The organism is Streptomyces sp. NPDC093111, assembly GCF_040683955.1.
Lineage (GTDB): Bacteria > Actinomycetota > Actinomycetes > Streptomycetales > Streptomycetaceae > Streptomyces.
On sequence record NZ_JBFBNW010000010.1, the window covers coordinates 228,855 to 344,197 of the forward strand.

The 115,343-nt window shown below is 73.0% G+C and carries 81 protein-coding genes and 2 pseudogenes (2 of these 83 cut by a window edge); 48 read left to right on the top strand and 35 right to left on the bottom strand.

Features of this window, described 5'->3' with window-relative positions:
• The 5 genes in view from AB0Q96_RS19585 to AB0Q96_RS19605 are tightly spaced (at most 23 nt apart) and all read left to right on the top strand, a layout consistent with a single transcriptional unit that may run on beyond the window.
• On the top strand, positions 1-309 hold the 3' end of the coding sequence (locus AB0Q96_RS19585) for a DegT/DnrJ/EryC1/StrS family aminotransferase (protein WP_365327016.1). 816 nt of this gene lie to the left of the window's left edge; 309 of the gene's 1,125 nt are visible here — the last part of the coding sequence; its start codon lies off the left edge, out of view; its stop codon occupies positions 307-309.
• Positions 310-332: 23 nt separating this feature from the next.
• On the top strand, positions 333-1,076 hold the full coding sequence (locus tag AB0Q96_RS19590; protein ID WP_365327018.1) for a class I SAM-dependent methyltransferase: 744 nt from the start codon (positions 333-335) through the stop codon (positions 1,074-1,076).
• Complete coding sequence (locus tag AB0Q96_RS19595) at positions 1,073-1,678, top strand: dTDP-4-dehydrorhamnose 3,5-epimerase family protein (RefSeq protein ID WP_365327019.1); 606 nt, start codon at positions 1,073-1,075, stop codon at positions 1,676-1,678. Before AB0Q96_RS19590 ends, AB0Q96_RS19595 begins: the two co-directional genes overlap by 4 nt.
• Positions 1,665-2,639: an NAD-dependent epimerase/dehydratase gene (locus AB0Q96_RS19600; protein ID WP_365327021.1), complete on the top strand. Its 975-nt coding sequence runs from the start codon at positions 1,665-1,667 to the stop codon at positions 2,637-2,639. Before AB0Q96_RS19595 ends, AB0Q96_RS19600 begins: the two co-directional genes overlap by 14 nt.
• A 4-nt stretch (positions 2,640-2,643) precedes the next feature.
• Positions 2,644-3,612, top strand: a complete 969-nt coding sequence (locus AB0Q96_RS19605; RefSeq protein ID WP_365327023.1) for a Gfo/Idh/MocA family oxidoreductase — start codon at positions 2,644-2,646, stop codon at positions 3,610-3,612.
• Between the two features lie 24 nt (positions 3,613-3,636).
• Here AB0Q96_RS19605 and AB0Q96_RS19610 read toward each other — a convergent pair whose 3' ends face one another.
• Together AB0Q96_RS19610 and AB0Q96_RS19615 are read right to left on the bottom strand one after the other, a co-directional pair.
• Positions 3,637-4,833 (bottom strand): class I SAM-dependent methyltransferase, encoded by a 1,197-nt coding sequence (locus AB0Q96_RS19610; protein ID WP_365327025.1) that lies wholly within the window; start codon positions 4,831-4,833, stop codon positions 3,637-3,639.
• Positions 4,834-4,899: 66 nt separating this feature from the next.
• Positions 4,900-5,697 (bottom strand): FkbM family methyltransferase, encoded by a 798-nt coding sequence (locus AB0Q96_RS19615; RefSeq protein ID WP_365327026.1) that lies wholly within the window; start codon positions 5,695-5,697, stop codon positions 4,900-4,902.
• Positions 5,698-5,907: 210 nt separating this feature from the next.
• Between AB0Q96_RS19615 and AB0Q96_RS19620 the strand changes: the two genes are divergently transcribed.
• Both AB0Q96_RS19620 and AB0Q96_RS19625 read left to right on the top strand, forming a co-directional pair.
• Entirely contained in the window at positions 5,908-7,071 is a 1,164-nt protein-coding gene (locus AB0Q96_RS19620) for a macrolide family glycosyltransferase (RefSeq protein ID WP_365327028.1), read from the top strand.
• On the top strand, positions 7,068-8,282 hold the full coding sequence (locus tag AB0Q96_RS19625; RefSeq protein WP_365327030.1) for a nucleotide disphospho-sugar-binding domain-containing protein: 1,215 nt from the start codon (positions 7,068-7,070) through the stop codon (positions 8,280-8,282). Before AB0Q96_RS19620 ends, AB0Q96_RS19625 begins: the two co-directional genes overlap by 4 nt.
• A gap of 6 nt (positions 8,283-8,288) precedes the next feature.
• On the opposite strand, the gene AB0Q96_RS19630 is transcribed toward AB0Q96_RS19625, so the two are convergent.
• The 16 genes from AB0Q96_RS19630 to AB0Q96_RS19705 form a co-directional block, all read right to left on the bottom strand.
• Complete coding sequence (locus AB0Q96_RS19630; RefSeq protein WP_365327032.1) at positions 8,289-8,891, bottom strand: copper resistance CopC family protein; 603 nt, start codon at positions 8,889-8,891, stop codon at positions 8,289-8,291.
• An 88-nt stretch (positions 8,892-8,979) separates the two neighbouring features.
• A complete protein-coding gene (locus AB0Q96_RS19635; protein ID WP_365327034.1) occupies positions 8,980-9,657 on the bottom strand; it encodes a hypothetical protein in 678 nt (225 codons plus the stop codon).
• 224 nt (positions 9,658-9,881) lie between these two features.
• Complete coding sequence (locus tag AB0Q96_RS19640; RefSeq protein ID WP_365327036.1) at positions 9,882-10,859, bottom strand: NUDIX hydrolase; 978 nt, start codon at positions 10,857-10,859, stop codon at positions 9,882-9,884.
• A 3-nt stretch (positions 10,860-10,862) separates the two neighbouring features.
• The gene (locus tag AB0Q96_RS19645) at positions 10,863-16,958 is read right to left on the bottom strand and encodes a hypothetical protein (RefSeq protein ID WP_365327038.1); all 6,096 of its coding nucleotides are present in this window, start codon (positions 16,956-16,958) and stop codon (positions 10,863-10,865) included.
• Positions 16,959-17,080: 122 nt separating this feature from the next.
• Positions 17,081-18,283 (bottom strand): LLM class flavin-dependent oxidoreductase, encoded by a 1,203-nt coding sequence (locus AB0Q96_RS19650; protein WP_365327198.1) that lies wholly within the window; start codon positions 18,281-18,283, stop codon positions 17,081-17,083.
• On the bottom strand, positions 18,277-19,617 hold the full coding sequence (locus AB0Q96_RS19655; RefSeq protein ID WP_365327040.1) for an NtaA/DmoA family FMN-dependent monooxygenase: 1,341 nt from the start codon (positions 19,615-19,617) through the stop codon (positions 18,277-18,279). The genes AB0Q96_RS19650 and AB0Q96_RS19655 overlap by 7 nt, the downstream gene beginning before the upstream one ends.
• Positions 19,618-19,757: 140 nt before the next feature.
• Positions 19,758-20,672, bottom strand: coding sequence for a fumarylacetoacetate (FAA) hydrolase (locus AB0Q96_RS19660; protein ID WP_365327042.1), 915 nt, complete (start codon positions 20,670-20,672; stop codon positions 19,758-19,760).
• A 110-nt stretch (positions 20,673-20,782) separates the two neighbouring features.
• Positions 20,783-22,081 (bottom strand): pyridoxal phosphate-dependent aminotransferase, encoded by a 1,299-nt coding sequence (locus tag AB0Q96_RS19665; protein WP_365327044.1) that lies wholly within the window; start codon positions 22,079-22,081, stop codon positions 20,783-20,785.
• Positions 22,082-22,477: 396 nt separating this feature from the next.
• The gene (locus tag AB0Q96_RS19670) at positions 22,478-24,193 is read right to left on the bottom strand and encodes an AMP-binding protein (RefSeq protein ID WP_365327046.1); all 1,716 of its coding nucleotides are present in this window, start codon (positions 24,191-24,193) and stop codon (positions 22,478-22,480) included.
• On the bottom strand, positions 24,190-25,326 hold the full coding sequence (locus AB0Q96_RS19675) for a Glu/Leu/Phe/Val dehydrogenase dimerization domain-containing protein (RefSeq protein WP_365327048.1): 1,137 nt from the start codon (positions 25,324-25,326) through the stop codon (positions 24,190-24,192). Before AB0Q96_RS19675 ends, AB0Q96_RS19670 begins: the two co-directional genes overlap by 4 nt.
• A gap of 52 nt (positions 25,327-25,378) precedes the next feature.
• Entirely contained in the window at positions 25,379-25,942 is a 564-nt protein-coding gene (locus AB0Q96_RS19680) for a gamma-glutamyl-gamma-aminobutyrate hydrolase family protein (protein WP_365327050.1), read from the bottom strand.
• A 14-nt stretch (positions 25,943-25,956) separates the two neighbouring features.
• Positions 25,957-26,787 carry an acetylglutamate kinase gene (locus AB0Q96_RS19685; RefSeq protein WP_365327052.1) on the bottom strand — a complete coding sequence of 277 codons (831 nt, stop codon included), beginning with the start codon at positions 26,785-26,787 and terminating at the stop codon, positions 25,957-25,959.
• The gene (gene argC, locus AB0Q96_RS19690; RefSeq protein ID WP_365327054.1) at positions 26,784-27,872 is read right to left on the bottom strand and encodes an N-acetyl-gamma-glutamyl-phosphate reductase; all 1,089 of its coding nucleotides are present in this window, start codon (positions 27,870-27,872) and stop codon (positions 26,784-26,786) included. Before argC ends, AB0Q96_RS19685 begins: the two co-directional genes overlap by 4 nt.
• Positions 27,869-28,720, bottom strand: a complete 852-nt coding sequence (locus AB0Q96_RS19695; protein WP_365327056.1) for a RimK family alpha-L-glutamate ligase — start codon at positions 28,718-28,720, stop codon at positions 27,869-27,871. The genes argC and AB0Q96_RS19695 overlap by 4 nt, the downstream gene beginning before the upstream one ends.
• A gap of 1 nt (position 28,721) precedes the next feature.
• Entirely contained in the window at positions 28,722-28,907 is a 186-nt protein-coding gene (locus AB0Q96_RS19700) for a lysine biosynthesis protein LysW (protein ID WP_046912295.1), read from the bottom strand.
• Positions 28,908-29,067: 160 nt separating this feature from the next.
• Positions 29,068-30,219 carry an isopropylmalate synthase gene (locus AB0Q96_RS19705; RefSeq protein ID WP_365327058.1) on the bottom strand — a complete coding sequence of 384 codons (1,152 nt, stop codon included), beginning with the start codon at positions 30,217-30,219 and terminating at the stop codon, positions 29,068-29,070.
• Positions 30,220-30,456: 237 nt separating this feature from the next.
• Between AB0Q96_RS19705 and AB0Q96_RS19710 the strand changes: the two genes are divergently transcribed.
• Entirely contained in the window at positions 30,457-31,242 is a 786-nt protein-coding gene (locus tag AB0Q96_RS19710; RefSeq protein WP_365327060.1) for an arylmalonate decarboxylase, read from the top strand.
• A gap of 43 nt (positions 31,243-31,285) precedes the next feature.
• Here AB0Q96_RS19710 and AB0Q96_RS19715 read toward each other — a convergent pair whose 3' ends face one another.
• The 4 genes from AB0Q96_RS19715 to AB0Q96_RS19730 all read right to left on the bottom strand — a co-directional run bounded on the left by AB0Q96_RS19715 (position 31,286) and on the right by AB0Q96_RS19730 (position 35,624).
• Positions 31,286-31,987 carry a response regulator transcription factor gene (locus AB0Q96_RS19715; protein ID WP_365327062.1) on the bottom strand — a complete coding sequence of 234 codons (702 nt, stop codon included), beginning with the start codon at positions 31,985-31,987 and terminating at the stop codon, positions 31,286-31,288.
• An 18-nt stretch (positions 31,988-32,005) separates the two neighbouring features.
• Complete coding sequence (locus AB0Q96_RS19720; protein WP_365327064.1) at positions 32,006-33,175, bottom strand: transposase; 1,170 nt, start codon at positions 33,173-33,175, stop codon at positions 32,006-32,008.
• Positions 33,176-33,712: 537 nt separating this feature from the next.
• Positions 33,713-34,945 carry an MFS transporter gene (locus AB0Q96_RS19725; RefSeq protein WP_365327066.1) on the bottom strand — a complete coding sequence of 411 codons (1,233 nt, stop codon included), beginning with the start codon at positions 34,943-34,945 and terminating at the stop codon, positions 33,713-33,715.
• A 130-nt stretch (positions 34,946-35,075) separates the two neighbouring features.
• A complete protein-coding gene (locus tag AB0Q96_RS19730) occupies positions 35,076-35,624 on the bottom strand; it encodes an SDR family oxidoreductase (protein WP_365327068.1) in 549 nt (182 codons plus the stop codon).
• A 146-nt stretch (positions 35,625-35,770) separates the two neighbouring features.
• On the opposite strand from AB0Q96_RS19730, the gene AB0Q96_RS19735 reads away from it, so the two are divergent.
• Entirely contained in the window at positions 35,771-39,352 is a 3,582-nt protein-coding gene (locus AB0Q96_RS19735) for a BTAD domain-containing putative transcriptional regulator (protein WP_365327070.1), read from the top strand.
• Positions 39,353-39,361: 9 nt separating this feature from the next.
• On the opposite strand, the gene AB0Q96_RS19740 is transcribed toward AB0Q96_RS19735, so the two are convergent.
• Entirely contained in the window at positions 39,362-40,027 is a 666-nt protein-coding gene (locus AB0Q96_RS19740) for a ScbR family autoregulator-binding transcription factor (protein ID WP_365327072.1), read from the bottom strand.
• Between the two features lie 295 nt (positions 40,028-40,322).
• On the bottom strand, positions 40,323-40,886 hold the full coding sequence (locus tag AB0Q96_RS19745; RefSeq protein WP_365327074.1) for a helix-turn-helix domain-containing protein: 564 nt from the start codon (positions 40,884-40,886) through the stop codon (positions 40,323-40,325).
• A gap of 343 nt (positions 40,887-41,229) precedes the next feature.
• Between AB0Q96_RS19745 and AB0Q96_RS19750 the strand changes: the two genes are divergently transcribed.
• The 4 genes from AB0Q96_RS19750 (at position 41,230) to AB0Q96_RS19765 (ending at position 44,237) form a co-directional block, all read left to right on the top strand.
• Entirely contained in the window at positions 41,230-41,658 is a 429-nt protein-coding gene (locus AB0Q96_RS19750) for a cell division protein SepF (RefSeq protein WP_329425086.1), read from the top strand.
• A gap of 502 nt (positions 41,659-42,160) precedes the next feature.
• Positions 42,161-43,270: an ATP-binding protein gene (locus AB0Q96_RS19755; protein ID WP_365327200.1), complete on the top strand. Its 1,110-nt coding sequence runs from the start codon at positions 42,161-42,163 to the stop codon at positions 43,268-43,270.
• A complete protein-coding gene (locus tag AB0Q96_RS19760; protein WP_365327076.1) occupies positions 43,257-43,613 on the top strand; it encodes a nucleotide pyrophosphohydrolase in 357 nt (118 codons plus the stop codon). The genes AB0Q96_RS19755 and AB0Q96_RS19760 overlap by 14 nt, the downstream gene beginning before the upstream one ends.
• A gap of 126 nt (positions 43,614-43,739) precedes the next feature.
• A complete protein-coding gene (locus AB0Q96_RS19765) occupies positions 43,740-44,237 on the top strand; it encodes a DUF6099 family protein (RefSeq protein WP_365327078.1) in 498 nt (165 codons plus the stop codon).
• 86 nt (positions 44,238-44,323) lie between these two features.
• Here AB0Q96_RS19765 and AB0Q96_RS19770 read toward each other — a convergent pair whose 3' ends face one another.
• Positions 44,324-44,530: a hypothetical protein gene (locus AB0Q96_RS19770; RefSeq protein WP_365327202.1), complete on the bottom strand. Its 207-nt coding sequence runs from the start codon at positions 44,528-44,530 to the stop codon at positions 44,324-44,326.
• Positions 44,531-44,824: 294 nt separating this feature from the next.
• Here AB0Q96_RS19770 and AB0Q96_RS19775 point away from each other — a divergent pair.
• The 17 genes and pseudogenes from AB0Q96_RS19775 to AB0Q96_RS19855 form a co-directional block, all read left to right on the top strand.
• Positions 44,825-45,016, top strand: a pseudogene (locus AB0Q96_RS19775) (LLM class F420-dependent oxidoreductase); the annotation flags it as partial.
• Between the two features lie 4 nt (positions 45,017-45,020).
• Positions 45,021-45,935 carry a homocysteine S-methyltransferase gene (mmuM, locus tag AB0Q96_RS19780; RefSeq protein ID WP_365327080.1) on the top strand — a complete coding sequence of 305 codons (915 nt, stop codon included), beginning with the start codon at positions 45,021-45,023 and terminating at the stop codon, positions 45,933-45,935.
• A gap of 85 nt (positions 45,936-46,020) precedes the next feature.
• Positions 46,021-47,595: pseudogene (locus AB0Q96_RS19785) on the top strand (3' terminal RNA ribose 2'-O-methyltransferase Hen1).
• Positions 47,592-50,129, top strand: a complete 2,538-nt coding sequence (locus AB0Q96_RS19790) for a polynucleotide kinase-phosphatase (RefSeq protein WP_365327082.1) — start codon at positions 47,592-47,594, stop codon at positions 50,127-50,129. Before AB0Q96_RS19785 ends, AB0Q96_RS19790 begins: the two are co-directional and overlap by 4 nt.
• Positions 50,130-50,593: 464 nt before the next feature.
• Positions 50,594-51,319 carry a Crp/Fnr family transcriptional regulator gene (locus AB0Q96_RS19795; RefSeq protein WP_365327084.1) on the top strand — a complete coding sequence of 242 codons (726 nt, stop codon included), beginning with the start codon at positions 50,594-50,596 and terminating at the stop codon, positions 51,317-51,319.
• An 87-nt stretch (positions 51,320-51,406) separates the two neighbouring features.
• The gene (locus AB0Q96_RS19800) at positions 51,407-52,336 is read left to right on the top strand and encodes a hypothetical protein (RefSeq protein WP_365327086.1); all 930 of its coding nucleotides are present in this window, start codon (positions 51,407-51,409) and stop codon (positions 52,334-52,336) included.
• Positions 52,333-54,729 (top strand): hypothetical protein, encoded by a 2,397-nt coding sequence (locus AB0Q96_RS19805; RefSeq protein WP_365327088.1) that lies wholly within the window; start codon positions 52,333-52,335, stop codon positions 54,727-54,729. Before AB0Q96_RS19800 ends, AB0Q96_RS19805 begins: the two co-directional genes overlap by 4 nt.
• Positions 54,726-56,192 carry a hypothetical protein gene (locus AB0Q96_RS19810; RefSeq protein WP_365327090.1) on the top strand — a complete coding sequence of 489 codons (1,467 nt, stop codon included), beginning with the start codon at positions 54,726-54,728 and terminating at the stop codon, positions 56,190-56,192. Before AB0Q96_RS19805 ends, AB0Q96_RS19810 begins: the two co-directional genes overlap by 4 nt.
• Before the next feature lie 128 nt (positions 56,193-56,320).
• Positions 56,321-56,764: a Pycsar system effector family protein gene (locus tag AB0Q96_RS19815; RefSeq protein ID WP_365327092.1), complete on the top strand. Its 444-nt coding sequence runs from the start codon at positions 56,321-56,323 to the stop codon at positions 56,762-56,764.
• A 7-nt stretch (positions 56,765-56,771) separates the two neighbouring features.
• Positions 56,772-59,243 (top strand): VWA domain-containing protein, encoded by a 2,472-nt coding sequence (locus AB0Q96_RS19820; RefSeq protein WP_365327094.1) that lies wholly within the window; start codon positions 56,772-56,774, stop codon positions 59,241-59,243.
• A gap of 70 nt (positions 59,244-59,313) precedes the next feature.
• On the top strand, positions 59,314-62,937 hold the full coding sequence (locus AB0Q96_RS19825) for a tubulin-like doman-containing protein (RefSeq protein ID WP_365327096.1): 3,624 nt from the start codon (positions 59,314-59,316) through the stop codon (positions 62,935-62,937).
• On the top strand, positions 62,934-65,423 hold the full coding sequence (locus AB0Q96_RS19830) for a hypothetical protein (RefSeq protein ID WP_365327098.1): 2,490 nt from the start codon (positions 62,934-62,936) through the stop codon (positions 65,421-65,423). The genes AB0Q96_RS19825 and AB0Q96_RS19830 overlap by 4 nt, the downstream gene beginning before the upstream one ends.
• Positions 65,420-67,534 carry a hypothetical protein gene (locus AB0Q96_RS19835; protein ID WP_365327100.1) on the top strand — a complete coding sequence of 705 codons (2,115 nt, stop codon included), beginning with the start codon at positions 65,420-65,422 and terminating at the stop codon, positions 67,532-67,534. The genes AB0Q96_RS19830 and AB0Q96_RS19835 overlap by 4 nt, the downstream gene beginning before the upstream one ends.
• A 2,102-nt stretch (positions 67,535-69,636) precedes the next feature.
• Complete coding sequence (locus AB0Q96_RS19840; RefSeq protein WP_365327102.1) at positions 69,637-70,800, top strand: hypothetical protein; 1,164 nt, start codon at positions 69,637-69,639, stop codon at positions 70,798-70,800.
• Positions 70,801-70,840: 40 nt separating this feature from the next.
• A complete protein-coding gene (locus AB0Q96_RS19845; protein ID WP_365327104.1) occupies positions 70,841-72,073 on the top strand; it encodes an arginine deiminase in 1,233 nt (410 codons plus the stop codon).
• A 165-nt stretch (positions 72,074-72,238) separates the two neighbouring features.
• A complete protein-coding gene (argF, locus tag AB0Q96_RS19850) occupies positions 72,239-73,249 on the top strand; it encodes an ornithine carbamoyltransferase (RefSeq protein WP_365327106.1) in 1,011 nt (336 codons plus the stop codon).
• 131 nt (positions 73,250-73,380) lie between these two features.
• Positions 73,381-74,823: an amino acid permease gene (locus tag AB0Q96_RS19855; protein ID WP_365327108.1), complete on the top strand. Its 1,443-nt coding sequence runs from the start codon at positions 73,381-73,383 to the stop codon at positions 74,821-74,823.
• Here the strand turns inward: AB0Q96_RS19855 and AB0Q96_RS19860 are convergent.
• Complete coding sequence (locus AB0Q96_RS19860) at positions 74,774-75,253, bottom strand: ATP-binding protein (protein ID WP_365327109.1); 480 nt, start codon at positions 75,251-75,253, stop codon at positions 74,774-74,776. The genes AB0Q96_RS19855 and AB0Q96_RS19860 overlap by 50 nt on opposite strands.
• Positions 75,254-75,609: 356 nt before the next feature.
• Between AB0Q96_RS19860 and AB0Q96_RS19865 the strand changes: the two genes are divergently transcribed.
• The gene (locus AB0Q96_RS19865) at positions 75,610-76,437 is read left to right on the top strand and encodes an enoyl-CoA hydratase family protein (RefSeq protein ID WP_365327111.1); all 828 of its coding nucleotides are present in this window, start codon (positions 75,610-75,612) and stop codon (positions 76,435-76,437) included.
• On the top strand, positions 76,434-78,779 hold the full coding sequence (locus AB0Q96_RS19870) for a bifunctional salicylyl-CoA 5-hydroxylase/oxidoreductase (protein WP_365327113.1): 2,346 nt from the start codon (positions 76,434-76,436) through the stop codon (positions 78,777-78,779). The genes AB0Q96_RS19865 and AB0Q96_RS19870 overlap by 4 nt, the downstream gene beginning before the upstream one ends.
• Positions 78,780-78,794: 15 nt before the next feature.
• Here AB0Q96_RS19870 and AB0Q96_RS19875 read toward each other — a convergent pair whose 3' ends face one another.
• Positions 78,795-79,628 (bottom strand): PaaX family transcriptional regulator C-terminal domain-containing protein, encoded by an 834-nt coding sequence (locus AB0Q96_RS19875; RefSeq protein WP_365327115.1) that lies wholly within the window; start codon positions 79,626-79,628, stop codon positions 78,795-78,797.
• Positions 79,629-79,671: 43 nt separating this feature from the next.
• Complete coding sequence (locus AB0Q96_RS19880) at positions 79,672-81,288, bottom strand: AMP-binding protein (RefSeq protein WP_365327117.1); 1,617 nt, start codon at positions 81,286-81,288, stop codon at positions 79,672-79,674.
• A 225-nt stretch (positions 81,289-81,513) separates the two neighbouring features.
• Here AB0Q96_RS19880 and AB0Q96_RS19885 point away from each other — a divergent pair, with 225 nt between their 5' ends.
• From AB0Q96_RS19885 to AB0Q96_RS19905, 5 genes are all read left to right on the top strand, one after another.
• Positions 81,514-82,857, top strand: coding sequence for an acyl-CoA dehydrogenase family protein (locus AB0Q96_RS19885; RefSeq protein WP_365327119.1), 1,344 nt, complete (start codon positions 81,514-81,516; stop codon positions 82,855-82,857).
• Positions 82,854-83,252 carry a RidA family protein gene (locus tag AB0Q96_RS19890; RefSeq protein ID WP_365327121.1) on the top strand — a complete coding sequence of 133 codons (399 nt, stop codon included), beginning with the start codon at positions 82,854-82,856 and terminating at the stop codon, positions 83,250-83,252. The genes AB0Q96_RS19885 and AB0Q96_RS19890 overlap by 4 nt, the downstream gene beginning before the upstream one ends.
• A 103-nt stretch (positions 83,253-83,355) precedes the next feature.
• Positions 83,356-84,909, top strand: a complete 1,554-nt coding sequence (locus AB0Q96_RS19895; RefSeq protein ID WP_365327122.1) for an MFS transporter — start codon at positions 83,356-83,358, stop codon at positions 84,907-84,909.
• A 162-nt stretch (positions 84,910-85,071) separates the two neighbouring features.
• Positions 85,072-87,024, top strand: coding sequence for a PA14 domain-containing protein (locus tag AB0Q96_RS19900; RefSeq protein WP_365327124.1), 1,953 nt, complete (start codon positions 85,072-85,074; stop codon positions 87,022-87,024).
• Between the two features lie 190 nt (positions 87,025-87,214).
• Entirely contained in the window at positions 87,215-88,273 is a 1,059-nt protein-coding gene (locus tag AB0Q96_RS19905) for a hypothetical protein (RefSeq protein WP_365327126.1), read from the top strand.
• Between the two features lie 177 nt (positions 88,274-88,450).
• On the opposite strand, the gene AB0Q96_RS19910 is transcribed toward AB0Q96_RS19905, so the two are convergent.
• Both AB0Q96_RS19910 and AB0Q96_RS19915 read right to left on the bottom strand, forming a co-directional pair.
• Positions 88,451-89,980 (bottom strand): UDP-N-acetylglucosamine 1-carboxyvinyltransferase, encoded by a 1,530-nt coding sequence (locus tag AB0Q96_RS19910; protein ID WP_351661050.1) that lies wholly within the window; start codon positions 89,978-89,980, stop codon positions 88,451-88,453.
• Between the two features lie 237 nt (positions 89,981-90,217).
• Positions 90,218-90,916 carry a sigma-70 family RNA polymerase sigma factor gene (locus AB0Q96_RS19915; RefSeq protein ID WP_365327128.1) on the bottom strand — a complete coding sequence of 233 codons (699 nt, stop codon included), beginning with the start codon at positions 90,914-90,916 and terminating at the stop codon, positions 90,218-90,220.
• A 55-nt stretch (positions 90,917-90,971) separates the two neighbouring features.
• Here AB0Q96_RS19915 and AB0Q96_RS19920 point away from each other — a divergent pair, with 55 nt between their 5' ends.
• Positions 90,972-91,904 (top strand): alpha/beta hydrolase, encoded by a 933-nt coding sequence (locus AB0Q96_RS19920; RefSeq protein WP_365327130.1) that lies wholly within the window; start codon positions 90,972-90,974, stop codon positions 91,902-91,904.
• Between the two features lie 30 nt (positions 91,905-91,934).
• Here the strand turns inward: AB0Q96_RS19920 and AB0Q96_RS19925 are convergent, their stop codons facing one another.
• Positions 91,935-92,876, bottom strand: a complete 942-nt coding sequence (locus AB0Q96_RS19925; protein WP_365327132.1) for a hypothetical protein — start codon at positions 92,874-92,876, stop codon at positions 91,935-91,937.
• 443 nt (positions 92,877-93,319) lie between these two features.
• On the opposite strand from AB0Q96_RS19925, the gene acnA reads away from it, so the two are divergent.
• Complete coding sequence (gene acnA / locus AB0Q96_RS19930; RefSeq protein WP_365327133.1) at positions 93,320-96,034, top strand: aconitate hydratase AcnA; 2,715 nt, start codon at positions 93,320-93,322, stop codon at positions 96,032-96,034.
• Positions 96,035-96,095: 61 nt separating this feature from the next.
• Here acnA and AB0Q96_RS19935 read toward each other — a convergent pair whose 3' ends face one another.
• On the bottom strand, positions 96,096-99,914 hold the full coding sequence (locus AB0Q96_RS19935) for a GH92 family glycosyl hydrolase (protein ID WP_365327135.1): 3,819 nt from the start codon (positions 99,912-99,914) through the stop codon (positions 96,096-96,098).
• 382 nt (positions 99,915-100,296) lie between these two features.
• Here AB0Q96_RS19935 and ngcE point away from each other — a divergent pair, with 382 nt between their 5' ends.
• The 9 genes from ngcE to AB0Q96_RS19980 all read left to right on the top strand — a co-directional run bounded on the left by ngcE (position 100,297) and on the right by AB0Q96_RS19980 (position 112,286).
• Complete coding sequence (gene ngcE, locus AB0Q96_RS19940) at positions 100,297-101,736, top strand: N-acetylglucosamine/diacetylchitobiose ABC transporter substrate-binding protein (protein WP_365327137.1); 1,440 nt, start codon at positions 100,297-100,299, stop codon at positions 101,734-101,736.
• Positions 101,737-101,780: 44 nt separating this feature from the next.
• Positions 101,781-102,710 carry a sugar ABC transporter permease gene (locus AB0Q96_RS19945; RefSeq protein ID WP_365327139.1) on the top strand — a complete coding sequence of 310 codons (930 nt, stop codon included), beginning with the start codon at positions 101,781-101,783 and terminating at the stop codon, positions 102,708-102,710.
• Between the two features lie 14 nt (positions 102,711-102,724).
• Entirely contained in the window at positions 102,725-103,678 is a 954-nt protein-coding gene (locus tag AB0Q96_RS19950) for a carbohydrate ABC transporter permease (RefSeq protein ID WP_365327141.1), read from the top strand.
• 157 nt (positions 103,679-103,835) lie between these two features.
• Positions 103,836-105,047 (top strand): ROK family transcriptional regulator, encoded by a 1,212-nt coding sequence (locus AB0Q96_RS19955; RefSeq protein WP_365327143.1) that lies wholly within the window; start codon positions 103,836-103,838, stop codon positions 105,045-105,047.
• Positions 105,048-105,178: 131 nt separating this feature from the next.
• On the top strand, positions 105,179-106,270 hold the full coding sequence (locus AB0Q96_RS19960; RefSeq protein ID WP_365327204.1) for a substrate-binding domain-containing protein: 1,092 nt from the start codon (positions 105,179-105,181) through the stop codon (positions 106,268-106,270).
• Positions 106,271-106,421: 151 nt separating this feature from the next.
• Positions 106,422-107,231 (top strand): ATP-binding cassette domain-containing protein, encoded by an 810-nt coding sequence (locus AB0Q96_RS19965; protein WP_365327145.1) that lies wholly within the window; start codon positions 106,422-106,424, stop codon positions 107,229-107,231.
• Complete coding sequence (locus tag AB0Q96_RS19970) at positions 107,228-108,529, top strand: sugar ABC transporter permease (RefSeq protein WP_365327147.1); 1,302 nt, start codon at positions 107,228-107,230, stop codon at positions 108,527-108,529. Before AB0Q96_RS19965 ends, AB0Q96_RS19970 begins: the two co-directional genes overlap by 4 nt.
• A gap of 200 nt (positions 108,530-108,729) precedes the next feature.
• Positions 108,730-110,649, top strand: a complete 1,920-nt coding sequence (gene dxs / locus AB0Q96_RS19975) for a 1-deoxy-D-xylulose-5-phosphate synthase (RefSeq protein WP_365327149.1) — start codon at positions 108,730-108,732, stop codon at positions 110,647-110,649.
• Positions 110,650-110,807: 158 nt separating this feature from the next.
• Positions 110,808-112,286: an amino acid permease gene (locus AB0Q96_RS19980; RefSeq protein ID WP_365327206.1), complete on the top strand. Its 1,479-nt coding sequence runs from the start codon at positions 110,808-110,810 to the stop codon at positions 112,284-112,286.
• Here the strand turns inward: AB0Q96_RS19980 and AB0Q96_RS19985 are convergent.
• The 3 genes from AB0Q96_RS19985 to AB0Q96_RS19995 all read right to left on the bottom strand — a co-directional run.
• Entirely contained in the window at positions 112,283-112,642 is a 360-nt protein-coding gene (locus AB0Q96_RS19985; RefSeq protein WP_365327151.1) for an NTP pyrophosphohydrolase, read from the bottom strand. The two genes, AB0Q96_RS19980 and AB0Q96_RS19985, sit on opposite strands and share 4 nt — an antisense overlap.
• A gap of 67 nt (positions 112,643-112,709) precedes the next feature.
• Entirely contained in the window at positions 112,710-114,848 is a 2,139-nt protein-coding gene (locus tag AB0Q96_RS19990; protein WP_365327153.1) for a 3-hydroxyacyl-CoA dehydrogenase NAD-binding domain-containing protein, read from the bottom strand.
• A protein-coding gene (locus tag AB0Q96_RS19995; protein WP_365327154.1) for an acetyl-CoA C-acyltransferase crosses the window boundary here: on the bottom strand, positions 114,845-115,343 show its 3' portion. Its footprint extends 728 nt past the window's final position; 499 of the gene's 1,227 nt are visible here — the last part of the coding sequence; its start codon lies off the right edge, out of view; its stop codon occupies positions 114,845-114,847. Before AB0Q96_RS19995 ends, AB0Q96_RS19990 begins: the two co-directional genes overlap by 4 nt.

The following is a 115,343-nucleotide window of genomic DNA, read 5'->3' on the forward strand; positions in this document are numbered from 1 at the left end:
GGCCTGGAACTGCCGGCGGTGGCCGAGGGCAACGACCACGTCTACTACGTGTACGTCGTCAGGCACCCACGGCGCGACGAGATCATCAGGCGCCTCGCCGAAGAGCACGACATCTCGCTGAACATCAGCTATCCCTGGCCGGTGCACACCATGCGCGGCTTCGCGCACCTGGGCGTGCCACCGGGCTCCCTCCCGGTGACCGAGCTGCTCGCGCGGCGGATCTTCTCCCTCCCGATGTACCCGTCCCTGTCGGAGGGGCTCCAGGAGAAGGTGATCGCCGCGCTCCGCGACGTCCTGAGCACCCTGTGAACCCCCGAGTGAAAGGCCACCCCATGCCCACCGTCGCGGACACCGTGATCTACCAGCGCGCGGACGTCTACCACGACTTCTACCAGGGCCGAGGCAAGGACTACCGCGGCGAGGCCGCACACGTGGTCGACCTCGTCACGTCCCGCAGGCCGGACGCCGCCTCCGTGCTCGACGTCGCCTGCGGGACCGGGGCACACCTGCGCGAGCTGGCCGGCTCCTTCGGGGAGGCGGTCGGCGTGGACCTCTCCGAGGAGATGCTCGCCGTCGCGAGGCGCCACGCCCCCGCCCTGCCCTTCCACCAGGGGGACATGCGCGACTTCCGGCTCGGCCGCCGCTTCGCCGCGGTCACCTGCATGTTCAGCTCGGTCGGCTATCTCGCCACGGCCGAGGACCTCCACCGAGCGGTACGGAACCTCGCCGACCACCTGGAACCCGGGGGCGTGCTGATCGTGGAACCCTGGTGGTTCCCCGACGACTTCCTCTCCGGCTGGGTGGCCGGCGATGTCGTCACCGTCGGCGGACGGACCATCTCCCGGGTCTCCCACTCGGTGCGCGACGGCTCGACCAGCAGGATGGAGGTGCACTACACCGTGGCCGCCACCGGGACGGGCATCGAGCACTTCACGGACACCCATGTGATGACGCTCTTCGACCGCGCGACCTACGAGGCCGCCTTCCACGGGGCGGGCCTGCGGGCCGAGTTCCTGAGGCCCGAGCCCCGTACGACCGGACTCTTCGTCGCCACGCACCGGGGCGGCACGCCGTGAAGGTACGCGAGCTGGGCATCGCGGGCGCCTACGCGTTCACTCCCGAGGTCTTCCACGACGAACGGGGTTCGTTCTGTTCGCCGCTCCAGGAGGTCCCCTTCGCGGACGCGGTCGGCCGGGGGCCGTTCCCGGTCGCCCAGGCCAGCACCAGCCGGTCACGGCGCGGTGTGGTGCGCGGGGTGCACTTCACGGCCCTGCCCCGCTCGATGGCCAAGTACGTCCAGTGCGTCGGCGGCCGGGCGCTCGACATCGTGGTCGACGTCCGGGTCGGTTCGCCGACGTTCGGGCGTTCGGAGGCGGTGGAACTGTCCCCGTCCGAGCCCTCGGCGCTGTACCTGCCCGTGGGGGTGGGCCACCTGTTCGTCGCCCTGGAGGACGACACGGTGATGGTCTACCTGCTGTCGACGAGCTACCAGGCGGACAAGGAACGCGCGCTGGACCCCTTCGACCCCGAGCTCGGCCTCGCGCTCCCCGCGGGACTCGACCCGGTGCTGTCCGCCCGCGACCGTGAGGCGCCCTCGCTCGCCGCCGCGCTGGACGCGGGGCTGCTGCCGGAGTACACCGCCTGCCGAGCCGAGGAGGCCCGCCATGCCCGGGGCTGACCGACCGCTCGTCGTCGTGCTCGGCGCTTCCGGGTTCGTCGGCTCCGCCGTCACCACGATCCTGTCCGAACTGCCCGTGCGGGTCCGGGCCGTGGCCCGCCGCCCGATGACCGTGCCCGAAGGGGTCGAGGCCCACCGGGCCGATCTCACCCGACCGGGTTTGCTCGCCGAGGCGGTGGCGGACGCCGACGCGGTCCTCCCGTTCGCCGCCCTGATCCGCGGTGCCGCCGGCTGGCGCGTCGCCGAGGACGACGACGCCGCCGAGCGGACCCACGTCGGCCTGATCCGCGACCTCGTCGCCGCGTTGTCCGCCCGCCGGGGTGTCCCGCCCGTCGTGGTGTTCCCCGGCAGCAACACCCAGGTCGGGAAGATCACCGGGGACCGTCTCGACGGCACGGAGGAGGACCACCCGGAGGGGGTGTACGACCGGCAGAAGCTCACCGCGGAGCGGCTGCTGAAGGACGCCACCCGGCAGGGCAGGCTGCGGGCGACGAGCCTGCGGCTGCCACCCGTGTTCGGCGCCCCGGCCGCCCCCACCACCGACGACCGGGGCGTGGTCTCCACCATGATCCGCCGCGCGCTCGCCGGTGAGCCCCTCACCATGTGGCACGACGGAACCGTCCGCCGCGACCTGCTGTACGTCGAGGACGCGGCGCGGGCCTTCGTCGCCGCGCTGGACCACGCCGACCGGCTCGCCGGCCGGCACTACCCGGTGGGCTCGGGGCGGGCCGCGCCCCTGGGCGAGGTGTTCCGGGACGTCGCCGGCGCCGTCGCACGGGCCACCGGAGCGCCACCGGTACCCGTCGTCTCCGTTCCGCCGCCCCCGCAGGCCGAGGGGACGGACTTCCGCAGCGTGCGCGTCGACCCGTCCGCGTTCGTCGCGGCGACCGGGTGGCGGCCCCTGGTGCCGTGGGACGAGGCGCTGGCGCGGACGGTGGCCGCCCTGGCCACCGCGCGGTGAGCCCGTGCCCGCGCTGAGGATGGCCGTGATGGGCTGCGCGGACATCGCGGTGCGCAGGGTGATGCCCGCGATGGCCGGCTCCGCCCGGGTGGAGCTGGTGGCCCTGGCCAGCCGGGACGCGGACAAGGCCAGGGCCGCCGCCCGCCCGTACGGCTGCCGCGCGGTCCACGGCTACCAGGGGCTGCTCGACGATCCCGGTGTCGAGGCGGTGTACGTGCCGCTGCCCTGCGCGCTGCACGCGGACTGGGTGGAGGCCGCCCTGAGGGCCGGGAAGCACGTCCTGGCGGAGAAGCCGCTGACCCCCGCCCCGGAACGGGCGGCGGAGTTGTTCGCGCTGGCACGCCGGCACGGTCTTGCCCTCATGGAGAACATCATGTTCCTCCACCACCCCTTGCACGCGGCCGTGCGCGAGCTGATGGAACAGCGGGCCATCGGTGAACTCCGCTCGTTCCGGGCCGAGTTCACCGTTCCCCGCCGGGCGCCGGACGACATCCGCTACCAGTCGGCCCTCGGCGGCGGCGCCCTGCTCGACACCGGGGTGTACCCGGCGAGAGCGGCGCTGCACCTGGTGGGCCCGGAGCTGACGCCGGTGTCGGCCGCACTGGTGCGCGGCCCCGGATTCGCCGTCGACACCGCGGGAGCGGCGATCCTGCGCTCGCCGGAGGGCGTGCTCGTCCAGCTCGGCTTCGGGCTCGACCACGGCTACCGCTCCGCGTACGAGCTGGCCGGCACCCGGGGACGGATCGTCGTCGATCGCGCGTTCACCCCGCCCGCGGACCACGCGCCCGTCCTGCGCCTCGAAACCGGGACCGGAGTGGAGGAACGGCGGCTGGCGCCGTACGACCAGGTGGCGGCGACGCTGGTGGCCTTCGCCGACGCGGCCGCGGCCGGCCGCTCGCCGGACGCCCACGGCAGCGTCCGGCTGGCCGGGCTGCTCCACGACATCCGGGAACGCGCGGGGAGCACGCCCTGATCGGGCGTGCTCCCCGGTCCCGCGTCATCCCTCGTCGGTCGCCCGCAGGCCGTCCCCACCCCAGTCCACCCGTGTCATCTCCTCGTGGCTCATCAGCGTCCGGGGGATCCACGAGGGGCTGGGGCCCTCCGCGTTCACCCCCTTGTCGAAGACCGCCATGCTGCGGTAGAAGTGCGCGCCCGTGAGGGTGCGGGTCACCTCGTCCGGTGCGACGCCGCCCTCCTCCTGGTCCTCGTACGTGAGTCCGTCCACGAGCCGCTTCAGGTACCCCATGCTGGTGGCCGGATCGTCGCGGCGACGCGAACTCCCGCCGTACCCGGCCCAGTACGAGGTCTGGAGGTCCTCCACCACGTACAGGCCACCGGGCCGCACCAGGGGGAAGAGCGTACGGAAGGTGGTGATCACGTCGGGGCAGTAGTGGCTGCCGTCGTCGATCACGATGTCGATGGGGCCGATCCGCTCGCCGAGGGACGACAGGAACTCCGGGTCGGAGAGGTCGCCCTGGAGGGTGTGGATGCGCGGTTCGCGCAGCGCGGACTTGTCGAAGACGTCCACGCCGTGGACGAGCGCCCGGGGGAAGTAGCGCTTCCACATCCGGAGCGAGGCACCGCCCGCCGCCGGATCGCCGTATCCGCCGATGCCGAGCTCGACGATGGTCAGCGGACGGTCCCGCAGCGGGGCGAAGTGCCGCTCGTAGTGGGGGGTGTAGTAGTGCAGGCCCCACTTGTCCGAGCCGTTGCGCAGGGACAGGTCGGCCAGGTCCGCGGCCTGCTCGGTGGTGCCACGCACCAGGCGCCGCACCACGTCGAAGACGTGCATGGAGGAGCCGAGCGCCTCGACGTCCTCCAGGTCGTTCCAGACGATGCTCAGGTTCTGGCAGCCGGCGGAGCGCCACCCGCCGTAGACGGCGCGCACCAGTTCCAGGAGGTCGACCGTGACGGTGGCGTGCGCGGCCTTCGGCGCACCGGGGTGGTGACCGGCGGTCTTGCCGGCCACCACGTGGTGCGCCACGACCTCGCCCTCGAAGGCGAGGTCGAACCGTACGGTGATCGGGGTGCGTTCCGCCCCCGGAACCTCGTCGAGGTCCGCCCGGTCGACGAGTTCGCCGACGACCAGGCCGGCCGCCCGTGCCACGCCGAGCTCGTGGAGGACGGGACCGGCGTCACCCTCCGCGGCGAGGATGAGCCGGCGCAGATCGTGTAGTTCCCGATTGGCAGTCATACCGGCCGATGCTGGTGGCCCGCGCTATAACCCGCCTTGAGCCGTCGCGTACGACGGCTCGCCCGCTCAGGAACGCCGGGCCAGCACGATGTGCACGCTGCCGCCGCTGTAGACCTCCTGCTGTGACCGGCTCACCCGGAAGCCCTTCTCCTCCAGCAGGTTCACCACCTCGGTCAGCCGCCCGTGGACGTCGTGCACCTCGACCGCGATGTTCCGGACCTTCGGCCAGTCGTCCTCGCCGATGCCCCGCAGGACGGCGAGCTCGGACCGCTCGACGTCGATCTTGAGCAGGTCCACCGAGGCGAGGCCGTGCTCCGCGATCAGCTCGGACACCGTCGTCACGGGTACCCGGTACGTCTCCACCCGGCTGCGGAAGCCGTCCCAGTAGGCGTCCCGCTCCTCCTGCGGCAGACCGAGGTTGGTGAGCACGGCGTCGATGTTGCGCCGGTCGTCCTTCTCGTCGACCTCCAGGGTCGCCATGGTCTCGTCGGCCGGGTAGAAGGTGAACTCGGCCGTACCCGGGACGTCCGCGACCGCCTTGTTGACCGCGGTGCCGCCCGGCAGGTGATCGGCGAAGTTGCGCGCCAGGCAGGCGAAGGTGGGGGCCGCGGGTTCACAGGCGACGACCCGTACCCCGGGCACCTGGTCGGCGACGAACAGCGAGCTCAGACCGACGTGGGCACCGATGTCGACCAGCGTGTCGCCCGCCCGCAGGTTCTGCAGCTCGTTGAGGTAGATGCTGGTGGAGACCTCGTACCAGACGATCTTCGTGGTCTCCTCGCTCAGGCAGTGCAGCACGCGCCCGTCCGGCAGGGTGTACGTCTCGGGGGCAAGCCGTCCGGAGCCCGGGACCGTGTCCGTCATCGTGCGTCACCTTTCGTCGAGGACCGTTTCCGCCCGCCGACTGTGCCTCCCCGCGCTATGGGGCGACTCGACCACGCCTCGCGGCCCTCCTCGCCGACGCCTCCACAGAGCGTTGAGCGGTCTTCGAGCCCCCGCGCACATCCTCGGTGCGGATGCCCCGGTGGAGCACCCGGTGCTGACGGCACGTCAAGGTTGTGGAGGACACGACACATGCATGTGGCTTTCCTTACCCCGAACGCCTACGGACACGTCCTGCCCCCGTTGCCGCTGGTACGGGAACTGGTCCGGCGAGGGCACCGCGTCAGCTTCGCGGTCGGGCCGGGCCTCGCGCACCTCGTCAAGGAGGCCGGCGCCGACCCGATCGTGCTGCCCACGGAGCTCCAGGACCCTCCGATGACCGAGCACTTCACCACCGAGAACCTGACGCAGGTGCTCCGGATCGGGCTCGACGAGCGCCGCGCGTCCATGCCGGTCCTGATGGAGTACTTCCGGGGCGACGAGCCCGACCTCGTCTGCACCGACCAGCTCGACTACCACGGGCGGCTGCTCGCCGAGACGCTGTCGGTGCCGTACGCCTACCTCATCCCCACGATGGCGACGAGCGACGAGTCGTCCCTGTACGACCTCCTGATGTCGGAGCCCCTCGACCCCACCTATCCGCCGCTGGTCCGGGCACAGCGGGAGTCCATGGAGTTCTTCGCCTCCTACGGCGTGTACGAGGAGCTGAACGCCGCCGAACCGGCCCCGCTGAACCTGGTCTTCGTCCCGGCGGAGTTCCAGACCGGCGCCGACGGGTTCGACGAGACCTTCCACTTCATCGGCCCCGGCATCGGCGACCGTGCCCATGAGGGCGCGTACCGGCCCAAGGACCCCGACGCCCCCCTGCTGTACATCGCGCTCGGTACGATCTGGAACGACCGGCCGGAGTTCTTCGGCCACTGCATGGACGCCTTCTCGGGCACCGACTGGCAGGTCGTGATGGCCGTCGGCGGCAAGGTCGACCTCGGGGGCCGGTCCGTACCGCCGAACTTCGACATCCACCGCCACCTGCCCCAGCTCGCCGTACTGCGGCAGGCCGAGGTCTTCCTCACCCACAACGGCATGGGCTCCACGATGGGAGCCGTGTACTGCGGGGTCCCGATGGTCTCCGCCGCACAGGTGCCGGAGCAGCTGGCCAACGCCCGGCGCGTCGAGGAACTCGGTCTGGGCAGGATGCTCACCGACATGTCGGCGGACGGCATCCTCACCGCCGTCACGTCGGTCGCCGGCGACGCGAGGATCCGCCGGGCGGTGGACGACTTGTCCCGTCGGGTGAACGAGGGTCCCGACGGCGCGGCGCGCGGCGCCGACCTCCTGGAAGCGTACGTGCGATGAGGATCCTGTTCGTCACCGGCGGAAGCCCCGCGACGGTCTTCGCCGTCGCGCCGCTCGCCGTGCAGGCCCGCCTGTCCGGCCACGACGTCCTGGTCGCCACCACCGAGGAGATGGCACCGTTCGTCACCTCCGTGGGCCTGCCCGCGGTGCCCGTCACCGACGGCACCATGCTCCGGTTCATGTTCCACGACCGCGACGGGCAGCCGCTCGACCTGCCGGCGGACCCCGAGGAGCGGCTCTTCTTCAACGGCCGCGGCTTCGGCAGGCTCGCCACCGCGAGCCTGCCCGGCCTGCGCGTACTCGCCGCCGAGTGGCCGCCCGACCTGGTCGTCGGCGGCTCCCTCTGCTACGCGGCCCCGCTGCTCGCCGCGGAACTCGGCATCCCGTCGGTCCGGCACACCTGGGACCTGGGGGAGCCGCCCGGCATCGACCAGGGCGCCGACGCCGAACTCGCCCCCGAACTACGGCTCCTGGGCCTGGACGGCGTCCCGTCGACCGACCTGTGGGTCGACATCTGCCCGCCCAGCCTGCGCGACCCCGCGCCGGGGCCCCGTCAGGACATGAGGTTCGTCCCCTACAACGAACAACGGGCACTGGAGCCGTGGACCTACCGCCGGGGCCCGCGACCACGGGTCTGCGTCACCGCCGGCAGCCGGGTCTCCCAGGACGAGGAGGTCGCCTACCTGCGCGAACTCGTCGACAGCATCGCCGGCTTGGACGTCGAGGTGGCCGTCGCCGCCCCGCAGGCCGTCGCCGAACGCCTGCGCGCCGACCTGCCCGGAGTCAGGGCCGGCTGGCTGCCGCTGGACACCCTCCTCACCACCTGTGACCTCATCGTGCACCACGGTGGCGGGCAGACCGCGCTCAACGCCCTGAACGCGGGCGTTCCCCAGCTGCTCATCCCGAACATCCCCAAGATGTTCCCGCCCTGCGACCGCATCGCCGCCCACGGCTCGGCGATCACCCTGAAACCGGGCGAGCAACACCGCGACCGCCTCCGCGAGGCCGCGCAGGAGCTCCTGTACACCCCCTCCTACCGCGACCGCTCCCGATCGGTGCGGGCGGAGATCGCCGTCCAGCCCTCCCCGACCGAGGTCGTTGGCGCGCTCCAGGCCCTGGTGGACACGCACGCCGCCGGGGCCGACGGGGGCTGTGCCGGCGAGGTGGGTCAGGTCATCGCCGATCCGATGGGAACGGAGGGCGCGGCGTGACCGAGGTCATCGGTCGGCGTCGTCCGCGTTCCGCCTCTGGCGTCGCACCGTGACGGTCATCGCCGCGATCAGGCCGACCACTCCGATGCCGAAGCCGATCCCGACGGCCTTGAGGCTGGTCACCGCCCGCTCTCCGGAGGCCACCGCGGAACGGGAGAGGGTGGAGGTGGGGGATGGCGTGGGGGTGGAAGCGCCGGGGTGCTTCGGGGGGACCGGCTCGCGGATCGTGAAGGTCGACGTTCCCGTCACCGGGTGGCCGTCGGCCGATACGACGCGGTAGCCCACCGTGTAGCGGCCGGCGGTGTCCGTGGGCCTGAGCTTCAGGGTGACCTCGCGACCCGTCACCGCCGGGGCCCCGTCGCCGAGGGGCTTGCCGTCCGGGCCGGTGACGGTGAGCTGGGCGTCCTTCCGTGCCACGGCGTCGCTGAACGTGAGGGTGACCGCGCCCGGGGCGGTGGCGAGGACCGCGCCGTTCGCCGGGTCGGATGTGTTCAGGTCCGTGTGGGCGGCGGCCTGTGGAGCGGTGAGTGCCAGCAGGGCGGCGACCGTGGCGGGGGCGAGCAGGGAGCGCACTGCCGTACGGGCGGCGCGCGGGTGCTTGAGGCGCATGGTGAGGGGGATCTCTCTGCGGCGGTGTGGGGAGGAGACCGTCCGTACGGTGCGTCGGCGTTCGCCCGCGGTGTCGTGCGTCTGCGCGTCAGACCGCCGGGCGGAAGCCGGTCGCGGCCGGCGGCCGGAACGGGTTCGGGAGGAGCGTGACTCCGGCGGGCGGTGCGCGGCCGGGGCGCGGGTGGGCGGGGGCGGCCGGGCGCAGCGGCGTCACCTCGCCGAGCGTGCGGGGTACGGGGCGGTGCGCGGCCGGGGCGGCACCCAGCAGGGGCAGCAGGGCGCGCACGATCCGCAGGGCCGAATCGGCGACGGGCCGCGCCCGCAGGAGCAGCGACTCGGTCGTGCCCAGCAGGCGCGCGGCGAGCACGAGCGTGACGGCGTGGCCGCCCAGCAGGACGGAGGGGCCAGGACCGGCGGGTACGTGTTCGGCCAGGCCCGTCAGACGGCCGCCCCCGGCCTGCGCGTCGGTCAGCGCCGAGCACGCCTCCGGGAGCACGTAGCAGAGGTGGTACGCGAGCTGCGCGCCGACGAACGCCGCCAGCAGCTGGGCGTCGGTGAGCCTCCGCCGGGTGACGGCGAGGCTCAGGGACAGCGCGAGCGCGGTGACCGGGGCCGGCCCCAGGGGGCGCCCCGTATGCCCCTGCGACAGGGCGTGCCCGCCGACCGGCAGCAGCACGCACAGCACCGACAGCACCCCGGCCCGCGCCGCGCGCAGCGCGCCCGCCCACGGCTGGACACCGTACGGAATGCGGAGCGCGGCGACCATGGCGGGCTTTCGGAGGAGGCGTACGAGAGAGGCGTACGGGAAGGGCGGCGGTGGTTCTCGGGGTGCGGCGAGCGGCCGCAACGCAGCGTACCGGCCCCTCCCCGGCGCCCACCCACCGGCCGCCCGCGTCGCCCTCGTCCGGTGTGTGGGAGGTGCGGCGCCCGGCCCGTTGCCTCCTGTACCCGAAGAGCTGACCGCCGCACACCACGCTGCCCGAGCGGCCGCTACATCAGCAGCGGTATCAGCGAGAGGCCCAGTCCCAGGACGCCGATGACGAGGCCGGCGACCTCCCACGGGCGGTCGCGGAGGACGTCGCGGAAGGAGCGGTGCTGGATCGTGGGCAGGCTCCACGGCAGGCCGGCGAGGCTGCCGGGGAGGGAGTCGTCCAGGCGGGCGAGGGCGACGACGTTGAGGGTCGCGCCGTCGAGCTGGGCCGCGGGGTCGAGGAGGGTGTCCTCGGGGACCCAGCGGCCGCCGGGGCCGACGGGGACCGCCGTCGCCTCGGTCTCCAGCTGGAAGAAGGTGATCCGGTACTCCGTCACCGCGCCCACGGTCCGGGACAGCTGGGTGACGGGCACCGTGCCCAGCTCCTTCAGCCGGTCCCGGCCCGGGGTGTGCGTGTAACCCGGGAGCTCCTCCTCCAGCTCGCGGACGGCCGCCGCGCGGACGTCCGCGTCCGAGGAGCGCACATGGCCGCCCGGCAGCTGGTACTGGCGGGCGCGGGCGTCGTACAGGAGCAGGTAGTGGGCCCGGCCGCCGCGGCCCCGCAGGCGGGTCTTCACCACGACCTGGGCGACCTCCGTGCGGCGCAGCGGGGCCGCGTCGGGGGCGAGGGACAGGCGCCGCTCCTCGGCCAGGTAGAGGAACTGCGGGCCGGAGAGGACCTGTCGGCCCGTGTACGGCGGCTCGGCCGTGCCCGGGCGCTCCCAGTTGTCCAGGAGCGAACGGCCCTCCCGTACGTACGAGGCGAGGCTGCGGAGGAAGAAGCGGGCCTGCGGGCTGACGGCCACCACGCCCCCCTCCGCCGTGCGCAGCACGCCGAACGCGCCCAGCAGCGCCTGCGCCGTCGACGCCGCCGCCTCGGCCGTCGGCCCGTCGAGGCCCGCCCGGCGGCACAGCTCGGCGAGCGGGACCGGGGGGCCGTCGTGGTCCGCGGCGGCCTCCAGGAGCGCGGCGATCGCGGCGCTGTCGGGTGCGGGCATCGGTCAGACCTCCTTGCTCGGGTTGCGGAGCAGCCAGATGCCCGGGTTCGTCTCCCGGGTCTCCCACCCGTACGTCTCGACGAGCCGGCGGAGGGAGTGTTTGCGGGTCGCCCGCGTGTAGGTCTCGGGGCCCCAGAGCTCCCGCAGTTCGTGCCCCAGGTCGGTGAGCGCGATCTCCTCGCCCTCGGGCACCAGTCGCGCGACCAGCGCGCGCAGGTCCGCCGCCATGTCCACCACCGCGGCCGGTGTGGCGGGCGGTATGGCGGCCGGTGCGCCCGCGCCAGCCTCCGCCGCCTCCGGAGGGGTCGCCGAGGCCGGCGAGGCCGCCGGGCCCGCCGCAGGCGCCACGGCCTCCACGGCCCCCACAGCCGTGCGGTGCGGGACGTGCACCCCCGGGCCGGTCTCCTCCAGCCACCAGCCCGGTTCGCGTTCGATGCGCTTCTTCAGCGAGGCTCCGACCTCGGACGTGTACGTGTCGCCGAGGGCGGCGCGGACCATGGCGCCGATGAGCTGGAGCGTGGGCGTCCTGCCCTGCCGGGTGAGTTCGTCCACCGCGTCGGCCAAGGCCACCGTGAAGGAGGAGGCGGACGGCGGCGGTTGCTGCTGCTTGGGGGGAGCCTCGGTGGCGGACTGGATCACGTGGATGCCGGGGAGGACCTCGTGCAGGGTCCAGTCCGGGTGGCGCTCGATCCGGCGCTTCAGCGAGCCGTCGACCAGCTGCTCGTAGTCCTTCCGGAAGCGTTTCACCAGGGCGCGCTTCACCTTGTAGAAGGTGGGCGCGCCGCCCCCGTTGGCCTGCTTCAGCTCGGCGACCACCTCGGCCAGGGCCTCGCCGAACACGTCGGCCCGCTCGGGCTGCCGTGGCGCCGCCGGCGTCTCCCCGCGGGGTTCCGGTACGCGGCCGAAGACCGTACCCGTGGTGAGGGCGAGCATCCGGTTGCCCTGGGTGCCGGTCTGCTTCAGCCACTCCAGCTTGGGCCACAGCCGGCCGAGCGACGTGAGCCCGAGCCGGTCCGCCAGCGGCTTGCCGCCCGTGAAGCGCGCCTCCAGCCACTCCTCCAGCTCGCGCGCGGGCACCGCCGGGACGCCCTGGGACAGGCGCTCCTCGACCTCGTACCGCAGATCGGTCGCGACCCGCTCGGCGAGCCGCTCCACGTCCACGACCTCGCCCTCGACCAGGGTCGCCGTCTCGGGGAACAGCTCCAGGCCACGGGCGACGCGCCCTCCGTTGCGGTCCATCTCGACCATGAGCGCCCGGACGATCTGGCCGCGCACCGGGCCGCCCGCGAGCGGAGTGCGCACGTCGTCGGTGGTGAAGCGGGCCCACCCGTGGTCGACCATGTCGACGATGCCGTGGCCCTCCGCCTTGTTGACGAAGGTGATGCGGCCCAGCTCCGGGGCCTCCCCGGAGGCCGGCGTCCGCCGGTCCTGGTGGCCCGCCCCGTTCGCCCCGGCGGAACCGTTCGGGCCGTTCCGCAGGCGTACGAGTGGATCGGCACCGTCCCGCTCGATGTACAACCGGTCCGATTCCGCGAGGAGTTCGGCGATGTCCGCGCCGTCGTACCGGAACCGGGCGGCGACCCGCTCGGTGAGCCGGGACAGCCGGGGCGCGTCGCCGACGGTCTGCCACGCCTCCAGGAGCGAGACGCAGAAGTCCAGCTTCCGCTGCCGGGTGAGGGTGACGGCCCGCTCCGCGACCTGGGCCGGCGCCAGCCGTACGGGCTGCCGGGCCGCCAAAGCCCGCGCGGGACCGGCCGGCACCGTCTGCCGGGCCCGCAGCGCGTGGTCGAGGTGGCCCCGCTGCACGTCCCAGGCGCGCGGCCCCTCCGGGCTCAGGCCGAGGAAGAAGTTGACCGGGGTGGTCTCGTCGGCGTCCGGCAGGAACGTGCCCCGGGACGGCACGAAGAAGGCCGAGACGGCGCCTTCGAGCTGGATCCGGCCCGCCTGGGGGCCCCGGATGAAGTCGATGACCCCGTTGACCCGCTGGAGGTGGGTGGTGTTGCTCCAGAACATCTCCCGGCGGTTCCACTCGCCCAGGTCGCTGTCGGCGATGAGCGGATACCAGTCGGGTCCGGTGGAGAGCCACAGGTACGAGCGGTTGGAGCGCCCCACCACGTACCGCTCGGCCTGCTGCTGCTCCACGCGGAAGGCCTCCACGTCGTTGCTGCGCCCGGTGAACCACAGCTGGAAGAAGAGGCAGTACCGGTAGTAGTGGGCGCGCCACGAGGGGAAGCGGTCGGCCCAGAGCTGGAGTTGGGAGAGGGCCTCGTCGATGTCGAAGTCGGGGAGCAGCTTGTACGCCTCGAACCAGAGCCGGTAGTCCTCCTCCTTGCAGCCGGTCCTGGACAGGTTCTGCCGGGCCAGCTCGACGATGCGGGCGAGTTCGGCGTGGTCGAGCTCCCGCCAGCTGCGCCCGCCGCGCACGTAGTACGCCTGGGCGAGGGCCCGCTGCATCATGGGGGTGCTGCGGGCGCCGGCGACGGCCAGCTCCCACAGCTCGACCACCGAGTCGAGGTCGCCGTACAGGCGCTTGATGTCGGCCTGGCAGCGCGTCAGGTAGTCGTCGCGCTGGTCCAGCGTCCCGTACAGCTGGGCGGCCTCGTTCAGCAGGAAGTTCGCGTCGGCCAGGTTGTCGGCGACCCATTCGCTGGCGTCGGAGCTGAGTTCGGCGATCGACGAGACGCGGGCGGCGTCCTTGATGGCCTTGGCCACGTCGACGATGGCCTGCACATGGGTGACGTAGCCGTAGATGTTCTCCGGGTTCAGGTTCCGCGCGGTGGCGAAGCAGTCGACGGTCTGGGCGAACCAGCGGTCGGCGACCGCCATCACGGACTGCACCCCGCGCCGCTTGGCGTCCCGCAGCGCCTGCCGCATCCGGCTCCGGCGGGCGAGCCCCAGGGTGTGGTGGTGGAGGAAGTCCCACTCCGCCAGCTCCACCGCGCGCGTGACGTACTCCTCCGCCTTGTCGAGCTCCCGGTCCAGGCGGTACATCTGGTGCCGGCCCAGGTGGTTCCAGAAGTGCGGCTCGTCCGGCACGTGTTCGGTGAGGGTCTTCAGCACCTGGTGCGCCGAGTTGAGGTCCAGCTGCTCGATCAGCGGGGCGAAGTTGCGCCGGTCCTCCACGCCGTCGGCGGTGCCGCCCTGCCGGTCCACGAACATCTGGCGCAGCAGCACCCGCACCGGGTCGGAGGACACGTCGGTGGCGCCGGCCAGCGCCTGGATGAAGTCGATCGACAGGTCCTTGAGGTGCTGCTTCCACCGGTCGTCGTTGAGGAGTTCGGCCAGCACCTGCTCGGCCAGGAGCTGGTGCTGGAGGCGCACCCGCCCGTTGCGGACGGCCACCAGCCGGGCCGCCTCGGGGCCCAGCACGTCGGACAGGTGCAGCTCCGCCGACGGCGTGGAGACCCGCATCAGCTTCTGCACCAGCTCCCGCTGGAGCCCGGTGTTGGAGTAGATCGTGGCCAGCGCGAGGTACTGCATCACCTCGCGGGCCCGGCCCCGTACGTGGTCCAGGTGGGTGCGGACGTACGCGGAGAGCTTGGTGAACTCCCGCTCGAAGGTGATCAGTCCGTAGAAGAAGGGGGTCCGGTAGCGCTCGTAGGCCGGGGTGCCGAGCAGGCGCAGCTCGTCGATCCGGTGCTGGTCCTGCGTCAGCGACGCGTAGCGGCCGAGGAAGTCGGCGGTCTCCTGCTCGTCGAGGGGCTCCGAGACCTGGAGGGCGCCGCCCCGGTTCGCCTCGTTGATGCCCCGCCTGACGTAGAGCACGGTCAGCGGGGTGTTGCGCCGGGCCGACTCGCGGTACAGCCCCTCCCGGTATGCCTCGCTCAGGTCGCCCGCCTCGGCGACCAGCAGCACCGGCAACTGCGTGATGGTGTACAGCAGATGGAGCCGGTCGGCGACGAGCGGGATGCGTGCGGGGCCGACCGGGACGCCCTGCGGGAGCACCGCCACCGGATACTCCTGGTGCAGGTCCCAGGCGGCCCGCAGCGCCGCGGTGGTGCCACCCGCGCCCGGCCGGTGCTCGACGACCACGGTACGGGTGCGGTGCTGCTTGAGGCTGTCGCGCAGGGCCGCGACCATGGCGTCGTTGACGGCGCGGACCACGTCCCGGCCGGCGTCGAGGTCGTCCCAGCCGATGAGGCCGCCGCGCCAGAACGCGTCGTTGTCGCTCCGGCCGCCGGGCGGCGCGGACGCCTCGATGCCGTCGTGCAGGACCACCAGGTGCTCGCGGAGCTTCTGCATGGTCTCCGGCGAGATCGCCGCCGTGCCGTTGTCGAGGGCGGGCACCGTGTAGTCGAGGTACTCGCCGCTCGTGCCCAGCGTCGCCGTGAGCCGCTCCAGCAGGTCGTCCACGGGCAGCGGCACCCGGACCAGCGGGACGTCGGGGCGCAGGTCGGCCAGGCCCACGTGGACGAAGGTCGCCTGCCCTTCGAGCATCTCGTCCATCGTCTCGATGACCTTCAGCAGCCGGTCCCGGCCCGCCGTCGGCGCGGACTCGGTGCCGCCTTCGAGGACCAGGACGTACACCGGGGTGTCCCCGACGAACTGGTGGAACGAGGCGGTGAGTCTGCGCACCGTGTCCAGGCGGCGGATCACCCACTGGCGGCCCTCCAGGGGAGGTTCCCTGCGCAGTACGGACCCCGCGCTCAGCAGCCACGCCGTGCCCCGCGCGTAGTCGGTCACCGGGCGGTCCTCGGTGAACAGGTGCACCGCGCGCTGCGTGCTGAGGACCGGCCCGGCCCGGTGGTGCAGGCCGTCGCCGTCCGAGGCCGGGTCGAGGTCGACCACCAGCGACCAGGGGATGCGCCCGAGCGCCGAGACGGACGCGGCGCGCGGGAGCTGTTCCGCGACCAGGACCCAGCGGGCCGCCTGCGGGGAGAACCCGGAGACGGTGCCCCAGAACGACTCCCACAGCTCCTCGCGGACCCGCAGCTCCTCCTCCGCCGCCTCGGGCGCGGGCACGGCGGGCGGTCGGGCCGCCTGGGCGAAGGTCCGGCGGTAGCGCAGGGCGTACCAGCCCGCGTAGGCGAGGCAGAGCCGGGTGCGTTCGTCGTCGGACGGGAAGCGCCGCGCCCACATCAGGGCGGCGGCCATGCGCACCAGCATGAACTGGCGGCGCAGGTGGTCGACCCGGCCCGGCTGCCGCACCACCCAGTCCAGGATCCCGGACCGGGACCGCTGCAGGAAATCGACGAGCCACTGGCAGTCGTCCGGCACGGACTTGACCGAGCTGTCCTCCGCCGCCTCCAGGCACCGGGCGAGGACGGGCCGCCGGATCGACGGGAGGATGTTCACCAGGACGCTGACCTCCAGATAGGCGAGGTCGTAGCCGGCCACCGAGCGGCGCGCCTGGTCCACGTCGACGATCCAGAACGCGTCGTCGTCCGCGTCGACCTCGTCCCGGGGCACGAGGACGTTGCCGGTGTTGAGGTCGCCGTGGCAGATGCCGCCCATCACGGGCAGCCCGCCTTCCTCGGTCTCGCCCAGGACGGTGAGCGGGTTGAGGAAGGCGTGCCCGTCCTCCTGGTGCATCTCGCCGCTGAACAGCGCGGGGACCACGGCCTCGCAGGCGGCGAGCCGGGTCTCGCCCGCGATGTCCAGGAGCAGGTCGCGCGGGCGCATCCGGGTGACCGAACTCGGGTCGGCCCAGGCGTCCATGAGGTCGCGGGAGAGCGTCTGCGCGCAGCGCAGCAGCCCGGTGGAGCCGCCGCGCGGCGGGACGTACCAGCTGAGGCTGTCGCCGGCGAGCCGGTGCAGCGACACCACCACGCGGTCGTCGCCCTGGCGCCGCTGCGCGATGTGGAGCAGCCGCGGGACGTGCCGTTCGGCGAACTCCGGGTCCGCGCCCCGGATCAGCTGATGCGCCGCCAGTTCGTTGGCCTGGGCGAGGTCCTCCTCCTCGGGGCCGACCCGCAGGACGTACGTGCCGGCCGGCAGGTCCCCGGTGTCGCCGGAGATGTCCACGCTGACGAGCTCGGCGCCGGAACGCCCGCCGGGCATCGGTTCGAAGAGGAAGGCCGCCGAGGGCAGCCAGAGGCCGAGGGCCTCCAGCGCGAGCTCCTGGTGCACGGCACGGGTGAGCCGCAGAGTGCTTTCCATGGACTACCCGCCCCCCGCTCAGGCCCCGGTCGCCGGCCGCTCGCGACGCTCCGGTCACCAGCCTGTTGTACCACCCGGCGGGGAGGACCGTGAGGCGTCCGGCGAACCGCTTCCGCGCCCGCTCACCCCTTCGCGTAACGGCTGACGGGCCGTTCGAGGCCGAGGTGGCCGCGCAGGGTGTCCGCGGTGTAGGCGGTGCGGAAGGCGCCGCGCCGCCGGAGTTCGGGGACGAGGGCGCGGGTGATCTGCTCCAGGTCGTGGGGGAGGGTCGCGGGGCGGAGGCGGAAGCCGTCGAAACCGAGGGGTTGCCAGTCGAGCAGGAGGTCGGCGAGGGCGGCCGGGGTGCCGGTGAAGATGTGCGCGTCGGAGGCGAGTTCGGCGCCCGCGAGGGTGTCGAGCTCGTCCTTGCGGGCCTTGGCGGCGGTCTCGGTGTCGTCCAGCACGACCACCAGGTCGGCGAAGCGTCTCAGCGGCCGGGCGGCCAGGTCGCGGCCGGTGGTGCGGACCGCCGTGTCGACCTCGGCGAGGATGCGGCGGGCGTCCGCCGGGTCGTCGGGGGTGACGAACACCAGGTCCGAGGCGCGGGCCGCGAACTCGTACGGCGTCGACGCGTGGGCCAGGCTCGCGACGAGCGGCTGGCCCTGCGGAGAGCGCGGGGTGATCGACGGGCCCCGGACGCTGAAGAGCGGGCCCTGGAAGTCGACGGCGTGCAGCTTGGCGCGGTCCACGAAACGGCCCGTGGCCGTGTCCCGTATCTCCGCGTCGTCCTCCCAGCTGTCCCACAGGCGCCGCGCCACCTCCACCACGTCGGCGGCCTCCGCGAACAGCGGGCGCAGCCGCGCGGCGATGTGCTCCTCGCTCCGCACGTCCTCGTCGGTCAGCTGCGGGGTGTCGCGCCGGCCGAAGTGCCGGGCGTCGGCGGCGCGGGAGGCGATCTGCGGCCGCCAGCCGGCCCGGCCGCGGGCGGCGTGGTCGAGGGTCGCGATGCCGATCGCGACGTGGAACGGCTCGGTGTGGGTGACGTTCGTCGTCGGCACCAGGCCGATGTGGCGGGTCAGCGGGGCCACCAGGGCGGCCACCAGGACCGCGTCCAGGCCGCCCCTGACCTGGTCGGTGCGGTCGTCGGGGCGGTGGAAGGCCGCGGACTGCTGGCCCAGGGCGTCCTCCAGGGTGACGAAGTCGAGCAGTCCGCGCTCGGCCTCGGTCACCAGATCGGTCCAGTAGCCGGGCGAGAACAGCTCCGCCGGGCGGGCGTCGGGGGCCCGCCAGGCCGCCGGGTGCCAGCCCGCGCCGTCCAGGGCGACAGCCAGGTGCAGGGTCACGATGCCTCCTTGGGGGACGTGGGGGCGCCGAGGCCCAGGTGTTCGCGGAGCGTGGTGCCCGTGTACTCCTCGCGGAAGACGCCCTTCTCCTGGAGCAGCGGGACCACCCGGTCCACCACGCCGTCCAGGCCGTCGGGCGTCAGGTGCGGTACGAGGACGAAGCCGTCGGCGCCGTCGCTCTGCACGAAGTGGTCGATGGCGTCGGCGACCGTGCGCGGGCTGCCCACGAACGTCTGGCCGCCGTGCACCTCGATCATCAGCTCGCGGATGCTCAGCGAGCGCTCGTCGGCCAGCTTCCGCCACCGCCGGGCGGTCTCCTCCCGGCCCTTGCGGAACACCGAATGCCCCTTCAGGACCAGGGATTCGGGCTCCGGGTCCACGTCCGGCAGCGGGCCGTCCGGGTCGTAGCCGGACAGGTCCCGGCCCCACACGCCCTCCAGGTGCGCGATCGCCGTCTGCGGGCTCACCTGGGCGCGGGTGATCTCGTCGGCGTACGCGACGGCCTCCTCGTCCGTGTCCGCGACGATCGCCGTGGCGGTGGGCAGGATCTTCAACTGCTCGTGCGTGCGGCCGTACTTCGCCAGCCGGGACTTCACGTCCGCGTAGAAGGGGCGCGCGTCCTCCAGCCGGCTGTACTTGCTGAAGATCACGTCCGCGTCCGACGCGGCGAACTCCCGGCCCGCGTCCGACTCCCCGGCCTGGATGACCACCGGATGCCCCTGCGGGCCGCGCGGGGTGGTGAACCGGCCCTCGATGTCGAAGTGCTGCCCGTGATGGGCGAAGCGGCCGGCGCCCGCCCGTACGAACTGCCCGGCCTCGGCGTCGGCGACGACGTCGCCGTCCGCCCAGCTGTCCCACAACTCCCGTGCCGTACGCAGGAACTCGGCGGCCCGCGTGTAGCGGTCGGCCTCGTCGAGGAAGCCGCCGCGACGGAAGTTCTCGCCGGTGAAGGCGTCGTAGCTGGTGACCACGTTCCAGGCCGCCCGGCCGCCGCTCAGCAAGTCCAGGGTCGCCAACCTGCGCGCCACCTCGTACGGCTCGTTGAACGTGGAGTTCACGGTGGCGGCCAGCCCGAGCCGGTCGGTGACGCCCGCGAGGGCGGCGAGCACCGTCAGGTTCTCGGGGCGGCCCACCACGTCGAGGTCGTAGACCTCCCCCTTGTGCTCGCGCAGCCGCAGCCCCTCGGCGAGGAAGAAGAAGTCGAACTTGCCGCGTTCGGCCGCCTGCGCCAGCCGGACGAAGGAGTCGATGGAGATCTGACTCCCGGAACGCGGGTCCTGCCAGACGGTCACGTTGTGGATGGCCGGCAGCTGTACCGCGAGGTGCACCTGTTTCACCGTGCCTCCTCCTTCTCGGTTCTGGGGACGGGGGCCGGTCTGCTGGGACGAGCCTGCCTGGACACCTGTACGAGTGCCCAGGCCGACCGGTGGTGTTTCATGAGCTGTTCACGGGGCGAGGGGTCCGCCCGGTCGCCGCGTCACGAAAGAGGGGCGGGGCTCACGTACGTGACCGTGTTCTCGAACGCGACCCCGTGGCTCTTCACGTCGATCGCGATCCGGTCCCCGTCGGCGATCCGGAAGCCGTCGTGGAAGCTGGCCTCGTCGGCCCCGAGCAGCACGTAGTTGACGAGCCCCGGCCGCCGCACCGCCGGGAACGAGAACAGGTGCTCCACCATGTCCTTCACCCGGAAGTACAGCGCGTCGCCACCGCAGTCGAAGCTGCCCTCCCAGGCGGTCGCGCCGTCCCGGGAGATGGTCACCCGGCCGGTCACCGAGCGCGGCGGCTCGCCCAGGAACAGCCAGGGCGTGAGGGCCGTGTCGCACAGCTTGCAGTACGGGTTGTAGCCCGGGTCCGTGCGGTGCAGGCCGATGTCGCACAGGTCGTTGCCGAAGGTGTAGCCGGCGTAGTGCGGGGTGCCGTCGGCGTCGTTGACGTAGACCAGGGCGACCTCGGGCTCCTCGATCAGCGCCACCGGGTTCGCCGGCACGTTCAGCGTCTCGCCGGGCAGCCGTACCCAGTCGCCGAAGCCCTTGAAGAACCACTTCGGCGGCGTGAACTCGCCGCCCTCCGGCTGGGTCTCGCCGCCCCACTTCTTCCGGTGCGTGCCCATGAAGCCGCTGAGCAGCGCGTTGCCGGTGGCCGTCGGCAGCAGCGGGGGCAGCAGGCGCAGCTCCGCGTCGTCGGCCGCCACGGTGACGCCGGTCGCGCCCTCGGTGACGGCGGCCCGGATCGCCTCCGCCGAACCGTCGGTGGCGATGAAGGCCGCCGCCAGCTGCCCGTCGGCCACGGGGTACAGGGTGTGGGCGGCGCCGGGCTCCCCGGGCGCGCCGAAGCCGACGTGACGCTCGCCGCGGTACAGGGCCTCGAAGAGGGTGGGGATCGGAAGGGTCATGGCAAGGGCCTCCTGAGCGTTCTTGAGAGACATGGGGAAGGGGGGGACGGAAGGGACGGAAGGGGGGAAGGGAGGGGGAGGGCGTGGCGGTCAGGGGGTGGCCGTGGGCGTCACGGGGTGTCCGTGTCCGTGGCCGTCAGGGACGCCACCGCCTCGCCCACCCAGGCCACCGCGTCCCGGATCCACGGCAGGGCCAGCGGGTCCGGGGCCGCGAGGGCGGCGAGTCGCTGCTCGTCGGTGTCGCCGTACAGCCGGCTGGTCGCCACCCGGATCCGCAGGGCCTCGGCGGGTTCGCCGAAGGCGCTCGCGGGGAGCACGCCCACGCCGTGCCGCTCGCTGAGGAAGCGGGCGATGTCGTCGCCGCCGTGGACGGAGTGGACGCGGGCGAGCCGTTCCCGGAGCGGAACGAAGTCCGGGTAGAGGTAGCAGGTCGCCCGTACCGGGGCGAGGCGGGCGCCCGCCGCCGTGAAGTGCCCGGCGACCGCGCGCACCACCGTCTCGTGCAGCCGGCGGCTCGCCGCGATGTGCGCGGTCACCTCCGGCGGCTCGCCGAACGCGTACGCCGCGACCGTCTGCACGGGGGCCGGCGGGCTGGACCAGATCTGGCTGGCCACCGACACGAGACGCGTGTGCAGCTCCCCGCCGAGCTCGCCGTCCGGGAGCCGGGCGACGCCCGTGCGCCAGCCGCCCAGGGCCAGGTTCTTGGTGAGCCCGGTGGTCACGACCGTGCGCTCGGGCGCGTGCAGGGCGGGCGACTCGGCGGGCGCCCCCGTGTCGTACACGAGGTCGCCGTAGATCTCGTCCGACACCACCACCAGGTCGAGCTCCCGTGCCACCGCCGCCAGCCGCCGTACGGTGCCGGGCGAGGCGATCGTGCCGGTCGGGTTGTCCGGCACCGTCACCACCACGGCCCGGGGGTCGCGCCCGGCCGCCCGCGCCGCCAGGACCGCCTCGCGCAGCAGCTCCGGATCGGGCACCCCGCCCTCGCCCGGAGGCGTCGGTACGGGGACGGGGTTGGCCCCCGCGAGCCGCGCCTGGGCCGCGTAGCTGACCCAGCTCGGCACCGGCACCACCACGTCCCCGCCGATCGCGAGCAGCAGCGCGAACAGCAGCGACTTGCTGCCGGGACCGGCCACGACCCGGCCCGGGTCCACGCCGATCCCGCGCCGCGACCAGTACCCGGCGGCGGCCTCCCGCAGTGCCCGGCTGCCGGGCACGGGACCGTACGCGTTCTCGTCGGCCGCGGCCGCGAGGCGCTCCCGCAGCGCGGGCAGCACCGGCAGGCCGATCTCCCCGCTGGCCGTCGACAGGACCCGCTCCCCGGCCAGCCGCCTGCGGGCGAGCGCCTCGTCGGCGGCCAGGGTCGCGGACATCGCGACGGGGGCGGGCGGGGGTGGGGGCGGGGCCATGTCACGCTCCAGGGAAGGGGAGGAAGGGCCGGCGGGGGAGCCGGAGGGCGGTCGGAGGACGGTCGGAGGGCGGCCCGGCGGGGGCGGGTGCCGGCGGGGGCGGGTGCCGGCGGCGCGGTAGCCGGCGGCACGGGTGCGCCAGGTCCGCGTCAGCCGGAGGCCCGGGAATCCGGCGCCGCGGGAATCCGGCGGTCCGGGAATGCGGCACCGCGGGAGCCGTGGCGCGGAATCCGGCGGCGCGGAATCCGGCGGCGCCGGTGCGCCGGGTCCGCGTCAGCCGGGGTCCGGGAATCCGGCGCTGCGGGAATCCGGCGGTCCGGGAATCCGGCAGCGCGGGAGCCGTGGCGCGGAATCCGGCGGCGCGGAATCCGGCGGCGCCGGTGCGCCGGGTCCGCGTCAGCCGGTGGTGGCCGGTCGGGGTCCGTACCGCTGCCTCAGCTCGACCTTCCGGACCTTGCCGGTCAGCGTCTTCGGCAGTGCGGGCAGGAGTTCCACCCGGTCCGGGAGGAAGCGGGCGTCCTGCCCGGCGGCGAGGAGGTGGGCGCGGACCTCTTCGAGGGTCGGGCCGCCGCTCGCGGAGGCGGCGTCCGGCACCACCACGGCGCAGATCACCGCGCCCGCACCGCTCGCGGCACCGCCGGCCCCGGCCGGGTCGCCCGGCAGCCCCACCAGCGCGGCCTCGACCGCCTTCGGGTGCGAGCCGATCACCGCTTCCAGTTCCGTCATCGGCGCCACCACCCCGTCCCGGACGATCGCGTCGCGCGCCCGTCCGATGATGCGGATGCCGCCCCGGCCGTCGTCCCGCGCGAGGTCGCCGGTGTCGAACCAGCCGTCCGCGCCGAACTCCGCCGCGAACGCCTCCTCGCGCCGGTAGTAGCCGAGGGCGAGCGAGGCGCCGCGCACCCGCAGCGGGCCCACGCCGCCGTTCGCGCCCTCGGCGTCGACCCGGGTCTCCATGGCCTCGATGGCGTGCCCGTTGCTGTGCGCCGCCCAGTCCTCGGGGTCGGTGGGCCGGGTCATCGTCACGGGGCCGTTCTCCGACATGCCCCACAGCGAGTACGTACGGGCCCCGAGGGCCGCGTGGACCTCGTCGGCCAGCTCCGCGAGCACCGGCGCCGAGCCGATCACCACGTGCCGGAGGGTGCCGGTGTCGCGCTTCTCCACCCGCTGCGAGGCGACCACGTCCGCGAGGGTCGCCGGCGGCCCGTACAGGAGGGTGGCGCGGTAGCGCTCGACCAGGTCGAGCAGCGCCTCGTTCTTCCGTACGTCCTGGAAGGCGACCGTCCCGCCGAGCATGACGCCCGCGAGGACGCCCTGCGCGAAGCCGGAGTAGTGGACGAGGGGGGTCGACACGGCGGCCACCCAGTCGTCGCCGAGCCCGAACGCCTCGACGTAGCCGCGGACCGCCGAGTGGACGGTGTTCTGGCTGTGCAGCACGCCCTTGGACTCGCCCGTGGTGCCGGAGGTGAACAGCACCACGAAGGGCTCGTCGGCGGTGAGCGCGGCCCGCCCGGCCAGCGTCCCGGCGCCCTCGGGGGACTCCTCCCGCGCCTCGGCCACGAACTGCTCGTGGAAGGAGAGCGCGCCGGCGGGCACCGGGCCGTCGACGACCAGCACGTGCTCCAGGGTGGGCAGTTCGTCCTTGAGCCGGGTCGCGATCTCGGCCAGCGGCGTGCCCGACCACTCGGGCAGCGTGACGCACACCCGGGCCCCGGTGAGGCCGAAGCGGTGCCGCAGCTCCTCCTCGGGGCAGATCGGCGAGATCGGGCAGATGACGGCGCCGACCCGCATGCACGCGAACATCAGCGGCACCATCTCCCAGCGGTTCGGGAGCTGGACGGCGACGAAGTCACCCCGCCGTACGCCGAGTTCGATCAGTGCAAGGGCGAAACGGTCGGTCAGCGCAGCCAGTTCGGCGAAGTCGAGCGTGTCCGTGCGGGACTCGGCGATCCGGCGGCCGGCGATGGCCGTCTTGCGGGGCCGCTCGCGCGCCTGCCGGTACAGGTCGTCGAGGAAGGTCTCGTCCCGCCACCAGCCCCGGCGCCGGTACTCGGCGCCGAGGGCGGGGTCCCGCTCGGCGGGGGAAGGATCTCCGGTCGGGGCGGCCGTCATCCCAGCAGCTCCTTGCGGCGGGTGGCCAGGAGCTCGGGCAGCGGGTCGCCGGCGCGGCCGTCCGCGATCTCCAGCAGGTCCCGGGTGTTCTGCCGCACCCGGTCGCCGACCCAGTCGAACACCCACGCCTTGCGGGCGTCCGCCGCCAGGTCGAAGGGGACGACCCGGGTGACGGCGAGGGCCGCCGAGGCCGCGCCGCCGATGTTGGCGATCACGCCCGGCACCAGCGTGCCGCCCGAGGCCGCGACCTTCTCCTTCGCCGCGGCGGTGGAGGCGAGGTTCGCGCCCTCGACGACCAGGCCGGCCTTCAGCCGGTGGGCGTTCTCGGCGGTGAGCGCGTACTTCTGCGCGGCGAGGATCAGCAGGTCGGCCGGCACGTCGAGCCAGGCGTCCGGGGCGGTGGACACCGTGACGCCCTGCGGCAGGCGGGCCCGGTCGATGCGCCCGAAGTCGTCGGTGATGGCGACGAGTTCGTCGACCGGCAGTCGGTCGGCGCTGATCGTGCCCTGGACGTCGGCGACGCCCACGACGATGTGCCCGCGCTCCTCCAGGAACCGCGCCACGGCCCGGCCGACGGCGCCGAAGCCCTGCACGACGACCCGGGCGAACTCGCTGCGGCCGCGGGCCTCCAGGGCGGTGAGCGCGGCGACGCCGACGCCGTGCCCGGTGGCGTCGATCAGCGGCTCGTAGTAGGTGCGCCAGTCGATCGGCATGTCGGGCGCGCCGAGCCGGAACCGCGGGTCGTAGCCGGCCTCGTCGAAGAAGACGGCCCGGTCGGCGGGGGTGACGCCCATGTCGATGCCGAGGTGGATCCCGCCGTGCAGCAGCGGCTTCACGGTGCGCCCGAAGGTGCGGAAGGTCCGCTCGCGGTCCGCGCCCTCGGAGTTGCCGGCGTCGGCGACGATGCCCGCCTTCGCGCCGCCGATGCGCAGGCCCGCGAGGGTGAACTTGTCGGTCATGTCGCGGGCGAGACCGGCCACCTCCTCCTCGGTGACCCCGGTCGTCATCCGGGTGCCGCCCATCGCGAGGCCGTCGACGAGCGTGTCGACGACCACCCAGCCCTTGATCGAGCCGCGGCTCCCGTTGAGGTGAACGGTGAACGCGGGCTCCTGCGGGTTCTCCACAGCGCTCATGTGACAAGTCCTTGTGTCGTGGGGTGAGTTGATGTGACCGCCGGGTGGGTGGTCACTGGTAGAGCCCGGCGAAGCCGCGCAGGATCTCCAGGCCGTCGGGGCGGAACTCCACGTGGGCCTGGGAGCCGAGGATCCGCCCGTCGTCCGAGCGGAGGAACTCGACGGGCGCGTGCTCGGAGCGCCCGATGGAGCGGAAGCCCGCGGGGGCCTCCTGGAGGTAGAGGGTGTGCCGGTGGAAGACGGTCACGGTCTCCTCGACGTGGGCGAACAGCGGCTCCCGCTTGTCGACCTTCGCCTCGTGGCCGCCGACCCGCTGCGGTCCCTCGGCGAGCCGGCCGCCGTTGGCGACGGCGATGATCTGCATGCCGCCGCAGATGCCGTAGACGGGGACGTCGCTGCCCATGACCAGGTCGATGAGCGGCTTGTAGTAGTCCGTGTCGTAGGCCCGTACCTTCGTCCCGCTGAGCACGATGGCCTGGTGGCGGCCGTCGAGCCGGGCGGGCACGGACGCCGCGTCGACGACGTCGGTGTCCGAGCCCAGCTCCTCGAAGCGGGCGCGCAGCTGCTTCAGGGACAGGGTCCCGTTGTTGACGACGAGTACCCGGGGTTGCGCCATGGTGCCTTCGCTCCTCAGCTTCGCGTGATGACGGTGCCGGTCCGGCCGGCGAGCAGGTCGCTGACGTCGGCCGCGCCGATGACGACCCGCGCCACGCCGCCGTCGAGGGCCTCGCCGGCGGCCCGCAGCTTCTTCCGCATGCCGCCGGTGGCGCCCTTGTCGCGGAAGGCGGCGGCCTTCCGGGCGTCGATCCGGGACACCGGTTCGCCGTCGATCAGCAGGTGGGCGACGTCCGTGACCAGGACCAGGTCGGTGGCGCCGGTCGCCGCGGCGAGGGCGGCGGCGGCCCGGTCGGCGTCGGTGTTGACCTCCTGCCCGGCGGCGTTCCTGGCCAGCGGGGTGACCAGGTGGGCGTGGCCCGGGCGGAGCTCCTTGAGGAGGGCCGGGTTCACGCCGCTGATCGGCCCGACCAGGTTGTCCAGCTCGACGAGCTGCTTCTCCCGCCACCACCAGCGCTCGCCCTCGGCCGCGCTGACCAGGCCGTCGCTGCCGAGCAGCCGCTCGCCGGTGATGCCGCGCGCGGAGAGCCGGGCGAAGACCTCCTCGGCCATGGTGGCGCTGACCGTCTTGATGTCCTCGATCACCTCGGGAGTGGTCCAGCGGCTCTGGTTGCCGTACCGGTCGCGGAGCACCGCGGACGGCTCGCTGTAGCGCGGGCTGAGCCGCTTGAGCGGCTTGGACCAGCCGTGCACGAGGACCAGCGGATGCCGGGCGCCGTACGCGGCGAGGTCGTCCCACCAGGCACCGGACAGGTCGTCCAGGCAGCTGCCGCCCAGCTTGACGACGGTGGGGACGGGCGCACCGGGCGTGCCCGACGACACCGGCGGCTTCGGGTCGGCGCTCATACCGGCAGCACCGGCTGCATCGTCAGCCCCGTCTCCTCGGGCAGCCCGAACCGCAGGTTCGCCGCCTGCACGGCCTGCCCGGCGGCCCCCTTGACCAGGTTGTCCAGCGCCGACAGCACGACGATCCGGCCGTCGTCCTCGTCGTACAGGACGGTCACGTCGCAGAAGTTGGAGCCGAGCACCGCCTGCGGGTCCGGCACCGGGATCAGCGTCTCGTTGTGCCGGCGCACCCGCACGAAGCGGTGCTCCTTGTAGAAGCGGAGGTACGCCCGCTGGAGCTCGCGCAGGTCGACGGCCGTGTCCGTGAACACGTAACTGCTGGTCAGCAGACCGCGGACATGGGATACGCCATAGGCGGACATGCTCAGCGAGCCGATCGAACCCGGCTTGCTCCGGTCCAGGAAGTCCTTGACCTCGCCCGCGTGCCGGTGCCCGGTCGGGGCGTACGGGGCGATGGCGCCGTTGCGGAAGGGGTGCAGGTCCGCCGTGCGGAGCTGGAGTCCGCCGCCGCTGGACCCGCTCTTGCCGTCGATCACGACCGTCCTCAGGTCGAGCCCGAGGCCGAGGGTGAGCGGCGCGAGGCCGAGGGTGATGGCGGTGGCGTAGCAGCCGGGCAGGGAGATCAGCGGCGCGTCGGGCAGCTGGTCCTTGACCAGTTCGGGCACGCCGTAGACGAAGCGGTCGGCGAGGTCGGCGTTCCGGCTGACCTTCGGGTACCACTTGTCGTGCAGGGCGGGGGTACGGATCCGGAAGGCGCCGCTGAGGTCGATGACGGCGGGGACCCGGTCGGCGAGGAGCGCCGAGAGCTCGGCGGAGACCGGCGCCGGGGTGGCCAGGAAGACGACGTCGAGGATGTCGGCGAGCTCGTCGACGTTCTCGGCGGTGACCGGCCGGACGGTCAGCCCGTCGAAGTCGAGCCGCAGACCGGGGTGCAGCTCGGACGGGCGGCGGCCGATGTTCGAGGAGCCGCCGAGGAAGGCCAGCTCCAGGTCGGGGTGCTGGGTGATCAGCCGGAGGAGTTCACCGCCGGCGAGCCCCGAGGCGCCGACGACGCCGGCGCGGATCGGGCGGGTGGTGCGGGTCATGCGAGCAGCTCCTGGAGGTAGGCGCCGACGGCGGCCGGGATGTCCGCGCCGGTCGCGGAGGCCACGGCTCGGAAGCCGGGGGCGTGGTTGACCTCGTTGACGACGTAGCCGTCAAGCGTGCGGAACAGGTCGACCCCGTAGATGCCGGGGCCGAGCTCGCCCACCACCCCGTCGACGATCTTCAGTACGTCCGGGTCGTGGGCCACGGCGCGGCTGCTGTTGCCGAGCGCCGCGTTGTTGCGCCAGTCGGTGCCGGCGCTCTCGAACTCGGCCGCCCCGACGACCTCGCGGCCGACGACGAGGCAGCGCACGGAGGTGCCGCCGCCGATGTACGGCTCGACGAGGCAGGCCTGCTCGAAGGCGTGGCCGAGGTCCTCGACGTAGTCGTACACCGAATGGGCGAGGTCGGAGTCCCTGATCAGGGTGACCCGCTTGCCCATGCCGCCGAAGACCGGCTTGAGGACCAGCGGCGGCGCCAGCTCGGCGACGGCCCGCTCGAAGTCCTTGCGGGAGAGCGCGAGCCGGAACTCGGGCACGGGCACCCCGGCCTTGCGCAGCTCGGCCCGCAGGACGGCCTTGTTCTCGCAGACGTGGATCGCCCGCGCGGAGTTGAGCACCCGCGCCCCGGCGGCCTCGGCGAGCGTGGCGATGAGGCCGCCGCGGGTGTAGCTGCGGCTGCGGACCAGCAGGGCGTCGTAGCCCTGGAGGGAGGGGGCGTCCTCGTGACCGAGGGCGAGGGACTCGTCGTTGACCCATTCGACGGTCAGACCGAAGTCCGGGCCGGTCCGGATCAGCTCGCGTTCCTCCCAGCTGATCCGGTCGGCGACGATCGCGATGCGCTGGGCCATCTCACTGGCCCCAGTCGCGCAGCTGCACCTCGACCATCTCCAGCGTGAGGGTGCCGTCCTGGACGGCCTCCACACGCAGGGTGAGCATGCACTCGGGGCAGGAGAGGGTCTCGCCCTCGCCGATCGGGGGCACGGTCAGATCGGTCTCGCACTCGGGGCAGACGCCGGTGAGGGTGGCGGTGGGCATGGGAGAGCTCCCTTTCGGGGTGGATGGGGTGAATGGGGTGAAGCGGAGGTCGAAGCAGGGGTGGAGCGGAGGTCGGCGCAGGGGACGGAACGGGCCGCGGTGGGCCGCGGTGGGGCGGGGAGCGGCGGCTGGAGCGAGGGGGCGTCGTGGCCCCCGCCGCTCAGGCGGCCTGGAAGTCGATCGCCGCCTTGCGGATCGCGTCCCGGTCGAGCAGCGGCGCGCCCGCGCGCTCCTGGCGCTCGGTGAGCCAGGGGGTGAAGGCGTCCACGTCGACGAAGACGCCCGAGCCGTCCAGCGCCCACTTCACGAGCGCCGGCGTGAGCCGGGTGCGGACCAGCAGCTCGCGGGAGTTGCCGACGAGTTCGGCGGGCAGCGTCTCGTACGCCTCGGGGTGGGTGAGCTGGCCGGGGAGTTCGTACGCGAAGGCGTGCGAGGTGGTCGGCCCGGACTGGAAGGCCTCGCCGAGCCCGGCGCCCTTGAGGGCGACGCGGGACAGCTCGGTGAGGTGGGTCAGGTCGAAGCGGGTGTCGCCGTGGATCACCCGCAGGGAGGTGAGCAGTTCGGCCAGCGGGGCGTTGCCGCCGCGCTCGCCGATGCCGCCGACGGTCGCCGAGATCCACTGGGCGCCCGCCCGGACGGCGGCGAGGGAGTTGGCGACGGCCATGCCCAGCATGTTGTGGGAGTGGATCTCGATCTCCGACCCGTCGATCTCCGTGAGGTCGCCGATCACCTCCTCCATCTGCCAGGGCGAGAGGTACGCGACGGTCTCGGCCAGCCGGAACCGGTCGGCGCCGGCCTCGAAGCCGGCCGTGACGTACGGGACGAGCCGCTCGCGCGGGGTGCGGGCGCCGTCCTCGCCGCTGAAGGTGACGTGGAAGCCGCGCTCCTTGGCCTGCGTGATCGCCGAACGGGCCAGCGTCTGGAGGAACTTGGCGCTCGGCGAGCCCAGCTTCAGCTTGGCGTGCTGCTCGGAGGTCGGGATCGAGTACATGATGTGGCGCACGCCGAGCCGCTCGGCCTCGTCGAGGGCCCGCGCGACCTGCTGGCGGTCCCGCACCACGACGAGCGTCATGCTCCGCTCGGGGGTGACGGCCTCGTGGGTGGCGAGCACCAGGTCGGCGTCCTTCGAGCCGGGGCCGGACACCATGCCGACCTCGACCAGCTCGACGCCCGTCCTCACGAGCAGGTCGGCGATGGCCGCGGCGTCCTTCGGGCCGAACTCGACACCCGCCATGTGCGCCGAGTCCCGCAGCGTCGCGTCGGATACGCGGGGGAGGTGGGGGAGCGCCTCCGGCCTTTCTCCTGCTGCCATTTCCTCACTCCTTGTCGGGGGGTGATCACCACACTCCAGCGCATACATGTAAGAAACAAGGGGATTCGGGTCAGGGCTCTGTGGGGGAATGTCAAGCAGTGTCAGGAACGAAAGGACGTGCAAGGGAACGCAAGGCGGCGTGAGGACGCGTAAGGGTGTGCAAGGCCGTTGTGAGCGGCATGTCTTTTCCTCGGGCTTGGACTCCCGGGCGGGCCGGGCGCGCCCTACTGTGCGGCCATGGACCTTTTCTCGCTGCCCCGACTCGGCGTCGTCGTACCGCCGGAGAACCCGACGGCGGAACCGGAGTTCAACCGGTTGCTGGGCGCCGGAATGCACGTGTACACCTCCCGGTTCCCGACGACCCCCGGCGTGGGGCTCAAGGAGATGCTGGAGACCTACAACCGGGTGCTGCCCGACACGCTCGCGGGCTTCGGCACCATGCGCCTGGAGGCCGCCGTCGTGGCGTGCAGCGCCTCGCACTACCTCCTCGACCCGGACGGGGACCTCGCCCTGTGCGAGGAGCTCTCGCGCGCCGCCGGCTTCCCCGTACGCTCCTCCACGCAGGCGATCCTGGCCGCGTGCGAGGCGGTCGGCGCGCGGCGGCTGACCCTCGTCTCCCCGTACCAGCCGTGGCTCACCGAGGTCTCGCGGGCCTTCTGGGAGCGGGCCGGGCTCACCGTCGACGACGTCGTCCTGGTCCCGGCGGGGCACACCCCCGACGGGGCCGAACACTTCGACCCGTACGAGGTGACGGCCGAGCGGATAGCCGAGCGCGTCCACGCCCACCTGCGGGAACACCCGCTCGCCGAGGGCTCCGCGCTCCTGTTCACCGGCACCGGCATGGGCACGCTGGCCGCCCTGACGGAGCTCGCCGCCCGGCCGGACACGGCCGGCCGGCCGCTGCTCTCCTCGAACCTGGCGTCCGCGTGGTGGGCGCTGCGGGCGGCGGGCGCGCCGGCCGGGGAGGCGCACCCGCTGGTGCGCCGGCTGGACGCGCAGGCGGAGCTGTCGGCGGCGCGCTGACCGAGGGGCCCCGGGTCGGCCCGGCGGGGCCGGCCCCGTGGCCTCAGCTGGCCTCCGCCTCCGGGAGGAGCGCGGAGGGCGAGTGGTGCCCCATCCGGTAGCCGACCCCGCGGACCGTGAGGATCCAGCGGCTGCAGCCGAGTTTGGCGCGCAGGGTGCTCACGTGGGTGTCGATGGTCCGGCTCGTGGTGGCCCATTCACTGCCCCACACCTTCGCCATCAATTCCTTGCGGGAGATCACCGTCCCGGAATGCGAGGCGAGCACGTGAAGCAACTCGAATTCCTTCGACGTGACGTCGACGAGACGGTCGCGCAGCCGCACTTCCCGGGCCCGCGGGTCGATGTGCAGCGGGCCGAGGGAAATCACCTCGGGCGGCCCGGAAAGGGGACGGCGGGAGCGGCGCAGAACGGCTTCGACGCGTGCCGCGATCTCCCGGAAACCCCAGGTCTGCGCGACACAGTCGTCCGCGCCCGCTTTCAGCGCGAGCACCCGCTCCAATTCGTCGTCGCGCCGGGTGAAGGCGATGAGCGGGACATCGCTCTCGGCGCGCAGGTTCCGGCAGACCTCGATGCCGTCGACATCGGGGAGTTCGAGCGAGAGCAGCACCAGGTCGGCCTCGCGGTAGGTGCGCAGGGCGTGTGCCCCGCTGTCCACGCTGCGGGCGGCGAAGCCCTGGCGGCGCAGATCGCGCACGAGCGACGCGGCGGAGGAGGCTTCCCGCTCCACCACGAGTACGTTTCTCATCGGATCCGGCCCTTCTCGTCAGCCCGCGGCCCGGGCCGGCACCGGGGTGGGGCTGCGGGACGGCGGGGCGGCAACGCCGCCTCGCCGGCGCAGGTGCTGGTACGCGTAGGCGGCGGAGGTCATCGTCATGTGGTGGTGCCATCCGGGGTACGAACGGCCTTCGAAGTCCAGTACGCCGAAGCGTTCCTGCAACGCGGTGACGGTCGAGCGGACGGTGGCCCGGCTGCGCATCAGCGCCAGGATCCGCTCCACCCGCCGGTCGGCGAGGCTGGTGATCCAGTACCGGGCGGGCCGCAGCCCGTCGGGGTCGGGCAGTTCGAGCAGGCGGTAGCCGCGCGCGGCACCGTCGACGCCGACCGTGCGCAGCGGGAGTCGCACCGTACCGGCGTAGGTGTACAGGGGGGCCCGCGCGGTGCTCCGGAAGCGCGGATCGGGCGCCTGACGTGTCATCACGTACGGCTGGCGCGCGTTGCGTTCGTCCATCAGGCCGCCGACGGTGGTCACGGTCGGCGTGCGGCGCCCGCCGATCACGACCTGGCCCGGGTGCACCTCGCACAGGATGTCCGCCCGGTGCCGGGCGAGACCGGCAAGGACCCCGCTCGCGTCCTCGCTGCGGGACAGGTCGAGTACCCAGGGCAGCCGGGGCAGCCGGGGGTGCGCGGCGGTCCCCGCCGCGTAGTCGAGCACGCAGGCGCCGAAGGACCGCGCGGTCTCCTCGTCCGGTATCCGCGCCCGCAGCCGGCGTTCCTGGTCCCAGCCCCACGGGCCGTCGAGCACCAGGCTCCAGTCGACCGGGTAGCAGTGCGCGTCCGCGACCAGGAAGAGGCCCACCGCCCGCTGGCAGTTGACGGTCCGCCCGGACTCCGCGTCCAGCCGCCGGTGCACCCCCACCGAGTGCTCGCCGCGCTTGGGGATCAGGAGCTCCGTCGCGGTCCAGGCGTACGGGGCCGCGCCCGCCGCCACCCGCAGGGCGAGTCTCCGGCGCACCGGCTCCCAGTCCCACGTGCTCGCGTTGATGAACTGGTGCAGGCTGTGCGCCGCCGCGGGCGGCAGACGCTCCGTGCGGGCCATGCTCTTCGGTGTCTTCCGCCCCGACACGTGGATCAGGCCCCGTAGGTAGGCCCGGGCCCAGCGGCGTTGCTCGGCCCTGTGGAGGGGTCTGAAGATCTCGTCGAGGAACATCCGCATGCGCGTTTCCTCGTCCCCCGTGGTCGCGCGTGCCGTGCCCGAGATGCTTGACGACATGTGACGCTACGCCCCCTCGTACTTGCTTCGCCGGCACCCGAGTCGGTGCCCTGCGTTCCGTACGAGGCCCAAAAATACCGTCTCGAAGGAAAATTTCACGACAGCGTCGGCGACTTAGCTCATTCGCCCTCTGACCTGCGGAAACATCCCCGTATCAGGGGTATGGGAGACCCATTCCCGGCACCGCGCGACGGTGCGCGGCCGGGTGTCGGAGATCGGCGTGAACCACACCCGCCGGGCCCGCATCCGCTGGTCACGCGGCTGTGCCGGGAGGGGTGTCGAAGGGGTGTCGAAGGGGGCGCCGCAGGGGGTGGGACAGACGTTCGGGCGCACGTGTCAACAGCTCGTGAACAATCCGCCGCGGGAGGTCCGCGAAGCCGCCGAAGGCCCGGGGGACGGGTGCCTTCGGCGGCTGCTCGGGGTGCCCCGTGGCCGGCCGTGTCCAGCCGGTCGGGGCGGGTGGGGGCCAGGGGACGCCGATCAGTCGGTGGGGCGCTTGGCGGGGAAGCCGTGGGCGCGGGCGGCCAGGACGACCACGAGCACCGGAGCGAGCAGCAGCAGCACCGTCCACGGGAAGGACTCGCTGCCGACGGCGTCGAGCAGGACGCCGCCGATGATGCCGCCGCCCGCCATGGCCACGTTCCACAGCGTGACGAGCATCGCCTGCGCGGAGTCGGCCTGTTCGCCGCCCGCGTCCGCGACCGCCGTCTGCAGCAGGGTCGGCACCCCGCCCCAGCCCAGACCCCACAGGGCCGCCGCGACGTAGACCAGGGCCGTGTTGTCGGAGAGCACGGCGAGCAGCGCCGCCGCCACGGCGACGAGCAGGGTGCTCGCGACCGTCAGCGCGCGCAGCCGGCGGTGGATCTGCGCGCCGACGATCCAGATGCTGGCGAGCGAGGCGGCGCCGAAGACCAGCAGGACCAGGTCGGTGCTGCCGCCCAGGCCCAGGTCGTCGAGGTACGTGGCGATGTACGCGTACAGGATGGTGTGCGCGAGGACGAAGACCAGCGTCACGAACAGCACCGGACTGACGCCCGGCACCTTCAGGGCCCGCAGCATCTTCGGCCGCTCGCCCGCCTCCTGGCCCGGGTAGTCCGGCACGGCCGCGGAGATCCACACGAGCAGCAGGACCGTGAGGCCGGTCATCGCGAAGAAGGCGACCCGCCAGCCCAGTTGGGAGCCGATGAAGGTGCCGGCGGGGACGCCGAGGGACAGGGCGACCGGGATGCCCGCCATGGCGATGGCGATGGCCTTGCCCTGGAGGCGGACGGGCGACATGCGCCGCGCGTAACCGGCGAGCAGCGCCCAGGCGAGGCCGGCGGCCACACCCGCGACGAAGCGCGCGACCATCGTCACGCCGTACACGGACGACACGGCCGTGACCGTGTTGGCCAGGGCGAAGCCCGCCATGGCGGTGAGCAGCAGCCGCTTGCGCCGCCAGCGGGCGGTGGCCGCGGTGAGCGGGATCGCGGTCAGGGCGGTGCCGAGCGCGTAGATGGTGACCGTCTGACCGGTCGCCGACTCGCTGACGCTCAGGTCCTGGCTCATCGAGGGCAGCAGACCGGCGGGCAGGGTCTCGGTGAGGCTGGTGATGAAGACGGCGGTCGCCAGGGCGAGCAGGGCGAACAGCGGCAGCTTCTGCGGCTCGCCGCCTTCGCCCGCCGCCGTCGGTGGCGAGGCGGGAGCGGCGGTGGTGTCGGGTGAGGTGCTCATCTGGTGTGCTCCGGTGAAGGGAGGGGACGGATTCGGGGATTCGGGGATTCGGGGGGATACGGAGATGCGGGGATGTGGGGGATGAGGGACGGCGCCGGGGGCGACGGGGACTTGACGGATTCCGTGCGGCCTACGTCGGGCCGAGGCCGCCGTCCACGGGGAGCTGGGCGCCCGTCGTGAAGGTCGCCTCGGTGGCGAGGAAGAGCGCGGCGCGGGCGACCTCCTCGGCGGAGCCGAGGCGCCCGAGCGGGGGCAGCGGCGAGGCGACGGCCGGCGCCGCCTCGATACAGCCGGGGGCCACGGCGTTGACCCGGATGCCGCGCGGCGCCAGCTCACCGGCCAGGGCCCGTACGGCGGCCGGGGACGGGGCGGGCGCGGTGAGCACCACGGCACCGCCGTCCCGGAGCAGCCGCAGCAGCGGCCGGGCGGTGGCGACGGCGTCCGCGAAGAGGAGGTCCGGTCCGTCCAGGTCGGCCGGGGCCGCGCCGAAGGACCCGTCGGGGCTCTCGACGACGCGGGCGGCGGAGCCCAGTTCGGCGCGGGCGTGGGCGCTCTCGGCCGCGGTGCGGGCGGTCAGCAGCACGCGGGCGCCGCCCTCCACCAGCCGCTTGGCGATGGCCAGGCCGATGCCGGTGTCCTGGCCGACGACGACGGCCCTCCTGCCCGCGTACCTGGTCATGGCCGTCGCTCCCTTCCGTCGTCTGGCGAGTCGTTTCTCCGACTGTGCGCCCGGCCGCTTCGGGGACGCTTCGGATGCGCTGACGGTCGGCTGACGGGCCCGCCGGGGCGCGCGTGCCGCGGTGGGGGCGGGGTACGGTGATCGACATGCGCTTTGGGGTACTGGGACCGCTCGTGGTGTGGGACGACCAGGGCGCGGCGGTCACGGTCCCCGAGGTCAAGGTCCGGGCCCTGCTCGCGGACCTGCTCGCGCACGACGGGGACCCCGTCTCCGTCGACCGCCTCGTCCAGGACCTGTGGGGCGACGAACCGCCCGGCAAGCCCACGGGCGCCCTCCAGGCGAAGGTCTCCCAGCTCCGCCGGGTCATCGGCCGCGACCGCGTCGTCCACCAGGCCCCCGGCTACCGGCTCCGGCTCGACCGGGCGGCCCACGAGGTCGACGCCGACCGCTTCCGCGCCCTGGTGGCCGAGGCCCGCACCGTACGGGACCCGCGCGGGCGGGCCGCGCTCCTCACCGACGCCCTCGACCTGTGGCGGGGCCCGGCGTACGCGGACTTCGCCGACGAGGAGTTCGTACGGGGCGCCGCCCAGCGCCTCGCCGAGCAGCGGCTCTCCGTCCTGGAGGAACAGGCCGAGGCCCGGCTCCTGGCGGGCGACCACGTGCTGCTCGCCGGTGAACTCGCCGCCCTGGTGGACCGCCACCCGCTCCGGGAACGCCTCCGCGCGGTCCAGATGCGGGCCCTCTACCTGGCCGGCCGCCAGAGCGACGCCCTGGCCACGTACGCGGACCTCCGCACCCGCCTGTCCGAGGAACTCGGCGTCGACCCGGGCCCGGCACTGACCGCCCTCCACCACGCGGTACTGCGCCAGGACCCGCGCCTGGGGGAGGGCGGCGGGCCGACGGTGCCGCCGCTGCGGAGGGGGGAGGAGGGTGGCGCAGGCCCAGGCCCCGGTTCCGAGGCCGCCGCTTCTGCGCCGGTCGGCGCCGAAACCTCTGCTTCTCGGCTGCACGGCCCCGAAGCTTCCGCAGCCTCCGCGTCCCCTTCTGTGCCGTCCGGCGCCGAAACCTCGCCGCCGGTCCAGGCGTTCCCCGGGACCGCCGTCGGGGTCGGGGCTGGGGCTGGGCTCGGATCCGACGCAGGAGTGGGAGTAGGAGTAGGAGTCGGATCCGGGCAAGGCGCCGGCTCGCCCTCCAACCTCCCCATACCCCTCACCCACCTCATCGGCCGGGCGGAAGCCGTCACGCAGGTCACCCGGCTGCTGGGCGGCACCCGGCTGGTGACGCTCACCGGGGCCGGGGGCGTCGGCAAGACGCGGCTGGCCGTGGCGGCGGCGGAGGCGGCCGGGCGTCCGGAGCGGGCCGAACTCCCGGACGGGGTCTGGCTCGTGGAGTTCGCGGGGGTTCGCGACGGCACCGCCGCGGACCTCGCGCAGGTCCTCGCCGCCACGCTCGGCATCCGCGACGACGCCCCGACGGCGCTGCCCGGCACGGGATCCGGTGCGGGGGGCGCGCCCTCGCCCGCGCACCGGCTCGCGACCGCCCTGCGGGACCGCCGGACCCTGCTGGTCCTGGACAACTGCGAGCACGTGGTGGACGCGGCGGTGGAGCTCGCCGAGCTGCTGCTGCGGACGGCGCCCGGCCTGCGGGTGCTCGCCACCAGCCAGGAGCCGTTGGGCCTCGCGGGCGAGGCGGTGTTCCCGGTGGAGCCGCTGGGCACGGACGACGCCGTGCGCCTGTTCAGCGAGCGGGCCTCCGACCGTGACCCCTCCTTCCCGCGCGACCCGGGCGCGGTCGACCCCGCCGACCGGGCGGCCGTCGCCGAGATCTGCCGCCGCCTGGACGGCATCCCGCTCGCCCTCGAACTGGCCGCGACCCGCGTACGGGCGCTGGGCGTGCGGGAGTTGGCGGCGCGGCTCGGCGACCGTTTCCGGGTGCTCAACTCCCGCCGGCGCGGCGCGCCCGCCCGGCAGCAGACGCTGCGGGCCGTCATCGACTGGAGCTGGGAGCTGCTGAGCGCGCCCGAGCGCATCGTGCTGCGCCGCCTCGCGGTGCACCGCGACGGCTGCGACCTGGCCGCCGCCGAGGCGACGTGCGCGGGGGACGGGGTGACCTGCGACGAGGTGCTCGACCTGGTGACGCGCCTGGTGGACCGTTCCCTCGTGGTGGTCGTGGACGGCCCCACGGGGCGGCGCTACCGGCTCCTGGAGTCGGTGGCGGCGTACGCGACCGAGCGGCTGCACGAGATGGCGGACCTGGCCGCCGTGCGCGACCGCCACCTGCGCCACTACCTCGCCCTGGCGGAACGCGCGGAGCCCCACCTGCGGGGCGCGGGCCAGCGCACCTGGCTCGTCCGCCTGGACGCGGAGGCCGGCAATCTGCGGGCGGCCCTCGACGAGGGGGTGCGGCGCGCGGGGCAGGCGCCGCCGGACGCCGACGCCGCGGGGCACCCCCGTACCGCCGGGGAGGCCGTGCGCCTGGCGAGCGCGCTGGCCTGGTGGTGGCTGCTGCGCGGCCGGCTGGCCGAGGGGCGGCGAAGCCTGTCGGCGGCGCTCGCCACGCCTTCCGGGAGCGGTGGCGGTGGCGGTGCCATCGAACTCGCCCTCCTCCACGGCGCCTTCGCACTGCTCACGGGCGATCACGCGGAGGCGTGCGCGCTCGACGACACCGTGGCGACCGCCGACGGCGTGCCCGACCCCGTACGCAGGGCCCGTGCCCTGTGGCTCTGCGCGTACGGCCTGTTCAGCGTGGGCGATCCGGTCGCGAGCGAGGCGCTGAACACCCGGGCCCTGGAGCTCTTCGGCGAGGCCGGGGAGCAGTGGGGTACGGCCGCCGCGCTCGGTCTGCGCGCGACGCTCGCCATGGTCGGCGGGGACCTGGCCGGACTGGGCCGCGACGGACTGCGCAGCGCCGCGCTCTTCCGGGAACTGGGTGACCGCTGGGGTGAGTTGCAGACGGTGTCACCCCTGGCCACCCTCTCCGAGATCAAGGGCGACTACGCCGAGGCGACCCGCCGTCAGCACGAAGGTCTCGCCATCGCCCGCGAGTTGGGCCTGGAGGCCGAGGTGTCGGCGCGGCTGTCCGGGCTCGGCCGGCTCGCCCTGCTGGCCCACGACTGGGAGCGCGGCCGGGACCTGCACGAGCAGGCCCGCCGCATCGCCGCCGAACAGGGCTACAAGTACGGGGAGATCCACTCCGAGATGGGGCTCGCGCTCGGCGCGCGCCGCTCCGGTGACCTCGACGCCGCCGAGGCGCACCTGCTGCGCCTGCGGGACGGGTACGCCGAGCTGTCCTCCGAGGCGGGCGACCACCTGCTCCTCGCGGAGTTCGGCTTCCTCGCCGAACTCCGCGGCGACGCGCCCGGGGCGGCCGCCCACCACCTGCGCGGCTGGGCCGTGGCCCGCTCCCTCGACGAACCCCGCGCCCTGGCCCTCTCCCTGGAGGGCCTCGCCGGTGCCGCCCTCCTCACCGGCACCCCCGCGACCGGCCCGGCGTCCGCCGCCCTCCTGCTCGGCGCGGCGGACACCGCCCGCCGGGGCGTGGGCGCCCCGCTGCCCCCGGCCGAACGCGGCGACGTCGACCGCATCACGGCCGCGGCCCGCACGGCCCTGGGCGAGACGGCGTACACGACCGGCTTCGACGAGGGCGCACGGCTCGGCCCGCACGAGGCCGTACGGCGGGTCCACGACGCACTCGGCTGGCCGCCTGACGCGGGGGTGGTACCCGCCTGACGCGCGGAGTCAGCCGCGCGGTGCGGACGGGCAGAGTTCGATGTCCTCCTCGGCGCACGGGATGATCGCCCGCACCACCGCGATCGTGCGCTCCGGGAGGTCGGCGCGGTTGTTGAGGACCCACGAGATGTGCTGCGCGCCGAAGAAGGCCGAGACCAGGACCGTGGCGAGCGTGGTGGGCGCGCCGTCCTCCGCGCCCTCCGCGACCTCCTTGGCGAGCCACGAGGTGATGAGGTCGGTGTAGCCCTCGTAGGGCAGCGGGATCTGGGCGCCGATGAGCTGGCGTTCCGACTGGAGCCGGGCCCCCGCCTGGAGGGCGGTCTCGTCGCGGAAGGCCACGGCCGTGCGGATGAGCAGTTCGGCGACGGCGCTGACCGGGGGGAGCCCCAGTTCCTCGACGGCGCGGGCGATCTCGCCGATGCGCCGGTTGAAGAGCTCCGTCACCGCGACGGCGAGGGCGTCCTTGTTCTCGTAGTGGAAGTAGACCGCGCCCTTGGTCATGCCGGCGGACTGCGCCACGTCCAGGATGGTGACCGCGGGGTACCCCTTGGCGGCGAACGCGGAGGCCGCCGAGGCGAGCACCCGCTCCCGCGTGCGTACCGCCCGCTCCTGCTTCAGCTCCTTGGTGACGGCGGGAGCCGAAACGCTGAAGATGTCGCCCGAGTTGGCTGCCATGCCCGTCCCACTTCCGCGGCCGCTGATCCCCGTTTCGTACCGCCGGGAAGGAATCGTACGGGAGGGTGGCCGAAAACCGAAGGGCGCGCCGCGCGCGCCGGGTTGGGGTCTTCGTGACCCCTCCCACATCGAGGGAAGGTGTCGTGGTGGGGTGGTCGAGGGTAGGGGGCTCCCCTCCGGATCCTGGGCGCCGGCCGGCCCATTTGGTGGGAGCGCCGCCCGTGCCGGGTGCCGTGCCGCCGGCGCGCGGACCCGTGGCCGGGAATCGGCCCCGGACGCGACGCCGCCGGCGGGCTCAGGCCGCGGTGTGGTCGGACTCCAGCAGTTGCCAGACCTGACAGACCTGGCGGGCGCTGTGGGTGGAGGACGTGTCCGTGGGCGCGGTGTAGTACATGCCGAACATCAGCGAGAGGAACATCGAGGCGATGACCTCGGGGCTGTGCGTCGCGCCCAGTTCCGCCCGGTCCTGCGCGGCGGCGACGAGCCGGGTGAGTTCGGCCGTCAGGTCCGTCACGGCCTGCGGGGCCGTGTCGCGCGCGGACGCCTCCTCGTACACGAGCCGCAGCCCGGCGCGGAAGCGGAGGTCCGTGTGCATCCGGTGGACGAAGCCGACCGTGACGCGGTGCAGGACCGCGAGGGGCGGATCGGCGTCGCCGATCGTCCGGAACAGCTCGCGCCACCCCACGTCGAACGCGGCGGTGAACACGGCGGCGAGGGCGTCCTTCGACGGGAAGTGCCCGTACAGCGCGCCCTTGGTCATCCCCACCTGCGCGGATATGCGCTGCAGGTTGGCCCCCGCGAAGCCGTGCCGGGCGAATTCCTCCGCCGACGCGTCCAGGAACCGCTCCTGCGTCCTCACCGCTCTTTCCTGCTTCGGCACGATTCCCCTCCGGAGTCACTCGGTGACGGAAAATAACAGTCTCTGGAGAATTTTTTTCTCGTGGGAGCTCTCATACCCCGGGACGCGTGGGCGTCGCAACCAACCGATCCTGTCGAGATGGTGACGGAACGGCACGTACTGCCGGTCCCGCCGACGAGATCGGCGCGAAGACGTGCGACCGTGGCGTGAAGCGGGTGCCGGGTCCGGCCGAGATGACATGACGCGCCCAGGGGTGATCTTGTGGGGGCTGCCCGGGTGAGGCGAGCCGAGTCCGCTCGTGTCGCTGTTGGGCCGAACGGGTGAGTAACGGGAGGATGTGCGCATGAGTAGGTACGAGAGGTACGACGTCACCGACGAGCAGTGGGAGGGCCTGGCGCAGGTCCTGCCCCTGCGCGGCCGTGACGAATGGCCGTCCAGGGTCGATCACCGCACGATGCCCGAGCAGTACGGGGCGGCCGAGCAGCGCCGCATGGTCGTGCTGCGGGTCCAGGTCTTCGCCGACGCCCGCGAGGTCGCCGAGTACCTCATCGCCCAGATCCCGGTCCTCCTCGACCTGACGAGCGCCGACACCGAGGTCGCCAAGCGCATCCTCGACTTCAGCAGCGGCGTCGTCTTCGGCCTCGGCAGCGGCATGCACCGCGTCGACCGCAACGTCTTCCTCCTCGCGCCGGCCGGCACCGAGGTCGAGGGCGCGGAGGATGGTACGGCGGAGGACGTCGACGGCGGCGGGGTCGCGGTCCCTCGTTCGTAGGAAGGTCATTCAGCCGTAACGGTTCGTCACCCGGACGGCTGCGTACGGTCCGATCATGACCACCACCGGCGGCACCGCCCCCGACCGCACGCCCGCACGCCCGCACGACCTCCTCCACGACGGGAGCCAGCCCGCCGACGAGGGGGCCCGGTCCGATCGGGGCGGGGGTGAGCCCGTCCGTGACGGACACCGGACCGGCCGTGAACAGGACGCCGCTGCCCAACAGGTCCCTGCCCAGGGGCGCGCCCGCTCGCACCCCGACGCACCCGTCCCGCCGAAGGGCGCCCCTTCGGACGGAGGGGGCCGGGACGGGCTTGCCGGTGACGGTCCGGGCCGTGAGGGGCTTGTCGGTGACGGCCTGGTCCGTGGCGGCCTCGACCTGGGTGGTCCTGCCGCCGGTGCCCTCGGCCGGGACGGGGTCGCCCCGGGAGCGGCCCGCACCGCCGAGGGCGGCGGCAGCCGGTCGCCGGGCCGGACGTACCACCGCCCCGTCGTCACCGAGCTGCGGCTCTCCGCCTTCGGGGTGCACCGTGCGGCCGTTCTCCCGCTCGGTCCGGTGACCCTCCTGCGGGGGCCGAGCGGCAGCGGGAAGTCGACCGTGCTGCGGGCGTACGAGGCGCTGGCGCGGCTCGGCGCGGGGGCCGGGCTCGGGGAGGTGCTGCCCGACGCCGCCGACCTGGTGCCCGAGCGGGCGCGGCCCGACGCGCAGGGGCGGCGCGGGTTCCGGATCGGGTGCACGGTCGACGGCCCGGCCGGGCCGGTCCACCTGGACGTGGCGATCCAGGCGGAGCCCCGGCTGCGGATCGTCGGCGAACGGCTCACCTCGGGCGGCCGCACCCTGCTGGCCACCGCCCTGCGCGACCCCGGCCGCAGCACGGTGCAGGCCGAGTGGCACACCGCCGGGAGCACCCCGGTCACCCGGGCGCCGCTCCCCGACGACCTGCTCGGCACCGCCCTGCTGCCGCTGCGCGTCGCGGGCAAGACCAAGGGTCAGCTGGAGGTCCTGGCCGCCGCGGAACAGGTGGTGGTCGGACTGCGGTCGGTCTTCGCGTGCGACCCGCGGCCGGCGGGCATGCGGGCGCCCGTCCCGGTGGGCGAGGGGCGGCTGCGCGGCGACTGCCGCAACCTCGCCGAGGTGCTGCACCGCACCGCCACCGAGTGCCCGCGCCGCCACGCCCGCCTCGCGGCCGTGGCGAGCGCCGGCTGCGCGGGCCCGGTCACGGCCCTCGGCCTGCGCGAACCGGCGGAGGGCCTGGTGCAGGCGGTCCTGGAACGGGGCACGTGGCTCGCGACCCCGCTGGGCCGGCTCGGCGAGGGCGAACTGCGCTACCTCGCCCTCGCGCTCGTCCTGCTCACCGGCCCCGGCGTGCTCGCGGTGGACCCCCTCGCGGAGGTCCCCGAGGCGATGCGGACGCTCACCGTCCTCGCCGACGGCATGGACCGCGGGCTCGACGCGCGGCAGCTGCGCGAACTGCTCGCGCTGGCCGCCACGATCTGCGCGAACGGGCATCTGCGGCTGGTCGGGACGGTGGGGGAGGACCGGCTCGGCGAACCGGGCGCCGGGCGGGCGCCCGGGGTGACGGTGGTAGACCTGGGGCGTGACCGAACCTGATGTAGCGGGCCTGCAGCGCCGCCTCGCCGACTTCGCGGCCGCCCGGAAGTGGCAGCCGTACCACACCCCGAAGAACCTCGCGGCGGCGCTCAGCGTCGAGGCGTCCGAACTCCTGGAGATCTTCCAGTGGCTGACGCCCGAGCAGGCCGAGCGGGTGATGGACGACCCGGACACCGCGCACCGCGTCGGCGACGAGGTGGCGGACGTCCTTGCCTATCTCTTCCAGTTCTGCACCGTGCTGGGGATCGATCCGCTCGCCGCGCTCGCGGCGAAGATCGACCGGAACGAGCTCCGCTTCCCGGTCCCCGGCGAGAACGACACTCATCGTCACTCTTCGGAGTGATCGAGTTTTCCCCGTCGAGCCTCCTGTCCACAGATTTCCGAATTCCCCTGGTGTTTGGGCTCAGGCGGCCTCACGCTGGGTAATGGAATGAGTGAGCGGTAAGTCATAAGAACGGGGGCGGCGTTGATGGAAGCGGAGCGACTCGTCGCGACCGGTCGGCATGCGCTGGCCGAGAGCCGCACGGCGCTGGACATCGTGGTGGAGGCCTGGCAGGCCCAGGTCCTCGCCCAGGCGATAGGAAGTCATCTCGTGCTCTGCGGACCACTGGAGCTGCGGAGCGAGGCGCGGGGACTGAGCGAGATCGGCGCCGGGCGCGGTCCGACGGACCACCCCTCGCTGCGCGGCGGGGTCCCCAGGGCCGCGCAGCTCACCGAAGTGGCGGACGAGCGGGCCGCGTTGACCGCGCTCGGAGCGCTCCTCGGCGAGGTGGGCATCGCCCTGGTCGGGGTGGCGTGCGCGACGGACGAGGAGGGGTTGTACTGGCAGTGCATCGAGGCGATCGACGCGGCCGACGAGGCGGGTGACCGGGTACGCGGCATGCTGCGCCGTCTCACCCTGCGCGAGCGCGGCCGCCCGCCCGACCCGGCCCGAGGAAGGGCCGGCCCGAGACCGGGCCCGCGCTGAGGGACGGGCCGGTCGCGAACGGGGTGGCGTCCGCGGCCCGGGGTGCTGTGGTGCCCGGCCGGTGTCCCGCCGGGGTGCCCGGCCGGTCAGCCGGCGGCGTCGGGCAGGCCGGCGAGGTCGGCGCTGTTCGCCTGGCGGTCCGCGGAGGACTGGATGTCGGCGTCCAGCTGGGAGAGGTCGGCGGTCAGGGCCTCCATCAGCTCCTCCATCTGCTGCAGCAGACCCTTCGGCGTGCCGCCCTGCTGCGCGGGCACGGTCGGCGCGGGCGGTGCGGTCCGCTGCCCCGACGGCAGGGGCGCCGCCTGCGGTACGGGCTGCTTCGGCGCGGCTTCCTGGGACATGGCGGCCTCCTGGCCAGGCCCCTCCGCTGCGGGAAGGGCCACGAAAGGGTGCGTCGCACCGGCAGCGGCCGCCGGCGCGCGGGCCGGGCGGTCCGGCTCCGCCCGAGCCAACGACGGGTCCGGGCCCCGGTCACTGGCCCGGCCGGACGCCGCCCGCCCCCGGGCGGATATTCACCCGACAGGGCCGGTGAAGATCGTCCGCTGACGAAGAGGTTGACGCCGATCGCGGCGGCCCCCCGGGTGACCTCGGCGTCGTCCTCGTGGGACGTCGCCGAGCTCAAGGCCGGCGGGCCGGCGGGTTCGCCCGCCGAGGCCGTCGACAAGACCGGCGGGTACGGTGCTCTGGGCTCCACCCGGATCCACCTCCAGCTCCTCGACCTGGACGATCCGGAGCACCTGGAGCCCATCTCCGCACAGGTCCAGACGCAGCTGGGGTGACCCGATGAAACCCGTCCGTCCGCTCGCCACCGCCCTCGCCGAGCAGGTGCTCCTGCTCGACGGCGGGCTGTCCAACCAGCTCCAGGCGCAGGGCTGCGACCTGACCGACGCGCTCTGGTCCGCCCGGCTGCTCGCCGACGGGCCCGAGCAGATCGAGGCGGCACACGCGGCGTACGTCCGCGCGGGCGCCCAGGTGCTGATCACCTCCAGCTACCAGGCCACCTTCGAGGGCTTCGCCCGGCGCGGGACCGGCCCGGACGAGGCGGCGCGGCTGCTGGCCCGGAGCGTGGAGCTGGCCCGGGCCGCGGGCGAGGGCGTGGACCGGGAGGTGTGGGTCGCGGCGTCCGTCGGCCCGTACGGGGCGATGCTCGCGGACGGCAGCGAGTACCGGGGCCGGTACGGGCTCTCCGTAGACGAGCTCGCCCGCTTCCACCGGCCGCGGATCGAGGCCCTCGCCGGGGCCGGGCCGGACGTGCTGGCCCTGGAGACGGTGCCGGACACGGACGAGGCGGAGGGGCTGCTGAAGGCGGTCGACGGGTGCGGGGTGCCGGTCTGGCTCTCGTACACGATCGACGGGGACCGGACCCGCGCCGGCCAGCCGCTGGCGGACGCCTTCCGGCTCCTCGCCGGCGTCGGCCAGGTCGTCGCGGTCGGCGTCAACTGCTGCGACCCGCGCGATGTCGGGCCCGCCGTGGCGCTCGCCGCCGAGGTGACCGGCAAGCCCGTCGTCGTCTACCCCAACAGCGGCGAGGAGTGGGACGCCGGCGCCCGTGACTGGCGGGGCGGCGCCACCTTCGCCCCGGACGCCATGGACCGCTGGCGGGCGGACGGCGCCCGTCTGATCGGAGGCTGCTGCCGGGTCGGCCCCGATCTGATCGCCGGGCTGGCCACCACGCTGAGGGAAGCCGGGAAGGGCTAGGCGCCGGGGCGGGGGCCTCCGGCCTCGGGGCCGGACGCCGGAAAATGCCTGGTCGGTGGTGAGGGGTGTGGTCATACTCGGACAGGTGTTCCTGACGATCAGTACGACCGGCACCCCTGACCGCCCCGCGACCGATCTCGGCTTCCTGCTGCACAAGCATCCCGAGAAGGCACAGGCGTTCTCGACCGCGCACGGCACCGCGCACGTCCTCTACCCCGAGGCGAGCGCGGAGCGCTGCACGGCGGCGCTCCTGCTGGAGGTCGACCCCGTCGCGCTCGTGCGCCGGGGCAAGGGGAAGGGCCGCGGCGGCGCGCCCGACTCGGCGCTCTCCTAGTACGTGAACGACCGGCCCTACGCCGCCTCCTCGCTGCTCGCCGTCGCGCTCGCCAAGGTCTTCAAGAGCGCCCTGAACGGCGCCTGCGCGGCCCTGCCCGAACGGGCCGCCGCCCCGCTGCCGCTGCGCATCGAGCTCCCGGCGCTCCCGGCGCGCGGCGGTGCGGGTCTCGTCACGCGCCTGTTCGGCCCGCTGGGCTGGGCGTCGGTGACGGCGGAGCCCGTCGTGCTGGACCCCGAGTTCCCCGAGTGGGGCGACTCGCGCTACGTGCGGCTCGTCCTGGAGGGCGAGCTGCGGCTCGCCGACGCCCTCAACCAGCTCTACGTCCTGCTTCCGGTGCTCGACGACGCCAAGCACTACTGGGTCGCCCCGGACGAGGTCGACAAGCTGCTCCGCGCCGGTGACGGCTGGCTCGCCGGCCACCCGGAGCGGCAGCTCATCACCAGCCGCTACCTGTCCCGCCGCTGGGGGCTGACCCGCGAGGCGACCGAACGCCTGGAGCTGGTGCGGCTCGCCGAGGCGGACGGCCTGGAGGTCGAGGACGTCGACAACGCCGTCGACGAGGGCGCCGACACCGAGGAGCGGCCCGTGCCGCTCGCCGAACGGCGCCGCGAGGCCATCCTCGGCGCGCTGCGCGCCGCCGACGCGGCCCGGGTGCTCGATCTCGGCTGCGGCCAGGGGCAGTTGGTCCAGGCGCTGCTCAAGGACGTGCGGTTCACCGACATCGTCGGCGTGGACGTGTCGGCCCGCGCGCTGTCCGTCGCCGCCCGCAGGCTGCGCCTGGAGCGGATGGGCGAGCGGCAGGCCGGCCGGGTGACCCTGCTCCAGGGCTCGCTCACGTACACCGACAAACGGCTGACCGGCTACGACGCGGCCGTCCTCAGCGAGGTCATCGAGCACGTGGACCTGCCGAGGCTGCCCGCCCTGGAGTACGCGGTGTTCGGCTCCGCCCGGCCCCGGACGGTGCTCGTGACGACGCCGAACGTCGAGTACAACGTGCGCTGGGAGACACTGCCCGCCGGGCACGTCCGGCACGGCGACCACCGCTTCGAGTGGACCCGCGAGGAGTTCCGCACGTGGGCGGCGGCCGTCGCCGTCTCGTACGGCTACGAGGTCGGCTTCACCCCCGTCGGCCCCGACGACCCGGAGGTGGGCCCGCCCACCCAGATGGCCGTGTTCACCCGGAACGACGAGCCGACCCGCACCGACGAGCCGACCCGGATCGGCGAGTCCACCCGTACCGGCGAGTCCACCCGGGCCGACGAGCCGACCCGTACCGCACAGCCCACCCGTACCGACGAGGCCTCGAAGGAGGTCAGCGCATGACCCGCACGCTTCCCGTCACCGACCTGTCCCTCGTCGTCCTGATCGGTGCCACCGGTTCCGGCAAGTCGACGTTCGCCCGGCGGCACTTCAAGCCGACCGAGATCGTCTCCTCCGACTTCTGCCGCGGACTCGTCGCCGACGACGAGAACGACCAGAGCGCCAGCAGGGACGCCTTCGACGTCCTCCACTACATCGCCGGCAAGCGGCTCGCGGCCGGCCGGCTGACCGTCGTCGACGCGACCAGCGTGCAGCGCGAGGCGCGGCGTCAGCTCGTCGAGCTGGCCCGCGCGCACGACGTGCTGCCGATCGCGATCGTCCTCGACCTGCCCGAGGCGGTGTGCGCCGAGCGGAACGCGGCCCGCCCCGACCGGGCCGGGCTGCCCCGCCACGTCATCCAGCGGCACCGCCGCGAGCTGCACCGCTCGCTGCGCGGCCTGGAACGCGAGGGCTTCCGCAAGGTGCACGTGCTGCGCGGCGTGGAAGAGGTGGAGGCGGCCGAGGTCGTCCTGGAGAAGCGGTTCAACGACCTGCGCCACCTCACCGGGCCCTTCGACGTCATCGGCGACATCCACGGCTGCCGCTCCGAGCTGGAGACCCTGCTCGGCAAGCTGGGCTACGTGGACGGGCACCACCCCGACGGCCGCACCGCCGTCTTCGTCGGCGACCTCGTCGACCGGGGCCCGGACAGCCCCGGCGTCCTGCGCCGGGTCATGGGCATGGTGGCCGCCGGGGACGCACTGTGCGTGCCCGGAAACCACGAGAACAAGCTGGGGCGCTGGCTGCGCGGCCGGAAGGTGCAGCGGACGCACGGTCTCGCGGAGACGATCGAGCAGCTGGAGCGCGAGCCGGAGGAGTTCCGCGCCGAGGTGTCGGCGTTCATCGACGGGCTCGTCAGCCACTACGTCCTCGACGAGGGCCGGCTCGTGGTCTGCCACGCGGGTCTGCCGGAGAAGTACCACGGCCGCACCTCGGGCCGGGTCCGCTCGCACGCCCTGTACGGGGACACCACCGGGGAGACCGACGAGTTCGGGCTGCCGGTGCGCTACCCGTGGGCGGAGGAGTACCGGGGCCGCGCGACCGTCGTCTACGGGCACACGCCCGTCCCGAACACCTCCTGGATCAACAACACCATCTGCCTCGACACCGGGGCCGTCTTCGGCGGGCGGATGACCGCGCTGCGCTGGCCCGAGCGCGAGCTCGTCGACGTACCGGCCGAGCGGGTCTGGTACGAGCCGACCCGGCCGCTCGCGACCGAGGCGCCCGGCGGGCACCAGGGGCGGCCGCTCGACCTGGCCGACGTGCACGGGCGCCGGATCGTCGAGACCCGGCAGATGGGCAACGTCGCGGTCCGCGAGGAGAACGCGGCCGCCGCGCTGGAGGTGATGAGCCGGTTCGCGGTCGACCCGCGGCTGCTCGCCTACCTGCCGCCGACGATGGCGCCGACCGCCACCTCCCGGGTGGACGGCTACCTGGAGCACCCGGCCGAGGCGTTCGCGCAGTACGCGGCCGACGGGGTCGGGAAGGTCGTGTGCGAGGAGAAGCACATGGGCTCGCGGGCCGTCGCCCTGGTCTGCCGCGACGCGGAAGCGGCCCGGGAGCGGTTCGGCGTCGACGGGCCGACCGGCGCCCTGCACACCCGTACCGGGCGCCCGTTCTTCGACGACGCGGAGACGACCGAGACGGTCCTGGCGCGGCTGCGGGCCGCGATCGGGGCGGCCGGGCTCTGGGACGAGCTCGACACGGACTGGCTGCTCCTCGACGGCGAGCTGATGCCGTGGTCGCTGAAGTCGACGGGGCTGCTGCGCGCCCAGTACGCGGCGGTCGGCGCCGCCTCCCGGGCGGTCTTCCCGGGAGCGGTGGGGGCGCTCGAACAGGCGGTCGCGCGCGGGGTGTCCGGGCTCGACGGGCTGCTCGGCAAGCAGCGCGAGCGGGCGGCGGACGCCGCGGCCTTCACCGAGGCGTACCGGCGCTACTGCTGGCCGACCGAGGGCCTGGAGGGGGTGCGGTTCGCGCCGTTCCAGCTGCTCGCGGCCCGCGGGCGCTCGCTGGCCGGGGTCCCGCACGACGAGCAGCTGGCCTGGCTGGACCGTCTGGTGGAGCACGACGCCGAGTCCGGTCGCGGCCTGCTCCAGGTCACCCGGCGGCTCGTGGTCGACCCGACGGACGAGGCGTCCGTACGGGCAGGTGTCGACTGGTGGCTGGAACTCACCGGCGCCGGAGGCGAGGGCATGGTGGTGAAGCCGCTCGCGGCCCTGGTCCGGGGCGCCGACGGGCGGCTCGCCCAGCCGGGCGTGAAGGTGCGCGGCCGGGAGTACCTGCGGATCATCTACGGCCCCGAGTACACCCGCCCGGAGAACCTGACGCGGCTGCGCGACCGCTTCCTCGGCCACAAGCGCTCCCTCGCCCTGCGCGAGTACGCGCTGGGCCTGGAGGCGCTGGACCGGCTGGCCGAGGGGGAGCCGCTGTGGCGGGTCCACGAGGCCGTCTTCGCGGTCCTCGCCCTGGAGTCGGAGCCGGTCGACCCGCGCCTGTGACGGTGCGGGGAGCCGGGGGAGCCGGGGGACGGCGGGTACAGCCCGGGGGAGCTGGGGGACGGCGGGTACGGCAGGGTACCTGTGGCCGACAGCAGCCTCGTACATATGGCTGTTCATCGGTCATGTGTACGGCTGAGGGTGTGTCGTCGGCCCGGGGCCGGGCGGGCCGTTCACGCGGGGGTGGACCCGCCGTACACGCGCCCGTGACCTCGTCGCCCGCCGTACGGCGGGCCCGTCGCGGCCCGTGCGCGGGCCGAGGGTGACAGGGGGCGCAAGGGTGTCGAAAACGGCGCTCCCTTGCGCCCCTCGTGTTCGCCCCCGCCCGCGTTGACGCGATTCTTGGCCACCCTCTAGCGTTCTTCACCCCACGACGTGACGCAGCGTCAGCAATGTGACTCCGGTTGTCCCTTGTTGTGGGGAACGAGCACGCGAGAGCGCAAGTCGTGCGGGGGTGTGAGCGAGCGTTGAGTCTTTTCGGCCAGGACCGCTCCTTCCTCCATGCGCTCCCCGCGTCCGACCGCCGTGACCTGCTCGCCGAGGGTGCGCCGCGCGGCTACGAGCCGGGCGAGATCATGATCCGGGAGCGGGACACCTCCGCGTACGTCCTCGCCCTGCTCTCCGGCTGGGCGGTCGTCTCCGTCACCACCGAGCGCGGCGCCCGGCTCATCCTCGCGCTGCGCGGTGCGGGCGAGGTCGTCGGCGACCTCGCCGCCGTCGACCGCGGGCCACGCTCCGCCACCGTCACCGCGCTGAGCAGGATCGAGGCCGTCGCGATCTCCGGCGACCGCTTCCGGCGCTTCCTCGCCGCCCGGCCGCACGCCACCTCGCTGATCATGCGGCAGCTCGCCACCCGGCTGCGCAGCGCCGACGTCGAGCGCCGCTCGCTCGCCTCCGAGACCGTCCTCCAGCGGCTCGCCGCCCGCCTCGTCGAACTGGCCGAGCGGGCCGGCCGCCGGGCCGAGACCGGCACCGTCCTCGAACTCCCGCTGCCCCAGCACGACCTGGCGGCGGCCATCGGCGCCACCCGCGAGGCCGTCGCCAAGGCGCTGCGGCTGCTGCGCGAACAGGGGGTCGTCCGCACCGCGAACCGCAGGGTCGTCGTCGTCGACATGCCCGTGCTCGTCCTCCTCGCCCAAGGGCGCACACGCCCCGGCGCGGAATCGTCCGACAAACCACCCCCGGCTGTGTAAACGGCTACATCGCCCACGCGCGCCGGCCGTCAGGCTGGTCACGTCACCACCACTCACCACCGCGGAACCACGTCATGAGGAGTCCGAGTGAGCAGCACGGGAGCGAGCGCGGGAGCCATCCACCGGCTCGTCGTCTTCGGGGACGTCGTCGGCTCCGGACGCCTCGGCATGGACGAGAAGCGACTGACGAGAGCCGCCATGTACGAGGCGTTCGGCGAGGCGTACGCCTCCGTCGGCATCGAGCCCGGCACCGTCCACCAAGAGGACCGCGGCGACGGAATCCTCGCCGCGCTGCGCCCGGACGTCCCGCCGACCCTCATCGTCGGCCGCTGGATCGACACCCTCTACGAGAGCCTGCGCGAGCACAACACGGGCCGCCGGGCGCCGTTGCGGATGCGGGTCGGCATGAACGCGGGGCTGGTCCTCGACGACGGGCGCGGTCTCGTCGGCCGGGCCGTGGACCTGGCTTGCCGGCTCTGCGACAGCGCCCCCGCCAAGCAGGTCATGGCGGACGCGCCGGACGTCGACCTGCTGATCGTGGTCTCCGACTGGCTCTACCGCAACGTGGTAGTCGAGGGCGGCCGTTACGTGGAGCCGACGCACTACCGGCGGGCCGCCGTGGTCTCCAAGGAGACCGACGAGGACGCGTGGTTCCACGTGCCGAGGCGCCCGGAACCGCCGACGGGGCGGACGGAGCCGAGGGGTGACGCACAGACCGGCGGTGGGCCGTCGCGGGGGGACGGCTCACCGCCTCGTACACGTCGTACGGGAGGGGGCGACCGCACGTTCACCGCGGGCCGGGACATCCAGGTCGTCGAGGGCGCCACGATCCACGGTGGATTCACCGGCATCCGCAACGGGAGCGACTGGAGCGGCGGGAGCGACCGGAGAGACCGGAGCGACCGGAGTGACGGGCACGGCACCGGAGGCCGGAACGACGGACGCGACATGAGCGGTTCGAGCGGTTCGAGCGGTACGAGCGGTACGAGCGGTACGAGCAAGGGGGACCCGGCGTGAGCGACGACGACCTCGACCACGGCGGCGCGGGCGCGGACTCCCCGGCAGGGGCCTCCTCCGGCCACGACGGCCACGACGGCAGGGACGGCAGGGACGGCAAGGGCGACCGCGGCGACCGGGGATCCGACAAGGGGAGCGACAGGGGGGCCGGCAAGGCCGGTGACAAGGAGGCGGACAAGGCCGCCGACGCCCCCGACGCGCCGTCCCCGGCCAACCCCTTCGAGCACGTCGGCCGCGGCTACCTCGGCGGGACCGGCACCGGCGGCGCGGGCACCGCGCGCGCGGCGCGCGCCACCCTCGTACGGGAGGAGGGGGACCGCCACACCACCGTCGGCCGGGACGCCACCATCCACGAAGGGGACCTGTACAACTTCTGGTTCAGCGGACGCGGCCACTTCGTGCAGGGCGCCGTCCCGCGCGACACCCTCGACCACCTCGACGACGTGTACTGCGAGACCGCCGGCTACCAGCGCATGAAGGACCGGCTGCGCGGCAACCGCGTCCTGGTCCTGTGCGGGGAGCCGGGCAGCGGGCGCAAGGCCACCGCGCTCGCCCTGCTCTCCGAGGTCGCCAAGGGGCAGGTCTTCCGGCTCGACCCCCGGCACGGCGTCGACGAGATCCGCGCCGAGAACCTCCAGCCGGGAGCCGGACACCTCGTCGAGCTCCTCGCCGAGGACGCGCGCGCCGAGCGCGAACCCCGCCGCTCCGGCCCCGCCGGCGCCGAGCACGACCCGCGGCCCGCCGTGCGCCTCTCCGAACTGCACCTCGACCGGCTCGCCGACCTGCTGGCCGGCGTCGACGGCTACGGCGTGCTCGTCGTCGGCGGCGGCGACCTCGCCGACCGGCTGCTGCGCGGACGGTACGGCATGTTCTGCGCCCCGCCGCCCGCCGACGAGGTGCTCCACCGGCACCTGCGGCTGCTGCTGCGCGGCGAGCCCGAGGAGGCCACCGCCGCCGCCCGGGCCCTCGCGGACCGCGCGGACGTGATCGCCGCGCTCGGCCTGGAGGAGCTCCGCCCGCGCGAGGCCGCCCGGCTCGCCGACCACCTGGCCCGCCGCCAGCGCGAGGAGCTGACCGACGAGCAACTCCTGGAGGACTGCACTGCGTTCGTACGGGCACAGGCACGCGAGTGGTTCGCGGGCGCCGACCTGCCCGGCACCGTGCCCGAGGCGCTGCCCGTCCTGAACGCCACCGCGTTCCGGATCGCCGTGGCCGTCTTCAACGGCTCCGCCTACAGCATCGCCGCCGAGGCCGCCGAACTCCTCGGCTGGGAGCTCGCTGTCACCCTCGATCCCGAACACCCCGCCGGCCGCCGCCTGTTCGGCACCCATGCCGAACACCGCCCGGTCCTCGCCCGCTCCGTCCTGGAGGACGTCGAGCTCGACCTCGGCCCGGCGAAGGTGCCCGCGCGGGCGGTCCGCTTCCAGGGCGGCGCGCTCGCCACCGCGGTCCTCGCCGAGGTCTGGCACGGCTACCACAACGTCCGCGGCCCGGTGGCCCGCTGGCTGCGCGCCCTGTGCGACGACCGCCGGCCCGAGGTGTGGGTCCGGGCCTCCATAGCCGCCGGCGTGCTCTGCTCCTGGGACTGGATCTACGGCTACGGCGAGCTCGTCGCGCCCCTCGCCGTACGGGACGAACCCGTCGCGCGGATGGCCGCCGCGACCGCGCTCGCCGAAGCCGCCCGCGACCCGCGCGTCCGGCCCGCGGTCGCGGCGACCGTCAAGGACTGGGCCGCCGCCGACGAACCCGCGCTCGTGGAGACCGCGCTGCTCACCCACGGCTACGTGCTGGCCGCCGGCGGGGTCCCGGGCTCGCTCGACGCCATCGGCCGCGTGGTCAGGTCCCACGACGCCGCCGACGTCGAGATCCTCGGCCCGGCCGGCTTCAGCGTCGCGCGCCTGCTCGCCTCGGGCGACCCCGAACCGGTGCTGCGCCGGCTCGAACGCTGGCTCGCCGACGGGCGTCTGAACCTGTCCAACCTCGTGCACATCACCCTGATCACCACCCTGACCACCCGGACCACCCACCTGTGGGGCCTGCGCGACGTGCCCGCGCTCGACGAGCACGCGAGCCGTCCTCTCCTCGTCGCGCTCCTCGCCACCCGGCCCGACCTCGGGCCCGCGCTCGGCGCCCTGCTGCGCCGCACCCTGGGCACCGCCCGCGCCGGCGAGGCCGCCCTCGACGGGCTCGGCGGCCTGCTGCGCCGGGCGGCCAAGGACGACACCGCCCTCGCCCTCGTCTGCGGGCTGCTGCCGCTGCTCGCCGTCGAGCGCCGCGACCGCGACCGGCTCCGCGGTCTGCTCAACGAGCTGGTACGGGACCGGGACCGACCCCTGAACAAGAGCGCGGCGCGCCGCATGTGGGACGCCGTCGCGGAAGGAGCCAAGCGATGAGCGGTCCCGAGCAGGGCGGAGCCCAGGGCGCACAGCGCCCCGGCGGACAGCAGCAGGGCTGGAAACAAGGCGTGTCCCACCAGGGCGGCCAGAACCAGGGCGCGCCGAACCGGGGAGTCCCGCACCAGGCCCGGCAGCGGGCCGGGGCGGGCGGCGGCAACGGGCCCGGGCGCCCGTCCGGCAAGGCCCCCAGGGGCCCGCTCGGGCCGCTGATCCGCGAGGTAGCGCCCCCGTACCGCCGCACCAGCGGCCTCATCGCCGCCGTCCTGCTCTACCGCAACGGCGGGCACCGGATCGTCTGGCCCGACCGGCAGGAGGACAACGACAAGCCGCTGCTGCGCGCCCCGTACACCGTCTTCGAGGTCCAGCTCGGGCAGAACGTCACGGAGTTCTCCCTCAAGCTGCCGGCCGCCGGCGACGGGGCCTCGTTCAACGTCCGGGTGCGGGTCAAGTGGACGGTCGAGGACCCGTACCGGGTGGTGAAGGAGCAGGTGTGGAACGTCGCGGAGCTGCTCCACGACGACCTGCTCGACGGACTGCGCACGCTCTCCCGCCGCTTCCGGCTCACCGAGGCCCAGCGGGCCGACGAGGCCGTCCGCGACGAGCTGAGCACCGGCCGGCTCGTTCTCGGCCGGGAGATCGGCCTGCGCACCCAGGTGTACGTCTTCTTCGACCTGGACGAGCAGGTCCGCAAGGAGGTCGCCCGCGCCGACAAGGTCGAGGTCACCGTCCGGGCCGACGCCCGCGAGGCCGAGGCCGAGCTGCGCCGGGAGGAGTGGGAGCGGAAGAGGATCACGGCGCGGGCCGAGGAGCTGGAGGCCATGTTCCGGCGCGGCGACCTCGCCCAGGTCGCCCACCACATGGCCAAGAACCCCGACCACGAGTGGGAGATCCGCAACCAGCTCCAGCGGGAGAAGCGCGAGGGCCAGGCAGACCTCCTCGCCGTCTTCAACCGGCTCCTCCGCTCCGGCGTGCTCGAACGCCACGAGGTCGACGAGCAGGCGTTCCAGGTCCTCCAGCACCTGCGCAGCAGTACGGGCACCATCCTCGGCGGTGTCGCCGACCGGGTCCTGGAATCCGCCACCGCCCCCGACCGCCGGGCCCTGGAGCGGGCGGCGGGCCCGGAGCCGACCGCGCCCAACTGGGACGACGAGGACCCACCGGACAGCCCGCCGGACCCGCGCGTCTACGAACCGACCCACGTCCAGGCCTCGTTCGAGCGGGACCGGGACCGGGACCGGGGGCGGGGCGGCGACGGGGAGCGCGGGCGCCGGGACGACGGGGACGGCCGGAGGGACGGAGGCGACGGACGGGACGGGCGTGAAGGGCGGGACGGGCGGGACGGGGACGGGAGGTACGGCGGGCGCGACGGCTACGCCGGTCCCGACGGGTACGGCACGGGACGCCCCGCTCCCCCTTCCTCCCGCCCGAGCGCCGACTTCGACGACTGGGACGACGAGTGACGACCGTCGGAGCCACGGGGGCCACGGGGGCCGCGGGGGCGGCGGGAGCCACTGGGGCCGAGCCCGGCCCCGACCAGGCCTCCGCTCCCCCTCCCGCTCCCGGCTCCGCCCCCGTCGAGCTGCGCGGTATGGCCGAGCAGCTCCTGACCACCGTCCGCGAGGACATCGGCCGGGCCGACACCAAGGCGGCCATCCTGCTGTCCGGAGCCCTCGCCTTCCTCGCGGTCGTCTTCTCGCGCGACAGCGGCCCGCTGCCGGCCGGCGGCTCCCTGGCGCTCCTGGTCGCGGCCGGACTGCTGTGGGCCGCGGGCGTCCTGATGCTGGTCTCCGTCGTCCTGCCGCGCACGCGGTTCGGCGCCGAGCGGACCTTGCTGCGCGAACTCACGGCCGGCACCACCGCCGACGCCCTGCGGAGCCGCCTGGAGGGCTCCGCCACGGACGCCACCGGCTGGCTCCTCGAACAGGCGAGCGTCCACGGGGTGGTCCTCGCCGCCAAGTACCGATGGCTCAGGCTCGGCGTCGCGTCCCTCGTGCTCGGCGCCCTCCTGGCCCTCCTCAGCGAACTGTGGTGAGTTGACCATGCAGTGGAGACACCCGAGGAGCGCCCTGTTCCTCGCCGGGGCGCTGCTCGCCCTGTCCGGCCCGTTCGGCGGCCCCGCCGCCGCGGCGCCGGTCGCGGGCGTGCCCCGGACGACGGCGTCCGAGGCGTCCGACGGGCCCGACCCGATCGACTTCGCCGTCGTCGTCGACCAGTCGGCCAGCCTCGCCGACAAGGACCTCGTGCGCGAGACGGAGGCCGCCGCACTGCTCAGCCAGGGCGAGATATCCGACCGGTCCCGCGCCACCGTGATCGGCTTCGGCAGCTCGGAGAAGGCCGGGCAGTCGCCGGTGCGCGAGGTGTGCCCGCTCCTCACCGTCGACGAGGCGGGCCGCCGGCAGCTCAGCGACTGCGTCCAGGGCCTCTCCCGGCGCGACAGCGCCCTGATGGGCCCCGGCACCGACTTCCCGGCGGCGATCCGCCAGGCCGTCTCCCGGCTCACCGAGGCCGCCGGGACCGGGACCGGCGGCGGGACCGGGGGCAAGGCCACGCCCAAGGTGGTGTTCCTGCTCACCGACGGGAAGCTGGACGTCGGCGACAGCCCCGAGTACGGCGCCGACCCGGCCAGCCGCCAGGCCAACGGGGCCAAGCGGCTGGAGGAGGAGCTGGCCCGCGCCCGCGCCGCCGGGGTGCAGATCTGGCCGCTCGGCTTCGGCAGCGGCATCGACGAGGCGGCGCTCACCGCGATGGCCGAGGGCGGCTACCGGGGCGCCTGCTCCGACGTCCCCGGCGCCACGCCCCGGATGCGGGTCGCCGCCACCTCCGCCGAGATCGACAGGGCGCTCCAGGAGACCTTCGCCGCCGCCCGCTGCGCGCGGGTCGCGAACGGCACCGTCGGCAAGCCGCCCGCCGACCTGTACGTCACCATCCCGCCCATCGCCACCGACGGTGCCCTCACCGTCAGCAAGCACGACCCGAAGGTGCGCGTCACCTACTACGACCCGGCAGGCCGCAAGGTGCCCACGCACGGCACGTTCGAGGACTCGGCGTTCGAGGTCAGCGGCGAGGACGGGCCCGTCGAGGCGCTGCGCGTGAAGAACCCGCTGCCCGGCCGCTGGCGCATCCGCGTCGAGGCGCCCGAGGGCCACGGCGGCCAGGAGGTCGCCGTCCGGGCCATCTGGCAGGGCCGGCTGCGGTCGGTCCTCACCCTCGACCCGGCCGCCCCGCGCGCGGGCCAGCAGGCCGTGGTGGAGGTGCGGATGCAGACCCGGCGCGGGGTCGTCATCACCGACCCGGGGCTGCTGGAGGGCATCGGCGTCACCGTCGAACTGAGCGGTGACGGGTTCTCCCCGGTCAGCGCGCGGCTCGCCGACGACGGGCGGGCCCCGGACCGCCGGGCGGGCGACGTCCGGTTCACGGGCACGCTCGCCGTCCCGCCCGGAGCCGCCGGGAAGCTGAGGCTGGTCGCCCGGATGTCCGCGCCGGGCGTCATCTCCGACGAGCGCCCGCTGTACACGATGACGACGGTCGGCACGCCCGAGGTCACCGCCGGGCTCTCCGTGGACCGGGACTCCGTGCACCCGGGCGGCACGGTCCACGGCACCGTCTCCGTCACCAACAACGGCACCGCCCCGCGCACCCTGCGCCTCAGCCTCACCGACGGCACCGCGACCGACGGCTCCGGGACCGACGGCTCCGGCGCCGGGGCCGCGCAGCTCGGCATCTCCCCGGTCACCGTCGTCGCCCCGCCGGGCAAGCAGACGAGCGTGGCGTTCACCGTCACCGTCGGCAAGGGCACGCCGCTCGGCGAACTCGGCGGCCGGGTGGCCGTCGTGGACGCCGCCGACCCCGACCGCCCCCTCGACACCGCGTTCCTGGACGTGACGGTCACCCCCTGGCCCACCTGGTGGGAGCAGTACTGGCCGTACGTGGCCGGCGGCGCCGCCGCGCTCGCGCTGCTCGGCGCCTTCGCCGGCGTGCGGCTCGCGGCCCGGCGCCGTCGCCGCGCCCTGGCCGGGACCCGGCTCGAACTCCGCAGGGACGGAAGGACCCTGGACACCCTCACCATCCGCGCCGGACAGAGCGCGGGCGGCGAGTTCCACTTCACCGTCGACGAGGTACGGGGGGCCGCGCCCACCCTGCGCCGGGCCCGCGCCGGCGGCGCCCACCGGCTGCGCAGGAACGGCGCGGGCGAGCTGCTGCTGCGCCTGAACCGGGGCCGCGAGGAACCCGTACGTGTGGGGGAGGCGGTCGCCGTCGACGACTGCGAACTCGTCGTCCAGGGCGCGCGTCCCCCAGCGCGCACCGCCCGCACCACGCGCACCGCCCGTACCCGCTTGCCCGGCTTCCTTGGCGCCCGGTCCCGTACCGGCGCCCGTACGCGCGCCGACGGCGGGTCCGGCCCGGGCGCGGGCGGCGGGGGAACGGGCGGGGACGACACGACCTGGCAGCCCGGCCCCGCGCTCGACACCGACGGGACCGGCACGAGAGGCACCTGGAACGGGGACTTCTGACCCACGCCCCGACGAGCGACACCCCCACCCACCGAACCACGGGGTCCTCAGGGTCCTTCAGGGAGACGACATGAAGATCTACCAGCCCATGCTGTTCGTCGGGCTAGGCGGCACCGGCGGGCGCATCGGAAGCGAACTGGAACGCAGCCTGCGCCGCGAACTGTGCGGGCCCGACGGCACCGCGCTCGTCGACGGAGGGCGCAGGCTGCCCTTCCAGCTGCCGGACTGCCTCCAGTTCGTGTACGCCGACTTCAGCGAGTCCGAGCTGCTGCGGCAGCCGCAGTTCCGCGCCAAGGGAGCCGAGGGCGCCGCCTACGCCCGTACCTCCCGCATGGTCCGCGACCTGCTGCCCACCGACTACGACTCCTCCCCGGAGGTCACCCGCATGCTGCGGGTCGCCCTGCACGAGGAGACCCGGACGTGGCTGCCGCCGCAGGCCCGCCAGCCGCGCGTGGCCCCCCTGCACAACGGCGCCGGACAGCTCCCCACCGTCGGCCGGGCTGCGCTCTTCGCGACCATGCGCTCGGGCCTCGAACCGGTCCTGCGGCAGCTGCGCGAGGCCATCGGCGCGATCGGCAACTCGGCCGGCGACCTCCAGCAGGTCGGCGGCGGCCGGATCCGGGGCTGTGACGTCTTCGTCGCCTTCTCCGTCGCGGGCGGCACCGGAGCCGGCATCTTCTACGACTTCATCCATCTCATCGGGCACGAGTTCCGGCGCTCCAAGGTCCCCGGCGTGAAGATCTACCCGCTGGTCGTCATGCCCTCAGCGTTCCCGCCCGAGGCCGGCGGCGGACGCGAGGCCGAACTGAACTCGGCCCGCGCCCTGGTGGACCTGTCCCGGCTGGTCGACGACCAGAACGTGCCGGACGCCCTCGACGAGGTCGGCGACGTCGAACAGCGCGGCCGGATCAGCGTCCACTACCCCGGCGACGGCGTGGTCTCCCTGCGCCCCTCCACGGTGCAGACGGCCTTCCTCTTCTCCAAGCCGGCCGTCATCGGCACCGAGGACCTGCGCCGCTCCATCACCGCCATGGTGCTGTCCCTCATCGGCACCGAACTGAGCGAGGAGAGCGGCTCGGCCAGTCGCGCCGAGGACGACTACCAGTCCTTCGCCGCCAGCTTCATCAACAAGAGCGTCGAGCGCTCCACCCCGGCCCGTACCGGCATCGGCTACCGCGGCATGTCCACCAGCCTCGCCGCCTCCCTCACCGTGCCCGTCGACGACCTCGCCGAGATCGTCGCCGCCCGGCTGCTCGCCCAGGCGGTCCGCGGCCTCGGCGAGCGGGCCCGGCGCGGCGGCCGCGAGGACAGGCAGCTCGTCCAGGACATGTTCAACCGCTCCGGCATCGGGCGCCTGTGGAACCGCGAGGCCCCCGACGTCCCCGCGCCCGAACAACTGCCCAAGGGCAGCCGGGCCATCACCCAGGCCCTGCGCGACCGGCTCGGCGACATGGAGGACTCGCTGCGCCGCCTGGAGGCCGAGCTCGCCCGCGAGGTGCCCCGGCTCACCGAGGACTTCAAGCCCGGCACCGCCGCCCGCGAACTCCTCGGCGTCATCAGCCCGTTCCGCCTGGAGGCCGTCCTCAACGGGCTGCCGGGCCACGCCGACCGGGTCGCCTCCGTCGGCTTCACCGGCATGCTCGACAACCGGCGCAACGACCCCGAACGGCCCCCGGACATCCAGACCTCGGCCCCCGTCATCCCGCACGTCAAGCGCGGCGCGGGCGGCCTCGTCCCGGCCCGCTGGAGCGACGTCGACGTCCAGGAGGCGCTCGCCCGCCAGGAGGCCTGGTACCAGTGGCGGGCCCGCACCCTGTGGCACCGGGCCTGGAAGGCCGGCGACTCCCAGTGGCGGACCCCGCTGCTGCGGATCCTCAGCGAACTCGGCGAGCTCGCCAAGGTGCTGCGCGCCCACGAACAGGACGAGGCCAAGCAGTTCGCCGACCGCCGCCGCGAGCTCTACCGCGACGACCGCACCGGCGTCTCCTACCTGCTGCCCCCGCAGAACAGCCTGCGCGCCTTCTACGACGACGTCCTCGAACGGCTCGTGAAGAGCGAGGGCCTGCCCGAGAACACCGACGCCGCCGGCCTGCTCGAAGAGCTGGTCCGCCCCGAGGACTGGCGGCGCGCCCTCGACGCCGTGCGCCGCTCGCCCGGCGCCGCCGTCAAGGAGATCAAGCAGGTCGTCGAGCGGCGGGTCAAGAAGCTGTTCGGCGAGGCCGACGACGACCGCTTCGACCGCCCCCTGCTGCCCTCCATGGAGCTGCTGCTGCGGGCGGCGGCCGGCGACGAGTCCGCCGAGTCCCGGGTCGACGCCCGCTGGCTCGGCCAGTTCCGCTCCGCGCTCGCCGGACTGCTCCCGGTCGGCTTCACCCCCGACGGCGGCGGCCCCCTGAAGATCCTCATCGTGCACCCGGCGAGCGAGTCCGACGGGCGGGCCAGCGAGTACCTGCGCCAGGAGCTCAACCTGCCGCCGCGCGCCACCCAGGAGTACCGGGCCGTCGACACCGACTCCATCACCGTCGTCCTCTTCCGCAGCGGCATGAACCTCACGGACATCTCCGAGGTCCGCGGCGTCCTCACCCTCTGGGCGGAGGCGCGCGACTCGGCCGGCCAGGACGACTTCCTGCACTGGCGCCAGCGCCTCGGCTACCAGGACGACTGGCTGGTCTCCACCGAGGAGGACCGGCAGCGGATCCTGCACCGGCTGCTGAACGCCATGTGGAACGGGAACATCCACGTCGAGGGCCACCCCGACTCGCCCGAACTGGTCCGCATCCGCCTCCAGGAAGGCGAGTCCGCGACCATGTCGCTGCGCCTGGAGGGCTTCGACGGCGCCCTGTCCAGCTGGGCCGGACTGCTGCGCGCGTACGAGCGGTGGGCCCTGCTCGACGAGGGCCAGATCATCGAGGAGTTCTGCGAACGCCTGATGCGCGCCCTGCCCAGGGGCCTGGCCCACACGCCGTCGCCGCCCGCGCCGCTCTTCACCCACTTCGTGGAGAAGGTCGCCCCGCGGCAGCTGGTGCTCCTCGACGAACTGGCCGCCGAGTACGGGGAGGAGGACGCCGAATGGCTGGCCCCGCTGCGGCACTTCTGGAAGGTCACCTTCCCGGGCGCCCTCCACATGCGCTTCGCCGGCGCGAGCCGCGCCACCCGGCCGAGCCTGCGCGCCCTGTTCGAACGCCACGCACCCGGCCGCGAGCAGAACTGGCCCGCCGAGGGCGGGGGACGCGGCGAGGGTGGAGGACGCGGCGAGGGCGGGGGAGGTGCCGAAGGCCGGGCGTCCGAGTCGTCCCGGCCCCCGGCGTCCCGGTCCTCCGAGCCGCGCGAGCAGTACGAGCGGCGGGACCGGCACGAGCCGTGGGACCCGAGTGACCGGTACGACCCGAGTGACCCGTACGAGCCGCGGGACCGGTACGACCCGAGTGACCCGTACGAGCCGCGGGACCGGTACGACCCGCGCGATCCGAGCAACCGGTACGAGCCGCGCGACCCGAATGACCGGTACGAGCCGCGCGAGCGCCACGACCCGCGCGACCCGCGCGAGGCGCGGGCGCCCTGGCCCGCCGATCCGCCGGGGCCCCGGGCGCCCGATCCCGTGGCACCCGCGCACGAACCGCCCGCCGCGACGCCCCGGCGCCCCGAGCCCGAGGACGGCGGCTACCCGTGGGAACTGGACGGTGAGGAGGAGTGAGCGACCGCACCACCTTGGACCAGACCGTCCCGGGCCACGCCGTCCTGCTCGACCTGCGGGCCGGCGGCTACGCCCCCAGCCACGCCGACACCGACGCGGAGCTGGCCGTGCACCGGGCGCTCGCCGCCCCGCAGCCCGTCGGTGAGCGCCGCTTCCTCGTCGTCGACGACGCCGACCGGCTCATCGCCCACCAGCGCCTCTACGAACGCCTCTCCTCCTACGGCCCCGCCCAGATCGTCTGCCTGGCCGTCGGCGCCCCGGGCGAGCGGACCCTGCGCCGCACCCTCACCCTGGGGCCCCCGCCCGCCGGGGTGCTGTGGCTGCTCGACGACTTCCGCGGCCCCGACGCGGGCGCCCTGCGCCCGCTCGTCGACGTGCTCGCCACCCCCGAGGTGTTCGACGCCGTCCTCCGGGGCCTCGGCCGCATCGTGAACGGCGTCGCCGTCCCCTCCGTACGCATCCTGGAACACGACCTCACCGACGAGGCCCGGGCACGGGCCTGGCGGCAGGCGATCGAAGCGCTCACCGGGCCCGACGTCCCCACGCCCGCCGCCATCGGACCCGTCCCCGGCGAACTGGCCCTGCTGCTCGACGAGTCGGTGCCGCGCTCGCTCGCCGAACACGCCTGGCTGCCCGCCCACGGGCGGGCCGGGGCCCAGCTCAGCGCCTGCGAGGACGCCCTCGACGAGGCGATCGAGGGCCACGCCCGGGTGCGCGGCGCCGCCGGACTGTTCGGCGCCGCCGGCCGGGACGCCGACCTGCCCGGCGACCTCGAACGCCTCGCCCAGGCGCTCGTCCGCTTCCGGAACACCGTCGCCGACGCCTTCGCCCTCGCCGGCGGCACCAGGCCGACCATCGAGGAACGCGGGCTGCTGCGCGACCGGGGCGTCCAACTCCCCGACCTGCCACGGGAGATCACCCGTACCGGCATCGTCCCCGCACTGCGCGACCACACCCACGAGCTGATCGCCCGCCGACTGCCGCTGCGCTCGGTCGCCGCCCGGCTCACCGCCCTCGCGGCCCGCACCGCCCCGGCGGGCAGTGCCGCCCGGCTCGCCCGCCTCGACGCGATCTGCGGACCCGGGCAACGGGACCGGCTCATCGGGCCGCACCCCTTCCTCGCCGGCGGCCCGAGATCCTCGGCCGCCGCCGTGACCGGACTCCTCGCCGCGCTCGCCGGACTCTGGGCCGGCGCCGGCTGGGTCCTCGGCCCCGTCGTCGGCCTGCTCGCCGCCCTCCTGGCCGACCGGATGTGGCGCCGCCGCCCCAACCGCTCGCCCGACGGGCGCCTGGATGGCGGCGGTGGCACCGGCACCGCCCCCCGCCTCCTCGGCGGCCTGGCCGGCGGGTTCGCCGGGGCGGGCGCGGGCAGCTGGCTCGGCCTGCCGCTGTGGGCGGGCGCCCCGGCCTTCGCCGTGGCCGCCGGCGCGGTCGTGCTGCTCGCGCTGCGCGACTGGACCCGGGGCGTGGACGACTGGTGGGACCGGGCGGACCCGGAAGGAGCGGGTCGGGTCCTCAAGGAGATCCAGGACCTGGTCGTCACCACCGCCGTGCACGACTGGCTCTTCGCCGACGTGCGTCACCACTGCTCGGACGGGGCCGGTGCGGTCGCCCGGCTCCTTCGGGGCCTCGCGGCGACGGCCCAGGCCCACGGCGGGCCGGAGGACCCCGACCCGTACGGGTGGCAGGCCGCCGCGGAGGCCGACGCCACGGCGACGGCGGCCGGGGCCCGGCGGGGCGAGCCGACCGGCTGGGACTGGGACGACTCGGCGGACGGCGGCGGATTCGACGACGAGTACGGCGCCGGCCACGGCTCCTGGCCGGGCGGGAGCACACCCGGCGGAGCCTGGCCCGGCACCGGCCCGCGCCCCGCCGCCCCCGCGCCCCGGACGGCACCCACGCCGTCCGAGCCCGCCCCGAAGTGGCTGGAACGGCGGTACGGGGACGGCGGCCCCGCGCTCGTCGACACCCTCAACGGCGACCTCGTCGAGGGGGTCGTGGCGCTGCTCGACACCTGCTGGGCCGGGATCGAACGCGACCCGGGCAACGCGGGCCGCACCCCGCTCGACCGGCAGATGAACGAGCTGCTCGACGAGACCAGGACCCGCCTGGAACGCGACGCCGCCGCGTCCCCGCCGCCCGGCCGGGACCGGGGCGAGCGGCCCGACGCCGCCCGGCTCACGGGCGTCGGCCCGGAGGCGGTCGTCCGGCTGATCACCGCGGCCGCCGACGACCCCGGCCTGACCGTCCCGCTGTGCGGCCCCGAACACCTGCGGCTGCTCTCCCACGAGCCGGGCGCGGTGCGCCGGGTGCGGTTCGTGCCCGAGACCATGCGCCGCGGGGCGACCGGCGACGACATCTGGCGGGGCGCCGTCGAGGACGTGGTGTGGACGGACTCCGGCCGGCACGCGGGCGTCCTGCGTCTCGTACCCCTGCGCGCGGACGTGGTGCGCACCGTGAGGGAAGAGGAGGGCGGAGCGCCATGACCGAGGCGGGATCCGCACCGGGGCAGGACCCCTTGGAGGAGCTGGAGTTCGTCACCCACCGACAGGAGCAGATCCGCGTCGTCGTACGTCCCGGAGAGGAACGGCGGGCGCCCGCCCGGCCCCACCTGCTGACGCGGCAGCTCACGATGGGCGACGGCTGGCCCGTCGTCCAGTTCCGGCTGCCGCGTTCCGCGCAGAGCGACCCCCGCGCGTACGCCCTCCTCGAACGGGAGGTCGCCGCCGCGGTCGCCGTCGAACGCCGGTACGCGGGGGAGAAGTTCGCCGACCTCTTCACCCGGATCGTCGGCTTCGACCTCGACTGCGCCGAACCCTTCGTGCTCTACCGGTCCTCGCCCGGCACCCCGCTCGCCGAGTGCCTGCCCCGCCTCGGCGGCGAGGAACAGCAGAAGATCGTCGGCCAGTTGGCCGTCGCCGTACGGCTGCTCGGCGAGGCGGGACTCGTCCACCGGGCCCTGACCCCCGAGACCGTACGGTGGACCGGCGGCCACGTCCGGCTGAGCGAGCCGCACGCGGCGCAGCGCACCGGCGAACCCCGCGAACCCTTCGGCACCTCCCCGTGGGCCTCGCCCGAACAGCGCGCGGGCCGCGGCGGCGCCGACACCCGCGACGACCTGTGGTCGCTCGCCCGGATCGCGTACTACCTGCTCTCCGGCCACCCCGGACCGCCCGGGTTCGCCGACCGGGCCGACGGACCGCCCGCCGACCTCGGCGACTACCGCCGGCTCAGCGCGCTCGCCCAGAGCGGCCTGTTCGCCCCGACCGCCGCCGCCCGCCCGTCCCCCGTCGAACTGCTGCGCCTGCTCCGCCTGCGCGACCCGCTCGCCGACTCCGTCGACACCGCCGACCCGGAGGACCGCGGCCGGGAACGGTACGACGCCGAGATCGCACGCAAGGCGGACCTCCAGCGGCAGGCCCGCGAGGAGGCCGAGGAGCGGGACCGGCGCGGCCCGCCGCCCGGACCCGCCCCGGCGCGCAGAAGCTGGTTCCCGCGCGGCAACCGGGACGAGGAACGGGAGCCCGCCGGACCGCCCCCGCCCACCGGGCCGCCCCCGCGCACCTGCCCGTACTGCCTGCTGCCCGTCCACTACGACGAGAGCCTCCTCGTCACCATCGACGCCAAGGGCACCCGCGTCCCGCTCGACCTCAGCGCCGAACACCGCCCCGCCCACATCAAGGACGCCCTGCGCACCGCCTACCACCTGTGCCCGCACGCCGACGGGGAGGAGGCCCACGAACTCCCCGTCCCCTACCTCACCAACGGCGAGCCGCTGTCCATCGCCTTCGTCGGCAGCTCCGGCGTCGGCAAGACCCATCTGATGGCCGCCATGCTCGGCGAGGTCGAGCTCGGCGGCCTGGAGCCGTACGGCCTGAAGGCACTGCCCCTCAACCCCGAGGCGCACCGCGCCTACCTGCGCGAACGCGTCCAGAGCCTCCAGCAGGGAAGACAGCTGGGCCGCACCGGACAGCAGACCTTCGCCCAGTTCGCCGACGGCCTGCTCGTCTCCGCCCCCGGCCGCACCCCGCGCCCCGTCGTCTTCTTCGACCTCGCCGGCGAGGACCTCGCCGGGGACGGGGCGGTGAGCCGCTTCCTGATGGGCGTCGACGCCTTCGTGTTCGTCGTCGACCCGCTGCGCGCCCTGCGCATGCCCGCCCTCGACCCGCTGCGCGAACGGCACAAGCTGCCCCGCCGCGACCTCGGCGACGAGGCATTCACCACCGTCCTCAACAAGCTGGACCGCGCCTCGCACGGGTTCCTCCCGGCACCCGCCGCGATCGCGGTCAACAAGAGCGACCTGATGCGCTTCGAACCGGCCGTCGACCGCTGGCTCGGACGGGCACTGCCCGGCGGGTACGACGCGGAACAGACCCGGGCCGAGAGCCGGGACGTGTTCGCCTTCCTGGACCACCACGCCAGCCCCGCCTGGCTCCGGCCCTTCGACGACCACGCCCACTGCACCCTGCACTTCGTCGCCGCCACCGGAGGCCAGGCGCGCGGCGACCGCTTTCCGCACGGGGCCCGGCCGCGGCGGGTCCTGGCGCCGCTGCTGTCCGTCTTCGCCGCGTGCGGGCTGCTTCGAGGGAGAGGCTGATGGCGCGCAACCCCGACGAGTTCGACCAGATCGTCTTCCGCTGGGACAGCGAGAACGTCGCCGGCACCACCGGATTCGGGCCCGTGGCCTGGTCGGGCCCGCGCGCGGACGCGGAGGGCCTGTTCCACGGCGCCGGAGCGCTGCTGCGGGCCAGCGGGGACGAGACCAGAGCCGCGCTGATCAGGCTCCAGCGCCGGGGCGGCGACGCGGTGCTGATCCGCCGCCTCCCCTGGACCGACCCCGGCGGCCGGTCCTCCACCCTCTGCCACGCCCTCGTCGGCTCGCCCGAGGTCCTCTCGGCCGCCACCTGCCTGGGGCTGCACGCCTGGAACGGGGAGGGCGCGGACCTGGATCCGGCGGAGGTGCGCGGCGAACTGTCCACCGTGGGCGAGGAGGCGCTCCTCTCCACCGTGGGCCTGGGCCAGTTCGCCCTGGACGCGCGGGTCCCGGACGTCGCCGAGGAACTCATCGGCGTGGCAGCCGAGTTGCTCCGCCACCCGGAGGCCCGCTTCACCTTCCTGGACGAGCGGGGCGACACCGCCCTTCCGGTCCTGTGGGGCCTGCACAGCATGTTCGGCCTGGTCCACCGCAGCTGGACCTTCGCCAGCCACGACACGGCCGAACTCCCCGCCCTCCGCTTCGTGTTCGTCAGCCGCTGGTCGGGCGCCGCCGCCCGCAACACCGACCGGCGCCGCACCGACCCCCGCGAACGCGTCGGCGACGCGGCGGAGTCGGTCGCGACCCGCCTCGTCGCCCACCACCTGCGCGGCCTGGAGGAGGGCGACAACCGCGAGTTCGCCGTGAGCGGCACCCTGGAACGCCTCCACACCCACCCCGCCACCCCCCTCCTCACCACAGCCCACGCCGCCGCCACCCACCTCGACCGCCGCTACCCACCTCACCCGACGCCACGACGGGCGCCGGGGGGAGCGCGGGCGGCGGGGGGAGCGCGGGACGAGAGCCTGCGGTCCGAGGAGCGGGGCCGGGGGGCGGAGTCGCCTCGGGCGAGCGAGCCCAGTCGGGGAGGCGTGCCTCCCTGGGGGGCGGATTCACCGCGCGGGACGGATACGCCGCGCGGGGCCGAGCCGCGTCGGGGGGACGAGTCTCCGCGTGCGGGGGAGTCGCCTCGGGGCGCGGAGTCCGCTCGCGGGGCTGAGTCGCCCTGGGGGGCGGAGGGTTCTCGGGATGCCGAGTCCCGTTGGGGGGCCGAGCCACCGCGTGCGGGGGAGTCGCCTCGGGGGGCTGAGCCTGCTCGTGGGGCGGAGCCGTCCCGGGAGTCGGACGGTTCTCGGGGTGCCGAGCCGGGCCGGGGGGTTGAGCCCCGGCGGGCGGCGGAGCCGCCTTGGAACGCCGAGAAGAATCGCGGTGCGGAGACGGCTCGGGGGGCCGAGTCCGCGCGTGGCGCCGAGTCACCCTCGGGAGCCGACGGTTCTCGGGGCGCCGAGTCCCCGGGGGCTGGGTCGTCCCGGGGGTCCGAGAGCCCTCGGGACGCGGAGTCCTGGCGGGGTGCCGAGTCGCCCCGCGGTACGGACTCGCCGCGCGGCGCGGATTCACCCGGGGGTGCCTCCTCCCGGGCGGCTGAATCTTCGTGGGCGGCCGATTCGCCCGGGGGCGACGAGCGCACTCGGGGTACCGAGTCCGGCCGGGGTACCGACCCGTCCCGGTCCGCCGAGTCGTCATGGGGTGCCGCCCCGTCCCGGGCTGCCGAGTCCCGTGGGGGTACCGACCCATCTCGGGGCACCGAGTCCCGTGGGGGTACCGACCCGTCCCGGGGTACTGAGTCCCGTCGGGATGCCGACCCGTCCCGGGGTACCGACCCGTCCTGGGATGCCGAGCCGTCTCGGCGTACCGATCCGTCCCGAGCCGTCGACCCGTCCACGGGTGCCGATCCGTCCCGGGCCGGCGATTCGCCCCGGGGCGCGGAGTCGCCTTGGGGGGCTGAGCCCGCTCGGGGCGCCGAGTCCCCCCGGGCCGGCGAGTCGCCGCATGGCGCGGACGTGCCTCGCGGTACGGGGACGCCCTGGGAGACCGAGTCCGCTCGGGACTCCCGTACCCCCGGGGCGGATCGGCCGGACGGCGGGCCCGAGGCGGGCTCGGGAGCCGTGTCCGGCTCGTACGCCCAGCGTGGCTCGGCGGCCTCCCCGTCCTCGCCCGTCCACCCCGTCGCCTCCCCCTGGGCCGGGCCCGCCAAGCTGGGGCGCCGGTTGCGGCGGCGGAGGGGCCCGGCGCCGAAGGAGGGCGGGCTCGGCGGGCGGCTGGACCGGGCGGAGAACGTCGGGCAGGCGCAGGCCGCCGCGCGCGAGGCCTCGGACGCGGACCTCCTCGCCGTGCTCCGCGACCGCGGACTGCCGCACCGCCTCACCACCGTCCTCGTCCAGGAGACCGCGCACCGCTTCCCCTCCTGGAACAGACGGCTCCGCTACGAGCTGCGCGACCTGGTCCTCGACGAGGCGTACTTCGTCTTCCGCACCCACCCGGCCGACCACGTCGAGCCCGCCGAGCGGGCCGCCGACGCCGCCGCCCTGCACCACTGGGCCGTGCGCCCGGTGCTGGGCGGCAAGAAGAGCGGCAGCGGCGGCCGGAACGCCGAGGCCGCCGTCGACGAGCTCACCGAACTGCTCGCCCGTTTCCGTACCAGCCCACACCCGGCGGCCCGGACCGCGTTCCTCAAGATCGTGCGGGACGAGCGGTCGGGGCTGCCGGACTCCGTCCTGCGCAGCCTGGTCCTCGGCACCCGGCGGCACGCCGAGCGGGACCATCCGCCGGACCCGGGCCGGCCACCCTCGGCGCCGTCGGAGTCCCGCCCCGCGGACCCGCTCCGTCCGGCGCCGCCCATCCCCGGGCCCGACGCGGCCACCCCCACGAAACCCGCCTCACCGACCCACGCCCCGGCCGGCCCCGCTTCAGCGAGCCGAGGCCCGGCGAGTCACGCCCCGACCGGCCCCACCTCGCCGAGTCACGCCCAGGCGAGTCACGCCCTGTCAGAGCCCGCCGAGGCGAGGCGAGCTCCGTCGGGCCCCGCCCAGGAAGGGTCCGCCCCGCCGACTCGCGTTCGGTCAACTCATCTCCCCCCGACTCATCTCCCCCCGACTCATCTCCCCCCGACCCATCTCCCACCAACCGACCCCCCACCAACCCACGTCCCCCCGAGCCCGCCCTCTCCTCCCTCCGCCCCCGCCAAGGACGGCCGGGTCGTGGTCGGTGTGCTCGGTGCGGTGCTCGTTCTGCTGATCATCGTCATCCTCGCGTCGATCCTGACGCGCTGAGAACCACGCGCGAGCCGTCCCGCTCCGTCAGGATGGGGCCATGGGATTCCATGTCGATTCCGAGACCGGGCGGCTGCGCCGCGTCATCCTGCACCGCCCCGATCTGGAGCTGAAGCGGCTCACCCCGACCAACAAGGACGCCCTCCTCTTCGACGACGTGCTGTGGGTGCGCCGGGCCCGGCAGGAGCACGACGGTTTCGCCGACGTGCTGCGCGACCGGGGCGTCGAGGTGCACCTCTTCGGGGACCTCCTGCGGGAGGCCCTGGAGCTGCCGGCGGCGCGCGCGCTGGTCCTGGACCGGGTCTTCGACGAGAAGGAGTACGGTCCGCTCGCCACCGACCACCTGCGCGCGGCCTTCGACTCGCTCGACGCCGCCGCGCTGGTGGAGGCGCTGGTCGGCGGGATGACGAAGCGGGAGTTCCTGGCCGGTCACCGCGAACCGACCTCGGTCCGCTTCCACGCCCTGGATCTGGACGACTTCGTGCTGGGGCCGCTGCCGAACCACCTCTTCACCAGGGACACCTCCGCCTGGATCTACGACGGGGTCTCGATCAACGCGATGCGCTGGCCGGCCCGGCAGCGGGAGACGGTCCACTTCGAGGCGATCTACAAGCACCACCCGCTGTTCAACGGCGCGGAGGCGGGCAGCTTCCACCACTGGTCGGAGGGCCAGGCCGACTACCCGTCGACGATCGAGGGCGGTGACGTCCTGGTCATCGGCAACGGCGCGGTCCTCATCGGGATGAGCGAGCGGACCACCCCGCAGGCCGTCGAGATGCTGGCCCGCGGCCTGTTCGCGGCGGGCTCGGCGCGCACGATCATCGCGCTGGACATGCCGAAGCGCCGGGCGTTCATGCACCTGGACACGGTGATGACGATGGTGGACCAGGACACCTTCACCCAGTACGCGGGGCTCGGCAACCTGCGCTCGTACACGATCGAGCCGGGCGACGACGGGCGGTCCCTGCGGGTGACGGACCATCCGCCGGAGCAGATGCACAGCGCCATCGCCGCGGCGCTCGGCCTCCAGGACATCCGGGTGCTCACGGCGACCCAGGACGTGCACGCGGCGGAGCGCGAGCAGTGGGACGACGGGTGCAACGTGCTCGCGGTGGAGCCGGGCGTGGTCGTGGCGTACGAGCGGAACGTCACCACCAACACGCACCTGCGCAAGCAGGGCATCGAGGTGATCGAGATCCCGGGCAGCGAGCTGGGCCGGGGGAGGGGCGGCCCGCGGTGCATGAGCTGTCCGGTGGAGCGGGAGGCCGTTTAGACCGTACGGAAGGGAAAGGGAAAGGGGGGTGGGAGGGAGTCGGACAGGGAGTGGGGGAGGGGGCTGTATAAGAATTCTGAATTATGTATACACTTCCAGGGTCCTGATCCGCGCTGTCCCAGCCGATCCCCCGCGATCCCGCCCGACCCATCCCAGGAGCGCCCCATGGCCACCGACCTCACCGGCCGCCACTTCGTCAAGGAGCTGGACTTCACCGCCGAGGAGTTCCGCGGCCTGATCGCGCTCGCCGCCGAGCTCAAGGCGGCCAAGAAGGCGGGCGCCGAGGTCCAGCGGCTGAAGGGCCGGAACATCGCCCTGATCTTCGAGAAGACCTCGACCCGCACCCGCTGTGCCTTCGAGGTCGCCGCCGCCGACCAGGGTGCCGCCACCACCTACCTCGACCCCGCCGGGTCCCAGATCGGGCACAAGGAGTCGGTCAAGGACACCGCCCGGGTGCTCGGCCGGATGTTCGACGGGATCGAGTACCGGGGCGACAGCCAGGAGGCCGTCGAGGAGCTGGCCGCCTTCGCCGGCGTGCCCGTCTTCAACGGTCTCACCGACGACTGGCACCCCACCCAGATGCTCGCCGACGTGCTCACCATGACCGAGCACTGCGACAAGCCGCTGACCGACACGGCCTTCGCCTACCTCGGCGACGCCCGCTTCAACATGGGCAACTCCTACCTCGTCACCGGCGCCCTGCTCGGCATGGACGTCCGCATCGTGGCCCCCAAGGAGTACTGGCCGGCCGAGGGATTCGTCGCCGAGGCCCGGCGGCTCGCCGAGGGCAGCGGGGCCCGGATCACCCTCACCGAGGACGTCGCCGAGGGCGTGCGCGGCGCCGACTTCGTCGCCACCGACGTGTGGGTGTCGATGGGGGAGCCCAAGGAGGTCTGGGACGAGCGGATCGCCGCGCTCTCCCCGTACGCCGTGACCATGGACGTGCTGCGCGCCACCGGCAACCCGGACGTCAGGTTCCTGCACTGCCTGCCCGCCTTCCACGACCTCGGCACCGCCGTCGGCCGGGACATCCACGCGCGGCACGGGCTGACCGAGCTGGAGGTCTCCGACGAGGTCTTCGAGTCGGAGCACTCGGTCGTCTTCGACGAGGCGGAGAACCGGATGCACACCATCAAGGCGGTCATGGTCGCCACCCTGGGCGACCCCCAGGCGTAGGGCGCGAATAGAAATGCGCCCGATTGGGTGAGCATGCGCGGTGCGGACTACTATCGCATCCTTCGAGGGGGTTCGGGCATACATGCCCGGACCCCCTTCGCGTCTGCCCGACCAGAGATGAGAACCACCGCATGCCCCCGTCCGTCCGGCGGATCAAGTCCCCGCACCAGCTGATCGCCGAATCCGGAGCCGACCTCGAAGGGCACGGCCTCAAGCGCACCATGGGCCTCTTCCAGCTCGTGTGCTTCGGCATCGGTGCCATCGTGGGCACCGGCATCTTCGTCGGGCTCTCCGACAGCGTCGCCGAGGCCGGGCCCGCGGTGGTGGTCTCCTTCGTGCTCGCCGCGATCACCTGCGTCTTCACCGCCTTCTCCTTCGCGGAGCTGGGCAGCGCGATCCCGGTGTCGGGCTCCTCGTACTCCTTCGCCTACGCGAGCCTCGGCGAGCGCGTCGCCTTCCTCGTCGGCTGGTGCCTGCTCCTGGAGTACGGCATCTCCGTCTCCGCGGTCGCGGTGGGCTGGAGCCAGTACCTGAACGAACTGCTCGACAGCCTGACCGGCCACCAGCTGCCCGCCGCGCTCTCCGCCGGGCCCGCCGACGGCGGGGTGGTCAACCTGCCCGCCGTGATCGTCATCCTGCTCGCGGCGACGCTGCTGGTCCGCGGGGTCCGCGAGAGCGCCCGGGCGACCGCCGCGATGGCCGTGCTCAAGATCGGGATCCTGGTCCTCTTCTGCGCCATCGGCTTCAGCGCCTTCCAGGACGGCAACCTCTCCCCGTTCGCCACCCACGGCACCGCCGGGATCACCGCGGGCGCCTCCGTCGCCTTCTTCTCGTACATCGGCTTCGACGCCATCACCACGGCCGGCGAGGAGGTGAAGAACCCGCGCCGCAACATCCCGCTGGCCATCCTCATCTGCATCGGACTCGTCACCCTGCTGTACTGCGCCGTCGCGCTCTCCGCGATCGGGGCGCTCGGCGCCGACGCCGTCGCCGACAAGCCGGCCGCCCTCTCGCTCGTCGTGAACCAGGTCACCGGCTCGACCGTCGGTGGCGGGATCGTCGCCTTCGGCGCGGTCGTCGCCATCGCCTCCGTGGTCCTCACGGTGATGTACGGACAGACCCGCATCCTGATGTCGATGTCCCGCGACGGCCTGGTGCCCCGGGTCTTCGAGCGGGTGTCGCCGAAGAGCGCGACGCCGGTGGCCAACACCTGGATCGTGGCCTGCGTCTTCGCGGTCCCGGCGGCGTTCGTCCCGCTCGACGTCGTGGTCAACCTGACCACGATCGGCACCCTCGCGATCATGGTCGTGGTGAACATCGCGGTGATCGCGCTGCGCCGCCGCAACCCCGAGCTGCCGCGCTCGTTCCGGGTCCCCCTGTACCCGCTCAGCCCGATCCTCGGCGTCGGATTCTGCTGCTATCTGATCTGGGGCACCGGCTGGGCGACCTGGGTGCAGTTCGTGGTCTTCCTCGGCGTCGGCGCGGTGGTCTACAGCCTGTACGGGCGCCGCAGGTCGCGGCTGGTCACGACCCCGGACTCCGGCGCCGCTGCGGCGGCACGGCCGGGAGCGTGAACCAGACCGCCTTGCCGTGCGCGGTGGGGCGGTGCCCGCAGTCGCTGCTGAGGGCGCGGATCAGGAGCAGCCCGCGCCCGTGCTCCTGCCACGGGTCGACCGGTGTGCCGGGCGGGGGGCAGGCCAGCTCCCCGGGGGCGGCGGGCCGCCCGTCGTGCACCTCTATCTGACAGCCGCCGGGGGTCGGGAGCAGCTCCACGACCAGCTCGATGGGGCCGTCGCCCGCGGTGTGCTCGACGGCGTTGGCCACCAGCTCGGCCGTCAGCAGCTCGGCCGTCAGCAGCTCGGCCGTGTCCCGGTCGGCGGCGCCGAGCTCACCGCCCTCGATGCCGGCGAGGGCGGTCCGGACGAGCGCGCGGGCGATCGGCACGGCGGCCGTCGTGTGGGGCAGCGCGACGCGCCAGGAGGCGGGGCCTGGGGCTTCGAACACGGGCGGGGCTTCCCTTCGGGCTCGGGCGGGCGATGAGGGGCGTCCTGCCTGCCACCTTACGGACCCATAAATATGGATACAGGGGCGGTCGTCCGGGGTGCCGGGGACCTGGGTCGGCGCGGGGGCGGGACTTTCGGGCGGGGCGGGCGGGACGGGTAGGGCGGATGGGGCGGGTGTTGTCGTGACGTGCCGTCGCGACTGCCGTCCTGCGAGCGGCGTACGCCCGGCCGCGGCGGTGCCGCGCGACCCGTCGTCCCGCGTATCGCGTACTCGTGACGACAGTCACAACAGGGTGATACCCTCCTTGGGGTGGTGCCGTACCCGTACGCGCGCACAAAAAGGGAGGCCGTCCCGAAATGAGCCCCTTCACCGGCTCCGCGAGCCGCACCGCACGCTGGCGGCACCTGCGCCTCACCGTCGACGGCGGGGTCGCCACGATCACCCTGGCCCGCCCCGAGAAGCTCAACGCCCTCACCTTCGGCGCCTACGCCGACCTGCGCGACCTGCTCGCCGAGCTCTCCCGGGAACGCGCCGTGCGCGCCCTCGTCCTCGGCGGCGAGGGGCGCGGCTTCTGCTCCGGCGGCGACGTCGACGAGATCATCGGCGCCACCCTCTCCATGGACACCGCCCAGCTCCTCGACTTCAACCGGATGACCGGCCAGACCGTCCGCGCCCTGCGCGAATGCCCCTTCCCCGTCATCGCCGCCGTCCACGGCGTCGCCGCCGGCGCCGGCGCGGTCCTCGCCCTCGCCGCCGACTTCCGCGTCGCCGACCCCACCGCCCGCTTCGCCTTCCTCTTCACCCGCGTCGGCCTGTCCGGCGGCGACATGGGCGCCGCCTACCTGCTGCCCCGGGTCGTCGGCCTCGGCCACGCCACCCGCCTCCTCATGCTCGGCGACCCCGTCGGCGCCGCCGAGGCCGAGCGCATCGGCCTGATCAGCGAGCTCACCGAGGAAGGCGCCGCCGACACCCGGGCCGCCGCCCTCGCCCGCCGGCTCGCCGAGGGCCCCGCGCTCGCCCACGCCCAGACCAAGGCGCTGCTCACCGCCGAGCTCGACATGCCGCTGGCCGCCTCCGTCGAGATGGACGCCGCCACACAGGCCCTGCTGATGCACGGCGAGGACTACGCCGAGTTCCACGCCGCCTTCACGGAGAAACGCCCCGCCAAGTGGCGGGGGCGATGACCGTGCCGCCCCGGGACGGCCGTACCGCACCGGGCGGCACCGCTGCGGTACGGCCTGGGGCGCCGAACGGGTCCATACCCGCCCCGTCCCCCGCCCCCCTCCGCGTCGCCGTAGTCGGTGGCGGGCCCGGCGGGCTGTACGCCGCCGCGCTGCTCAAGCGCGGCGACCCCCGGCGCCGGGTCACCGTCTGGGAGCGCAACGCCCCCGACGACACCTTCGGCTTCGGCGTCGTCCTCTCCGACGAGACCCTCGGCGGCATCGAGCACGCCGACCCCGCCGTGTACGCCGAACTCCAGGCCGCCCTCGTCCGCTGGGACGACATCGACATCGCCCACCGGGGCCACCTCCTGACCTCCACCGGCCACGGCTTCGCCGCCCTCGGCCGCCATCGGCTCCTGAAGATCCTGCAGGACCGCTGCGCCGGACTCGGCGTGGAGCTCCGCTTCCGCACCGAGGCCCCGCCGCCCGCCGAACTCGCCGCCGGACACGACCTCGTGATCGGCGCCGACGGCGTGCACAGCCGCACCCGCGAGGCGCACGCCGAGGTCTTCCGGCCCGCGTTCACCACCCACCGCTGCCGCTACGTCTGGCTCGCCGCCGACTTCGCCCTCGACGCCTTCCGCTTCGACATCGCCGAGACCGAGCACGGCGTCATGCAGCTGCACGCCTACCCCTACGACGCCGGCTCCTCCACCGTCATCGTCGAGATGCGCGAGGAGGTCTGGCGGGCCGCCGGCTTCGACGAGCTCGACGAGGCCGAGTCCGCCGCCCGCTGCGCCAAGATCTTCGCCGAGGTCCTGCACGGCCGCGCCCTGCGCGGCAACAACTCCGCCTGGACCGCGTTCCGCACCCTCGTCAACGCCCGCTGGTCCCACGGCAACACCGTCCTGCTCGGCGACGCCGCCCACACCGCGCACTTCTCCATAGGCTCCGGCACCAAACTCGCCGTCGAGGACGCCGTCGCCCTCGCCGCCCACGTCGACAGCCACCCCACCCTCCCCGAGGCGCTCGCCGCGTACGAGGACGAGCGCCGCCCCGTCGTCGAGTCCACCCAGCGCGCCGCCGTCGCGAGCCTGCGCTGGTTCGAGGAGCTCGCCGGCCAACTCGACCGGCCACCGCGCCAGTTCGCGTTCAACCTGCTCACCCGCAGCCGCCGCGTCACCCACGACAACCTGCGCCTGCGCGACCCCGCCTTCACCGCCTCCGTCGAGCGGGAGTTCGGCTGCCCGCCCGGCACCCCGCCGATGTTCACCCCCTTCCGGCTCGGCGGCCTCACCCTGCGCAACCGGGTCGTCGTCTCCCCGATGGACCTGTACGTCGCCGAGGACGGCGTCCCCGGCGACTTCCACCTCGTGCACCTCGGCGCCCGCGCCCTGGGCGGCGCCGGACTCGTCATGACCGAGATGGTCTGCGTGAGCGAACGGGGCCGGATCACCCCCGGCTGCGCGGGCCTGTGGGCCGACGAGCAGGCCGACGCCTGGGCCCGGGTCACCGCCTTCGCGCACACCGCCGCACCCGGCACCGCGATCGGCGTCCAGCTCGGCCACTCCGGCCGCAAGGGCTCCACCCGGCTCATGTGGGAGGGCATCGACCAGCCGCTCCCCAGCGGGAACTGGCCGCTCGTCGCCGCCTCCCCGCTGCCCTACCGGCCCGGCGTCAACCAGCGGCCCCAGGCCCTCGACCGGGCCGGACTCACCGCCGTCCGCGAGGAGTTCACCGCCGCCGCCCGCCGGGCCGCCCGGGCCGGCTTCGACCTCCTCGAACTCCACTGCGCCCACGGCTACCTGCTCTCCGGCTTCCTCTCCCCGCTCACCAACCACCGCACCGACGCCTACGGCGGCGACCTCGCGGGCCGGCTGCGCTACCCGCTCGAAGTCTTCGACGCCGTACGGGAGGTGTGGCCCGCCGACCGGCCCATGACCGTCCGGATCTCCGCCACCGACTGGGCCGACGGCGGCACCACCGCGGACGACGCCGTCGAGATCGCCCGCGCCTTCGCCGCCCACGGCGCCGACGCCCTCGACGTCTCCACCGGCCAGGTCGTCCCCGACGAGCGGCCCGAATACGGGCGCTCCTACCAGACCCCGTACGCCGACCGCATCCGTACCGCCCTCGGCATCCCGGTGATCGCCGTCGGCGCGATCTCCTCCTGGGACGACGTCAACTCCCTGCTCCTGGCCGGCCGCACCGACCTCTGCGCCCTGGCCCGGCCCCACCTCTACGACCCCCACTGGACGCTCCACGCCGCCGCCGAGCAGGGCTACCAGGGGGACGGCGCGCCGTGGCCGGCGCCGTACCGGGCGGGGAGCCGACGCCCACCGACCGGGCGCAAGGACGGCTGACGGCCGGGGAAGGTCTCAGGACTCGTGCGGCGGCCCCTGGGCCGCCCGCGTCACGAACTCCCCGCCCAGCGCGTGCAGCCGCTCGTGCAGCGCCGCGAACACCTCCGCCGAGCGGGTCCCCGGCCAGTTCTCGGGGAGCAGCTCCAGGGGGAGCACCGGGTCGGCGTACGGCAGCCTGCGCCACGAGTCGAGGGCCAGGAGATAGGCCCGGTACGCCTCCTCCGGCGACCCGGGCGCCGCCGACCAGGCCCGCAGCACCGGCTCGTGCGCGTCCAGGAACTCCTCGTGCAGCTTCGCGATGGACGGCAGGTCCCACCAGCGGGCCACCGCCTCGGCCGTCGGGGCGTACCCCAGGTGGTCGCCGCGGAACAGGTCCACGTAACCGGAGAGGTCGAGGCGTTCCAGGGTGTGCCGGGTCTCCTCGTGCAGGCGGGCCGGGGCGATCCACACGCCGGGCGCCGCCGAGCCGAAGCCGAGCCGGGCCAGCCGGGAGCGCAGCAGGTGCCGCTTGTGCCGTTCGGCCTCGGGGACGGAGAAGACGGCCAGCACCCAGCCGTCCGACAGCAGGGGCTCGGTCCGGGCGTAGATGCGGCGGTCGCCGTCGTCCAGGAGCATCCTGGCGTCGTCCGACAGGGCGTACCCGGCGGCGCCGTCCGCCGTCCGGCCCGGCAGCAGCAGGCCGCGCCGCTTCAGCCGGGACACCGACGAGCGCACCGAGGGCGCGTCCACCCCGAGCACGCCGAGGAGCCGGATCAGCTCCGCCACCGGCATCGGCGCGCCGTCCGGCGACCGGCCGTACGCGCCGTACAGGGAGACGATCAGGGAACGCGGGGTGTGCTGCTCGGCCACGTGATCACTCTAGGGGGTGTGGGCGGGTGGGGTGCGGCGCGCGTCACGCCCCGGCGTCCCGCAGCCGGTAGCGCTGCAGTTTGCCGGTCGCCGTGCGGGGGAGCCCGTCCAGGAAGACGATCTCCCGAGGCGACTTGTACGGGGCCAGCCGGGCCCGTACGAAGGCGCGCAGGGCCGCCGCGGTGCTCGCGTCGTGCGGCACGCCGTCGCGCACCACCGCGTACGCCACCACGACCTGGCCCCGCAAAGGGTCCGGGCGGCCCACCACCGCCACCTCCAGGACGTCCGGGTGGGCGGTCAGGACCTCCTCCACCTGGCTGCCGGCGATGTTGTAGCCGGCCGAGATGATCATGTCGTCGGCGCGGGACACGTAGCGGAAGTAGCCGCCCGGCTCGCGGACGTACGTGTCGCCCGTGATGTTCCAGCCCTCCTGCACGTACTCGGTCTGGCGCGGGTCCGCGAGGTAGCGGCAGCCGACCGGGCCGCGCACGGCGAGCAGGCCCTCTTCGCCGTCCGGCAGCTCCCGGCCGTTGCGGCCGACGATCCGGGCCTGCCAGCCCGGCACCGGACGCCCGGTCGTACCCGGGCGTATGTCGCCGTCGGCCGCGGCGATGAAGATGTGCAGCAGCTCCGTCGCCCCGATGCCGTTGATCAGCTTCACCCCGGTCCGCTCGTGCCAGTCCTGCCAGGTGCCGGCCGGCAGGTTCTCGCCCGCGGAGACGCAGCGGCGCAGCGAGCCGAGGTCGTGGTCGCCGAACTCGTCGAGCATCACCCGGTACGCGGTGGGCGCCGTGAACAGGACCGACACCCGGTGCCGGTCGATCGCCGCGAGCAGCTGCTTGGGGCCGGCCTGTTCGAGGAGGACCGCGCACGCCCCGGCCCGCAGGGGGAAGACGACGAGCCCGCCCAGGCCGAAGGTGAAGCCGAGCGGCGGGGAGCCGGCGAAGACGTCGTCCGGCTCCGGGCGCAGGACGTGCGCGGAGAAGGTGTCGGCGACGGCGAGCACGTCCCGGTGGAAGTGCATGCACCCCTTGGGCCGACCGGTGGTGCCGGAGGTGAAGGCGATCAGCGCCACGTCGTCGGCGGCGGTCGGCACGGCCTCGTAGCGGTCCGGCTTGCCGATGGAGAGGGTCAGCAGGTCCTCGGGGCCCTCACCGCCGAACGGGGTGATCCGTAGGCCCGGCACCTCGGCCTTGACCAGCTCGTCCACGGCGCGCACGTCGCACAGGGCATGGCTGCACCGGGCCATCTCGGACATCACGGCGAGCTCCCCGGCCCGCGCCTGCGCGAGGACGGTGACGGCGACCGCGCCCGCCTTCATCACGGCCAGCCAGCAGGCCGCCAGCCAGGGTGTCGTGGGGCCGCGCAGCAGGACCCGGTTGCCGGGGCGTACGCCCAGGTCGTCGGTGAGCACATGGGCGATCCGGTCGACCCGGTCGCGCAGCTGGCCGTACGTCCAGCGGCCGTCCTCGCCGTCGAGGAAGACGGGGCGCTCGGTGCCGAATCGTTCCACTGTGCGGTCGAGCAGTTCGGCTCCGCAGTTGAGCCGGTCGGGATAGGCCAGCTCGGGCAGGTCGAGCAGCAGGCGCGGCCACTGCTCTCCGGGCGGCAGATGGTCGCGGGCGAAGGTGTCCTGGTGGGCCGAGGGCGTCAGCTCCATGCGTCCGTCCCCCTGTCGGGTGGGATCGTCGTGGTGGGGTCGACCGTCGCCCAACGAGCGTATCGTGATGGTGACGACAGTCAACGGTTCGCGATACGTCGGTCTGGGCGGCGCGCTCCGAGTGGCCTCCTCGACCCGGCCGGCCGGGTCCCGGAGACCGCCGGGACGGGCCCGTCCCGGCCGGTCCCGCCGTCGGCGCGCGAGCGCGCCAGAGAGGGCGCCCACATGCCCGCATTCTCGCTCGATCCGGAACAGACCACCTGGTGTGCGCGGCTGCGGACCCTCGCGGCCGAGCGGCTCGTGCCGCTCGCCGAGAAGGGCGAGCCCGGGCGCGTCAACCGGCCCCTCGTGGCCGCCCTGGGCGAGCTCGGCCTGCTCGCCCGGCTCTTCGACTCCGGCGCCCTGGACCTGTGCCTGATGCGCGAGTCCCTCGCCCAGGTCTGCACGGAGGCCGAGACGGCGCTCGCCCTCCAGGGCCTCGGCGCCCACCCCGTCGCCGCCTTCGGCACCCCCGAGCAGCGCGAACGCTGGCTGCCCGAGGTCGTCGCGGGCCGCGCCGTCGCCGCCTTCGCCCTCTCCGAGCCGGACGCCGGCTCCGACGCCGCCGCCCTCGCCCTGCGCGCCGTCCCCGACCCCGCCACCGGCGGCTGGCGGCTGCACGGCGAGAAGCGCTGGATCTCCAACGCGCCCGAAGCGGACTTCATGACGGTGTTCGCCCGTACGGGGGATCTGGACGGGGCGGAGGGCGCGGACGGCCTCCACGGCGCGGGCGGCGCGGATGGCTCGGGCGACTCGTACGGCCCCCACGGCCCAGGCGGCACGAGCCGAGCGAGCCGAACGACGGGAACGAGCGAAACGAGCGGAACGAGCCGAACGAGGGGAGCAGGAGGTGCCCGGGGTGTCACCGCGTTCCTGGTGCCCGCCGACCGGCCCGGGCTCACCGGGGAGCCGCTGGACATGCTCGCCCCGCACGCCATCGGCGGTCTGGCCTTCGACGGCGTCCCCGTCGGGCCCGAGGACCTCCTCGGGGAGCCCGGCCAGGGCTTCCGGGTCGCCATGAACACCCTCAACCTGTTCCGGCCCAGCGTCGGCGCCTTCGCCGTCGGCATGGCCCAGGCGGCCCTCGACTCGACCCTCGCCCACACCGCCGGCCGCCCGGCCTTCGGCGGCGTCCTCGCCGACCTCCAGGCCGTCTCCCACCAGGTCGCCGAGATGGCCACCCGTACCGAGGCCGCCCGGCTGCTCGTCTACGCGGCGGCCGAGGCCCACGACCGGGGCGACCCGGACGTGCCCCGCCGGGCCGCGATGGCCAAGCTGCTCGCCACCGAGACCGCGCAGTACGTGGTCGACGCCGCCGTCCAGCTGCACGGCGCCCGCGCCCTCCAGCGCGGGCACCTCCTCGAACACCTCTACCGGGAGGTGCGGGCGCCGCGCATCTACGAGGGGGCCACCGAGGTGCAGCGCACGATCATCGCGAAGGAGCTCTACCGGCACGCGGCCACGCGTACGGACCCGGACAGCACGGAAACGGCGTCCGCGCGCCGCTCCGGGGCAGGAGTACCCGCATGAGCCTGCACCGCCACAACCCGGCCGACCTCTCCCCGCCCACCGGCTTCAGCCACGCCGTCACGGCCACCGGTTCCCGGTTCGTCTTCCTCGCCGGGCAGACCAGCCTCGACCGCGACGGCAAGGTGACGGGCGAGACGCTGCCCGAGCAGTTCGAGACGGCGCTCGGCAACCTGCTCACGGCGCTCCGGCACGCCGGCGGCTCGCCCGCCGACCTGGCCCGCGTCACGGTGTACGCCACCGACGTCGCCGACTACCGGCTGCACGCCGCCGAACTCGGGCGCATCTGGCACCGGTTGGCGGGCCGCGACTACCCGGCGATGGCCGTGATCGGGGCCGTACGGCTGTGGGACGAGCAGGCGTTGGTGGAGCTCGACGGGTTCGCCGTGCTCCGCTAGCGGACCCGGGCGTAGATCAACTGGTCCCGTGCGGGGGGTGGGCTTAGGGTCGAAAGGTGGACTGACCGGCCCACGGCTGCCTCAGGCGAGGGCGAGATGCCCCATGAGTACCCCCAAGCCGACCACCCCGCAGCAGGGCGTCGCCACGAAGAAGGGCGGCGACGGCAAAGGCATCGCCCTCTTCGTGATCGCCTCCTGCCAGTTGATGGTCGTTCTCGACATCACCATCGTGAACATCGCGCTCCCGCACATCCAGAGCGCGCTGGGCTTCTCCACCACCAGCCTGTCGTGGGTGGTCAACGCCTACACCCTCACCTTCGGCGGTCTGCTGCTCCTCGGCGGCCGTGCCGGTGACATCCTCGGCCGCCGCCGCACCTTCATCTTCGGCGTCCTGCTCTTCGGACTCGCCTCCCTGCTCGGCGGGTTCGCCCAGGCCGAGTGGCAACTGCTCGCCGCCCGCGCCCTCCAGGGCGTCGGCGGTGCCATCGCCTCGCCGACCTCCCTCTCCCTGATCACCACCACCTTCGACGAGGGCCCCGAACGCAACCGTGCCTTCGGCGTGTTCGCGGGCGTCTCGGCGGCCGGCGGCGCGATCGGACTGCTGGCCGGCGGCATCCTCGTCGAATGGCTCAACTGGCGCTGGGTGTTCTTCGTGAACGTGCCCATCGCCCTGCTCATCGCCTTCCTCACGCCCCGGCACGTCAAGGAGTCCGAACGGCACCCCGGGCACTTCGACATCGCCGGCGCGCTCACCTCGACGCTGGGCATGGTGTCGCTGGTGTACGGCTTCATCCGCGCCGCCCAGCAGGGCTGGCGCGACCCGTACACGCTGGCGTCCTTCGGCACCGCCGTCGTCCTGCTCGTCGCCTTCGTCTTCGTGGAGCGGCGCTCGCGGCAGCCGATCACCCCGCTGCACATGTTCGCCGACCGCAACCGGTCCGGCACGTACGGGATCATGCTCTGTCTCGCCGCGGCGATCTTCGGGATGTTCTTCTTCCTCACCCTCTTCGTGCAGAACGTCCTGGGCTTCAGCCCGCTCGAAGCCGGTCTGGCCTTCCTGCCGGTCAGCGTCGTCATCGCGATCCTCGCCGGGATCACCTCCCAGCTGCTGCCCCGCTTCGGGCCGAAACCCTTCATGGTCGTCGGCTCGCTCTGCCTGGCGGCCGGCCTGTCCTGGCTGACCTTCACCAACGTCGACTCGACGTACGTCGGCAGCATCCTCGGCCCGATGCTGGTGCTCAGCGCGGGCATGGGCATGATGTTCGTCTCGCTGACCCTGATGGCCCTCTCCAACGTGGCCCCGTACGAGGCGGGCGCGGCCTCCGGACTCCTCAACGCGACCCAGCAGGTGGGCGGTTCGCTGGGCCTCTCCATCCTGGTGACGGTCTTCGGCACGGCCAGCCGCAACGAGGCCGACACCCAGGTCCCCGCCTTCCTGTCCCAGGCCGGACCGCTGGAGAAGGCCCAGTTCGCCAAGACCGGCCAACTCCCGAAGTCCTTCGCCGACCAGGTCCTCACCAGCGGCGTCACGGCCGGTTTCATCGTCGCGGCGGCCTTCGCGATCGTCTCCTTCCTGATCGCCGTCTTCGCGATCAAGGTCCGCCCCTCCGACATCGAACGCCTCAAGGGCGGCGGCGTGATGCCGGGCGCGGGCTGACCGCCCGCCCGCCCCGTTTTCGTACAACCATGCGATCCCCTCGGCGGTCTTGATCACGAACGGCCACGCCCTCCGGCGCGACCGTCACCGTGACCCTCACCGAGACCCTCACTGAGACCCTCTCCGTGACCCTCGCCGAGACCTAAGGACCGTCAGGAACGCATGAGAACAGCCCGACACACCACGGCGACGGCCGCCGCCGTGGTGCTCGCCGCGGCCGGTGGTCTGCTCACCACCACCGCGACCCCCGCCTCCGCGGCGGTGAGCTGCGCCTCTCCCGCCTACAAGCGGGAGTTCTTCGCCAACACCACCCTCACCGGCACCCCCAAGCGCACCGACTGCGACAGCGCCGTCAACGAGAGCTGGACCGGCGCCCCGGCCTACGGGCTGCCCAAGGACCGCTTCGGCGTCCGCTGGACGGTGACCCGCGACTTCGGCTCCGGCGGTCCGTTCACGCTGCCCTTCGAGACCCGCGACGGCATCCGCGTCTACCTGGACGGCGCCCGCAGGTACGACATCTGGGGCGACTACACCACCATCCAGAAGCGGACCCTGAACCTCACGATCCCCAAGGGCCGCCACACCCTGCGCGTCGACTTCGTCAACTGGACCGGCCCCGCGAACGTGAAGTTCTCGTACGCGCCCCGCACCACGGCCGCCGTCGACAAGGTCAAGCCGCTCACCCCGGCCGGCGCCACCGTCGCGTACGACAAGGCGAGCGGCCGGGCCAAGGTCTCCTGGGCCCGCAACCAGGAGATGGACCTCGCCGGCTACCGCGTCTACCGGCGCCCGGACGGACAGCCCTTCCCGGCCCGGCCGCTCGCGACGACCACCGCGCTCACCTTCACCGACACCCCGCCCGCCACGGGCGGGCGCTTCCTCTACGAGGTCCGCGCCTACGACCGGGCCAACAATGAGGCCCCCGGCACCGCCGACCTCGCCGTCACCACCGCCGACCGCACCCCGCCCGGCGTGCCCGCGGCGGTCACCGCCGCGGTCGCCGCGAACTCGGTGCTCGTGTCCTGGCAGCCGGTCCCCGAAGCCGCCGCCTACCAGGTCCTCCGCTCCGGCACGGCGGACGGCACCTACACCCCGGTCTCCGCCTGGCAGACCACCACCGAGTACCGGGACACGACCGCCGACATCCGGCAGCAGTGGTACTACAAGGTGGCGGCCCGCGACGCCGCCGGCAACGCGTCCGCCCCCTCCGCGCCCGGCACCACCGGCGCGCCGGACACCACGGCCCCCGAACCGGTCACCGCCCTGACGAGCGAGGGCACGACCTCCGGCAACGCCCTCACCTGGACGCCCTCCACCTCGCCCGACACCGTCGGCTACGAGATCCACACGGCCCCGGCCGGCCAGGAGGACCCGGACGGCCCCGACTTCGTGACCGGACCCGCCTTCCAGGACTCCTTCGCCGAGGTCGGCGTCCCGTACGCCTACCGGGTCACCGCCGTCGACGCGTACGGCAACCGCTCGCCCGTCGAAGCGGTGGCCGCCACCCGCCCGGCCCCGGCGGACGTACCGACCCCGACGCTCACCGCGGGCCAGCCGACCGACTCGTACAACCGCGTGACGTTCACCCTCCCGGAGGGCACGCCCACGAGCACGATCTCCGGCTACCGCCTCTACCGCCGCACGGCCGTCCACACCCCCTGGACCGCGGTCGACCTGGTCAACTCCGGCCGCTACGCCACCGACCGCACCGCCCCGCTCGGCCGCTCCTCCTACTACGTGGTCGCCGTGGACCGCGAGGGCCGCGAGGGCACCCCGTCCAACGACACCACCATCGAACGCGCCACCCCCGTCCTCACCACCCCCCTGAGCCCGCCCCGTCTGACCGTCGTCCAGGACGTCCGCATCGCCGTCAAGGTCGACGTCCAGCCGGCCGAGACCGACCTGGGCAAGGGCATCAGCGGCTACACCTGGCGCGCCTCGTGCGCCCCCACCGGCGGCTGGCGAACCACCCCGGCCACGAACGACAAGCCGACCAGAATCGACTTCTACGCCCCCTCCGCGGGCCCCTGCACACTGGAGGTCTACGCCCTGGGCCACTACGGCAGCGGGAGCAGCCTGACGTCGGCGAGCCAGGAGTTCTTCTGGACGCGGTGACCTGACGCGTGCACGCGACGGCCCGCCGGACATGCGTCCGACGGGCCGTCCGGCTTCTCGGAGATCGTTTCACCCCACTCCGGAGCGTTTCGGGACAGCGAGGCCGAATCGGCGTGGTTTCGCGAGGTGCCGGTCATGCGGACCCTGACTACAGGTCACCGGAGTCGGCAGAGCCGAGGGGGAATCCGCAGTGTCTGAGCTGTCGTACGTGCCCGTGCTCCAAGCTCGACCTCATGCGGTGGAGGCGTACGGCTGGCTGCAACCGACCGACCAGCGACACATCGCACCCCTGTGGAACCTGTCACCGAGGCCGGGAGTCGCCGTTCCCGCCCTCGCCGCCGCCCTGGGCAAGGAGCTCCGCTCGGTGAGCCGTGTCCAGCGTCACGGTGCCGCCTGGATCGATGCGCCGTTCGCGGACGAGGTGCAGGCAGCGGTGCTGGCCGATCTGCTGGACGAGTACTGCGTGTACGGAAGGCTCCGACCGGTGACCGGACCGGACCGGTCGCTTCTCCAACAGAGCGCTGCCTTCGCCGCGGCGGCTCGCGGTGGGCGCGGGATCGGGATTCGTGTCCGCGTCACGGGGGAGTGGGACGCCGGGGCGGCAGAAGTCGTGCGCTCCCTGGTGCGACGTGCCGCACCGGAAGTCGACGCGGACCTGCTCCTGGACATGGGCGGTGTGCTCGCGGACCGACCCGACGCGGGCAAGGAGGCCCTTCGGGCCCTCGACGCGCTGTTTCCTCTCACTCCCTGGCGTGATGTCTGCGTACTGAGCGGCGGATTTCCCCGGGTCACCGCGGAGATGTTGGAGCGAGGTCTCTGCGAAGAGCCGCGAGGGGACTGGGAGATGTGGCGCGGCATCGCACAGAGTCGGCGGGCCTACGTTCCTGTGCTGAGGTACGGCGACTACGGGACTCAGCACGCGGACGCGATAGCCGAGGTGCCGAGGCCGCCCGACCAGAAGGGCGGCCCGGACTGGGGATTCCTTCGCTACACGACCGAGCGGGAGTTCGTCCTGTCCAAAGTCCTGCACAAGGGCAGGGAGCGGAGCGAGAAGATCGCGTTCAACCGAGCGGCGGCACGCGAGATCGTCGATCAGCCCGACTTCCGCGGACCCATGGCCGGTGCGGGCGAGACCTGGCTCCGCGACTGCGCCGGAGGGGGCGGGAGCACCGGTGCGTTCGCGAAATGGCTGACGGTGGGCAACGCTCAGCACGTGTCCTACGTCGCCCGCACTCTGCGACAGCACTGAACGTCGGCGAACCATCGCGATGCCCCTACCGGATTCCGAGAGGGAACCGTTCCACGAAGCCCCGACTGCTGTGCCCGTCCCCGGCGAGTGACGCGGAACGCTTCAGCCGGGTGCGACGGATCGAGCCCCATCGCCTTCTCAGGGGGATGGGGCTCGATCCTTCACATAGCAGCTGTCTCAGATGTCCCGGAAGATCTCGATCTGCGCCCCCACCGAGTTGAGGCGCTCCGCGAGCTCCTCGTACCCCCGGTTGATGACGTAGACGTTGCGCAGCACCGAGGTGCCCTCGGCCGCCATCATCGCGAGGAGGACGACCACGGCCGGGCGGAGGGCCGGCGGGCACATCATCTCGGCGGCGCGCCAGCGGGTGGGGCCCTCGACCAGGACGCGGTGGGGGTCCAGGAGCTGGAGGCGGCCGCCGAGGCGGTTGAGGTCGGTGAGGTAGATGGCGCGGTTGTCGTAGACCCAGTCGTGGATCAGGGTCTTGCCCTGGGCCGTGGCCGCGATGGCCGCGAAGAAGGGCACGTTGTCGATGTTGAGGCCCGGGAAGGGCATCGGGTGGATCTTGTCGATCGGCGCCTCCAGTTTGGAGGGGCGGACCGTCAGGTCGACCAGGCGGGTGCGGCCGTTGTCCGCCGCGTACTCGGGCGAGCGGTCGTGGTCGAGGCCCATCTCCTCCAGGACGGCGAGCTCGATCTCCATGAACTCGATCGGGACCCGGCGGATGGTCAGCTCGGACTCCGTGACGACGGCCGCGGCGAGCAGGCTCATCGCCTCGACCGGGTCCTCGGAGGGGGAGTAGTCGACGTCGACGTCGATCTGCGGGACGCCGTGCACGGTCAGCGTGGTCGTGCCGATGCCGTCGACCCGTACGCCCAGCGCCTCCAGGAAGAAGCACAGGTCCTGGACCATGTAGTTGGAGGACGCGTTGCGGATGACGGTCACGCCGTCGTGGCGGGCCGCCGCCAGGAGGGCGTTCTCGGTCACCGTGTCGCCGCGCTCGGTCAGGACGATCGGGCGGTCCGGGGAGACGGACCGCTCCACCTGGGCGTGGTACAGGTTGTCGGTCGCCGTGATGTCGAGGCCGAAGCGGCGCAGCGCGATCATGTGCGGCTCGATCGTGCGGGTGCCGAGGTCGCAGCCGCCGGCGTACGGCAGCTTGAAGCGGTCCAGGCGGTGCAGCAGCGGGCCGAGGAACATGATGATGGAGCGGGTGCGGATCGCCGCCTCGGCGTCGATCGACTCCATGTCCAGCTCGGCCGGCGGCACGATCTCCAGGTCGACGCCCTCGTTGATCCAGCGGGTGCGGACACCGATGGAGTTGAGGACCTCCAGGAGACGGAAGACCTCCTCGATGCGCGCGACCCGGCGCAGCACCGTGCGGCCCTTGTTGAGCAGCGAGGCGCAGAGCAGCGCGACGCACGCGTTCTTGCTCGTCTTGACGTCGATCGCGCCGGAGAGGCGGCGGCGGCCGACGACCCGCAGATGCATCGGGCCGGCGTAACCGAGAGAGACGATCTCGCTGTCGAGCGCCTCGCCGATACGGGCGATCATCTCAAGGCTGATGTTCTGGTTGCCGCGCTCGATCCGGTTGACCGCGCTCTGGCTCGTGCCGAGCGCCTCGGCGAGCTGCGTCTGCGTCCAGCCACGGTGCTGGCGGGCGTCACGGATGAGCTTGCCGATGCGTACGAGGTAGTCGTCTGCCATGCCGTCACGTTATCTCAGATATGAGATGGCGCTCGCGGTGGGGTGGTCCATCAGGGTGACAGGGTGTGCGCAAGAGAGTGACGTGCCGCCCGTGGAGGGGGAGTTCGCGCCCCGACTTCAGGGCGCGCGAGACGCCTTCTCCTCGCTGACGGGTCGTGAAGCCCAACCTCGCCCCACTCTCGTCGATCGTCCCTCTATGTCCTCTTTATGGCAATCGCTCCGCGTCCGTACGGGTCGTCAGCCCGCGTCCCGCAGCCGGACCCGCTGGATCTGGCGCGCCAGCGCCCGCCGCGCCGACGGCGCACCGGCCTCGGCGCCCCCGCCCTCCGGCTCCTGTGTGTCGAGCGCCCTCGCGATCCGGTCGTACGCCTCCCGGTACGCGCCCGGCAGTTCCCTCGCGCGCTCCCGCAGGTCCGCCTCGACCAGGCGGCGCAGGGCGTCCACGTTCTGCGGGGTGAACCGCTTCCGGCCGCGCGCCAGCGCGTGCACCGGCCGCGAGCAGTGGGCCGTGCCGTCCAGCGCCTCCGACAGCTCCTCGGCGAGACCCCACAGGCGCCCTTCGAGCCACGGCGTGTCGTCCCGGTCGAGCGACGCCGGGTCCGCCGCCTCCCCGGCGCGCGGCTTGGACACCTGCTTGGAGACGGCCGGCTGGCTCATTCCCGCCAGTCGCGCGAGCCGGTCCTGCGTCCAGCCGGCGTCGGCGAACACCTGGATCATCTCGGCGCGCGTCCGGCGCATCTCCTCGCCCGCCCGGATGACCTCGTTCATCCCGGCGAAGAGGTCCTCGACCTGTCGCTCGGTCAGGCCGGCGGGTGCCGCGCCGGTGTCCGCGCCGGCTCCCGTATCCGCACCCGCACCCGCGCCCATGCCCGCACCCGCGCTCGTACCCGTACCCGCGCTCGTACCCGTACCCGTGCCGTCGTCCTTGGAGGTCATAACTCAGTTATACCCGTTCTGGACAGCGTCCATAACTCGGTTATATAACGTGGTTATGACCTACGCAGAGGTGCCCTCGTCCCCGCTCCACCACTCCGCCCCCGACGGCACCCGACTGGCCTACCGCCGCCTCACCGGCTCGGATGCCGGCTCGGACGCCGGCCCAGGCGCCGGTGCGGGCTCCCGCTCGGACTCCCGCTCGGACTCCGCCCCCGGCGTCCCGCTCCTCTGCGTCCCCGGCGGTCCCGCCGACTCCGTCTATCTCGGCGACCTCGGCGGGCTCTCCGCCCACCGCCCCCTGGTGATCCCCGACCTGCGCGGCACCGGCCGCTCCGACGTGCCCGCCGACCCCTCCTCGTACCGCTGCGATCGTCTCGTCGAGGATGTCGAGGCGCTCCGCCGCCACCTCGGGCTCGACCGCGTCGACCTGCTCGGCCACTCCGCGGGCGCCAACATCGCCAGCCAGTACGCCGCCCGCTACCCGCACCGTGTCCGGCGGCTCGCCCTGGTCGCCCCCGGGATGCGGGCCGTCGGGGTGGACGTCGCCCCGGAGGTCCGGCGCGAGCTGGCGCTGGCGAGGGCGGGCGAGGCGTGGTTCCCGGGGGCCTTTGCCGCTCTGGAGGCGATCGTCGCGGGGGAGGGGAGCGACTGGGAGGCCATCGCTCCGTTCCTCTACGGGCGCTGGGACGAGGCCGCCCGGCGCCATCACGTCGAGGGGCGGCCGGACAACCCCGAGGCCGTCGCAGGTTTCGGCGCCGACGGCGCCTTCACTCCGGACGCCACCCGCGCGGCGCTCGCCGCCTTCCCCGGTCCGGTCCTCCTGCTCGCCGGGGCCCATGACCTGAACAGCCCGCCGAGCGCTGTGGCGGAGTTCGCCGGCCTCTTCCCCCGGGCCGATCTCACCGTCCAGCCGGGAGCCGGGCACTATCCGTGGCTCGACGACCCGGCGCGGTTCACGGCGCGCCTGGCCGCCTTCCTTTCGGAGTGACGGGAGCCGCGGATCCGCCGGTGGCCAGCGCTACTGGGGGTTGCCGTTGGCGGCGAGGTGGGCGCGCATCTCCATGTAGGCACGCTCGGAGTGGAGGTTGGCCGGGTCGTGCTTGAACCGGAGGTAGTTGTAGAGGACCTTCACGCACTCGTCCCGGGTGGTGTAGGACGCGTCGGAGTCCAGCTCGAGTCCCCCGGTGACCTCCCTCGGCTTCCCGTCGGCCGCCACGTATACCGGGTGCCAGATGAGCTTCACCGCCGGGTTGAGGTCCATGAGCACGCGCAGTTGCGGGACCTCCTGCGAGATGAGGACGCTTTCGGGGTTGAACGAGCGCAGAAAGATGTGGACGGGGCCCTGGGCATGGTTCACGAAGGCTTTGGACAGGACGTTCCACATCGGAGTCTTGAGCATCCAGTCGGAGGTCAAGGTCAGCTTGTCGACCACGCCCCCGAAGGGGGTGGACTCCAGCGGGGTGTGGCCCTTGCCGAGGGCGTAGTCGCTGATCTCCCTGCCGCCCGACCAGAGGGCCAGCGTCGGCGTCTCGACCTTCAGGTAGCGGGCGATGAGCTTCACCAGATTCTGGTACCAGGTGTTCGACGCGCGATGGTCGCGCTGGTCCTGGCGCTTGGCGTGCTTCGCCATGGCCTCGTCGTTGAGCTGCCCCTGTTCGGCGATGCCGCCGAGGATGAGCTGCCAGGCGGCGTCCGTGACGTCGTCGGGGAAGCCCGCCCGAGCCATCGTGTCGCGGAAGGTGCCCCACTCGCCGTGCGCGGTGGGATCGGCGGCATGCCGCCGCGCCTCCTCCCTGACATCCGGTTCTTCCTGGCGCTGCACCCAGCGCGTCACGGCCGCGTTGCCCGCCGTCCGTTGGAGGTCGGCGAGTACGGCGGGGTGCGGCACCTGCCGGGCGGAGTGCCTCGGGGCCGCGCCCTGTGCCTGCCTGCTCGGTGCTGACGTGGCCGTCGGTGACACCGCAGGCGCCCTTGTCTCGTACATGCTTGCCAGCTCTCCAGCTCTCCAGGTCTCCAGGTCGCTGTTCGGTCCCCGGAACCCGAGATTAGGGCCTCCGCGCGGCCCCTGTGAGGGCCGAAAGGGCAGCCGGAAGGGCACGACGCGCATCACGCGACACGAGGGTCGAAGTCCGTCGACATCGCGTGGTCACGCTCCAGCCGGGACGTGCACCCCATGCGCCGCAGCGCCGTGGCCGCCCCGCACATGCCCGGAAGCTGGCATGCCGGGCATGACCGACCGCCGGTGATGTACTAGAGTTATCTCGACATCGAGATATCTGCCGAGGCGCACCGCTGCCGCCAGCCCGGTAAGGGTTACCTAACTTAGCCTTACCTTAGCGGACCCGCGACGTGTACGTGGCGGCAGGATGTGGTGGAACGCGCACATATATGAAGGAGACTGTCGTGTCGGCGAACAGCTTCGACGCCCGCGCCACGCTGCGCGTGGGTGACGAGTCGTACGAGATCTTCAAGCTGGACAAGGTCGAGGGCTCCGCCCGGCTGCCTTACAGCCTGAAGGTTCTCCTGGAGAACCTGCTCCGCACCGAGGACGGCGCGAACATCACCGCCGACCACATCCGGGCGCTCGGCGACTGGGACTCCCAGGCCCAGCCGAGCCAGGAGATCCAGTTCACGCCGGCGCGCGTGATCATGCAGGACTTCACCGGCGTGCCCTGCGTCGTCGACCTCGCCACCATGCGCGAGGCCGTCGCCGCCCTCGGCGGTGACCCGGCGAAGATCAACCCGCTCTCCCCGGCCGAGATGGTCATCGACCACTCCGTCATCGCCGACAAGTTCGGCACCAACGACGCGTTCGCGCAGAACGTCGAGCTGGAGTACGGCCGCAACAAGGAGCGCTACCAGTTCCTGCGCTGGGGCCAGACCGCCTTCGACGACTTCAAGGTCGTCCCGCCGGGCACCGGCATCGTGCACCAGGTGAACATCGAGCACCTGGCCCGCACCGTCATGGTCCGCAACGGCCAGGCGTACCCCGACACCCTCGTCGGCACCGACTCGCACACCACCATGGTCAACGGCCTCGGCGTGCTGGGCTGGGGCGTCGGCGGCATCGAGGCCGAGGCCGCGATGCTGGGCCAGCCGGTCTCCATGCTGATCCCGCGCGTCGTCGGCTTCAAGCTGACCGGCGAGCTGCCCGCCGGCACCACCGCCACCGACCTGGTGCTGACCATCACCGAGATGCTGCGCAAGCACGGCGTCGTCGGCAAGTTCGTCGAGTTCTACGGTGAGGGCGTCGCCGCCACCTCCCTCGCGAACCGCGCCACCATCGGCAACATGTCGCCCGAGTTCGGCTCCACCGCCGCGGTCTTCCCGATCGACGGCGAGACCCTGAGCTACCTCAAGCTCACCGGCCGCTCCGAGCAGCAGGTCGCGCTCGTCGAGGCGTACGCCAAGGAGCAGGGCCTCTGGCTCGACCCGGCCGCCGAGCCCGACTTCTCCGAGAAGCTGGAGCTCGACCTCTCCACGGTCGTCCCGTCGATCGCCGGCCCGAAGCGCCCGCAGGACCGCATCGTCCTCGCGAACGCCGCCGCGCAGTTCGCCCAGGACGTGCGCAACTACGTCGCCACCGCCGACGAGGCGGGCGAGGAGTCCTTCCCGGCCTCCGACGCCCCGGCCGTCAGCAACGGTGTCCCGTCGAACCCGGTCCAGGTGACCGCCCCCGACGGCACCACCTACACGATCGACCACGGCGCCGTCACCGTCGCCGCGATCACCTCCTGCACCAACACGTCGAACCCGTACGTCATGGTCGCCGCCGCGCTCGTCGCGAAGAAGGCCGTGGAGAAGGGCCTGACCCGCAAGCCGTGGGTCAAGACCACCCTCGCCCCGGGCTCGAAGGTCGTCACCGACTACTTCGACAAGGCGGGCCTGACCCCGTACCTCGACAAGGTCGGCTTCAACCTCGTCGGCTACGGCTGCACCACCTGCATCGGCAACTCCGGCCCGCTGCCGGAGGAGGTCTCCAAGGCCGTCAACGAGCACGACCTCGCGGTCACCTCGGTCCTCTCCGGCAACCGGAACTTCGAGGGCCGCATCAACCCCGACGTCAAGATGAACTACCTGGCCTCCCCGCCGCTGGTCGTCGCGTACGCCCTCGCGGGTTCCATGAAGGTGGACATCACCAAGGACGCCCTCGGTGTCGACCAGGACGGCAAGCCGGTCTACCTGGCGGACATCTGGCCCTCCGAGGCCGAGGTCAACGACGTCGTCGCCAACGCCATCGGCGAGGACATGTTCAACAAGTCCTACCAGGACGTCTTCGCGGGCGACGCCCAGTGGCAGGCCCTGTCGATCCCGACCGGCAACACCTTCGAGTGGGACGCCGAGTCCACCTACGTGCGCAAGCCCCCGTACTTCGAGGGCATGACGATGGAGACCACCCCGGTCACCGACATCGCCGGCGCCCGTGTCCTGGCCAAGCTGGGCGACTCGGTCACCACCGACCACATCTCCCCGGCCGGTGCCATCAAGGCCGACACCCCGGCCGGCAAGTACCTCACCGAGCACGGTGTGGAGCGTCGTGACTTCAACTCCTACGGCTCGCGCCGAGGCAACCACGAGGTCATGATCCGCGGCACCTTCGCCAACATCCGCCTGCGCAACCAGATCGCGCCGGGCACCGAGGGCGGCTTCACCCGCGACTTCACCCAGGCCGACGCGCCGGTGTCGTTCATCTACGACGCCTCGCAGAACTACCAGGCCGCCGGCACCCCGCTGGTCATCCTGGGCGGCAAGGAGTACGGCTCCGGCTCGTCCCGCGACTGGGCGGCCAAGGGCACGGCCCTCCTCGGCGTCAAGGCCGTCATCACCGAGTCGTACGAGCGCATCCACCGCTCGAACCTCATCGGCATGGGCGTCCTCCCGCTCCAGTTCCCGGCCGGCCAGACGGCCGACTCGCTCGGCCTGACCGGCGAGGAGACCTTCTCCATCGCCGGCATCACCGAGCTGAACGAGGGCACGACCCCGAGCACGGTCAAGGTCACCACCGACACCGGTGTCGAGTTCGACGCGGTCGTCCGCATCGACACCCCCGGTGAGGCGGACTACTACCGCAACGGCGGCATCATGCAGTACGTGCTGCGCAACCTGATCCGCGGCTAAGGGATCAGACGTAAGGGCCCGTCCCCCAGGGGGACGGGCCCTTACGCATGCGCCGGGACGGTCAGCCCAGCAGTTCCACCTCCGCCAGTTCGCCCGTCGCCACCAGGCGGTACCTCGCGTACGAGCCCGGCGCGGCCACCGTGAACACCCGGGTCTGCCGGTCCCACGCGAAGGACTCGCCCGCCCGCCGGTCCAGCTCCTTCCAGGTGACGCCGTCCGCCGAGCCCTGGAGCACCCAGCCCGCCGGCGCCTTCGCCCGGTCGGCGGAGGAGGTCAGCGTGTACTGGACGGCCTTCCCGGGCGCCGCCACCGGCAGCTCCACCGGGCCGGCCAGCGGCCCCGCCGTCGCCGAGGTGTCGTCGAAGAGCGCGCCCGCGCCCTTCACCAGGTCCGCCCGAGGCGTCGGCACCTCGTCGTCCCGGGTGACCGAGACCGGGGCGGCCGAGCGGCCGGTGCCCCACGCCGAGGGCTTCGCACCCATGTCGAACCTGAGCGTGCCGCCCTTCGCCAGCAGGTCGTGCGGCAGCGCCGTCGACGTCCACCGCTTCCCGTTCAGCTTCACGCCCTGCACGTAGATGTTCCGGGCGCTGTTGCGCGGCGCCTCCACGACCAGCGTGCGCCCGTTGTCCATCCGCACCGTCGCCTTCGTGAAGAGCGGCGAGCCGATCGCGTACTCCCCGCTGCCCATCACCAGCGGGTAGAAGCCGAGCGCCGAGAAGAGGAACCAGGCCGACTGCTCGCCGTTGTCCTCGTCGCCGTGGTAGCCCTGGCCGATCTCACTGCCGGTGTAGAGGCGGGAGAGGACCTCGCGGACCTTCTCGGCCGTCTTCCACGGCTGCCCGGCCGCGTCGTACATGTACGGCACGTGGTGGGCGACCTGGTTCGAGTGCCCGTACATGCCCATCCGCACGTCCCGCGCCTCGGTCATCTCGTGGATCACGCTGCCGTACGAGCCGGCGACGTCGGGGCTCGCCGTCTCGGGCGTCGAGAAGTAGGCGTCCAGCTTCTTCGCGAGGCCCGCCCGCCCGCCGTACAGGTTGGCCAGGCCCCGGGAGTCCTGCGGGGCGGTGAAGGCGTAGCCCCAGCCGTTGGTCTCCGTGTAGTCGTAGCCCCAGACGCGCGGGTCGTACGTCTCCGAGGGCAGCCGCCAGGCACCCTTGGCGTCCCGCCCCTGGAAGAAGCCGGCCTTCGCGTCGAAGAGCGAGACGTACTTCCGCGCCCGGTCGAGGAAGTACGCCGACTCCTCGCGGTAGCGCTTCTTGCCGGTCTTCTCGTAGAGGGCCCGGCCCATCTTCGCGATCCCGTAGTCGTTGAGGTACCCCTCCAGGGACCAGGACAGGCCCTCGTGGGTCTCCGTCGACGCGTAGCCGGTGAAGGGCGAGGTCTCCATGCCCTTGCGGCCGACGCCCCGGGTCGGCGCGACGACGGTGGCGTTCTTCAGGGCCGCCTCGTACGCCGCCTCCCCGTCGAAGTCCACGCCCTTCACGTACGCGTCCGCGAAGGCCACGTCCGAGGAGGTGCCGGTCATCAGGTCCGCGTAGCCGGGGGAGGACCAGCGGGAGATCCAGCCGCCGTCCTTGTACTGCTGCACGAAGCCGTCGACCAGCTCGCCCGCCTTGCGCGGGGTGAGGAACGAGTAGGCCGGCCAGGTCGTCCGGTAGGTGTCCCAGAAGCCGTTGTTGACGTACGCCTTGCCGTCGACGATCTTCGCGCCGGTACGGGTCGGGGTGTCGGCGCCGGTCGGGGCGGAGAAGGGGCTGGCGTACCGGTAGCCCGAACCCACCTTCTCGAAGCCGGAGTTGGGGTACAGGTACAGCCGGTAGAGGCTGGAGTAGAGGGTGACGAGCTGGTCGTGGCTCGCGCCCTCGACGGTGACCCGGCCGAGCACCTCGTCCCAGGCGTCCTGGGCCCGCTCCCGGACGGTGTCGAAACCGGTGCCCTCGGGGATCTCGTCGGCGAGGTTCGCCTTCGCCTGGTCGACGGAGATCAGCGAGGTCGCGATCCGCAGGCCGACCGTGCGGTCCGCGCCCGCGTCGAAGCGGAAGTGCCCCTTCACGCCCGGCTCGGCCGGCTTCCCGGAGCCGGTGACCGGCGCGTCGAAGATGCCGTACACGAACATCCGCCCGGCCCCGGTGGACAGCCCGCTCTTCACGTCGGACCAGCCGGTGAAGGAGCTCGTCGCCGGGTCCAGGGTGAGTCCGCCCTGGTCGGTGACGTTGTCGAAGACGACGCTCGCGTCGGCGCCGGGGTAGCTGAAGCGCATCGCCGCCGCGTGGTCGGTGGGCGCGATCTCCGCCTTCAGGCCGTTCTCGAACGTGACGCCGTAGTAGTGCGGGCGGGCCGTCTCGTTCTCGTGCCGGAAGGGCAGCGCCCGGGCCGTCCGGTCGGCCGGCGGGGCGCCGGCGGCGGCCGAGGGCATCAGCTGGAAGGTCTGCCGGTCGCCCATCCACGGGCTCGGCTCATGGCTCACCGACAGTGCCTGAAGGGTCGGCAGGTTGTCGGCGTTGTTGCTCCGCGCGTACTCGTACAGCCAGCTCTGGGAGGCCGAATTCGTCACCGGCGTCCAGAAGTTGAAGCCGTGCGGGACGGCCGTCGCCGGGAAGGTGTTGCCGCGCGAGAAGGAGCCCGAGGAGTTCGTACCGCGGGTCGTCGAGGCGTAGTCGGAGAGCCGGGCGAGCGGCCGCACCGGCGCCTTGGGGGCCAGGGAGAGGTCGTCGATCCAGCCCTGGAACTTCGCCGGGCCCTTGGGGGAGTCGTACGCCACGAGGATCCGGTCGACGGTCTTCCCGTTCGCGACCTCGCCGATCCGCGCGGCGACCTGGTTCCACTGGTTGACGTAGAGCCGCTTGGCGGCGCCCTGCCCCCGCGGGGTGAGGAGCCCGCCGTGCGTGTCGGTGGCGCCGAGCTCGCTCAGGTAGGTGCCGTCGGTGAAGGCCAGGTCGACGGCGACGTTCGTCGCCGGGTAGTTCAGGTCGGTCTCGTTCATCGCCGGGAAGATCCGGTACGCCAGCTCGGTGTTCCGGACGATCCGGACGTCGACGTCGAAGACCTTGTTGTACGACCAGGCCCGGCCCTCGCCCCGGTGGGTGCCGGCGTAGCGCAGCGCCCGCTTCCCGGTGAACCCGGCGCCCGCCTTGGCGGTGGGGGAGCCGCTGGGGCCGCGGTCCGGCTGGCTGCGCATCTCCTCGGGGACGGGCTGGGAGGTGTCACCGTTCGAGAACTGAACGTCGGCGAGCTGGGTCAGGCCCGCGCCGGCGTTCCTGGTGACCTCCAGGCGGTAGTGGGCGTACGCCGTGCCGCCGCCGCCCGCGAGGTCGTAGGAGCGGGTCTCGAAGCGCTTGGCGAAGGTCTCGCCCGCGCGCGTGTCGAGGACCGTCCACTCCTTGCCGTCCGCCGAGCCCTTGAGGGTCCAGTCGCGCGGATCGCGCTCGGCGGCGTCGTTGGCCGAGGTCAGCGCGTACGTCGCCAGCTTCACGGGCGCGTCGAGGTCGAACTCGATCCACGCGGTGGGTTCGAACACCAGCCACTTCGTGCCGGGTTGGAGGTCGGTCAGGTTCTCCTTGACCTCGCCGGACGACGCGTTCTCGCCGCTGGCGCGCAGCGTCGTCACGCGGTCGGTGACGTTGCCGGGGATGCCGGTGACGAATCCGCCGTCGACCCCGCTTGTCCGCTTCTTTCCGTCAGGGCCGACTTCGACGGTGTTCCGCCAGGTCGGCTGGGTTTCTTCCGCTTCGAAGGAGCTGGTGAACTCCCGTGCGGAGAAGCCCGATCGGCTCGATTGATCCGTTCCGCCCGGAAGCGCCTGAGCCACCGTGGGAGTGAGGCTCAGGACCAATGCCGCCGAGGCTGCCAGGGAGACCGCTCTGAGAGGGGGGCGCATGCCGTGTCGTCGCTCCTGCCACTGGATGTAGACAACGTTGTCATTCTCGCCGAGCAAGTCCCCAGGAGAATGCCAAGTGGCGGGTGGTGTCAAGGGTGTTGACGGCAAAATCGGGGAGGAAACGGGGCAGAAACGCCTCCGGCATCGCCCAGGTCTCAACTCGGAGACGACTCCCGGAGAAAGCTGGTTTCGATCTTGCTCCGGCGGCGGGAAGTGGACTATACCTGTCGGCGTCCCGCCCGTCGTATCGCTGAGCACGACGGCCCGACCCATGTACGACCCAGCTGCAATTGACCGCGGTGGCGGGGCCCTTCGCCTGAGGCGAATCTGTACGGGCGACCGGTACACCGCCTGAGTCCTGAATGAAGGCGAGGACTTGAGCATGGGATCCACCTCCGCCCAGAACCATGAGGGCCTCGGCCGTCGCGATCTGATCAAGCGTTCCGCCGCCCTCGGTCTGATCTCGGTGCCGACCATGAGTTTCCTGTCCGCGTGTGCCTCCAGTGGGGGCGACGACGCGGGCAAAGACAAGCCCAAGGGCGAGAAGACCAAGGACAACCCGTTCGGTGTCGCCAAGGGCGGCAAGATCGACGTGGTCGTCTTCAAGGGCGGGTACGGCGACGACTACGCCAAGGCGTGGGAGGCCAGCTTCAACAAGAAGTGGGACATCACCGCCACCCACACCGGCACCCAGGAGATCACCGGCAAGCTGCAGCCGCGCTTCAACGCGGGCAACCCGCCGGACATCGTCGACGACTCCGGCGCCCAGAAGATCAAGATCGACGTGCTGGCGAAGAACGGGCAGCTGCTCGACCTGGCCGAGATCCTCGACGCGCCGTCCGTCGACGACCCGTCCAAGAAGGTCCGCGACACCCTGATCCCCGGCACCGTCGACGCCGGCCTCCAGGAGGGCAAGGTCGTCGCCCTCAACTACATCTACACGGTGTGGGGCCTGTGGTACTCCGGCAAGCTCTTCAAGGAGAAGGGCTGGACCGAGCCCAAGACCTGGGACGAGTTCATGGCCATCTGCAAGCAGGCCACCGCCCAGGGCATCGGCGGACTCGCCCACCAGGGCAAGTACCCGTACTACATCAACGTCGCCATCATGGACCTGATCGCCAAGAAGGGCGGTCTGGAGGCCATGAAGGCCATCGACAACCTCGACCCCAAGGCGTTCGTCGGCTCCGCCGCGGCCAAGGAGGCCGTCGAGGCGGTCTACGAGCTGGTGGAGAAGGGCTACCTGATGGCCGGCACCAACGGCCTCACCCACACCGAGTCGCAGACCCGGTGGAACCAGTACAAGGCCGTCTTCATCACCTCCGGCTCCTGGCTGGAGAACGAGCAGCTCAAGCAGACCCCGGCCGACTTCGACATGAAGTTCATGCCGATGCCGCTGCTGCCCGGCAGCGCGATGCCGTACGAGGCCATCCGCGCCGGTTCCGGTGAGCCCTTCATCATCCCCTCCAAGGCCAAGAACCTGGCGGAGGCGAAGGAGTTCATGCGGATGATGCTCTCCAAGGAGTGGTCGACGCTCTTCGCCAAGGAGGCGAACTCCCTCACCATCCTCGCGGACGGCGTGGACCCGAGCGTCAAGCTGCGCCCCGGCACCCAGTCGACGGTCGTGGCCTCCAAGGCGGCCGGCACCAACACGTTCCGCTACCTGTACACCGAGTGGTACAGCGAGATGGACACCGAGATCCAGAACGCCTCCAACGAGCTCATGGCCAAGCGCATCCAGCCGGCCGAGTGGCTCAAGCGGGCCCAGGCCGCCGTCGACAAGGCCGCCAAGGACCCGGCGTCCAAGAAGAACCACCGCGACTGACCGCGACCGCGTAGCACACCGGGGACATCAGGGACAGGAACGCCATGCGCAAAGGGCAGTACCAGTTCGTCACGGGATTTCTCTTCGTACCCGTGGCCCTCTATCTGGTCTTCGTCATCTGGCCGTACATCCAGACGATCGGCTACTCGCTGACCGACTGGAAGGGCCAGTCGCAGACCTTCTCCTTCGTCGGACTCGACAACTACGTCGCCCTGTTCCAGGACGACGTCTTCCTGGGAGCGATCTGGCACAACGTCCTGTTCCTGGTGTTCATCCCGGTGATCACCATCCTGCTCGCCCTCTTCCTCGCCTTCATGGTGAACGCGGGCGGGCGGGGCAAGGCCGGCGGCGTCGCGGGCGTCGCCGGATCCAAGTTCTACAAGGTCGTCTACTTCTTCCCGCAGGTGCTCTCGCTGGCGATCCTCGCGGTGCTCTTCGGCGCCGTGTACCGCAGCGACACCGGCGGCATGCTCAACGGCCTGCTGCTCAAACTGGGCCTCATCGACGCCGCCGAGCCGATCGAGTGGCTGAACGAGCCCAACTTCGTCCTGTGGGCGCTCATGGCGGTCGTCGTCTGGCACGGGGTCGGCTTCTACCTGGTGCTGTTCTCCGCCGCCATGCAGTCCATCCCCCGGGACATCTACGAGGCGGCGCTGATCGACGGCGCCGGCCGCGCCCAGTCCTTCTTCCGCATCACCCTGCCGCTGCTGTGGGACTCGGTGCAGACCGCCTGGGTCTACCTCGGCATCGTCGCCATGGACATGTTCGTCCTGGTCTCCACGATGACCTCGGGAGACTACGGCGGTGGCCCCGACCACCACAGCGAGACCATGTCGACGGTCATGATGCGCAACTTCCTCTACTTCGGGAAGAGCGGTTACGCCTGCGCCATGGGCGTGGTCATGCTGCTCCTCACCCTGATCGTGTCCGTGGTCACGCTGCGCGCCACCCGCCGCGAGCGCCTCGAGTTCTGAGCGGGAGAACGACGATGACTGCACCCATCCAGAAGTCCGACGCGAGCCCGGCCGACGGCACGGGCGGGGGCTCCGTGCCCCGGCAGCGCGCGGCGCGCAAGGACCACACGCCGGCCCCGGGCCCCGCCCGCGAGGGCGTCGTCCTCAACGTCTTCTCGCACGGCTTCCTCGCCGTGTGGGCCCTGCTGATCGTGCTGCCGCTGCTGTGGCTCGTGCTCAGCTCCTTCAAGACCGACTCCCAGATCGCCGGATCGGCCTTCGGCTGGCCGGCCAACTGGTCGCTGGACGTCTTCGGGCGGGCCTGGAGCAAGGGCATCGGCGACTACTTCGTGAACACCGTGATCGTCCTGGTGTTCTCGGTGCCGCTGACCATGCTCTTCGGCTCCATGGCCGCGTACGTCCTGGCCCGCTACCAGTTCTGGGGCAACCGGGTCATCTACTACTTCTTCGTCGCCGGCGCGATGTTCCCGGTCTTCCTGGCGCTGGTCCCGCTCTTCTTCATGGTGAAGATGCTCGGGATGCTCAACACGTACCAGGGCCTGATCCTGGTGTACGTCGCCTACTCGATGCCCTTCACCGTCTTCTTCATGCACTCCTTCTTCAGGACCCTGCCGACGGCGGTCTTCGAGGCGGCGATCCTGGACGGGGCCTCGCACACCCGGGCCTTCTTCCAGGTGATGCTGCCGATGGCCAAGCCGGGCCTGCTCAGCGTGGGCATCTTCAACACGCTGGGGCAGTGGAACCAGTTCGTCCTGCCGACCGTGCTGATGCAGCCGCAGAGCGGTGACGACCCCGAGCGGTACGTGCTCACCCAGGGCCTGATCCAGCTCCAGCAGCAGCAGGGGTACGAGACCGACCTGCCGGTGCTCTTCGCCGGCGTCACCATCGCCATGATCCCGATGCTGGTGGTCTACCTGTCCTTCCAGCGGCAGGTCCAGGCGGGTCTCACTTCGGCCACGCTCAAGTAACGACAGACCGCGCGCGGAGGTCCGGTCCCGGGGAGTCCACCCCGGGACCGGACCTTTTGCGTCCGCTTTCGGCTACCGTCGAGGACTTGACGGCGACAAGCCCTACGAAGGAGCTTGGAGTTCATAACTTGTACACGTCGTAGGGTGGAGAGAGTCAATGGAGACTCCGGGGTCGCAGTCATCGCTGCACCGGGCCAATCTGGAGCGGGTCGTCCGGGCTGTTCGGATGGCCGGATCGCTCACCCAGGCGGAGATCGCCCGGGCGACGGGCCTGTCCGCCGCCACGGTCTCCAACATCGTGCGGGAGCTGAAGGACGGCGGGACCGTCGAGGTCACCCCGACCTCCGCGGGCGGCCGCCGGGCCCGCAGCGTCTCGCTCAGCGGCGACGCGGGCATCGTCATCGGCGTCGACTTCGGCCACACGCACCTGCGGGTCGCGGTCGGCAACCTGGCCCACCAGGTGCTCGCCGAGGAGGCCGAGCCGCTGGACGTGGACGCCTCCGCCGCGGAGGGCTTCGACCGGGCCGAGCAGCTGGTCACCCGGCTGATCGCGGCCACCGGCATCGGCCGGGACAAGGTCGTCGGTGTCGGCCTCGGCGTGCCGGGCCCCATCGACGTGTCCTCGGGCACCCTGGGCTCCACCTCGATCCTGCCGGGCTGGAGCGGGATCAACCCCGCCGAGGAGCTCTCCGCGCGCCTGGGCGTCCCCGTGCACGTCGACAACGACGCCAACCTCGGCGCCCTCGGCGAGCTGGTCTGGGGCAGCGGCCGGGGCGTGAAGGACCTCGCGTACATCAAGGTCGCCAGCGGTGTCGGCGCCGGGCTCGTGATCGACGGGCGGGTCTACCGGGGCCCGGGCGGCACGGCCGGCGAGATCGGCCACATCACCCTGGACGAGTCCGGGCCGGTCTGCCGCTGCGGCAACCGCGGCTGCCTGGAGACCTTCACCGCCGCCCGCTACGTGCTGCCCCTGCTCCAGTCGAGCCACGGCCCCGACCTGACCATGGAGCGGGTGGTCCAGCTGGCCCGCGAGGGCGACCCCGGCTGCCGGCGCGTGATCGCCGACGTCGGGCGCCACATCGGCAGCGGCATCGCCAACCTCTGCAATCTCTTGAACCCGAGCCGGGTGATCCTCGGCGGCGACCTGGCCGAGGCCGGCGAGCTGGTCCTGGCGCCCATCAGGGACTCCGTCTCGCGCTACGCCATCCCCAGCGCCGCCCGCCAGCTGTCGCTGGCCCAGGGGGCACTGGGCGGCCGCGCCGAAGTGCTCGGGGCGCTCGCCCTCGTGCTCAGCGAAATGGGCGATTCGACGCTTTTGGAGGGGGGCGCCGCGGGCACCCCGAACAGGGCCACGCTTGCGTTCACTTAGATAACGGATGGCACCGTTGTCATCTCGTTAAGGATTTACTCCTTGACGTCGACCCTGCGGCCGAGTTGACTTCCAGCCACCTCGGCCGCAACGTCGCGGCCTCGTCAGGGAGGCAACCCCACATGAACGCAATGACGCGTCGCGTCGTCATAGGCACGGCCGCGGTTTCCATGGCCCTCTCCCTCGCCGCCTGTGGTCAGGCCGGCGACAACGGGTCCGGCGATGCGAACGGCGGCGACGGCAAGACCATCGGTCTGCTGCTTCCGGAGAACAAGACCACGCGCTACGAGACCTTCGACCGCCCGATCATCGAGGCGAAGATCAAGGCCCTCTGCTCCGACTGCGAGGTCAAGTACAACAACGCCGCGCAGGACACCGAGACGCAGAAGAAGCAGTTCGACGCGCTCGTCACCCAGGGCGTGAAGGTCATCATCCTGGACTCGGTCGACTACAAGGCCACCAAGTCCTGGGTGCAGCAGGCCGAGAAGAAGGGCGTCAAGGTGGTCGCGTACGACCGCCTGGCCGAGGGCCCGATCTCCGCCTACGTCTCGTACGACAACGAGAAGATCGGCCGCCTCCAGGGCGAGGCCCTGGTGAAGGCGCTCGGCGCCAAGGCCAAGGAAGCCAACGTTGTCATGATCAACGGCTCGCCGACCGACCCGAACGCCCCGCTGTTCAAGAAGGGCGCCCACAGCGTCCTCGACGGCGGAGTGAAGAAGGTCGTCTACGAGCAGGACATCCCCGACTGGTCCCCGGACGAGGCCAACAAGAAGATGGGCGCCGCCATCGACTCGCTGGGCAAGGCGGGCTTCCAGGGCGTCTACTCCGCCAACGACGGCATGGCCGGCGGCATCATCACCGCCCTCAACAAGCAGGGCGTCAAGGTCCCGGTCGGCGGTCAGGACGCCGAACTCGCGGGTCTGCAGCGGATCCTGAAGGGCGATCAGTCCTTCACCATCTACAAGCAGATCAAGCCCGAGGCCGAGACCACCGCGGAGATCGCGGTCAAGCTCCTCAAGGGCGAGAAGATCGACGACCTCGTCCCGGTGAAGGTCACCAGCCTCACCGGCGAGTTCAAGGACATCCCCGCCAAGCTGTACGACGCGCAGGTCGTGACCAAGGAGAACATCGCCTCCACGATCATCGCCGACAACGTCTACAAGGCGGCCGACATCTGCACCGCCGAGTACAAGGCGGCCTGCGAGGCGGCGGGCATCAAGTAGCCCGCCCAGCCCCCCACGGAAGACCGTCCGGCGCCTCCCGCCCCGTTCCACGCCCCGCAAGCGGGGGCGGGGCGCCGGACTCCCTCGCGGTTCCCGCAGTACTCCGCAGCACTTCTCGCACCACATCCCCGCCGGTCAGGCGGCGAAGGAGATGATTCACGTGTCCGCTACGCCCGTGCTGGCGTTGCGCGGGGTCTCCAAGCGGTTCGGCGCCGTCCAGGTGCTCACCGATGTCGATCTGGAGATCCACGCCGGAGAGGTCGTCGCCCTGGTGGGCGACAACGGCGCCGGCAAGTCGACCCTCGTCAAGACGATCTCGGGTGTGCACCCGATCGACGAGGGCACCATCGAATGGGACGGCCGCCCCGTCCAGATCACCCGGCCCCACGACTCCCAGAACCTCGGGGTCGCCACCGTCTACCAGGACCTGGCGCTCTGCGACAACCTCGACGTCGTCGCCAACCTCTTCCTCGGCAGCGAGCTCAGCTCCGCCCGGGTGCTCGACGAGATCGCCATGGAGAAGCGCGCCCGGGAGCTCCTGGACACCCTGTCCATCCGCATCCCCTCGGTCCGCATCCCCGTCGCCGCCCTCTCCGGCGGCCAGCGGCAGGTCGTGGCCATCGCCCGCGCCCTGATCGGCGACCCGAAGATCGTCATCCTCGACGAGCCCACCGCCGCCCTCGGCGTCGAGCAGACCGCCCAGGTGCTCGACCTGGTGGAGCGGCTGCGCGAGCGCGGCCACGGCGTCATCCTCATCAGCCACAACATGGCCGACGTCCGCGCCGTCGCGGACAAGGTCGCGGTGCTCCGCCTCGGCCGCAACAACGGTGTCTTCGACGTCGAGGACACCACCCACGAGACGATCATCGCCGCCATCACCGGTGCCACGGACAACGCCGTGACCCGCAGGCAGGCCCGTACGGCAGCCGCCGGGAACGACGAGAAGGGGGCCGCCAAGTGAGCGACCTCGCCAAGACCCCCGAAGCCCCCGAGGCCCCCGAGACGCCCGCCGAGGCGTCCGCGGCGCCCGTCCCGGCGGTCGACCCCCGCCTCCTCGTGCGCGAGGAGGGCTTCAAGGGCTACTGGACCGAGTTCAGCCGCAAGATACGCGGCGGCGAGCTCGGCTCCCTCCCCGTGATCCTGGGACTGATCGTCATCGCGATCGTCTTCCAGATCCAGAACGCGAACTTCCTCTCCGCGAGCTCCGTCGCCAACGTCGCGGTGTACGCCTCCGGCCTCGGCATCATGGCCGTCGGCATCGTGTTCGTCCTCGTCCTCGGCGAGATCGACCTGTCGATGGGCTCCGTCGCCGGCGTCGGCGCGGCCGTCTGGGCGGGCCTCCAGGTCAGCAACGGTATGAACCAGTGGCTGTCCATCGTGCTCGCGGTGCTCGCCGGCACCGCCATCGGCGCGCTGCACGGCTTCTTCTTCGCCAAGATCGGCGTTCCCGCGTTCGTCGTCACCCTGGCGGGCTTCCTCGGCTGGATGGGCTTCCAGGAGTGGCTCATGGGCGGCGAGGGCTCCATCAACACGCCGTCCGGCAGCGTGGTGGAGAACCTCACCAACTACTTCTTCGCCGACAAGATCGCCGCCTACGGCCTGGCCCTGGTCGCCGTCGCCGCGTACCTGTTCTCGCTCCTGCGCGACAGCCGCCGCCGCAAGGCCGCCCAGCTCCCGGCCCGCCCGATCGCCGAGATCGTGCTGCGCACCGCCGTCGTCGCCGTCCTGGTCCTCGTCGTCGCGTACGTCATGAACGAGCCCGCCGGCGCCCGCGGCCTGCCGCTCGCCCTGGTGCTGTTCCTGGCCGTCCTGGTGATCGCCGACTTCGTGGCCCGCCGCACCCTGTTCGGCCGCAAGGTCTTCGCGGTCGGCGGCAACGCCGAGGCGGCCCGCCGCGCCGGCATCAACGTGGACCGGGTCCGGATCGCCGTCTTCGCGATCTCCGGCACCCTCGCCTCCTTCGGCGGCCTGTTCATCGCGAGCCTCTCCGGCGGAGCGACCAAGAGCCTCGGCGGCGGCAACACGCTGATGCTGGTCATCGCCGCGGCCGTGATCGGCGGCACCAGCCTCTTCGGCGGCCGGGGCAAGGTCTGGTCCGCGCTCCTGGGCATGGTCGTGATCCAGTCGATCCAGCAGGGCCTGAACATGATCGGCATGTCCAACGCGATCCAGAACATGATCACCGGCGCGGTGCTCCTCGCCGCCGTCGTGATCGACTCGGTCTCCCGCCGTACGCAGAAGACCGCCGGGCGCGCGTAACGCTCGCCACACTCCGCCCGGCGCCGAGAACCGGCGCCGGGCGCTGCTGCGTCCGGAGCAGTGCACCGGCCGTGCGGATCAGCGGTGTGTCGGCCATCAGGGTGGCGCCCGATCGCCCGGCCCGATGCCCACGATCCAAGACGGAACATTAGACTCGACAAATCGGCAAGCTCGACCAGCTCAAACGCAAGGAGGCACGGGTGGCTCTGCTGACCCGTATCAGGGGACCGCGAGATCTGGACCGGCTCTCCTCGGAGCAGCTGGACCAGCTGGCCGGAGAGATCAGGTCGTTCCTCGTGGACGCCGTCTCCAAGACCGGCGGGCACCTCGGCCCCAATCTGGGTGTGGTCGAGCTGACCATCGCCCTGCACCGCGTCTTCGACTCGCCCAAGGACAAGGTGCTCTTCGACACCGGGCACCAGAGTTACGTCCACAAGCTGCTCACCGGGCGTCAGGACTTCTCCAAGCTCAAGATGAAGGGCGGCCTGTCCGGCTACCCCTCGCAGGCGGAGTCCGACCACGACGTGATCGAGAACTCGCACGCCTCGACCGTCCTCGGCTGGGCCGACGGACTGGCCAAGGCCAACGAGATCCTCCGCAAGGACGACCACGTCGTCGCGGTGATCGGCGACGGCGCGCTCACCGGCGGCATGGCCTGGGAGGCGCTCAACAACATCGCCGCGGCCAAGGACCGGCCGCTCGTCATCGTCGTCAACGACAACGAGCGTTCCTACGCCCCCACCATCGGCGGCCTCGCCAACCACCTGGCGACCCTGCGCACCACCGACGGATACGAGCGCTTCCTCGCCCGCGGCAAGGACATCCTGGAGCGCACCCCGGTCGTCGGGAAGCCGCTCTACGAGACCCTGCACGGCGCCAAGAAGGGCCTCAAGGACTTCATCGCCCCGCAGGGCATGTTCGAGGACCTCGGACTGAAGTACGTCGGCCCCATCGACGGGCACGACATCGAGGCCCTGGAGTCCGCCCTGACCCGCGCCAAGCGGTTCGGCGGCCCGGTCATCGTGCACTGCCTCACCGAGAAGGGCCGCGGCTACCAGCCGGCCCTCCAGGACGAGGCCGACCGCTTCCACGCCGTCGGCAAGATCCACCCCGACACCGGTCTGCCGATCGCCTCCTCCGGCGCCGACTGGACCAGCGTCTTCGGCCAGGAGATGGTCGAGCTCGGCAAGGAGCGCGAGGACATCGTCGCGATCACCGCGGCCATGCTCCAGCCCGTCGGCCTCGACAAGTTCGCCAAGGCCTTCCCCGAGCGGGTGTTCGACGTCGGCATCGCCGAGCAGCACGCCGCGGTCTCCGCGGCCGGCCTCGCCACCGGCGGCCTCCACCCGGTCTTCGCGGTCTACGCGACCTTCCTCAACCGGGCCTTCGACCAGGTCCTGATGGACGTGGCCCTGCACAAGTGCGGCGTCACCTTCGTCCTGGACCGGGCCGGCGTCACCGGTACCGACGGCGCCTCCCACAACGGCATGTGGGACATGTCGATCCTCCAGGTCGTGCCCGGCCTGCGGCTCGCCGCCCCGCGCGACGCCGACCAGGTCCGCGCCCAGCTGCGCGAGGCCGTCGAGGTCACCGACGCCCCCACCGTGGTCCGCTTCTCCAAGGGCGCGGTCGGCCCGGCCGTCCCCGCGCTGCGCCGCGTCGGCGGCATGGACGTGCTCCGCGAGCCGGACAGCGCCGCGCCCGACGTCCTCCTGGTCTCGGTCGGCGCCCTCGCTCCGATGTGCCTGGAGATCGCCGACCTCCTCGACAAGCAGGGCATCTCCACCACCGTGGTCGACCCCCGCTGGGTCAAGCCGGTCGACGAGGCCCTCGCCCCGCTCGCCGAGCAGCACCGCGTGGTCGTCACCGTCGAGGACAACAGCCGCGTCGGCGGTGTCGGCTCCGCCGTCGCCCAGGCGCTGCGCGACGCGGGCGTGGACGTCCCGCTGCGCGACTTCGGCATCCCGCCGCGCTTCCTCGACCACGCCTCGCGCGGCGAGGTCATGGCCGAGATCGGGCTCACCGCCCCGGACATCGCGCGCCAGGTCACCGGCCTGGTGTCGCGCCTCGACGGGCGCTTCGAATCCAGCGCCAAGGCCGTGGAGCCCGCCCGGGACTGACCCGCCGGGACCTCACCCAGCGTCACCTTTGGGCCGGTCGGCTCACTCTTCGGAGTGCCGACCGGCCCTTTCGCGTGCATTCTGGCCGGAGGGCGGGCAGCCCACTGGCAGGAGGTGCGACGGTGAGTACGGACCAGCAGCCACGCGCGAGTTCAGGGATGTTCCGGACCAAGTCGGTCGAGCAGTCGATCCGCGACACGGAGGAACCGGAGCACGCCCTCAGGAAGTCCCTCTCCGCCTGGGACCTGACGGTCTTCGGCGTGGGCGTCATCATCGGCACCGGCATCTTCGTCCTCACCGGCAAGGTCGCCAAGGAGAACGCGGGGCCGGCCACCGCCCTCGCCTTCGTCGCCGCCGGCATCGTCTGCGCCCTGGCCGCCCTGTGCTACGCGGAGTTCGCCTCCACCGTGCCGGTGGCGGGCTCGGCGTACACCTTCGCGTACGCCTCCATCGGCGAGCTGCCGGCCTGGATCATCGGCTGGGACCTCGTCCTGGAGTTCGCGCTCGGCACCGCCGTCGTCGCCGTCGGCTGGTCCGGGTACGTGCGCTCGCTCATGGACAACATCGGCTGGCACCTGCCGGCCGCGCTCGAAGGCCCCGACGTGGCGGGCGGCACCTTCGACATCCTCGCCTTCCTGCTGGTCCTGGTGCTCACCGCGGTCCTCGTCCTCGGCATGAAGCTGTCCGCCCGGATCACCGCCGTCGTCGTCGCCATCAAGGTGACCGTCGTGATGATCGTCATCATCGCGGGCCTGTTCTTCATCGTCGGCGACAACTACAAGCCGTTCATCCCGCCGGCCATCACCCCGCCCGGCGGCGGCTCCGGCTGGACCGAGCCGCTGGTCCAGCTCATGTTCGGCTACGAGCCGACCAACTTCGGCGTCATGGGCATCTTCACCGCCGCCTCCGTCGTCTTCTTCGCCTTCATCGGCTTCGACGTGGTCGCCACCGCCGCCGAGGAGACCAAGCTGCCGCAGCGCGACATGCCCCGCGGCATCCTCGGCTCACTGCTCATCTGCACCGTCCTGTACGTGGCCGTCGCGCTCGTCGTCACCGGCATGCAGAAGTACACCGAGCTCTCCACCAGCGCCCCGCTCGCCGACGCCTTCAAGGCCGTGGGCCACCCGTTCTACGCGGGCGTCATCAGCTTCGGCGCCGCCATCGGCCTCACCACCGTCTGCCTCATCCTGCTGCTCGGCCAGACCCGGGTGTTCTTCGCGATGAGCCGCGACGGGCTGCTGCCCCGCTTCTTCTCCATCACGCACCCCCGGTTCAGGACCCCGTACCGGCCGACCGTCCTGCTCGGCGCGATCATCGCCGTCGTCGCGGGCTTCACCAGCATCAACGAGCTGGCCACCCTGGTGAACATCGGCACCCTCTTCGCCTTCGTGGTGGTCGCCGCCGGCGTGATGGTGCTCCGCCGCACCCGCCCCGACCTGGAGCGCGCCTTCCGCACCCCCTGGGTGCCGCTGCTGCCGATCGTCTCGATCGCCGCCTCGGTCTGGCTGATGCTCAACCTGCCCGCCGAGACCTGGTTCCGCTTCGCCGTCTGGATGCTGATCGGCTTCGTCGTCTACTTCCTGTACGGACGCCGGCACAGCCGCCTCGGCAAGGCGGGCAGGGACGCCACCTACTAGCCACCGGGGAGGCTGCGGGGCCCCGCACACCGGGCGCCCGTCCCCTCCACCCGGCGCCGCAGCTCCCGGTCGGCCGTGATCACCAGACACGGCCGGCCGGCCGCGTTCCGGGCCAGCTCCACGATCAGGTCGTCGCCGCTGCCGGGCGCCTCCTCGACCCGTACCCCCGGCACCGGGGCCACGCCCCGGGCCCGGCCCTCCACCACGAGCACGATCTCGTACGGTCCGCCCTCGGCCGGCCCGCCGTGCGCGGCGAGCCGGTCCCGCAGACGCTCGGCGGCCCCGCGCCGGTCCTTCCACCACCCATCGGGCACGGACCCGACCACATTCGCCCCGTCGACGATCAGAAGCTCCATGCGCACAGCATGACGGCCCCGGTACCGCCGAAGCGGTACCGGGGCCGTCACGGGCCGTACGGAGGTGTTACGCGGGGACGCTCGCGACGCCCTGCGCGAGGAACCGCTTGCCGTTGACGCGCTCGGAGACGCCCTCACGGTCCAGGTACGGCGTGATGCCGCCCAGGTGGAAGGGCCAGCCCGCGCCCGTGATCAGGCAGAGGTCGATGTCCTGCGCCTCGGCGACGACACCCTCCTCCAGCATCAGGCCGATCTCCTGCGCGACGGCGTCCAGGACGCGGTCGCGGACCTGCTCCGCGGTCAGGACGACATCGCCCTGCTTCAGGAGCGCGGCGACCTCGGGGTCGAGCTCCGGCTTGAAGCCGTTCTCCGGCTTGTAGACGTAGAAGCCGCGCTTGCCGGCCTCGACGACCGCCTTCAGGTTGGGGGAGACGGTGAAGCGCTCCGGGAAGGAGCGGTTCAGGGTCTCGGAGACGTGCAGACCGATCGCCGGGCCGACGAGCTCCAGGAGCACCAGCGGCGACATCGGCAGGCCGAGCGGCTCGACGCCCTGCTCGGCGACGGCCACCGGGGTGCCCTCGTCGATGACGTTCTGGATCTCGCCCATGAAGCGGGTCAGGATGCGGTTCACGACGAACGCCGGGGCGTCCTTCGTGAGCACGGCCGTCTTCTTCAGCTTCTTGGCGACGCCGAAGGCGGTGGCCAGCGAGGCGTCGTCGGTCTGCTCGCCGCGCACGATCTCCAGGAGCGGGAGGATCGCGACCGGGTTGAAGAAGTGGAAGCCGACCACGCGCTCGGGGTGCTTCAGCTTCGAGGCCATCTCGGAGACCGACAGCGAGGAGGTGTTGGTGGCGAGGATCGCGTGCGCCGGGGCGACCGCCTCGACCTCCGCGAACACCTTCTGCTTGACGGACATCTCCTCGAACACGGCCTCGATGATGAAGTCCGCGTCGGCGAAGCCCTCGGCCTTGTCCAGCACACCGGAGACCAGGCCCTTGAGGCGGTTGGCCTTGTCCTGGTTGATGCGGCCCTTGCCGAGCAGCTTCTCGATCTCGCCGTGGACGTAGCCCACGCCCTTGTCGACGCGCTCCTGGTCGATGTCGGTCAGGACGACCGGCACCTCCAGACGGCGCAGGAAGAGCAGGGCGAGCTGGGAGGCCATCAGACCGGCGCCGACGACACCGACCTTGGTGACCGGGCGGGCCAGGGACTTGTCCGGGGCGCCGGCCGGGCGCTTGCCGCGCTTCTGCACCAGGTTGAAGGCGTAGATGCCGGAGCGGAGCTCGCCGCCCATGATCAGGTCCGCGAGGGCCTGGTCCTCGGCGTCGTAGCCCTTCTGCAGGTCGCCGTCCTTGGCGGCCTCGATGATGTCGAGGGCGCGGTAGGCGGCCGGGGCGGCGCCGTGCACCTTGGAGTCGGCGATGGCGCGGCCCTTGGCGACGGCCTGGTCCCAGCCCTCGCCGCGGTCGATCTCCGGGCGCTCGACGGCCACGGAGCCGTTCAGGACGCCGGCGGTCCAGATGAGGGACTGCTCCAGGAAGTCGGCACCCTCGAAGAGGGCGTCGGCGATGCCGAGCTCGAAGACCTGCTTGCCCTTGAGCTGACGGTTCTGGTTGAGGCTGTTCTCGATGACGACCGAGACGGCCTTCTCCGCGCCGATCAGGTTCGGCAGGATCGTGCAGCCGCCCCAGCCGGGCACCAGACCGAGGAAGACCTCGGGCAGCGAGAAGGCCGGCAGGGCCTTCGACACGGTGCGGTAGGTGCAGTGCAGACCGACCTCGACGCCGCCGCCCATGGCCGCGCCGTTGTAGTACGCGAAGGTCGGCACGGCGAGGCCCGCGAGACGCTTGAAGACGTCGTGGCCGCCCTTGCCGATGGCGAGCGCGTCCTCGTGCCGCTTGAGCAGCTCGACGCCCTTGAGGTCGGCGCCGACGGCGAAGATGAACGGCTTGCCGGTGATGCCGACGCCGACGATCTCACCGTTCGCGGCCTCGGCCTCGACCTGGTCGAGCGCGGTGTTCAGGTTCGCCAGCGACTGCGGACCGAACGTGGTCGGCTTGGTGTGGTCGAAGCCGTTGTCCAGCGTGATCAGCGCGAACCGGCCCGCACCCGCGGGGAGTTCGAAGTGACGTACGTGGGCCGAGGTGACGACCTCGTCCGGGAAGAGCTCGGCGGCGCCCTTCAGAAGCTCTGCGGTGGTGCTCACTTGCTGCCTCCGGCGTCCTTGTGGTTCGGGTTCTCCCAGATGACCGTGGCGCCCATGCCGAAGCCGACGCACATGGTGGTGAGGCCGTAGCGGACCTCCGGCTGCTCCTCGAACTGGCGGGCCAGCTGCGTCATCAGACGGACGCCGGAGGAGGCGAGCGGGTGGCCGTACGCGATGGCGCCGCCGTACTGGTTGACGCGGGCGTCGTCGTCGGCGATGCCGTAGTGCTCCAGGAAGGCGAGGACCTGGACCGCGAAGGCCTCGTTGATCTCGAAGAGCTGGATGTCGTCGATCGACAGACCGGCCTTGGCCAGCGCCTTCTCGGTCGCCGGGATCGGGCCGTAGCCCATGACCTCGGGCTCCACGCCGGCGAAGGCGTAGGAGACCAGGCGCATCTTGACCGGGAGGCCGTTCTCGCGGGCGAAGTCCTCGGAGGCGATGATCGAGGCGGTGGCGCCGTCGTTCAGGCCGGCCGCGTTGCCCGCGGTGACGTTG

Bases quoted from the DNA above. Each gene is read 5' to 3' on its own strand.
- AB0Q96_RS19590 (WP_365327018.1), top strand. From the start codon at position 333: ATGCCCACCGTCGCGGACACCGTGATCTACCAGCGCGCGGACGTCTAC.
- AB0Q96_RS19600 (WP_365327021.1), top strand. From the start codon at position 1,665: ATGCCCGGGGCTGACCGACCGCTCGTCGTCGTGCTCGGCGCTTCCGGG.
- AB0Q96_RS19610 (WP_365327025.1), bottom strand. From the start codon at position 4,833: ATGACTGCCAATCGGGAACTACACGATCTGCGCCGGCTCATCCTCGCC.
- AB0Q96_RS19615 (WP_365327026.1), bottom strand. From the start codon at position 5,697: ATGACGGACACGGTCCCGGGCTCCGGACGGCTTGCCCCCGAGACGTAC.
- AB0Q96_RS19620 (WP_365327028.1), top strand. From the start codon at position 5,908: ATGCATGTGGCTTTCCTTACCCCGAACGCCTACGGACACGTCCTGCCC.
- AB0Q96_RS19625 (WP_365327030.1), top strand. From the start codon at position 7,068: ATGAGGATCCTGTTCGTCACCGGCGGAAGCCCCGCGACGGTCTTCGCC.
- AB0Q96_RS19630 (WP_365327032.1), bottom strand. From the start codon at position 8,891: ATGCGCCTCAAGCACCCGCGCGCCGCCCGTACGGCAGTGCGCTCCCTG.
- AB0Q96_RS19635 (WP_365327034.1), bottom strand. From the start codon at position 9,657: ATGGTCGCCGCGCTCCGCATTCCGTACGGTGTCCAGCCGTGGGCGGGC.
- AB0Q96_RS19640 (WP_365327036.1), bottom strand. From the start codon at position 10,859: ATGCCCGCACCCGACAGCGCCGCGATCGCCGCGCTCCTGGAGGCCGCC.
- AB0Q96_RS19645 (WP_365327038.1), bottom strand. From the start codon at position 16,958: ATGGAAAGCACTCTGCGGCTCACCCGTGCCGTGCACCAGGAGCTCGCG.
- AB0Q96_RS19660 (WP_365327042.1), bottom strand. From the start codon at position 20,672: ATGACCCTTCCGATCCCCACCCTCTTCGAGGCCCTGTACCGCGGCGAG.
- AB0Q96_RS19665 (WP_365327044.1), bottom strand. From the start codon at position 22,081: ATGGCCCCGCCCCCACCCCCGCCCGCCCCCGTCGCGATGTCCGCGACC.
- AB0Q96_RS19670 (WP_365327046.1), bottom strand. From the start codon at position 24,193: ATGACGGCCGCCCCGACCGGAGATCCTTCCCCCGCCGAGCGGGACCCC.
- AB0Q96_RS19675 (WP_365327048.1), bottom strand. From the start codon at position 25,326: ATGAGCGCTGTGGAGAACCCGCAGGAGCCCGCGTTCACCGTTCACCTC.
- AB0Q96_RS19680 (WP_365327050.1), bottom strand. From the start codon at position 25,942: ATGGCGCAACCCCGGGTACTCGTCGTCAACAACGGGACCCTGTCCCTG.
- AB0Q96_RS19685 (WP_365327052.1), bottom strand. From the start codon at position 26,787: ATGAGCGCCGACCCGAAGCCGCCGGTGTCGTCGGGCACGCCCGGTGCG.
- argC (WP_365327054.1), bottom strand. From the start codon at position 27,872: ATGACCCGCACCACCCGCCCGATCCGCGCCGGCGTCGTCGGCGCCTCG.
- AB0Q96_RS19695 (WP_365327056.1), bottom strand. From the start codon at position 28,720: ATGGCCCAGCGCATCGCGATCGTCGCCGACCGGATCAGCTGGGAGGAA.
- AB0Q96_RS19700 (WP_046912295.1), bottom strand. From the start codon at position 28,907: ATGCCCACCGCCACCCTCACCGGCGTCTGCCCCGAGTGCGAGACCGAT.
- AB0Q96_RS19705 (WP_365327058.1), bottom strand. From the start codon at position 30,219: ATGGCAGCAGGAGAAAGGCCGGAGGCGCTCCCCCACCTCCCCCGCGTA.
- AB0Q96_RS19710 (WP_365327060.1), top strand. From the start codon at position 30,457: ATGGACCTTTTCTCGCTGCCCCGACTCGGCGTCGTCGTACCGCCGGAG.
- AB0Q96_RS19715 (WP_365327062.1), bottom strand. From the start codon at position 31,987: ATGAGAAACGTACTCGTGGTGGAGCGGGAAGCCTCCTCCGCCGCGTCG.
- AB0Q96_RS19720 (WP_365327064.1), bottom strand. From the start codon at position 33,175: ATGCGGATGTTCCTCGACGAGATCTTCAGACCCCTCCACAGGGCCGAG.
- AB0Q96_RS19725 (WP_365327066.1), bottom strand. From the start codon at position 34,945: ATGAGCACCTCACCCGACACCACCGCCGCTCCCGCCTCGCCACCGACG.
- AB0Q96_RS19730 (WP_365327068.1), bottom strand. From the start codon at position 35,624: ATGACCAGGTACGCGGGCAGGAGGGCCGTCGTCGTCGGCCAGGACACC.
- AB0Q96_RS19735 (WP_365327070.1), top strand. From the start codon at position 35,771: ATGCGCTTTGGGGTACTGGGACCGCTCGTGGTGTGGGACGACCAGGGC.
- AB0Q96_RS19740 (WP_365327072.1), bottom strand. From the start codon at position 40,027: ATGGCAGCCAACTCGGGCGACATCTTCAGCGTTTCGGCTCCCGCCGTC.
- AB0Q96_RS19750 (WP_329425086.1), top strand. From the start codon at position 41,230: ATGAGTAGGTACGAGAGGTACGACGTCACCGACGAGCAGTGGGAGGGC.
- AB0Q96_RS19765 (WP_365327078.1), top strand. From the start codon at position 43,740: ATGGAAGCGGAGCGACTCGTCGCGACCGGTCGGCATGCGCTGGCCGAG.
- mmuM (WP_365327080.1), top strand. From the start codon at position 45,021: ATGAAACCCGTCCGTCCGCTCGCCACCGCCCTCGCCGAGCAGGTGCTC.
- AB0Q96_RS19790 (WP_365327082.1), top strand. From the start codon at position 47,592: ATGACCCGCACGCTTCCCGTCACCGACCTGTCCCTCGTCGTCCTGATC.
- AB0Q96_RS19810 (WP_365327090.1), top strand. From the start codon at position 54,726: ATGAGCGGTCCCGAGCAGGGCGGAGCCCAGGGCGCACAGCGCCCCGGC.
- AB0Q96_RS19815 (WP_365327092.1), top strand. From the start codon at position 56,321: ATGGCCGAGCAGCTCCTGACCACCGTCCGCGAGGACATCGGCCGGGCC.
- AB0Q96_RS19820 (WP_365327094.1), top strand. From the start codon at position 56,772: ATGCAGTGGAGACACCCGAGGAGCGCCCTGTTCCTCGCCGGGGCGCTG.
- AB0Q96_RS19825 (WP_365327096.1), top strand. From the start codon at position 59,314: ATGAAGATCTACCAGCCCATGCTGTTCGTCGGGCTAGGCGGCACCGGC.
- AB0Q96_RS19835 (WP_365327100.1), top strand. From the start codon at position 65,420: ATGACCGAGGCGGGATCCGCACCGGGGCAGGACCCCTTGGAGGAGCTG.
- AB0Q96_RS19845 (WP_365327104.1), top strand. From the start codon at position 70,841: ATGGGATTCCATGTCGATTCCGAGACCGGGCGGCTGCGCCGCGTCATC.
- argF (WP_365327106.1), top strand. From the start codon at position 72,239: ATGGCCACCGACCTCACCGGCCGCCACTTCGTCAAGGAGCTGGACTTC.
- AB0Q96_RS19855 (WP_365327108.1), top strand. From the start codon at position 73,381: ATGCCCCCGTCCGTCCGGCGGATCAAGTCCCCGCACCAGCTGATCGCC.
- AB0Q96_RS19865 (WP_365327111.1), top strand. From the start codon at position 75,610: ATGAGCCCCTTCACCGGCTCCGCGAGCCGCACCGCACGCTGGCGGCAC.
- AB0Q96_RS19870 (WP_365327113.1), top strand. From the start codon at position 76,434: ATGACCGTGCCGCCCCGGGACGGCCGTACCGCACCGGGCGGCACCGCT.
- AB0Q96_RS19880 (WP_365327117.1), bottom strand. From the start codon at position 81,288: ATGGAGCTGACGCCCTCGGCCCACCAGGACACCTTCGCCCGCGACCAT.
- AB0Q96_RS19885 (WP_365327119.1), top strand. From the start codon at position 81,514: ATGCCCGCATTCTCGCTCGATCCGGAACAGACCACCTGGTGTGCGCGG.
- AB0Q96_RS19890 (WP_365327121.1), top strand. From the start codon at position 82,854: ATGAGCCTGCACCGCCACAACCCGGCCGACCTCTCCCCGCCCACCGGC.
- AB0Q96_RS19895 (WP_365327122.1), top strand. From the start codon at position 83,356: ATGAGTACCCCCAAGCCGACCACCCCGCAGCAGGGCGTCGCCACGAAG.
- AB0Q96_RS19900 (WP_365327124.1), top strand. From the start codon at position 85,072: ATGAGAACAGCCCGACACACCACGGCGACGGCCGCCGCCGTGGTGCTC.
- AB0Q96_RS19910 (WP_351661050.1), bottom strand. From the start codon at position 89,980: ATGGCAGACGACTACCTCGTACGCATCGGCAAGCTCATCCGTGACGCC.
- AB0Q96_RS19915 (WP_365327128.1), bottom strand. From the start codon at position 90,916: ATGACCTCCAAGGACGACGGCACGGGTACGGGTACGAGCGCGGGTACG.
- AB0Q96_RS19920 (WP_365327130.1), top strand. From the start codon at position 90,972: ATGACCTACGCAGAGGTGCCCTCGTCCCCGCTCCACCACTCCGCCCCC.
- AB0Q96_RS19935 (WP_365327135.1), bottom strand. From the start codon at position 99,914: ATGCGCCCCCCTCTCAGAGCGGTCTCCCTGGCAGCCTCGGCGGCATTG.
- ngcE (WP_365327137.1), top strand. From the start codon at position 100,297: ATGGGATCCACCTCCGCCCAGAACCATGAGGGCCTCGGCCGTCGCGAT.
- AB0Q96_RS19945 (WP_365327139.1), top strand. From the start codon at position 101,781: ATGCGCAAAGGGCAGTACCAGTTCGTCACGGGATTTCTCTTCGTACCC.
- AB0Q96_RS19950 (WP_365327141.1), top strand. From the start codon at position 102,725: ATGACTGCACCCATCCAGAAGTCCGACGCGAGCCCGGCCGACGGCACG.
- AB0Q96_RS19955 (WP_365327143.1), top strand. From the start codon at position 103,836: ATGGAGACTCCGGGGTCGCAGTCATCGCTGCACCGGGCCAATCTGGAG.
- AB0Q96_RS19960 (WP_365327204.1), top strand. From the start codon at position 105,179: ATGACGCGTCGCGTCGTCATAGGCACGGCCGCGGTTTCCATGGCCCTC.
- AB0Q96_RS19965 (WP_365327145.1), top strand. From the start codon at position 106,422: ATGATTCACGTGTCCGCTACGCCCGTGCTGGCGTTGCGCGGGGTCTCC.
- AB0Q96_RS19980 (WP_365327206.1), top strand. From the start codon at position 110,808: ATGTTCCGGACCAAGTCGGTCGAGCAGTCGATCCGCGACACGGAGGAA.
- AB0Q96_RS19985 (WP_365327151.1), bottom strand. From the start codon at position 112,642: ATGGAGCTTCTGATCGTCGACGGGGCGAATGTGGTCGGGTCCGTGCCC.